A 114,671-nucleotide genomic window follows, 5' to 3' on the forward strand; every position below is an offset into this window, starting at 1 on the left:
CCCCCCCCCCCCCCCCCCCCCCCCCCCCCCCCCCCCCCCCCCCCCCCACTGCTCTGTCTCACGGTCAGGCGCAGACCAGGGTCTTTCCGGGCGCCGGACTCTTCCGTGGTCGACCTCGTGGCCTCTTGCGCGCGATGACGACGCCCTGATCGAAGATCTCACCGCCCCAGACGCCCCACGGCTCGGCCCGGTCGAGCGCCGCACTCAGGCACCGGCTGCGGATCGGGCACTGTGCGCACAGCGACTTGGCCTGTTCCAGGTCGGCGGGTGTCTCGGCGAACCACAGGTCGGGGTTCCCGACTCGGCAGGGCAACTGCTCCCGGAGTGCCGAGCCGACGACTGACAATCCGTTCGAAACGGTGCTGTTCTCGGTCTGTACTCGGCATGTCACGGTAGACACGTCTTCTCCTCTGTTTCGTTCGCGTATTTCGTTCGCGGCTGGTGCCGGCTGTCGGGGTTTCGCGAACCGCGGGCGAGGGCCTGGAGCGATGAAGCTCGAAACACGAAGGCCACGGTTCGCTGTGCGATCCGTGGCCTCGGGAGGAAGGGCGGGAGTGCCTACCGAACGAGAGTTCGGTGTCTGCTCCTGGACACGGATGCGGGGGCTGCTGCTGCGCGTGCTGCTGCTGCTGCTGCGCGGATTCCTGCTGCGCGCAGACGGATGGCGTGCGGTGCGCTCGCCGCGTACCTCGCGGCCGCCGCTTCGGCTGCTGGGAGGTAGGCGCATGCGAATGCGGGCACCGATGCACGTGCCGCAGTTGCGTTCCAATCGTTCATCGTTGCCACCTCCCTTTCATCTCGTTGCCGACATTGTCACCGCACACGAGTTTCCCCGTGGCGTGCAGTCCAGGGTATGCAACCCGAACAGACCGCACAAGTTATTTTTGACCTGCGGTTTTACCGCGATCTGTCCGTCATGTCAGATCCAGTGCCGGTGCCGGGCGCTCGCCCCGAACCACGGCGAGTACCTCCTCGCCGAACCGTTCGAGCTTCTTGGCCCCGATCCCGGGGATCGCGACGAGGGCCTTGTCGTCCGCAGGCTGCTGCTCGGCGATCGCCGTCAGCGTGTTGTCGCTGAACACCACGTACGCGGGCACCTTCAGCTCGCGCGACTTCTCCCGACGCCAGTCCTTGAGCGCCTCGAACAGCTCGAAGTCCACGTTGGACGGGCACGCCTCGCAGCGGCCCAGCATGGTGGACGTCGTCCCCGTCAACTGCTTGCCGCACACCCGGCAGCGTGGACGCTGCTTGCGTGACTGTGGCGGGGCCGCGATCTTCGACGCCGGCGAGTCGTCCGGGATCAGTCCGTGCAGGAACCGCGAGCGCCGGCGCGACTTGCGACCGCCCTCGTTCCGGGCCAGCGCCCACGACAGCGCCAGATGCTCACGCGGGCGCGTCACACCCACATAGAGCAGGCGGCGCTCCTCCTCGATCCCGGCCTCGTCGTCCGGCGACTTGGAGTCGCCGAGGACGTGCGCGATCGGCAGGGTGCCCTCGGTGAGCCCCACCAGGAACACGGCGTCCCACTCGAGACCCTTCGCGGCGTGCAGCGACGCCAGCGTCACACCCTGCACGACAGGTGGGTGCCGAGCCTCCGATCGTGCCGCCAACTCCGCGAGCAGCCCGCCGAGCGTGAGCTGTGGGTCGTGTGCGAGCTGTTCCTCGGTGAGCGCCACCAGTGCGGTCAGCGACCCCCACCGCTCCCGGGCCTGCACACCAGCCGGCTCCTCGTCGGTGAGGCCCAACGGGGCGAGCGCAGCCCGCACCAAAGTCACCAGCGCCTCGCCGGTGTCGGCACCGTCGGGCAGGTCGTCGCGGCCGGCTGCCTTACGGAGTTCGTTGATCGCCTGCCGCACCTCCTGGCGCGTGAAGAATCCCTCGCCGCCACGCACCTGGTACGGGATCCCCAGTTCGGTGAGCGCCTGCTCGTGGACCTCGGACTGCGCGTTGATGCGGTACAGCACCGCGATCTCCGCCGGCGGGGTGCCCTTCTCGATCAGCTTCTTGATCTGCCGTGCCACCGCGGCGGCCTCGGCGGGCTCGTCGTCGTACTCGGCAAAGGTCGGTTCGGGTCCGGACGGCCGCTGGCCGATCAGCTGGAGCCGGGTTCCGGCGATGCGACCGCGCGCCTCCCCGATCACCCGGTTCGCGAGGGAGACGACCTCGGGGGTGGACCGGTAATCCCGTTCGAGACGGACGACGGTGGCGTCCGGGAAGCGACGGGAGAAGTCCAGCAGGTACTTGGGGGTGGCGCCGGTGAAGGAGTAGATGGTCTGGTTCGCGTCGCCGACGACCGTGAGGTCGTCCCGCTCCCCCAGCCACGCGTCGAGCACGCGCTGCTGCAGCGGGGTCACGTCCTGGTACTCGTCGACGACGAAGCAGCGATACCGGTCCCGGAACTCCTCGGCGACCGCGGAGTGCTCCTCGAGCGCGGCGGCGGTCAACATCAGCAGGTCGTCGAAATCGAGCAGCATGCCGTCGTCGTTGCGGGCCTTGAGTTCCTCGTATCCGGCGAAGACCGCGGCGATCTTGGCGGCGTCGGCCGGAATGTCGCGCCGCGCACGGGCCGCGGCCGCCGGGTAGTCCTCGGGTGCCACCAACGAGCCCTTGGCCCACTCGATCTCGCTCGCGAGGTCGCGGATGGACTCGGTGCTGGTGGACAGCCCGGCCCGGCTCGCGGCCTGCCCGACGATCTGGAACTTGCGGTCCAGGAGCTGCCAGTCGGTGTCGCCGATCACCTGCGGCCAGAAATACTTGAGCTGCCGCAGGGCCGCGGCGTGGAAGGTACGAGCCTGCACCTGCGGGCCCCCGCCCCCGATGCCGAGGGAGCGGAGGCGTCCGCGCATCTCCCCGGCCGCGCGCGCGGTGAACGTCACCGCCAGCACCTGCCCCGCCGACACGTGCCCGCCCGCGACGAGGTGCGCGATCCGGCGTGTGATGGTGCGGGTCTTGCCGGTACCGGCTCCCGCGAGGACGCAGACCGGGCCGCGCGGCGCGAGGACCGCGGCCGACTGCTGCGGATCCAGACCCTCGTCGGGCCGAGTTTCCGGGAAGGCATCCGCTGACATGCCGTCCATACTCTCAGGGCGCACCGACATGACCACCCGCACCCACTCCACGTGTGACGTGCGCCCGCACGGGAACAGTCCGAACCGACCGTGGTGTTATAGGCGCCGTGACTACCGAAGCTCCCGCCCTGACCATGTACTCGACCACCTGGTGTGGATACTGCCGTCGCCTCAAGAAGCAGCTCGACGAGAACGGCATCTCGTACACCGAGATCGACATCGAGCACGATCCCGCGTCGGCCGACTTCGTCGGCAGCGTCAACGGCGGCAACCACGTCGTTCCCACCGTCAAGTACGCGGACGGCAGCACCGCCACCAACCCGTCGCTCTCGCAGGTCAAGAAGGCGCTGGGGCTCTAGCCGGCTTTCGCCCACGATTCGACCATCACCCGGGCGATGGAGATCGAACCCGGCAGCAGCAGGTCGACGTCCGACGCCTCGCGTGTTCCGGACGTCCAGTCGCCCGCGGCCAACGCCGCGCGCACCTGCTCGCGGGTGAACCAGTGGGCCTCGGCGATCTCGCCGTCCGCGAACGTCAACGCGGCGGCGGGATCGCCCACGGCCGCGAACCCGATCATCACCGACCGCGGGAACGGCCACGGCTGGCTGCCCAGGTAGCGGACATCGGAGACCTGCACTCCGACTTCTTCGCGGATCTCGCGGATCACACACGTCTCGAGCGACTCGCCGGCCTCGACGAAACCTGCCAGCACCGAGAACATCCGCGGCGGCCAACTGGGCTGACGGGCCAGCAGCACCCGGTCCGCTCCGTCGTGGACGAGGCAGATCACGGCGGGATCGGTCCGCGGGAACTCCTCGTGCCCGGTGCTGCTGCTGATCCGCGACCACCCCGACATCGTCGGAGTGGTCGGTGCGCCGTCGATCGCACTGAACCCGGCGTGGTCGTGCCAGTTCAGCAACGCGACAGCCGTGGTGGCCAGGCCCGCACTCGACTGGTCGAGACGATGCCCGAGCATCCGCAGGTCCCCCAGCTCACCGGTCATCGCCGGAACCCGCACCGCCCATACGTGGCGGTCTCCGCGCAATCCCAGGAACACCGCACCCGCGACAGGTTCCCCCGCCGACGAGGTCGCCGGTTCCAGGACCATGTCGCCGTCGGCCACCCGGAACTGGCCGCGGTGGTTCACCCGGAGCAGCAACGCGTCCGGCCACCCCGCGCGCAAAGCGTCGGTGTCCGAACGCAATTCCTCGGCGCGGTCGACGGCCGCACGGGACAGCAGGGGTGTTTCGGTCAGTGTGAAATCGGGCACGGCAACGACCCTACTGCGGCGACTCTCGCCCCACTCGCAACCGTCCCCGGACGATCAATTCGTGACGCGCCGGATGTAGAGCAGGAGGTCGTCGGCCTCGACGGCGTCCACTTCGGGCGAACCGACCCGCAGCAGGCGGCCGTCACGCACGACTCCGAGCACGATGTCCGACAGGTGCCGCGGCGAGCCGCCGACCTCCTCGGGCTCGACCTCACGCTCGGCGATCGCGAACCCGGCCTCGGGTGTGAGCAGATCCTCGACCATCTCCACGACGCTCGGGGTGGTGCGGGCGATGCCGAGCAGTCGGCCGGCCGTCTCCGACGAGACCACCACCGAGTCGGCTCCGGACTGGCGCAGCAGGTGAGCGTTGTCGGTCTCCCGGATGGCCGCGACGATCTTCGCCTTCGGCGCCAACTCGCGGGCGGTGAGCGTGACGAGCACCGCGGTGTCGTCGCGGTTCGCGGCCACGATGATCGACGCGGCGTTCTGCACCCCGGCGAGACGCAGGACGTCCGACTTGGTGGCCGAGCCGTGCACGGTCACCAGTCCCAGGCCGGCCGCGGTGTCCAGGACGGCCTGATCGGTGTCGACGACCACGATGTCCGACGGCACGATGCCGTCACCGAGCATCGCATCGATGGCGGTGCGCCCCTTGGTGCCGAACCCGACGACGACGGTGTGGTTGCGCACGCGATGCCTCCAACGCTGAATCTTGAACGTCTGGCGGGAACTCTCGGTGAGCGCCGAGAGGGTGGTACCGACCAGGACGATGAGGAAGAAGATCCGGAGCGGCGTGATCACCAGGACGTTGATCAGTCGCGCTTCCGGGGTGATCGGGGTGATGTCGCCGTATCCCGTGGTCGACAGGGACACCGTCGCGTAATAGATGCAGTCCAGCAGCGACAGCTGATTGTCCTGCGCGTCCTTGTAGCCGTCCCGGTCGATGTAGACCACCAGCACCGCGAGGGTCAGCGCCGCAAGAGCGTACGAGACGCGGCGGGCGATGGCACGGGCCGGGCTGGTCTGCATCTCCGGCACCTTGAGGACACCGACGAGTGCGAAGTCCGGACGATCCGTCAGCGTGTCCGAGTTCCGGAGACGCGCACTCAACCTACCGGGCATCCACTCGTTCCTATCGCCTTCTGGGTGTCGAACATCGGATCGCAGCCTAGCCCCGGTTGCCGGGATTGCGGAATGCCGGTGAAAATCCATGCAATCCCGCACAGACCCGAGCGCGCGGTGGCGGGTCGGCGCCGAGTCGGGCAGTGTGTCGGTATGCCGTCGAACCCGAACCGTTCGAGTCGAGCCCCCGCCATCCGACTGGCCGTGCTGCTGTTCGGCTCCGGGGTCCTGCACTTCGCGAAGCCCCAGCCGTTCGACGCGATCGTGCCGACGATCCTGCCGGGGCGGGCACGCACCTACACGTACGTCTCGGGTGTCGCCGAACTCGCGACGGCGACCGCCCTCGCGGTGCCCCGGACCCGTCGACTCGGTGGCACAGTGGCCGCCGCGCTGTTCGTCGCGGTGTTCCCCGCAAACATGCAGATGGCGGTCAGCTGGCTGCGATCGGACCGCGTCTCGATGCCGTCGAAGGCCGTCGCGGTGGCCCGCCTTCCTCTCCAGATCCCGTTGGTCACAGAGGCGCTGAAGGTCCGTCGTCACGCCGGGTGACCGGGCCCGCGTTCACTGTTCGGGTGTCTTCTCGGCTCCCGCGGTCCTGATCAGCCGCGCCAGTTCGTCGGCGTCGGGCAGATTCTCCGGTGCGATCGTTCGGCCCGTGCGCACGTAGTGGAATGCCGCCCGCACCTTGTCGAGCGGCAGCTCGGCCGAGCGGCCCGTGACGTGCGACAGCCGCGCCGCCATCAGTTCCGCCCACGCCAGCCGGTACGCGGCGAGCTGCATCACGACGGCCTTCTCGTTCGCGGCCGACGGCTCCGCGCCGGTCTTCCAGTCGATGACGGTCCAGCCGCCGTCCGGGTCGGCGAAGACCGCGTCGATCCTGCCGCGCAGCACCGTCCCCGCGACGGACGTCTCGAACGGCACCTCCACCTCGACGGGGTTACGATCGGCCCACCGCGACCGCAGGAACGCGTCCTGCAGCAGCGCCAGTTCCGTCTCGGTGCCCACCCCCGTGTCGGCGGCGCCGGGCAGCTCGTCGAAGTCGAGCAGCCGCGTGGCCCCGAACCGCTGCTCCACCCACGCATGGAACGCGGTTCCGCGTCGCGCCAACGGGTTCGGTGGGAACGGCAACGGCCGGCGCAACCGCGCGGCCAGTTCGCCCGGGTCCGCCGCGAGATCCACGAGCTGGCTCACCGACAGCTGTGCGGGCAGCTCGACATCCGCCGTCCCGGACACCCTGGCGTTGCGCTCGGCGAGCAGCGCGTCGACGTCGGCGGCCCAGTTGTCCGGATCGTCGAGCGGATCGGGTGCGGACTCGGGCTCCACGGGGCCGGCCTTGCCGAGATCCGCGAGGGCCGCACGCACCGACTCGGCGCCGCGCTCGACATCCGCCCGTCGCCGGCCCAGCGGATCCCGCGGCCACATCGCGGTCCTCGGTGTGGCGGTCAGCGGGTTCTCGCTGCCGTCGTCGGGCGTCGGAGCCCACACGTCGATCACGCCGAGCGGCTCGCCGTGCGCGCTCGCGGCCGCTGAGACGAGTTCCTCGAGCTCGAGTAGGAACGGCGAGGGCCCCTTCGGTTCGGAGCCGGTCTCGGTCCAGTGGTGCCCCGAGACGAACAATGCCCGTTCGGTGCGGGTGAGCGCGACGTAGAACAGGCGGCGGTCCTCGTCGAGTCTTCTCGTGCCCAGTGCCTTCTTGTGCCCGGTGATCGCGTCCTCGAGATCCTTGCGGTGGTACAGGTCCTCGAGTCCGAGAACCGGTACCCCGTCGGCCGATTCACCGTCGAAGGCTCGGTCGCCGCGCAACACCGGCGGCAGCTCGGCCACCGAGCCGAGCCACGTCGCCGACGCCTGGGTGGACGGGAACACTCCCGCGGTCAGGTGTGGCACCGCGACAACCTCCCATTCGAGTCCCTTCGCCGAGTGCACGGTGAGGATCTGCACGCGGTCCGGCGCGACCTCGATCTCGCCGGGAGCGAGCCCGTTCTCGACGTGTTCGGCGGCGGCCAGGAACGACAGCAGGCCCGTCAGCGTCGCCGACGTGCGGTTGGCGTAGCCGGAAACGACGTCGGCGAACGCGTCGAGGTGCTCGCGGCCGGCGCCGCCGACCTCCGACGAGCGGGTGCGTGCCTGCGCCTCGATCCCGATGCCGATCACGCGCTCCACCTCGGCGACCAGTTCGGTGAGCGGCTGGCCGAGCCGCTCGCGCAGCGACGCCAGTTCGGCCGCGACCGCGCAGATCCGGATGTAACCGGCCTCCGAGTACCGGCCGGCCGGGCCGGGATCGGCGAGGGCGTCGGCCAGTCCGGCTTGCTCGGCCTGCTCCCCTGGCAGTGCGCTGCCGAGTGCCTCGTCCAGGGCGGCGCTGTCGGTGACGGCACCCGCGGCCCCGAAGCCGGTGCGGATGCCCAGCTCGCCGGCCCGCTTCCACAACGCCCGCAGGTCCGCCGCGCCGATCTGCCAGCGCGCTCCGGTGAGGACACGCACCGCGGCGCTGCCGGCCATCGGGTCGGCCACGAGTCGCAGCATCGCCACGACGTCAGCGACCTCCGGGGTGTGCAGCAGGCCACCCAGGCCCACCACCTCCACCGCCAGTCCCCGTGCCCGCAGCTCCTCCGCGATCGGTGCGGCATCGGCGTTGCGGCGCACCAGGACCGCCGCGGTGGGCGGCTTCCCGCCGTCGACACGGGCAGCCTCGTACTGCTCGGCGATGCGGTCGGCCACCCACGACCGTTCCGTCTCGATCGTGTCGAGCAGCGCGAGACGGACATCGCCGGGTACCGCGCCCGGGCGGGCCCGCAACGTGCTGACCTCGACGCCCCTGTCGCGCAACGGGTCCGACACCATGTTCGCGAGCGCGAGCGCCTCCGGCGGGTTGCGCCAGCTGGTGAGCAACTCGAGCTTGGGCGCCGGGGTGCCGTCGGCGAGCGGGAAGTCGGTGGCGAACCGCGGCAGGTTGGCGGCGGAGGCACCACGCCAGCCGTAGATGGACTGCATCGGGTCGCCCACCGCGGTGAGCGCCAGGCCGGCGTCCTCGCCGCCGCCGAACAGCGACGACAGCAGCACCCGCTGCGCGTGACCGGTGTCCTGGTACTCGTCGAGCAGCACCACCCGGAAGCGTTCGCGCTCGCTGCGGCCCACCTCGGGGTGCTCGGACGCGACCCGCGCCGCGAGCGACATCTGGCTGCCGAAATCCAGCGCGCCCTCACGGCGCAGCGTGTCCGCGAGCCGCCGCACCAGCGGCAGCAGATCGAGACGCTGATGCTGCACCTCGAGGATGTCGAGCAGCGTCTTCGACGGTCCCCCACGCTGCTTCGGACCGGCCGGCAGCGTGTGGATCAGCTTGTCGAGTTCGGTGTGCGCCTCCCGCAGGTCGTCCGGTTCGACGAGGTGCTCGGCCAGCTGCCCCGACAGCGCCAGCACCGACTCGGTGATGGACGCCGGGTTTCGGTCGGTGTCGAGGTCGCCGTCCCACGCACTCACCACCCGGTACGCCAGCTGCCACAGCTCCGTCTCCGACAGCAGCGTCGCGGACGGTTCGATCGGCAGCAGCAGGCCGTGCTCGGACAGCAGCCGTCCGGCGTACGAGTGGTACGTGCTGACCTCGGGTTCGCTCCCCAGGATGCGGGACCGCAGACCGCCGCTGGGGTCGAGGTCACGGACCAGCGTGGACCCGGCCAGCTTCGCGAGGCGCTGCCGGATCCGGCTGGTGAGCTGCTGAGCGGCCTTGCGGGTGAACGTCAGACCCAGCACCTGTTCGGGCTCGACCAGACCGTTGGCGACCAGCCACACGACGCGGGCCGCCATGGTCTCGGTCTTCCCGGCGCCGGCCCCGGCGACCACGAGCGTCGGGCCGAGCGGCGCCTCGATGACCGCGGCCTGCTCGATCGTGGGCGGGAACTGCCCGAGCGCCTCCGCCAACTCGGCGGGGCTGACGTGGCGCCCGTTCCCGGACCTGTCGGGCGTGGTCACTCCGACGTCACCTGCCGTCCCTCGTCGTGCGCCGGGCAGCTCGAGAGCACCGGGCAATGCCTGCAACTGTCGTTGATCCGCGCCAGGAACGTGGGCCCGCGGGTGGCCGCCGCGGCGGCGTGGATCGCGTTCTCCCACAACGCGAGGCCCTCGTCGTCGAGTGGCTCCTGAACGCGCTGGGTGGCGCCCTCCTTCTTGTGCGGCTTGGCGACGAACACCAGACGCGCACCGCCGGGCCGCGACGCCGGTTCCCCCTCGACGGCCCCGTGGGCGGCCGCCACCTGGTAGGCCGCGAGCTGCGCGTGCTGCTGCGCCTGCTCCTTCGTGACCGCGGCCTTCGCGGTCTTGACGTCGATGATCACCGGCCGGCCGTCGGGGTCGCGCTCGAGCCGGTCGATCCGGCCCCGGATCCGCACCTGCGGGTCACCCTCGACGCGCGGCTCGAGGACGCCGTCCACCGAGACCTCGACACCCACCTCGGCGAGCTCGGAACGCGTACTGCGCAACCAGTTCGCGAACGCGTCGAGCATGCCGCGGGTGCGTTCGAGCTCGCGCCGCGAATACCACTGCGAGCCGAGGTCCACCGAGTCCCAGGCCGATTCCAGCGCGCGATCCACCTGGTCCGGGGGGATGTGCCCGGCGAGCGCCTGCACCAGTGTGTGGACGAGCGTGCCGGCGATCGCGTGTGTGGTGTCGCCGTCGCTGCCACCGTGCCGTTCCAGCATCCAACGCAGCGGGCAGTTGGTGAGCAGCTCGATCGTGGACGGCGAGAGCGGAACCGGCCCGTCCTCCGGATCCCACAGCCCCACATCCGAACTCGGCTCGGCCGTGCCGTACCACTGGTCCGGGTGCGCCCCGCGGACTCCGGCCTGCGCGAGCCGCGCGAGTTGGTGCGCCGCCCGCTGCTGCCGCTGCGGGTCGGTCTCGGCGATATCCGGATCGCACACGACGCTGCGCAGTTCGGCGACCAGTGCGGGCAGCGCCAGAACCCGCGGGGTGTCCTGTTCGACGGGAGGCACGTCCACGTCGTCGTTCTCGTCGCCGCGGAGCAGGTCGTCGACGAAGCGGGAGCGGACCAGGTCGGCGTCGCCGCTCGACGAGTCCACCGCGGTCACCAACAGCGAACTGCGCGCACGACTGCACGCCACCAGGAACAGGCGGCGCTCCTCCGCCAGCAACGGGGCGGTCCGCGAGAGCGTCTTGTCGATCTCCCCGACCCCGCTGGTGAGGTCGATCAACTCCTCGGTGCCGAGCAGTGTCCCCCGCGCACCGAGGCTGGGCCACAACCCTTCCTGAACGCCGACGACCACGACCACCTGCCACTGCCGACCCGCAGCGGAGTGCGCGCTCAGGACCGTGACGGTCTCCTGCTCCGCGACGACCCGGGACCGGGCCGGCCCCGGGATCTCCTGCTCCACCAGGTAGTCCACGAACCCCGACAGCTGCGCCCGCGGCAGCCGGTCGACGTAGTTGGCGGCCGCGTCGAACAGGGCGACCACCGCGTCGAGGTCACGGTCGGCCTGCGCGCCGATGGGGCCACCGAACGCCGACGCCGCGGCCCAGCGGCGTTCGAGTCCCGTCGCCTGCCACGCGGCCCACAGCACTTCCTCGATGCCGCGGTCGCGCTGCAGCGGCACCCGGGCCCGGCGCAGTACCTTCAACACCCTTCGCAGAGACAGTGATTCGACATCGGTGAGCCCGCGGAGCAGGTGCTCGACACCCTCCGCGTCGGGACCGTCGACGATGATCCGGCGTAGCAACTCCGCCGAGTCCCGATCACCGCCCGACGCGAGTTCCACCCGCCGCAGTCCGCGGCGCAGGCGGCGCAGGCTCACCGGTTCGGCACCGCCGATGGGACCGGACAGCAGAGCCAGCGCGTCCTCGCCGGTGAACTCGCCGCCGACCAGTGCGCGCATGACCGACAGCAGCCCGGCCACACCGTGCTGACGGGCCAGCGGCAACTCGCTGGCCGCGGTCGTCACGGGCACCCCGGCGGCGAGCAACGCCCGGCGCAGCGGCGGCAGCACCCGGGGCACCGAACGCGCGATGATCGCCATCTGGGACCACGGCACGCCGTCCACGAGGTGCGCCCGGCGCAGCGTGTCCGCGACGAGCGCGGCCTCCTTCGCCGGCGTGGTCAGCACCCGCACCGCGGTCCGGCCGGGTGCCTCGTCGTACTCGGGCCCCGTGGCGGGCACGCTCACCCCGCGATGCGGCGGATTGCCGGGAAGCCGCGCCGCGACTCGGGCGGACAGGGCGGCGACCGCGGGCGCCGCCCGGAAGTTGGTGTCCAGAACGACCTGCGCCGGATCGCCGCGGTCCGCGATCTCGGTGAGGAACCGCGGGTCGGCGCCACGGAAAGCGAAGATCGACTGGTCGGGGTCGCCGACCACCGCGGTCATCGCGGTCCCGGTGCCGATGAGCCGCACGAGCTGCGCGGCCTGCGGGTCCAGGTGGTGCGCGTCGTCGACGAGCAGGTGCCGTACCCGGATCCGTTCCCGTTGCAGCAGTTCGCGGTCGGTCGCGAACGCGGTGAGGGCCGCGCTGATCAGTTCGGCGGCGTCGAGGGCCGGCGCGGTGGCCTCGGGCGCCTCCATGCCGACCGCGCCGCGCAGCAGCATGCCCTGCTCATAGTGCATCGCGAACCGGCCCGCGGCCACCCACTCGGGCTTCGCGTGCTCCCGGCCCAGATCGATGAGGTCCTCCGGGCCCAGGCCCCGCTCGTTGGCACGCAGCATCAGGTTCCGCAGTTCCACCGCGAAACCCGTCATGCCCAGCGCGGGCCGCAACCGCTCGGGCCACATGTCGCCACCGTCGGCGATGTCACCGCGCAGCAACTCGCGCAGCACGGCGTCCTGCTCGGCACCGGTGATGAGCCGGGGCGGCGGGTTGCCGTGCGCCGCGGCCTGCAGTCGCAGCACCGCGAAGGCGTACGAGTGCACCGTTCGTACCAGGGGCTCCCGCGTCGCACGCGGGCCGGCGTCCGCGCCGATCTCGGCTTCCGCCGCGAGCAGCCCGGCGGTGATCTGCTCCCGGACCGCGGTCGCGGCGCGCCGCGACTGCGTCAGCACCAGCACCGATTCCGGGTCGGCCCCGGCCGCGATACGCGCCACCGCGGCGTCCACGATCAGCGACGTCTTCCCGGTACCGGGGCCACCCAGGATCTGCCACGGGTGCCACCCGCGCCCGGGCGGGGCACCGGTCAGGACCCGCGCCGCGTCGGGCCCCCACGTCCGGCCCGCCGGCACCGCGGGCGCGCGGGCGACCAGCCGCGCGACCGGGGCCGCCGACGGTCGAGTGCGGGTGCCCGGTTCGGTCATGAAAGGAATCTCACCAGACGGGTCCGACATCGACCACATCCGGCATAGTGGACGCCATGCGCGGTCTCCACACCTACCTGTTCGGCACCCCCGGAGCGCCCGAGGTACTCGCGATCCACGGCCTCACCGGGCACGGCAGGCGGTGGGAGGCCCTCGGGTCCGGGCAGCTCGCCGATACCCGGATCATCGCCCCCGACCTGCGTGGGCACGGCCGCTCCACCTACACCCCGCCGTGGGGCCTCGACACGCACGTCGACGACCTCCTCGCGGTGCTCGACGAGCACGCGACCGGCCCGGTGGTCGTGGTCGCACACTCGTACGGCGGCGCGATCGCGCTGCACCTCGCGCAGGCCGCGCCCGAACGGATCCGCGGACTGGTCCTGCTGGACCCGGCACTGGGCCTGGACCCCGAGACGATGAGCCGCATCGCCGGACTGGTCGTGGCGCACCCGGACTACACCGACGTCGCCGAGGCCCGGGCCGAGAAGCGGCACGGCGCGTGGGCAGACGTGCCCGCCGCTGTCCTCGACACCGACCTCGACGAGCACCTGATCGAACTCGACAACGGCCGCTTCGGCTGGCGGATGTCGGTGCCCGCGGTCGTCGCGTCGTGGGGCGAGATGGCCCGCGGCTTCGTCCTCCCGCCACGCGGCATGCCGACCGTGCTGGTGCAGGCGCTGCGGGTACAGCCGCCGTACGTGACCGCGGAGTTCCGTGCCGCGTTGTCCGAGCACCTCGGTGCCGATCTCACGCTCGCCGACCTGGACTGCGATCACATGGTCGCGCACGCCAAGCCGGACGAGGTCGCGACCTTCGTCCGCAAGCTGCTGTAGGACCGTCTCGCATGGCCTCCACCACCGACGAGCAGATCGAACTCGTCCGCGAACTGGTCGCGTCGATCCCGCCGGGCAGCGTCGCCACCTACGGTGACATCGCCGCCGCGGCAGAACTGTCCAGCCCGCGCACGGTGGGATGGATCATGCGCACCGACTCGTCCGACCTGCCGTGGCACCGGGTGCTGGGCGCCTCGGGCCGACCCGCGGCGCACCTCGCGCACCGTCAACTGGCCAGACTCGAACTCGAGGGCGTCCCGATCCGGGACGGGCGCGTCGATCTCGCGGTGGCACGACACCGGTTCTGAGCACCGATCCACACACCCGTCCCCGATGCGGCAGCATGGGGCCATGACCTCCACCGGCCGCACCGTCGAGCCCACGGACGCGATCGTCCTCGCCGGCGGACGTGCCACCCGCATGGGCGGTGTCGACAAGCCCGCGATCGTCGTCGGCGGTCGCAGTCTGCTGGACACCGCGCTCGCCGCCGCGGCCGACTGCGACCGGACGGTGGTGGTCGGGCCCCGTCGGGACGACCTGCCGGCGAGCGTCGTGCAGACGCAGGAGACCCCGGCCGGTTCCGGTCCGGTGGCCGCGCTGTCCGCCGGACTGGCGGCGCTCCCCGGCTCCACCGACGGCGTGGTCGTCGTCCTCGCCGCAGACCTGCCGAGCCTGGACCGGGCAACGGTGCGCTCGCTGGTGGCCGCCCTGCTCGAGCACCCGGACGCGGAGGCGTCGTTCGCGGTGGACGGGTCGGGCCGCATGCAGTTCCTCCTCGGCGTGTGGCGGCGTGCGGCACTCACCGAGCGGCTCGACGCCCTGGCAGGCCGGGAGAACCAGCCGATGAAGGTCCTGGTTCCGGACCGCCGCGTCACGGTCGAGTGCACCGGCGTCGCCGACTGCGACACCCCGGCCGACGTCGAGCGCGCCCGTGCCGCCCACGTGCCCGCTCCGATGACCGTCGCGCACGCGCGGGATGCAGTCCGAGAGCTGCTCACGCCCTTGCCTGTTCGTCACGCTCCATTGATCGAGACGCTCGGGGCGACCCTCGCCGCACCGGTTGTGGCGGTCGAAGCACTGCCGCGTTTCGACGTCTCCGCGATGGACGGGTTCGCGGTGTCCGGTCCGGGGCCGTGGCGGCTGCGGACCGAGATCCGGTACGCGGGTGCGTCCGCCGCGTTGGAACTGAACGACGGCGATGCGATGCGGATCGCGACCGGCGCACAGGTCCCGACCGGGGCGACCTCCGTGGTCCGCGACGAATTCGTGGACATCGCACCGGATTCCGTCGGCAAGCTCGTGGTGCGGCGACCGGGAACACCGGTGCGCGACGACACCCGCCACCGCGGCGAGGACTGGCAGCCCGGACACCTTCTCGCGGACGCGGGTACCGCGATCGGCCCGGCGGTCGTGTCCGCGGCTGCGAGCGCCGAGGTCACGTCAGGTTCGGTCCGCGGGCCGGTCCGGGCACACATCGTGGTGACCGGGGACGAGATCCGGCGCGGCGGCCCCCTGCGTGACGGCCAGACCCGCGACTCCCTCGGACCGGTGCTGCCGGATGTACTGGCCCACTGCGGTGTTCGTACCGTCACCGACACGCACCTGCGCGACACCGCGGACGGCTTCGACGCGCTGCTGCACGATGCGCGAGACACCGACGTGATCGTCGTGGTGGGCGCGACCGGCGGCGGCGCCGCCGACCAACTGCGCGGCGCTCTGCGACGGGCGGGTGCCCGGATCGTCGTGGCCCGGGTGCAGTGCCGACCCGGCGGATCGCAGGTGACGGCATCACTGCCGGACGGGCGCGTCGTACTGGGGCTTCCGGGCAACCCCGTGGCAGCGGTCTCGACGCTGCTGATGATGCTGCCCGCGATCGTCGACGGGCTCACCGCGCGGACGCCGTCGGCGCCGGCGACCGGCACCGTGGTCAACGCGGGGGACGCCGCGGCCGACCTCACGCGGATCGTGCCCGTCGCGCGCCAACCGGACGGCACGTGGCGCGCCGACGCCGTCGTACGCACCGCGCACCTGGCCGGACTGATCGGGCGAGAGGCACTGGCGCTTCTCCCGCCTCATCCGGTCGATGGTCAGACCGTCGAGTTGTTGGCCCTGCCCTGCTGAATCAAGTTCCGTCGGACGGAAACCGCGCAGGGACCGGCGCAGTCCCGGAGAGCGGTCAGGCGCCCGAGCCGGCGTCGCGCTGCTGACGACCGATGCGACGCTGTTCCTCCGCGCGTTCACGGCAGCGGCGCAGGAACTCCTCGTCCGCCTCCGAGTGCTGCGCGACGTGGCGTCCAGGGCGGTCGTACTCCGGGAACGCCGACCTCGTCGCCGACCGCCGCGGTGCGCCGTAGCCGCCCGCGGGTCGCCCGGCGACGAGCCACAGCACCGACCCGATCAACGGCAACAGCAGAACGACGATCGCCCAACCGACCTTCGGGATGTTCCGCACGGCGTGCTCGTCGGCGACGATCACATCCACCAGACAGACAATCCACAGAACCATCACGATCACGCCCAGATACGGCATTCGACGCCGACCCTCCCCAGTCATCCCCGACCACAGTGAAGTCCCCGACCACATGTGCCCGTCGATGAAACCAACTCGCAGGTACGTAGCGCAACTATCGAACGCCGGACATTACGGACACGACGGTCCTCCGGCCGCGACACGAAACCCAGTGGCAACGGCCGCGCCGCGCCGCTACAGTGGTCGCCGAACGTTCGGACACGAGTGAGACAGGGAGGTGAGTCGATGTTTGCGGTGAAGACCACTGCCACGGGCAGTGCCCGGACCATCCTCACGTCCCGGGTCCCGGTCTGAGTCGTTTCCCCCTTTCTCGTCGACGGTGCGCACCTGTACGTACCGGGGGGGGGTGAAGCGTGTCCTCCGATCGGGCCCGAATCCCGAAGGGTCTCGTCATGTCTTCATCACAACCGTCTTCATCACAACCGTCTTCGTCGCACCCGGACGCCTCCCCCGCTCTCGATCTCACCGCACTCGGCTGGGACGACACGTTCGCCGAGATGTTCACCGTCCACGCCGAGCAGGGCGCGATCCCGGCCCGTGTCACCCGAGTCGATCGTGGCCGCTGCGACACCCTGACCGCGGCGGGCGCGGTCCGCGCCGACAGCACAGCGGTCGTCACTCCCGACCCCGAACACACGGTGTGCACGGGTGACTGGGCAGCGCTCCGTCCCGGTGCACAACCCGAGTTGGTGGCGCTGCTGCCACGCCGCAGCGTGATCGCACGCGCGGCGGCGGATCGAACCTCGCATCGACAGGCGCTCGCCGCCAACGTCGACACCGTCGGCGTCGTCGTCTCGCTCGCGGCGCCGATCAAGCCCGGTCGGATCGAGCGGCTACTTGCCCTCGCCTGGGATGCGGGCACGACGCCGGTGATCGTGCTGACGAAAGCCGATGTTGCCGAACGTGACCCGGAAGGGGTAGCTGCCGAGGTGGCTGCCGTGGCGCCCGGCGCCGACATCGTCACCATCAGCGCTCACACCCGTGCGGGCATCGAGGTCCTGCGCCGGTCGTTGGCGGGGACGACGGTGCTGCTCGGGCCGTCGGGCGCCGGAAAGTCCTCGCTCGCGAACGCCCTGCTCGGCACCGAGCGGATGGAAACGCGAGAGGTCCGCGCCGGCGACCGCAAGGGACGGCACACCACGGTGCACCGGGAACTGCTCCCACTCCCGGGCGGTGGCGTGCTCATCGACACCCCCGGGCTGAGGGGTATCGGCCTGCAGGACGTCACCGACGGCGCCCGACACGTGTTCGCCGACATCGAGGAACTCGCCCAGGGCTGCGCGTTCCGGGACTGCGAGCACCGCAGCGAACCGAGATGCGCAGTGCAGGACGCGGTGACGGACGGTCGACTCGACGTCGGCCGACTCGACCGCTACCGCAGAATGCTGAGAGAGAGCCGATGGGCGGCGTCCCGTTCCGACGCACGACAGGCCGGCAAGCGCACCGAGACCGACAAGGCCATCACCCGCGACATCCGGGCCCTCTACCGGTTCCGCGACCGCCGGCGCTGACCTCCACCCGAACCACAGAAACGGGAGAACCGCATGAACGCCCACACGCACTGGACCACACGCCCCGAGACCACCGCCGACATCGAGACGGTCCGCCGGATCACCCTCGCAGCCTTCGACACCGCCGAGGAAGCCGACCTCGTCGACGCGCTGCGTGAGGATCCGGCGTGGATCGACGGGCTGTCGATGCTCGCTCTCGGCGACAGCGGCGACGCGGTCGGGCATGCCCTGCTCACACGCTGCCACATCGGCGAGACCCCCGCACTGTGCCTGGCACCGTGTTCGGTACTCCCGGAGTATCAGCGAACCGGTGCCGGTTCCGCCGCCATCGGCGCCGTCCTCGACGCCGCGAATCAGCGCGGTGAGCACTTCGTGACCGTCCTCGGCCATCCGGACTACTACCCGCGGTTCGGGTTCGCCCGCGCGTCCGAGCACGGCGTCCGGATGAACGTCGATGTCCCCGACGACGCACTCATGGTGCTCGCCCTCGGCGGAAGCCCGATCCCGAGCGGCGCGATTCGCTACGCCGCGGCATTCGGCGACATCTGACGACGGCCCAGGGCGAAGGACCCGTACGCGACCGCCGCCACGACCAGTAGCAGCGTGAGCGCACCTGCGACGTACACCCACGTCGGGGCCCGGTCGGCGTCGGCGTCCGGGGCGGCCTGCGACCCCGCATCCGTCCCAGGCGCCGGCGCCTGCGCTGATGGCAGCGCCTTCGACGCGTCCGAGACGTTGGTCGAGAGTCCCTGGACCACATTGGTGATCGGTCCTGTCCCGTCGACCAGCTGGCCGGTGCCGTCCGCGAGCGCCTTGCCGCCGTCGTCGAGGAGAACCAGCCCCTCGCTCAGTTGCCGCGCACCGTCGGCGACCTGGCCGACGCCGCTGACGAACTGGGCCGAGGGATCGCTCAACTCGTACGACAGCTGCCGGGCCCCGTCCTCGAGCATCGTGAGCTGAGCGAGTGTGTCCGGTCCGAGCCCCTCGGTGTCGAGTTGCGCCACCAGATCGTTCACGCGGGCGGCCGCACCCTGCACCACCGGGTCCGCGGACGCCGACAGCCCCGATGCGACCTGCCTCAGCGCGCCGGTGACCTGCGCCTGCATCTGTCCCAGCCCGGTGAGCCTGTCCACGACCTGGTCGACGCCGGCGCTGATCTGCTGCGCTCCGTCACCGAGTTGTCCTACGCCGCCGCTGAGTTCGGTGAGACCGTCGGACAGTTGGCGCGCCCCCTCCCGCGCCTGACCGAGTCCGGCCGAGAGCTGATTGGCACCGTCGTCGAGCTGGCGGCCCCCGTCCACCAACTGGCTCACCCCGCCGTTCAGCAGCGACAGCGGCAGACTCGTCTGCTGCAGGCTGCGGCGGGCCTGCGCGAGGGCGTCGGCACCGGGATCAGTCGGCGGACCCGCCTCGAGGGACGTGTCGGGATCGGCTCCCGGCGAGGAGTCGTCGGCAAACACGGTGAAGTACGACACCGCGCCGACGACGGCGACGACGAGCAGGGCGAAGAGGGAGACGACCTGTCGGGTGGAGAGTCTGCGGCGGGAGATTTCGTGTTCGCTCATAGGTCCGCGAACGGTAGCCGCGGCATTTAAGCGATCTCTGAGATCGAGACACCCCTCACATCGTCGAAGCCGACTGCGCGGCAACCTCCGCGATCGCGGCCGCGTCCTCCTCACCGAAGGTGTCCTCGAGCGCTTCGGGTGAGTAGTCGAGGTCGATCTCCTCCACGGGCCGGCCCCGCGCCGATTCGATCGCGCCGAGGCGCCGTTGTGCCCGGTCCGCGGCGTAGTCGAGGAAGTCCTGCGGAGCGATGCCGAACGGGGGTTCCTCGAACTGATCGTTGACCCACTGGATCATGTTCAGCGCGTGCGGAAGGAGCTCCCCCATCCGCTGCTGGACGAGGTCCCAGTTGCTGTCGTCGGCGGCGACGTGCCGGCGGCACGTGAACGTCCCCCACGCCATGTGCCGTCGCTCGTCGTCGCCGATGCGTTTGATCAACTCCTGCATTCCCGGGAAGATTCCGCGTTCGGTGCACACGCGCTGCCACGCGTAATAACCGGTGAGTGCGAGGCTGCCCTCGATGACGTGGTTGTAGGTGACGCTGGCGCGGATCTGGTTGGCCGGGCTCGGATCGGTCTCTAGGATCCGCAACGACCGCGGCAGTTCCTCGTAGAACAGGGTGCGGTAGTGCGGGTTCTCGGCGACGAAGGGATGCAGGTCACCGTCGAGGCCCACGGCGTCCATCCACCGCCGGAACACCTGGACGTGCTTGGCTTCCTCGAAACAGAACTGTGTCAGGTACATCTCGTCGTTGAACCGCCCCTCGGCGGCCATCGCCTTCATGAACGGCTGGATGTCCTCCGTCACCGCCTCCTCACCGGCGATGAACTGGCTGCACAGGTAGGTGGAGCTGCGCTTCTCCTCGCTGGTGAGCGCGGCCCAGTCCTCGGCGTCCTGTGTGAAGTCGATTTCCGCAGGGTTCCAGAACTTGGCGTTGCCCTTCACGAACAGTCTCAGCGGAAACGCATCCCAGTTGAGGCCACCCCGCCGAAGCGAACTGAATCCCTGTCTGTCGACTGATGTCGCGGTCATCTGAAGAACCTTCTTCCCGGCCTCACGCCCACGTCCGTCTCGCACGCCACGAGTCCTGGACCTGCATGTGTCGCTGGGCCGGGCGTGCCCGGTCATTCCTCACGGTAGTCCGGCACCGGCCGCCGCGTGGCGTCATTTGCACATCGATGCGCACGTAGTGCGGCACCCCCGAGGCGGACCGCGGCGTGCTGCACGTCACTCACAGTGTCGTATGTTTCGGTAAGCAGCCACACCGAAGGAGCCCGGGCACATGACCGAATCGATCGCTTTCCTCACCCGCGACGGCGACGGATTCTCGCCGCTGCCACTGGGGATCAGCAAATGGTCGGCCGACATGATCAACGGACCCGCCCTCACCGGGCTCCTCGCCCGGGTCATCGAGAACGACCACGGTGCAGAGGGTTTCGTTCCGGCCCGGCTCACGGTCGACCTGTTCTCGCCCGCGCGGGCCGAGCGGATCGACGTCGTGACCCGCAGTGTTCGCGAGGGCAATCGGATCCGGGTCGCCGACGGCGAACTCCTGCAGAACGGCGAGGCGGTCGCGCGGGCGACGGTGGTCTTCCTGCGCAGCTCCACCCAGCCGCCCGGCGAACTGTGGACGCGGCCCGAGAGCCCCCAACCGCCGCCGCTCAGCATCCTCGAGCCGCTGCAGGCACCGTCGCATCCGTGGATCGGCAGCGACGACCACCCCGTCGGCTGGTCGCCGTCTCTCGGGGATCACGAGGGGGCCAGCCGGAAGCGCCTGTGGCAGTACCAGGTTCCCGTGGTTGCGGGCGAGGAGCCGTCGCCGTTCGTGCGCGCCGCGATGGTCGGCGAGACGACCAGCCTGATGACGAACTGGGGAACCGAGGGCATCGGCTTCATCAACGCCGACCTCACGTTGGCGCTGTCGCGGCTCCCCGAGGGGCCGGAGATCGGTCTCGAGGCCGACAATCACATCAGCGTGGACGGCATCTCGGTCGGCAGCACCACGATGTTCGACCGGCGCGGTCCCATCGGTACCTGCATCGTCAGCGCGCTGTCGAACGCCCGACGCCAGCTGGGATTCGCGCGCTGAACGGGTAGCGCCGGCCCGCCAGGAACCGCTGCGCGATCAGGTCGACGATCGCCGGGTCCGCGCCCAGCGGCGCGGCGACACCGTCGGCGCCGGCCGCGTGCAGCCGGGTGTGGAACAGGCCCGGCGCCAGCAGGTACGACGCGACGAACACCCGCCGCTCCCCCGCCGCCCGCAGCCGCGCGACGACCTCGGGCACCGTCGGCGACCCGGTCGCGATGCAGGCGACGGGGATCTCGCGGCGCACCCGGACCGAGAGCATCGCCGCGGCCCTCCGTACGTCGTGACGGGCCCGCGGATCCGACGAGCCCGCCGCGGCCAGCACGACGGCATCTCCGGGTCGCCAACCGGATTCGCGTACGCGCCTCTCCAGCACACCCGCCAGGACCGGGTGGGGGCCGAGCGCCTTCGTGACGGCGACGTCGGGGTGCCCGCTCTCGGCGACGAAGCGCGGGACGTCGGCGTGGACGTGATATCCCGACGCCAGGAACGCCGGCACCAGCACCACGGGACCGTCGACGGCGCGCAGTACCTCGTCCGGCGAGGGCCCCAGCACGTCGACGAACGCGGCACGCACCGGCCCGATCCGGTCGGCGATCGCGGCAGCGAGTTCCGCTACGGTGTCGACCCCGACACGACTGCGGGTGCCGTGCGCCACCAGTACGAAGCCGGGACCGGTCACGGCCGGCTCGTCTCGAGCAGGCGGTCGTAGTCCGCCGGGTCCAGCGCCAACCGATAGCCACGCTTGACGATGGTCTGCACGGCCTTGGGCGCGCCGAGATGACCGCGCAGTCGCGCGATCGCCGTCTCCACCGCGTGCGTGTCGTCGCTACCACCCGGCAGGGCCGCCAACAGGTCCGCCCGCGAGACCACCAGCCCGGGGCGTTCGGCGAGGCGACGCATCAACGCCATTCCCGCCGGTGGCAGTTGCCGCACCTCGCCGTCGACGACGACGCAGTTGCCCCGCACGCTGATCTCGTGACCGCCAGCGCGCACCCGCCCGACCCGCCGCGGTAATTCCTCCGCGATGTGCCGGGCCATCGACCCCAGCCGAGACCGGGCCGGAGCGGTGGTCGGCACCCCCAGCGCGGTCAGCGGCGCCGCCGTCACCGGGCCCACGCACACCGCCGCGACCCCGCCGACGAGCGCCCGCAGCAGCGGCTCGAGCATCCCGGTCTCCTTGGCCCGCCCCAGGATCGAGGCCACGGCGGGTGCACTGGTGAAGCTCAGGGCGTCGAGTCCGCCCGTCGCGGCGCAGTCGATCATCCGGTCCAGCGCTGCGCAGTCGTCGGGCGGTGTCCAGCGGTAGACGGGCACCGCGATGACATCGGCGCCGGCCGCGCGCAGCGCCGCGCAGAAGTCCGGGATCGGTTCCCACTCCGTCGTCGCGCCGTGCAGTTGGACCGCGATCCGCCGCCCGGCCACCCCCTCCGCCAGCAGATACTCGAGCACCTCGGCCGACGATTCCGACTCCGGCGACCACTCCTCGCGCAGGTCGGCCGCCCGGACGGCGCCCTTCGCCTTGGGCCCCCGCGCGATGATGCGACTGGCCCCCAGCGCGACCAGCAACTGCTCGGAACGACCCCAGCCCTCGGCGGCACCGATCCAGCCACGGAACCCGATGCCGGTCGTCGCGACCACGACATCCGGCGGATCGCCGACGACCGCGTCCGTCACCCGAGCCAACTCCACGTCGTCGGCGAGCGGGATGATCCGGATCGCGGGCGCGTGCACGACGGCCGCCCCGCGCCGGGTCAGCAGCGTCGCGAGTTCGTCGGCCCGCCGCGACGCGGTGATCCCGACCGTGAACCCGCGCAGTTCGTCGCCGCTCGGCGGACCCCCGACCGTCACGGTGAACCCTCCCGCGTCGGGATCACGCACACCTGCACGACGTCGTCGCCGCGACCGGCGACCACCCGCACCGGGTACACGGGCAACCGAATCCTGCCGTCGTCGAGGCAGCGCCCGTCGTCGAGCGAGAACACCTGCTTGAGCAGCGGGGACGCCACCGTCGGCTCGCCCCCGCGGTCCCCCACCAGGCCGCGGGACATCACCGCGGCCCGCCCGAACGGATCGATGTTGCCCACCGCCCTCAGGCTCCCGTCCGCCAGCAGGAACAGCGCCGCCTGCGCCCCGCCCCGCAGCAGCACGGCCACGCCGCGGCCGGGGATCAGATGTCCCCGCGCGCACGCCGACGTCCAGTACCGCTCCTCCGTGAGGAGGGCCGTCTCGTGGGTGTCGGTCGTGCCGGACACCCAGCTTTCCATCACCGTCATGGCAGTCCTCCTGCACACTGTGCTCGTTCGAATCTCATTGAACGGTCGGGTTGTTTCTTCCGAGTTACCCGGCGATTACCGGCGCGAGGAGCTTTCGGACGCCCTGTCCGGTACGTCCGGAATGCCGATCAGGACCGGAATCCTGCGCGGGCCGGAGTCGTCGAACGCGACGGTCGGATCGGGCACCTCGGGGGCGTTGACGAACGAGACGAACCGCGACAGTTTCTCCGGATCGTCGAGCACGCCCGCCCACTCGTCGCGGTAGCCGGCGACGTGGCGGGCCATCGCGGCCTCGAGTTCGTCGGCGATGCCGAGGCTGTCGTCGCACACCACCGCCTTCAGGTGGTCGAGTCCGCCTTGCCCGTTGTCACCGAGGGATTCGACCCACGGTGCGGTGCGCTGCAATCGGTCGGCGGTGCGCACGTAGAACATGAGGTAGCGGTCGATGTACCGGACGAGCGTCTCGTCGTCGAGCCCACCGGCGAGCAACTCCGCATGCCGGGGCGACTGGCCGCCGTTGCCGCCGACGTACAGGTTCCAGCCGTTCTCCGTCGCGATGACACCGACATCCTTGCCCCGCGCCTCGGCACATTCGCGCGCACACCCCGACACCCCGAACTTGATCTTGTGCGGCGACCGTAGGCCCCGGTACCGGTTCTCGAGCCGGACCGCCATGCCCACCGAGTCCTGGACGCCGTACCGGCACCACGTGGACCCGACGCAGCTCTTCACGGTGCGCAGCGACTTCCCGTATGCCTGACCGGATTCCATCCCGACGTCGACGAGCCGCCGCCAGATCTCCGGCAACTGCTCCACGCGGGCGCCGAACAGGTCGATCCGCTGGCCCCCGGTGACCTTGAGGTAGAGCCCGTAGTCGCGGGCGATCTCACCGATCGTGATGAGCTGCTCGGGCGTGCACTCGCCGCCGGGCATCCGCGGCACCACCGAGTACGTGCCGTTGCGCTGGATGTTGGCGAGGAAGTGGTCGTTGGTGTCCTGCAGCGACGCCTGCTCGCCGTCGAGGACATGCTCCGACGACGTCGACGCCAGGATCGACGCGACGACGGGCTTGCAGATGTCACAGCCTGTTCCGGTGCCGTACTGCCCGATCAGGCCGGAGAATGTGCGGGTGCCGGTGGCCCGGACGATCTCGAACAGTTCCGCGCGGGACTGAATGAAGTGCTCACACAGGGCTTTCGACAGCTCCACCCCGGACGACGCGAGCAGCGCCTTCACCGTCGGCAGGCAGCCGCCGCACGTGGTGCCCGCATTGGTACAGGCCTTGACCGCCGCGACGTCGCACGCGCCGTCGGTGATCGCCGCGCAGATCGCACCCTTGGTGACCGCGTTGCACGAGCACACCTGCGCGTCGTCGGGAAGCGCTCCCGCGCCGGGCTTCTCACCGGCCGGCGAGATCAGTGCGGCCGGATCGCCGGGGAGTTCCCGCCCGACGAGCGGGCGTAACGACCCGTAGGCCGACGCGTCGCCGACCAAGATCCCGCCGAGCAGGGTCCGCGCGTCGTCGGAGACGACGAGCTTGGCGTACGTGCCCTTCGCGGCGTCGCTGAGTACCACCTCGAGCGCGCCCGGCGTCGCGGCGTGCACGTCGCCGAAGCTCGCGACGTCGACGCCGAGCAGCTTGAGCTTGGTGGACACGTCGGCGCCGGGGAACACGGCGTCGCCGCCGAGCAGGCGGTCCGCGACCACCTCGGCCGTCGTGTAGCCGGGGGCGACCAGCCCGTAGCACCGACCCTCCACGGCCGCACACTCCCCCACCGCGAACACCGCGGGATCGGATGTGACGCACGCACTGTCGGTGAGGACGCCGCCACGCTCGGCGATGTCGAGGCCGGCGGCGCGGGCCAGCCGATCCTGCGGGCGCACACCGGCGGAGAACACCAGCAGCGCGGCGTCGATCACCGAGCCGTCGGACAACTCCACCCGCACGCCGTCGGATCCGTCGGCGATCGAACCGATCCCGGTTCCGGTGTGCAGCGTGAGCCCGACGTCGGTGACCAGACGGGCGAGCACGGCGCCGCCGCCCTCGTCGACCTGCAGCGGCATGAGCCGGGCGTTGTGCTCGACGACATGGGGCGTCATGCCCAACTGGCGCAGCGCGTTCGCGGCCTCGAGCCCGAGCAGGCCACCACCGACCACGACGCCGACAGCGCCCGGCCCGGCTGCCTCCGCTCGGGCCCGGATACCGTCCAGGTCGGCCGGAGTGCGGTAGACGAAACACAGATCGTGATCGTGCCCCGGCACCGGCGGCACGAACGGGTACGAGCCCGTCGCGAGCACCAGTGCGTCGTAGGTCAGAGTCTCGCCCGCCGACGTCGTCACGGTGCGCCCGGCCCGATCGATCACCTCGGCCCGCACCCCCACCCGCAGATCCACGACGGGATCGGCGGCGAAGTCGTTGCCCGCCAGCGCGAGTTCCCTCGCGTCCCAGGAACCGACGTACGACGACAGGGCCACCCGGTCGTACGCGGGCAGATCCTCCTCGCACAGCACGGTCACCGACCAGGCGCCGGCCTCGTCGCGAGCCCGTAGCGCCTCCACGAAGCGGTGTCCCACCATGCCGTGTCCGATCACGATCACGGTCCGTTCGTTCATGCCGCACCTTCCTTCCGGGCAGGTGTTTCTCGTTGGTCGTCGGTGTCGTCGTCGCTGCGGGGATCGGAGGTCTGGGGGTCGGTCTGGGGGTCGCTGCTCCGCAGCCATTTGCAGATGCCCTCCACCGCCGCACCGCATCCGCCGCAGCCCGTCGTCGCGCGGGTCGCCGTCGCGAGCGCGGCCGTCGACCGGGCCCCGGACCGCCACGCGACGGTGAGATCGGACTTGGTCACCGAGTTGCAGCGGCAGACCACCGCGCCACCCGGCATCCCGGCAGGGCTCGCCGACTCGGTGGTCGCCCTGCCGCGCCCGGTCAGCAGCACCATCCGGTCCTGCGGCACCGGCAGTCCGGCGTCGAACAGCTGGGTGACGGTACCGACCACGTCTGGGCTGCCGAGCAGGACCGCGCCGACGATCCGGTCGTCACGCACCACGACCTTGGCGTAGCGCCCGCGCGCCGGATCGGCGACGGTGAGCACCTCGTGGTCCTCGCTGTGCAGCTCGGCACTCACGTCCCCCATCGACGCGAGGTCGATGTCGTGGGCCTTGAGCCGGGTCACCGTCTCGCTGCCGCGGTACTCGGATTCCGGATCGGCACCGGCGATCCGTTCGGCGACCACGGCCGCCTGCTCCCAGCCCGGCTGCACCAGCCCGTACACCTCGCCGCGGTGCTGTGCGCACTCCCCGATCGCCCACACGTGCGGGACGCTCGTGCGCAGTCCGTCGTCGACCACCACCCCGTGGTCCACGACGACGCCGGCGTCCCGCGCCAACGTGGTGTCGGGCCGGATGCCCGCCGTGAGCACCACCAGGTCGGCGGGCAGTTCGGTGCCGTCGTCGAGGACGAGCACGCGCGCTGCGTCGGCGCCGCGCAGCGCCACGGCGCGCCGGGTCAGCAGCAGCCGCATCCCCAGGCCGGTGAGCACGCGACTCAGGACCGAACCGCCGCCCGCATCCATCTGCCGTTCCATCGGCACCGGTTTGGGGTGCACGACGGTGACGTCGGCGCCGCGCAGCAACAGTCCGCGCCCCGCCTCGAGCCCGAGCAGCCCGCCACCGAGCACCACCGCCCGGCACCCCGGTGCGGCGACGTCGGCGATCCGCTCGCAGTCCTCCACGGTCCGGAACGCGACCACCCCGTCGGCGGCGGTGTCGAGCCCCTCGATCGGCGGCACGAACGACGTGCTGCCCGTCGCGAGGACCAGGTCGTCGTAGCCGAGTGCCGCACCCCCGGCGGTGTGCACCACCCGCGACGCGGCGTCGATCGCCTGCACCCGCACCCCGACGCGCACGTCGATGTGGTTGCGTGCCCACCAGTCGTCCGGCCGCAGTCGGGTGTCACGCGCAGTGATGCTGCCCGCCAACACGTTCGACAGCAGGATCCGGTTGTAGGCCGCCCTCGGCTCCGCGCCGAACACCACCACTTCGAGCCGCTCGGGGTCCCGCTCGCGGCGACGCAACTCCTCGGCCAGCCGCGCGCCGGCCATACCGTTGCCGACGATCACCACACGCCGCGTCACGGCCGAACCCCCGCCCCTGCCTCGAGCCGCACCGCGCACACCTTGAACTCCGGCATCCGACTGGTCGGGTCGAGCGCCGGGTTGGTCAGCAGGTTCGCGCGCGCGTCGCCCGCGAAGTGGAACGGCAGGAAGACGGTGTCGAGCCGCATCGACTCGTCACACCGCACCGACGCCTCCACCCGGCCGCGCCGCGCCAGCACCGTCGCCGGGTCGCCGTCGCGCAGACCGGCGCGGGCCGCGGTGTCGGGATGGACCTGCACGAACATCGGGCCCGCCGCGGCCTCGAGTTCACCCACCCGCCGCGTCTGCGCGCCCGACTGGTAGTGCGCCAGAACCCGTCCCGTGGTCGCGAGCAGCGGGTACTCGGCATCCGCCGTCTCGGCGGGGCCTCGATGCTCGACGGCGGTGAACCGTGCGCGCCCGTCGTCGGTCGCGAACCGGTCCAGGAACAGCCGCGGCGTTCCCGGATGCTCGACATCGGGGCACGGCCAGTGCAGGGCCTCCCCCGCGTCGAGACGGTCGTACGTGACGCCCGCGTAGTCGGCGACCCCGCCCGCCGACGCGCGACGCAGTTCGTCGAACACAGCCTGCGGCTCGACCGGGAACCGGGATGCGGGCTGTCCGAGCCGAACGGCCAACTCCTGCAACACCTCGAGCTCACCGCGCGCCCCGTCCGGCGGGGTCACCGCACGACGTCGACGCAGCACCCGGCCCTCGAGGCTCGTCATGGTGCCCTCCTCCTCGGCCCACTGCAGGACCGGCAGCACCACGTCGGCCATCGCCGCCGTCTCCGAGAGCAGGAAGTCGGACACCACCAGCAGGTCCAGCGAGCGCAGGCGGTCGACGACGTGACCGGCGCGCGGCGCCGACACCGCGAGATTGGCGCCGTGCACCATCAGCGCCCGGGGTCCGTCGGCGCGGCCGAGCGCCTCGAGCAGCTCGTACGCGCTGCGCCCCGGACCGGGCAGGTCCGCCGGGTCGATCCCCCACACCCGCGCGACATGTTCACGCGCAACGGGATCGGTGATCTTGCGGTAGCCGGGCAGCTGATCGGCCTTCTGTCCGTGCTCACGTCCACCCTGCCCGTTGCCCTGTCCGGTGACGGCGCCGTAGCCGCTGCCCCGACGTCCCGGCAGCCCCAGTGTGAGCGCGAGCGCGATCCACGCCGAGACGGTGTCGGTGCCGGTCGCGTGCTGCTCGGTGCCGCGGGCGGTGAGGAGGTAGGCGCCGGTCTCGGAACGCCTGGAGCGCGCCAGGATCGCCACCGCCCGGCGCAGCGACGCGACGGGGACACCGGTGACGCGTTCGGTGCGCTCGGGCCACCACTGCGCCGCTGCGAGCCACGCGTCGTCGAAGCCGTCCGTGCGGGCCGCGACGTACTCCCGGTCCAGGTGTCCCTCGATGACCGCGAGGTGCAGCATGCCCAGCGCCAGCGGCAGATCCGTGCCGGGCGCCAGTTGCAGGTGCAGTCCACCACCGACCAGCGCCCGGTCCGCGGTCGCGGTGCGGCGCGGGTCGACGACGATCAGCCCGCCGGCGTCCGCGGCGGCGGTGAGGTGTCCGACGAGCGGCGGCATCGTCTCGGCGACATTGCCTCCGGCCAGCAGGATCGCCTTCGCCGACGTCAGATCCGAGACCGGGAACGGCAGCCCGCGGTCCAGCCCGAAAGCCCGGATCCCGGCCGCCGCCGCGGACGACATGCAGAACCGACCGTTGTAGTCGATGTTCGACGTACCGAGCGCGACACGGGCGAACTTGCCGAGCATGTAGGCCTTCTCGTTGGTGAGCCCGCCGCCGCCGAAGATCCCGACGGCGTCCCGGCCGCCCGCAGCGTGCGCGGCCCGGAATCCGTCGGCGACCCGATCGAGGGCGTCGTCCCATGAGGTCGGCTGCAGTCTCCCTGCGACCCGGACCAGCGGGCGGGTGAGCCGGTCGGGGTGGCGCAGCAGCTGGGCACTGGTCCACCCCTTCTGGCACAGGCCTCCACGGTTCGTGGGGAACTGTCGTCCCGCGACCGTCACGGAGCCGGACTCACGGGTGAGGGTCATCGCGCACTGCAGACCGCAGTACGGGCAGTGCGTCGCCGTCGCGGCAGCGATGGTGGCCGTCACGACGGCACCGCGATCCGCTGTCCGGCAATGTCTTTCGCAGTGGACGTCCGGCGCAGGAACACCAACCACGTGACGATCGCGCACACCACGTAAAAGCCGAGGAACACCCAGAACGCCATCGTCGCCGACTTTGCGGGGCTGCTGTACGACGCCCGCAGCACCAGGTTGATCCCGACGCCACCGAGACCGCCGACCGCGCCCGCGAAACCGATGAGCGCGCCGGACATGTTGCGCGACCACGCCGCCCGGCCGTGCTGATCGAGCCCGTCCAGCCCACGCGAGCGGGCCTCGAAGATCGACGGGATCATCTTGTACACCGACCCGTTGCCGAGTCCCGAAAGCACGAACAGCGCCACGAACCCGATCACCAGAGCCGTCATCGCGCCGACACCGGCGGCACCGGGTGTGCCGTCGTCTACGGTGCCGGCCGCGACCAGCACCGCGGTCGCGAACACCATGGCCACGAACGTGTACAGCGTGATCCGTCCGCCGCCGATGCGGTCGGCCAGCCTGCCGCCGATCGGCCGGGCAACGGACCCGAGCAGTGGCCCGATGAACGCGATCTGCGCGGCGTGCAGCGCGGCCTGTGCGGGACTCGCGCCCCCGGCGAGGAAGTTGATCTGCAGCACCTGGCCGAACGCGAAACTGAAGCCGATGAACGAGCCGAACGTGCCGATGTAGAGGAAGCTGACGATCCACGACTCGCGGATCCGCAACGCCTGCACCATCGAGCGCAGGTCCGCCTTCTGGTTGCCGAGGTTGTCCATGAACAGCGCTGCGCCCATCGCGGCGACCGCGAGCAGCACCAGGTACACCGCGCACACCAGATACGGCGCGGCGTTGCCGACGGTCGCGATCACCAGCAGCCCCACCAGTTGGATCACCGGCACACCGATGTTGCCGCCGCCCGCGTTCAGTCCCAGGGCCCAGCCCTTGAGCCGCTGCGGATAGTAGGCGTTGATGTTCGCCATCGACGACGCGAAGTTGCCACCGCCGACGCCCGCGGTGGCGGCCACCAGCAGGAACGTGGTGTACGACGTGCCCGGGTGCATCACGAACCACAGCGTCAGCACGGTGGGGATCAGCAGCACCAACGCGCTGAACACCGTCCAGTTACGGCCGCCGAACCGCGCGGTGGCGACGGTGTAGGGAATGCGGAGCACCGAGCCGACGAGGGTCGGGACCGCGACGAGGAAGAACTTGCCGGCCGCGTCGATCCCGAACACGTCCGTCGGCATGAACAGCACCATGACCGACCAGATCGACCAGACGGAGAACCCGACGTGCTCGGCGACCACCGACCACACCAGATTGCGGCGGGCGATGTCCTTGCCGCCCGCCTCCCACGCGTCGACGTCCTCGGCGTCCCAGCGCGCGATGTAGTGCCCCTGCACCACCGGCGCGTGCGCATCCGGCGCTGTGGACCGATCGGAGATTGTGGTCACCTGGGCCTCCTACCTGTGTGGGAAACCCCAAGGTAGGAGGCCGATGTTGCCGCGGTGCTGCCCCCGGTGACCCGTCCGTCAACTCTCGCTCACCCACGCAGTTGCGGGCGGTGAGGTCGACGGACCCCAGGTCAGGCGGTCTTCGCTCCCCAGCTGTCCTCGAGCATGCGCGGCTTGCACGCCGCCCACGCGGAAATCAGGACGACGACGACGGCGACGCCGAGCAGCGCGAACGGCGCGCCCCACCCTCCGGTGGACTCGTGCAGCACACCGAAAAGCAGCGGGCCGATGCATGCGACGGTGTAGCCGATGCCCTGCGTGAAACCGGACAGGGCGGCCGAGCCGGCGTGGGTGCGGGTGCGCAGGTTGATCAGGGTCAACGCCATCGGGAACGTGCTGGGCCCGAGCCCGATGACGATCACCCACAGGATCGGCACCGACATCGGCGCCAGGAACAGTCCGGTGAAGCCGATCGCGTAGCAGACCGCGCAGCCGACGACGATCGGGAACGGGTTCCGCATCCGCGCACACACCGTCGGCGCGCCGAACGCGGCGATCAGACCCATGAGCGAGAACAGCGCGACCATGCTGCCGCCGAACGACTCGCTCGCCCCGGCCTCGGTGAGGATCTCGGGGATCCACGTGAACATCGAGTACGTGATGAGCGAGGTCATGCCGAACATGCCGGCCATGCCCCAGCCCACCGGCGAACGCCACGGGCGACCCGGCGCGTGCGACTCCGCCGGCAGCGCCGCGGCGGTGGTGGCGCCGTTCTTCTTGCGTCCACGCGCCAGGATCATCAACCACGGCGCGGCGGCCGCGAAACCGAGCAGCGACCACACGCCGAGCGAGACGCGCCAGTCGAAGGCGTCCGCGAGCGGCACCGCGACCGTCGCCGGCAGGATCGTCCCGATCTGCACACCCGTGATGTAGACCGAGCTCATGAGCGCCAGACGGTCGCTGAAGTACCGCTTGACCAGCGGCGGGATCACGACGTTGCCGATGCCCATGCCGCCGAGCGCCAGGGCCGACAGCGCCAGCAGCGACCACGTGTCACTCACCATCGCGCGAGTGAGCATGCCGATGCCGGCCATCATCATCGCCAGCAGCGCCGTCCACTCGAGTCCGAGTCGGCGCGCGATCGCCGGGGTGAGCAGACCGAACACCGCGAACATCGCCGTCGGCACCATGCCGAAGACGCCGACGACCGTGGACGAGAAGCCGAATTCGTCACTGATCTGCGACGCGAGCGGCGAGAACGACGTGACCGCCAGACGGAGAGTCAGCGCCGACATGACAATGGCCGCGAACACCAGTACCCGGCCCGCGAGCAGGGGCTGCCGGCCTCGTGTCGGTGCGGACGTCGCGGACGCGGTCATCTACTGCCTCGTTCCCGGTGGGAGATGGTGAATGGGGAGTACTCGCCTGACGGCCCTTGCACTCGACCCGAGAAATCATAGGATGACCGGATGAAAGTGTGCAAAGCATAAAGTTCGTGAGCCCCGACACTCGATCCCAGGAGCACCGTGCAACCCGTCCGCCGCAGCACCCTGATCGCCCAGGTGACCGAACAGCTCCGTGACGAGATCCGGTCCGGCAACTGGCCGGTCGGGACGCGTATCCCCACCGAACCCGAGCTGTCCGAGCTGACCGGGACCGGTCGCAACACCGTGCGCGAGGCCGTTCAGGCCCTCGTCCATTCGGGGCTGCTCGAACGGCGTCAGGGTTCGGGAACCTTCGTGCTCGCCGACTCCGAGGTGAGCGGCACCCTCGGCAAGTACTTCGCCGGCGCCCACGAACGCGACGTCCTCGAGCTCCGCCAATCGCTCGACGTCACCGCGGCCGGGCTGGCCGCGCAACGCCGCGACGACGCCGACATCGAGACCCTGCGCGCCCTGCTCCACGCCCGGATCACCGCGTGGCAGTCGGCCGACCTGCGCACCGCGATCACCGCCGACATCGCGCTGCACCGCGGTATCGTCGCGGCCAGCCACAACCGGGTCTATCTCGAGTTCTACGACTCACTGCTGCCGGTGATCGAGGCAACGGTCTTCAAACACGTGTCCGCCACCGGCGCCGCCTTCCACGACGAACACGATGCGCTGGTCGAGGCCGTCATCGCCGGCGATACCGAGCGCGCCGTCGGGGCCGCCCGCTGTTTCTTCGACGAACTGCTCGCCGGGTACGGGAACGAACCCTAGAGAATCAACCGCACCAGTTCGGCGGTGCGCATCAGACCGGGCAGCGCATCGGGCGTGGACCGCGGGTGCAACGTGTGCACCGACAGGCGGAACAGCAGCGCCCGCAGCAGCATCTGCGGCCACTCCGGCAGGTCTTCCCAACGTCCGATCAGGCCCTCGTCGGCGCCGCCCCACGACAGCGCGTCGACGACGGCCACCCCCGCCGCCCACGGCGCGGGACGCCAGTACGGCGTGATGTCGGTGACACCCGGCGCGGCACTGCCCGCGAACAGGACGGTGCCGAACAGGTCTCCGTGCACCAGCTGGTCCGGGGACCGCACCGGCTTGCGCAGCGACGCGAGCTGTCCGATCAGCTCCACACTGCGCTGAGCGTCGGCGGACAGGTCCTCGAGCGCGCCCGCTGCACGCGCCGACCGCAGCGGTACCGTCTCCCACGCTGCCCGGTCGGCCGCGACGAAGACGTCGACATCCGCCCACGGCGCGACGGGCGGCTGCGCGAGGAATCTCGGACGCTCCAACTGCGCCGTCGCGGCGTGCAGACGCAGCGACAGCGAGACGACCTCGTCGTGGCGCGGCTCGGGGGTTCCGACGATGAACGTGTCCGCCCGCCAACCGGATACGACGTAGCGTCCGTCCGTGGCACGCACCGGCCGAGCGAGCCGAACCGCGTCCACGGCCAAGGTTTCGCGCACCTTCGCGGACCATGCCGCGCGGGCGTGATCGGCGACCGGGGAGAGCACGACGTCGCCCAACCGCCAGCCGCCCTCCCAGTCCGCGCCCAAGGCCACCGGTTCGACCTCGCGGAGACCGAAGGTCGAACACACGTGCTGGGGCGGTTGCGCAGAGCTCACGGCCCTGAGGCTACCGCCGCCGAACGCTCGTTTCGGTGAGGCGCTCCGAAGGCCACGCTGGATCGGTCGGAGGGGGTCGGCTCAGTAGACCGGAAGCGACGGATCGACCTGGTGCGCCCACGCGATGACGCCGCCCTGCAGATGCACCGCGTCGGCGAAACCCGCCCGGCGAACCGCGGCGAGGGCCTCCGCCGACCGGACCCCGGTCTTGCAGTGCAGCACGATGCGCCTGTCCTGCGGCAGCTCGGCGAGCGCCTCCCCGGAAAGGATGCGGCCCTTCGGGATCAGCGTCGCACCGGGCAGGTGCACGATGTCCCACTCCACCGGCTCACGGACGTCGACGATCGCGATGTCGGCGCCCGAGTCGATCAGCTCCCGCAGTTCCAGCGGCGTGATCGTCGCGTCACGGTCCGCGTCCGCCACCGGCACCACGCCACAGAACGCGTCGTAGTCGATGAGCTCGGTGACCGGCACCCGGTCCGGATCGCGGCTCAGCTTCACGGTGCGGTAGTTCATCGCGAGGGCGTCGTAGATCATCAATCGGCCCAGCAGCGAGTCGCCGATGCCGGTGATCAGCTTGATCGCCTCGGTCGCCATGATCGACCCGATCGACGCGCACAGCACACCGAGCACGCCGCCCTCCGCGCACGACGGCACCGTCCCGGGCGGCGGCGCCTCCGGGTAGAGATCGCGCAGCGTGATGCCGCGACCGTCCGGCGCGGCATCCCAGAACAGCGACACCTGACCCTCGAAGCGGTAGATCGAGCCCCACACGTACGGCCGGCCGGCGAGCACCGCGGCGTCGTTCACGAGGTAGCGGGTCGCGAAGTTGTCGGCGCCGTCGAGGATCAGGTCGTACTGCTCGAACAATCCGACCGCGTTGGACGCCTCCAACCGGAACTCGTGCAGGCGCACGTCCACGTGGGGATTGATCTCCCGGATCTTCTCCCGCGCGCTCTGCGCCTTGGACCGTCCGACGTCGGCGGTGCCGTGGATGACCTGGCGCTGCAGATTGGACTCGTCGACCACGTCGAAGTCGACGATGCCGATCGTGCCGACACCGGCCGCCGCCAGGTACATCAGCGTGGGCGAACCCAACCCTCCGGCGCCGATCACGAGCACCCGGGCGTTCCGGAGTCGCTTCTGTCCGGTCGTCCCCACGTTCGGGATGATCAGATGTCGGCTGTACCGGGCGACCTCGTCGCGGCTCAGTTCCCCTGCGGGTTCGACCAGTGGGGGAAGCTGACTACTCGCGGGCACCGCACACTCCTGACATCGACCGTTCAACGCTCGCGTCCAGCCTAGGCCGTCGGGAAACGCACCTCGAGGTCGCTCAGGTCCGAGACGACGACGTCGGCTCCCGACTCGCGCAGCGCGTCGGCGTGATGGGTCCGGTCGACGCCGACGACCACCCCGAAGTCGCCGCGCCGGCCCGCCTCGACACCGGACAGCGCATCCTCGAGGACGACGCATTGCGAGGCCGCCAGGCCCAGCCGCCTCGCACCCTCGAGATACGTCGCCGGGTCGGGTTTACCGGCCAGCGACAGCCGGTCGACGTCGATGCCGTCGACGCGGGCGTCGAAGCTGTCGGCCAGGCCCGCCGCCGACAGCACCCGATTCGCGTTGCGGCTCGCGGTCACCAGCGCGACGGGGACGTGGGCGGCCCGCAACCGCTCGATCAATGTGACGGTTCCCGGGAACGCGTCCGCGCCGTTCTCGTCGAGTTCGTGCAGGAACAGCGCATCCTTGCGCGCCGCGAGACCGCAGACGGTGCTCGCGTCCGGAGGATCGGACGGCGATCCGTGCGGCAGATCGATCGACCTGGACGCGAGGAACGACGCGACCCCGTCGACGCGGGGCCGCCCGTCGACGAAATCGACGTAGTCGTCCGCGGTGAAATGCGCGTCGCCCTGGCCCCGCGCGTCGAGGAACTCGTCGAACAGCCGGGTCCAGGCCCGCGCGTGGACCCGCGCGGTGTCGGTGACGACACCGTCCATGTCGAACAGGAACCCCGAGCACGCGGTGTGGCCGACGTGGACGACGGGACCACTCGAGGACGATGCGACAGACACAGCCGACCTCCTACTCGGAACCTTCTCAGACGCGCGGGTACGGCCAGGGATTGAACCGGCACACCTTGCCGTCCATCGGGACGACACCCTCGGGATCGAGCACGGCGATGTCGTTGTTCGCGGTGCCGAAGGACTGCTGCATCATCACCGGTGCCAGTCCGCCGTCGGTCTCGCACGGCTGATGCTCCCGGTAGCCGATCGCGTGCCCCACCTCGTGGTTGATCTGGTACTGCCGGTACGAGCCGATGTCACCCTGGAATCCGATGGCGCCCCGCACCCAGCGCGGCTCGTTGAGAACGACCCGTTCGATGCCCGGGTTGTAGCAGGACACCTCGAGCTGGATGTCGTATCCGCACGCCTCGCGGATCGTCATCTGCGACGTCAGCGAGATGCGGAAGTCGACGTCCCCCTGATCGACCCTGCGGAACGCGAAACGGGGGTCCTGGGTCCAGCTCTTGGGGTTGCCGAGGGTCTGGTCCACCATCCGGCCGAACGACTCGTCGCCGCCGAATCCGGCGGTGTCGATCCCGTCCTCCACCTCCACCGTGTACGTGAAGACCCGCTCGGTGCCCTGACCGACCTGCCCAGTCGTACCCGGGACCACGTGCCACGTGCCGGCACCCGTCGCGGTGAACGGCCCGCCCGCCGGCAGCGCGCCCGCAGGCACGGTGTCGGCGAAGTTGCCGTCGGCCAGCGGCGGGACACCGATGATGTCCGTGCCGTCCTCGTGGCTGAGCTCACCGAATCCGGGATCACCCGACGCCGCCGGACCCGAATCGCCGAAGCCACGGACCGCGTCCACGACGACCAGCACGGTCACGATCAACAGCACCGGGATCGCGTACGCCCGCCAGCCGTACATCGAGACGAACTTGCCCAGCCGGCTCTGCTTCCTCACTGCGCGGTCCGGGCGCGGCACGCGCGGGCGCCCGATGTTCCGCCGCGTGGGATCCCACAGCGCGCGAAGCGGCTCGTGCGGATCGGGCACCCGACCGGGATCGATTCCGTTGTTCCTGCTCTCACCGTTCCTGATGTCGTCGGACGTCGGGTCGTCGGACACCTCGGGAACTGTGCCCCCCAGGCGCGGTCCTCCTCGGTCAGTCACCCAGCCAGAATCTCACAGTCCGCCGAGCGGTTCACCCGGTGCGCCGGAATCCGCGGGCTCTCGCCTCGCGACCCGGTGCTCTACGTGGGATCCTGGAAGACACATCACCAGGAGCCTCGTCGATGGCCCTTCGCCGGCCGCTCGGGCACCGTCGGCGCAGCGCCGGTGACCATGGACGACGACTCCGCACGACAACTCAGTACAGCGAATGCGGCCGAGAACCGTCCGGGTATCGTTCAAATGATTTATCTTGCCCCGAGGCGTTCGTGATGTCGGACACCGAACGAAGCGGGCTCTTTGTGCAGATTGGGAGCGACATGACTGAACTCGCGGATCGGACACACTCCGATCGCGCCGCCACGACCGCAAACGGTCAGGGCACCCGCCGCAGCACCCGCCTACCCCGGGATGCGCGGCGCCTTCAGTTGCTCGCGGCCGCCAGCGAGGTCTTCGTCAGCCGCGGCTATCACGCCGCCGGGATGGACGAGATCGCCGAGTGCGCCGGCGTGAGCAAGCCGGTCTTGTACCAGCATTTCCCCGGCAAGCTCGAACTGTACGTCGCGGTGCTGCAGAGCTACGTCGACAGCCTCATTTCGGGAGTGCGTCAGGCGCTGCGGTCCACGACGGACAACAAGCAGCGAGTGCGCGCCGCGGTCCAGGCGTTCTTCGATTTCGTCGACAACGACTCCCAGGGCTTCCGGCTGGTCTTCGAGTCCGACCTGATGGGTGAGCCGCAGGTGGCACGACGCGTCGAGCAGGCCACCGAGGCATGCGTCGACGCGGTCTTCGACCTGGTGGCGCACGACTCCGGACTGGACCCGTACCGGGCCCGCATCCTGGCGGTCGGCCTCGTCGGGACCAGCCAGTTCACCGCCCGGTACTGGCTCGAGGCCGCGCGGCCCATCCCGAAGGAGGAGGCCGTCGACACGACGGTCGCGCTCGCGTGGGGCGGGCTGTCGCACGTGCCGCTGCACGCCGAGCCCAAGTAGCCGGGACCGTCACCGTCCGGACACACACGAAGGGCGCGCAGTCGAGATGACTGCGCGCCCTTCGTGTGTGTCTCGGTTCTAGCTCGTAGCCGCGAAGCCGACCCTGCGGCTGTCCGACGGGCCGATCTCCACGTAGGTGATCCGTCCCGCCTGCACCAGGAACTTGCGTCCCTTGTCGTCGACGAGCGCGAGAACACCGTCGGCCTTGCCGGCGACCGCGTCCTTCACGAGCGCCTCCACCTCGTCGGGCGACTGTGCGCTGTTGACGACGAGCTCACGCGGGCTGTCAGTTACACCGATCTTGACCTCCACGGTCAACCTCCGAACTCTCCGAGCGCTTTCAGCTGTCTCGGCCAGATTAGTGCAGCACCGACCCGTCGAGCCCGCTGTGCCGCTGTGCTGTCAGCGAACAGTCGCCTCAGTGCAGGCCCAGTACCGCCATGCGCTCGGAATGCTTGGCCTGCATGTTGTCGAACAGTGCGGCCACACCGTTGAGGCTGCCGGTCGCGGTCATCACCAGGTCGGTGAGGTCCTCGCGCTGGGCCAACACGAACTGCGCCTGCGTGATGGCCTCGCCGAGCAGCCGCCGACCCCACAGCATCAGCCGGTCCTTCTCGGTCTTGCTGGCGGCGACCGCCGCCTGCACCTCCTGCACGACGAACTCGGAGTGCCCGACCTCGGCGAGAACCTCGCGAACGATGCCGCCGACCGCGGGGTTCAGGGAGTGCGCGATCTCGCGGTAGAAGTCGGCGGCGATACCGTCACCGACGTACGCCTTGACCAGCGACTCCAGCCACGTGGACGGGTCGGTGGACGCGTGGTAGGCGTCGAGGGCGCGGACGAAGGGATCCATCGCTTCGTAGATCTCGAGACCGCGATCGGTCAGTGCCGCCTGGAGGGTCTCGAAGTGCCCCATCTCGGCCGCGGCCATGCTCGCGAACGCCACCCGTCCCTGCAGCGTGGGCGCCATCTGGGCGTCCTCGGCCAGTCGGTAGAACGCGGAGATCTCGCCGTAGGCGAGAACCGCGAACAGCTCGCCCACACCGGGGTGATCGGCGGCAATGGTCGGCACGGACGACGTGGACGAATCGGCTCCCATGACGCCACAGCCTAATCCGTGAGTCCAGCTCACCTTCCGCGACGGGACACGCCGAGAATCGTGATCTGCGCCATGCATGTGCGAGGTTCCTTCGCCCCGGCCGCTACAATTGCGACGGGAGACCGTTATTTCCGCCCGCAGTTCCGCGATTCGGAACCGACGATCCGAACTCGAATTCGTTCGCGATCCGGTCCGATTCGCACGCGGCTCGAACCCGGACTCCTGTAGATAATGTGCGCGCACCTGATCGACGGCGCCCGCCGCGTCTCGCCGAGATCCACACGATCTCCGCGCTGAGACGGAGGCTGGGCCACCGCACAAGAGGGCACCGACTCGGCCGACTTACGGCCTGGCCCCTTACCTCGTGCGTGCGTGCCGATACGAGGAAGGCCAGTTCCCTGAGCAAGATCACGATCGACCACGAAGACAGTAACCACGCGGCAACCGAGACCACGCTGTCCGCGCAACTGGACGAGACCCACACCCCGCCGACCTTCGGCGAGCTCGGTGTCCGCGACGAGATCGTCAAGGCGCTCGCCGAGATCGGCATCGAGCGCACCTTCGCCATCCAGGAGCTCACGCTCCCCCTCGCCCTCGCCGGCGACGACCTCATCGGTCAGGCCCGCACCGGCATGGGCAAGACCTTCGGCTTCGGTGTTCCGCTGCTGCACCGCGTGGCCACCACCGATTCCGGCACCACCCCGCTCGACGGCACCCCCCGCGCGCTCGTGATCGTGCCGACGCGCGAGCTGTGCATCCAGGTCACGCAGGACCTGGAGAACGCGTCGAAGTACCTGAAGTCCGGCAAGAAGAAGCTCGAAGTCCTTTCCATCTACGGCGGTCGCCCGTACGAGCAGCAGATCGACGCGCTGCGCAAGGGCGTCGATGTCATCGTCGGCACCCCGGGCCGCCTCCTCGACCTCGCCAACCAGGGTCACCTCATCCTCGGCAAGGTCGGCGTCCTGGTTCTCGACGAGGCCGACGAGATGCTCGACCTCGGCTTCCTGCCCGACATCGAGCGCATCCTCGGCATGGTTCCCGACAAGCGCCAGACGATGCTGTTCTCGGCCACCATGCCGGGCCCGATCATCACGCTCGCACGCACGTTCCTCACGCAGCCGACGCACATCCGCGCCGAGGAGGCGGACTCGTCCGCCGTGCACGAGCGCACCACCCAGCACGTCTACCGCGCCCACGCGCTGGACAAGGCCGAGATGGTCGCCCGCGTACTGCAGGCCGACGGCCGCGGCGCGACGATGATCTTCACCCGCACCAAGCGCACCGCACAGAAGGTCGCCGACGACCTGAACGAGCGCGGCTTCAACGTCGGCGCCGTCCACGGCGACCTCGGCCAGATCGCCCGCGAGAAGGCGCTCAAGGCCTTCCGCAGCGGCAAGGTGGACGTGCTCGTCGCGACCGACGTCGCGGCCCGCGGCATCGACATCGACGACGTCACGCACGTCATCAACTACCAGTGCCCCGAGGACGAGAAGACCTACGTGCACCGCATCGGCCGTACCGGTCGCGCGGGTCGCACCGGTACCGCGATCACGCTGGTGGACTGGGACGACATCCCCCGCTGGCAGCTGATCGACAAGGCGCTCGACCTCGGTGTCGCCGAGCCCGTCGAGACGTACTCGAGCTCCCCGCACCTGTACGAGGATCTGGGGATCCCGACCGATGCGAAGGGCACGATCCGCAAGCCCCGCGCCGAGCGCGCCGAGCCGGCCGACAAGCCCGCGCGTGCCGACGGCGAGAAGGCCGAGAAGTCGGATGCCCCCAAGCGCACCCGCAGCCGCCGGCGTACCCGCGCCGGTCAGGCCACCGACGGTTCCGCCGCGGCCGAGAAGTCGGCCGACGGCAACGACACCGCGTCGGCGAGTGCCCCCACCGTGGGACCGGCGTCGGACGACGCCGCCGCACCCCGTCGTCGCCGTCGCCGCCGCCGCACGTCCGCGGGAGCCGACGTCCAGTCCGGCGCCGAGCCGGTGAGCGTCTCGGCCGCGGCCGAGTAGGCCCGAGGTAGTCTGCCACCTGTGCTGGCACCCGAGCGTCGTACCCGTCTGGACGTCGCCGTCGCCGCGATCATCGCGATCGTCGTCGCGATCGCCGCGGCGGTGATCTGGCTCCGGAGCGACGCTCGGGGTACCACCTCCATCACCTCGAACGCCCCTGCGGCAGAAGTCGATACGGTGCTGTCGCCGCCTGAGTCGCTCGACGAGATCTGGCGGGCCGACAGCCCCGAGACCACCGCCCCCCTCGTCGCGGCCGGAGTGGTCGCGACCGCGGACGGTGGCACCGTCACCGGTCGTGATCGGCTGACGGGTGACGAGCTGTGGCGGTATCAGCGGGACATGCCGCTGTGCGGTGCGATCGGCGCCTGGAACACGGTGGTCGCGGTCTATCGTGATCAGCGCGGCTGCAGTCAGGTCACCCAGCTCGACGGCGCGACCGGCGAACGGAAGGCGCAGCGTTCGAGCGATGCCGACGACGACGTGACACTGTCCTACGACGGCACCTACGTCGTCTCCCGAGGCTCCCAGCGGATGGAGTTGTGGCGCTCGGACCTGGTGCGCACCCTCGAGTTCGGTCGGGTCGACGCACCCATCAATCCCGGCAAGCAGCCTCATCCCGGCTGCGAACTGCGTTCCGCGGCGGCCGGCGGTACCCGGGTCTCGGTGCTGATGGACTGCCCGGGCGAGGCCGCCGACCGGCTCAGCGTCCTCGACGCGGCCCCCCAGGACAATCAGGAACCCCAGGAGTTCGGGACGATCCTGCTCACCGGGCCCGGCTCCGACTCGCCGGGCGCCCGCCTCATCGCGGCGTCCGGCGACCACACCGCGGTGTATCTGCCCGCCGGTCCGGTCAGCAGCCCCCGCTTCGCCGTGCACGACGGCACCGGGAACGAGGTGGCGTCCTACCCCGTCCCCGGGGACGTGAGCCCACACGCGACGGCCGCACGGAACGGTTCTGTGTTCACGTGGTGGACGGGCTCGGAACTGATCGCGCTGTCCACCAGTGAACTCGCGCCGCGCTGGACGTTCCCGGGGGCGCTCGGCCCCGGCGCGGTCATGGCGGGGTCGCTGCTGGTCCCGGTGCCCGACGGAATCGCGGTGCTCGACCCGGCGACCGGCGCGGAACAGCGGCGGATTCCGGTGACCCGCGACAGCGACGCCGTTCCCGTCGCGACCGCCGTCGCCGGCGACGTCGTCCTGGAACAACGCGGCGACCAGGTCGTCGCCCTCCGCTGACACCGCACCGATTCGCCACACCCTGCGGATGCAACGTGTTCTAATTCCGAAATGTCGAACATCGTCGTCACCGGCGCGGCCTCGGGCATCGGCGCCGCCACCGTCAATCTCCTCCGCGACTCCGGCCACGACGTCGTCGGGGTCGATCTGGCGGGTACGGAGATCACCGCCGACCTGTCCACCCGCGAGGGGCGGACGCGGGCCGCGTCCGCTGTCGTCGAGGCCACCGGCGGGGTCCTCGACGCCGCGGTGTGCTGCGCGGGCCGCGGGCCGCTGTCGTCGTACACGGGCGGGGAATTGGTGGCGGTCAACTACTTCGGTGTCGTCGACTTCCTGAACGAGCTGCGGCCGGCCCTCTCGCGCGCCGAACGCGCGTACGCCGTCGCGATCTCGTCGAGCAGCACCAGCACGCAACCCGGCATCCCCCAACACATCGTGGCGTCCTGTCTGGCCGGGGACGAGACGGAGGCCGTCGAGCTGGGCGACGAGGTCGGCGCCATCCCCGCCTACCCCGCGTCGAAGCTCGCGCTGGCCCGGTGGGTGCGGCGCCAGGCGGTGACGCCGGAATGGATCGGTTCGGGCATCCGCCTCAATGCCGTCGCACCGGGCATGATCGACACGCCCATGACGTCCGGCCCCGACCTCGATCCGGAACTGGCCAAGGCACTGGACTTCTATCCCGTCCCGATCGGACGCCGCGGGCGCCCGGAGGAGATCGCCGCACTGATCGAATTCCTGGTGGGCGACACCGCGTCCCTATTGTGCGGCAGTGTCCTGTTCGCCGACGGCGGCACGGACGCGCTGCTGCGCCAAGCCGATTGGCCGGCGGTCTGGGAGCCGACACCCGAGGATCTGACCCGCCACTTCGCGCGCTGACCTACGCTGGGGGCGGAACCACCCGTCCCGACCGAGCGAGGTTGAGTGATGACCGGACCCGACACCTCCCGCACCGCACCGTGGCTGGCGGACTTCTATCGCGACCTGCACCAGCACCCCGAGTTGTCGTTCGCAGAGACCCGTACTGCGGGCCGGATCGCGACGAAACTCGGCGAACTGGACATCGACACGACGACCGGGGTCGGCGGGACCGGCGTGGTGGGCATGATCCGCAACGGTGACGGCCCCACCACCTTGCTGAGGGCCGACATGGATGCCCTACCGGTCGAGGAGAAGACCGGGCTGCCGTACGCCAGTACGGTCCGCACGACGGATTCCGACGGCCGCGAGGTCCCGGTCGCGCACGCGTGCGGACACGACATGCATGTGACCTGCCTACTGGGCGCGCTGGAAGTGCTGGTGCACGAACGAGATTCGTGGTCCGGTACGGTGATGGCGGTGTTCCAGCCCGGCGAGGAACTCGGCTCGGGGTCCGAGAAGATGATCGACGACGGGCTGTTCGAACGATTCGGGAAACCGGACGTCGTACTCGGCCAACACGTCGCCCCCTTGCCCGCCGGCATGATCGCGGCCCATCCCGGCCCCGCGTTCGCCGGCGCGGACTCGCTGCGGGTCCTCCTACACGGCACCGGCTCACACGGGTCGATGCCCCAGGAGTCCGTCGACCCCGTGGTCATGGCGGCCGCGACGGTGATGCGCCTGCAGACCGTGGTCTCGCGCACCGTCGCCCCGACCGACACCGTCGTGGTCACCGTCGGCGCGCTCCAGGCCGGCACCAAGGCCAACGTGATCCCGGACCACGCCGAGCTGAAGCTCAACATCCGCACGTACGACCCCGCCGTTCGCACCCGCGTACTCGACGCGATCACCCGCATCGTCGAGTCGGAGGCGGAGGCGTCGAATGCCCCCCGCGCACCCGAGATCTCCCCGATCGATTCGTTTCCGGTCCTGGTCAACGACGCCGACGCCGTCGCCCGGACGACGGCAGCCTTCCGCACCCGGTTCGGCGACGACAACGTGATCGATCCCGGGGCCGGCGCCGCCAGCGAGGACGTCGGAGTCTTCGCGACCGCGTCGGGTGCCCCGATCTGCTACTGGATTCTCGGCGGCGCCGACCCCGAGGTCTTCGCGCAGGCCGCGGCCGCCGGCACCGCACCCGACCTGCCACCCAACCACTCCCCCTACTACGCCCCGGTGATCGAACCGACGATCACGATGGGTGTCTCGGCGCTGGTGACCGCCGCCCGGGAGTGGCTGGACTGACCCGCTACCCGGTCAGGCCGTCCCCTCGTACGGCGAGAACGTCACCAGTTCGACTCCCCCAGACCAGTGCGCCGAAAGATGATGCGCCAGTTGGCGGTAGGCCTCGGCACCCTTGTTCTTCCGGCCCGCGAGCACCGTCGAACCCGACGCCGACGCCTCCGCGAACCGCACCGTCCGCGGGATGGGCGGTGCCAGCACCGGCAGGTCGTAGCGGTCCGAGACGTCGGAGAGCACGTCCCGGCTGTGGGTGGTGCGGGCGTCGTACAACGTCGGCAGCGCACCCAGCAACACGAGGTCGGGATTGGTGATCTGCTGGACCTCGGAGACCGTGCGCAGCAACTGTCCGACACCGCGGTGCGCGAGCGTCTCGCACTGCAGCGGCACGAGCACCGACTGCGCGGCAGTGAGCCCGTTGAGGGTGAGCACCCCCAGCGACGGCGGACAGTCGACCAGAACTACGTCGAAGTCGTCGAGGACCGGTACGAGGGCCCGCTTGAGCGCGAACTCGCGGCCCGGCCGCATCAACAGCAGCGCCTCGGCACCGGCCAGGTCGATCGTCGCGGGCAGCAGCATCACCCCGTCGTCCGTCTCGAGCAGAACATCCCGAACCGACGCGTCCCCCGTGAGCACGTCGTGTACCGATGTTTCGAGCCGATCGGGGTTGTGCCCCAAGGAAAATGTCAGACACCCCTGCGGGTCGAGATCCACGACCAGCACGCGCTGACCGAGGTCCACGAGCGCCGCCCCCAGTGAAGCAACCGTCGTGGTCTTGGCTACCCCACCCTTTTGATTCGCTACAGCCAGTACCGTCGTCACGGGCTAGATCCTTGCGTACTCGAGGCCCGAACGCGAGGGTTCCGCCGCACCCGGCATGATTGGACCCATGACCTCACCCGACCGTCGGCTCGTCCTGATGCGACACGGTGAGACGGAGTGGGCCCGGCTCGGCCGCCACACGAGCACGACCGAGGTCCCGCTGACCGAACGCGGCGCGGAGCAGGCGCGCGACGCGGGACGGCAACTCGCCGCTCTCCGGCTACGCTCCCCCCTGGTCGTCACGAGCCCGCGCCGCCGGGCGCACGTCACCGCGGCTCTGGCAGGGCTCACCGAGGACCGCCGGTGGGATGCCCTCACCGAATGGGACTACGGCGAGCTCGAGGGTCTCACCACACCCGAGATCCGCGAACGGATCCCGCACTGGACGGTGTGGACCCACCCTTCCCCGGGCGGCGAGACCCACGACATGGTGATGTCCCGCGCCGACATGGTGGTGGGGACGTGCGAGGCCGCGCTCGCGGACCGGGACGTGGTGTTGGTGGGGCACGGCCACTTCTTCCGCGCACTGATCGCCCGGTGGGTCGAGCTGCCGGTCGCCGAGGGGCGGCGGTTCGCACTCTTCCCCGCGGCCCACACCGTGCTCGGCTACGAGCACGGATTCCGAACGATCCTCACCCACAACGTCTCCCCGAGAGAAGGCACACCGTGAACGCACGAACGAACGTCGGACAGGCCGTGATCCGTCGAGCCACCCCTGACGACGTCGCGGCGATCACCGGTCTGATCTACGAACTCGCCGAGTACGAGAAGGCCCGGCACGAGTGCACGGTGGTTCCGGAGCAGATCGAGACTGCGCTCTTCGGACCCGAGCCTGCGGTCTTCGCGCACGTCGTCGAGGTTCCGGCCGACGGTGCGCAGGCACCCGTGATCGTCGGCACGGCGCTGTGGTTCCGCAACTTCTCGACCTGGGACGGCGTGCACGGGATCTACCTGGAGGACCTCTACGTCACCCCCGAGCACCGGGGCTCCGGCTACGGCAAGGCGCTGCTCGCGACCCTCGCCGACGAATGTGTCGCCAACGGGTACACGCGGCTGGCCTGGTCGGTGCTGAACTGGAACACCCCGTCGATCGGGTTCTACGAGTCGCTGGGTGCGGTGGCTCAGGACGAGTGGACCACGTACCGGCTCAGTGGCGAGGCGCTGGTCACGCTGGCGACCCAGGCGCGGTAGCGGTCGGGCCTAGTACTCGTCGGGGGCGCCGTAGCCCTCGGCCACCCACCGCGACGTGCTGTTCCAGAACAACAGTGCCAGGGCGGCGAGCACCACCGCGCCCAACAGGATCCCCCAGAGCACGCGGTGCGAGGTGAACACGTACCACGTGACGGGCAGCAACAGCAGCTGCGTCATGACACCGATCGTGCGGCCCCAGCGGTGGCCGAGGAGCAGCCCGATACCCGCCGCCAGGACGGCCCCTCCGAGAATCGCGAACCACGCGGCCGTGCCGTACCCACTGGTCATGCTCTGATCGGCACCGAGCAGGCCACGGATGATCAGGACGAGCGCAACTCCGACTGCGGCGGCGCCCTCGAGGGTCACCAGGGCGCCGGCGCCACGGACAGTACTGGGAATCGGGGTGGGCGCAGACTGGTTCGACACGCAGCCAGCCTAGAACACCCGCAGAACCCCGCTAGGCTGATGCCCCGTGCGTGCGCTGCTGATCGTCAATCCCAACGCCACCTCGACCACGCCCGCGGGGCGCGACCTACTCGCGCACGCACTGTCGAGCCGGGTGCGGTTGACCGTCGCCCACACCACGCACCGCGGTCACGCCGCGGAACTGGCGGCACAGGCCCACACCGACGGCATCGGGCTGATCATCGTGCACGGCGGCGACGGCACCGTGAACGAGGTCGTCAACGGCCTGCTCGGTGAGCCCCGCCCCCGGACGATGCGGTCGGTCCCGATCGGCCCCATCCCGCTGCTCGCCGTCGTCCCGGGCGGCTCGGCCAACGTGTTCGCGCGGTCGCTCGGTATCGCACCGGACCCTGTGGATGCGACGAACCAACTGATCGATCTGCTCGCCCGGCGCGCCCGGCGAACCATCGGCCTGGCGCACTGCGACAACCGCTGGTTCACCTTCAATGCGGGGATGGGCCTCGACGCCCAGGTGTGCGAGGCGGTGGACAACGGCCGCACGAACGGACAGGCCGTGACGCCGGGGCGCTACGTGCGGCACGCCATCCGCGCGTTCTTCCGCGCCAAGCGTGAGGAGCCGACACTCACGGTCGAACTCCCCGATCAGGATCCGATCGACCGCGTGCACTACGCGTTCGTGTCGAACTCGACGCCGTGGACCTATCTGAACAACCGCGAGGTGCACACCAACCCCGGAACGCGCTTCGAAGCGGGACTGGGGCTCTTCGCGATGCGAACAATGGGCGTCCTTGCCAGCCTTCGCGTCGTTCGTCAACTACTTTCAGCCGGATTATCGCCTAAATCACATTCATTGATTCGATTCGACGATGTGCCGCAAATCCGCATCCACGCAACGGCGCCGATCGGACTCCAAATGGACGGCGACTATATCGGGCTGCGAAGTGACGTGACATTCGTCGCGGTCCCCGATGCCCTGGAGGTCGTTGCACCTCAGTCGCGCTGACTCCCCGGCCATACCGCCGAGGCCCCGAACCCACCTATCCCACTGGATCGAACGCCCGATCGGGCGCGATCCGGCGCCATCCGGCGCTCGATCAGTCACGATCGGGGACTGAAATGCCCTGATGGGGTGCGCATCGCCGCAGGTGGGTGTACAAAGGACAACGGAGTCACGCAGGGCAGCCTTACCGAGTGAGCTTCCCCACGGTGCAGTCGATATCTATTGACTTCCCCCGCGTTCGTGAAAGCATTCACAAGTAACAGTGCTGAAACAACCAAGTAAGCACCCATGAACTTGTAAATACATTACGGTGCCCGGCGCACCCAGTTAAGGAGTAGAAGGATGGACTGGCGCCACAACGCAATCTGCCGCGACGAGGATCCCGAACTGTTCTTCCCGGTGGGAAACAGTGGCCCGGCTCTCGCGCAGATCGCTGATGCCAAGGTGGTGTGCAACCGGTGCCCCGTGACCGCGGAGTGCCTGTCCTGGGCCCTCGAGTCCGGCCAGGATGCGGGCGTCTGGGGCGGCATGAGCGAGGACGAGCGTCGCGCACTCAAGCGCCGCAACGCCCGCACCCGCGCGCGCACCGCAGTCTAGTCTCGATCGAGACGAAGGCCCGGCACCCTGGAGGGCGCCGGGCCTTCGTCTTTCGTGGTCCGAACGTAATACCAGGCCTGCGGTCCGCGAGTGCGAAAACGTCAGAGGCGTTGCGCCCGCCGACCCAACGGCACCCTCAGCACGGCGTCGGTGCCACCGCCCGGGGACGGATGCAGCCCCAGCGATCCACCGAGTTCCGCGTCGACCAGTGTGCGCACGATCTGCAAGCCCAACCGATCGGACTTCTCGAGGCTGAAACCGCCCGGGAGGCCGCGACCGTCGTCGTGGATGACCACGTCGAGCCATCGAGCCGAACGATCCGCGCGCAGGTACACCGTGCCCGGCTGCCCCGGCTCGAAGGCGTGCTCGATCGCGTTCTGCACCAGTTCGGTCAGCACCATCACAAGTGGTGTGGCGCGCTCCGCCGAGAACACCCCGAGGCTGCCCTCCCGCCTGATCTGGATGGGCATGTTGACCGACGCGACGTCGGCGAGGATCGGCACGAGCCGATCCACGAGCTCGTCGAGATCGACCTCCTCGTCCACCGACATCGACAGCGACTCGTGGACCAGCGCGATCGACGTCACGCGCCGGACCGACTCGCTGAGCGCCTGCCGCGCCTCCTCGTTGTCGGTGCGGCGGGCCTGCAGGCGCAGCAGGGCCGCGACGGTCTGCAGATTGTTCTTGACCCGATGGTGGATCTCGCGGATCGTCGCGTCCTTGCTGAGCAGCGCGCGATCGCGGCGCTTGACCTCGGTCACGTCACGGATCACGACGGCGGCGCCCACCACCTTGCCGTGCGGTTTGAGTACCAGTGCCCGCAGCAACACGATCGCGCCGCGCGCCTCGATCTCCATCCGGTGTCCGAGGCGGCCGGCGAGTGTTCCGCTGATGTAGTCGGCCACTTCCTGCGACTCGAACGGGTCGGTGATGAGTGAGTGGGTCGTCGACGCCAGGTCCTGACCGTTCAGGTCACTGTTCAAACCCATACGGTGGTACGCGGACAACGCATTCGGGCTCGCATACACGACCCGTCCCTGGGGGTCGAGGCGGATGAAACCGTCGCCGGCGCGGGGGCTCGAGTTGGTGTCCGAGCGCGTCTCGGGATTGGGGAAGGTTCCCTCGCTGATCATCTGACACAAGTCCGCGGCGCAGTCCAGATACGCGATCTCGAGGGGGCTCTGGGCGCGCTGCTGCGCAAGATTGGTGTCCCGGCTGAGGACCGCGATGACCTCGCCGCCACAGCGCACCGGAACCGCTTCCCGCCGCAACGGGGTGCCGTCGCGCCACGAGTGGTCGACCTCGGTGACGATCTCACCGTCGACGAGCGCCTTGAGAACCTGGGGGTGTTCGGACTCGGAGACCACGGATCCGACGGCGTCCTCGGGGAACGCCGTCGACGCGGTCGTGGGACGGCACTGCGCCACGCACACGACGGTGCCGGGGCCCGCATCCGCGGAGTCGGTCTGGTCGTCCGGCCGCTCGGTCGCCACCCACAGCAGGACGTCGGCGAAGGACAGATCCGCGAGTAGCTGCCATTCGCCCACAACCTGCTGCAGGTGATCGACCGCGCTGCCGGGAAGATCGGTGTGCTCGGCGAGCAGGTCGCTCAGTGTCGACATGTGCCAGGCTCCGATTCGCTTCTCGGGTTCAGCTGATGGTGGCGATCAGGTCGCCCTGCTGGATGACATCGCCGACCTTCACGTCGACGGACGTCACCTTGCCGGCAACCTCGGCCAGAACCGGGATTTCCATCTTCATGGACTCGAGAATCACGAGGGTGTCGCCCTCGGTCACCTCTTCGCCTGCACTGACAACGACCTGGTAGACGGTCGAAACCATTTCGGCGCGCACATCTTCTGCCACCTGGCACCTCACTGTTCGTGGACGGTCGCGGACCAGCCAATGGAACCACAGCCAATCACACGTGAAACACTAGGACGAACTCGAGTTCGAACACAGAAGGAGCTACTCATGGGTAAGCGTGGTCGCAAGAAGCGCAGCCGCAAGGGCAACGCCGCCAATCACGGCAAGCGTCCCAACGCCTGAGACGCGTTGACAGACGGATCAGGGGCCGGCAAGCACACCGCTTGCCGGCCCCTGATCCGTTTCGGGCACCCGCCCACGTCGTTCGTCTAGTCGTCCGACTCGCGGTCGCCGACGAGTTCGGTCTCGGTGATGATCACGGTGCGCCGGATCTCGAACGAGAGCCTCTCGCGCAGCCCGTCCGGGGCGTGCTCGCCCCCGCACTTGCGGCCGATGAGGCTCTTGACCTTCTCCTCGATGCCGTACGCCTCGAAGCATGCGCCGCAGTTCTCCAGATGCCGCTGGATCCTCGCGCGCGAGTTCGCGTCGCACTCGCTGTCGAGCAGCAACCACACATCCGCGATCACCGCCGAGCAGTCCAACTGCTCGAATTCGTTCTCCCCGGTCACCGAGTAACCTCCTGCTCCGCTGTTCCGCTGCGCTCGGCGCGGTTGAATCCACGTTCGCGAGCGACGTCCGCGAGGAGTCCGCGCAACTGCTTGCGCCCACGGTGCAGGCGCGACATCACGGTGCCGATCGGCGTGCCCATGATCTCCGCGATCTCCTTGTACGGGAATCCCTCGACGTCGGCGTAGTACACCGCCATGCGGAACTCCTCGGGGAGTTCCTGCAGTGCCGCCTTGATGTCGTCGTCGGGCAGCGCGTCGAGGGCCTCGACCTCCGCCGACCGCAGCCCGGTCGACGTGTGTTCGGCCGTCGCGGCGAGCTGCCAGTCGGTGATCTCGTCCGTCGGGTACTGCGCCGGCTGGCGCTGCTTCTTGCGGTAGGAGTTGATGTAGGTGTTGGTGAGGATCCGGTACAGCCAGGCCTTGAGGTTGGTTCCCGCCTTGAAGGAACGGAACGCCGAGTAGGCCTTGATGTAGGTCTCCTGGACCAGGTCCTCCGCGTCGGCCGGGTTGCGCGTCATGCGCAGCGCGGCGCCGTACAACTGATCGAGGAGCGGGAGCGCGTCACGCTCGAACCGCTCGATCAGCTCGGCATCCGACTCGGGACCGTCACCCGTGGGGCCGGTCGGGGTGTCGGGTTCCTTCTCAGGGTCATGATCGTCGCGCACACTGATCCCTTCGCTTGCCGTAGGGGTCAAGGCTACCGCCAACCCTGCCACGACCACCGGACCAGTCGACGTCGTCGCGGACTCCGGACGAGCCCGCTCCGCGCACAACACCGCCACCGGCCACTCCCTTCGCTGTTGCAGCTTCTCGGCAGATTTCAACAGCACTCGGGCGCGGTGTGTTCCCGAGTCGTGATCGCGGCGAGATGACGCGAGATGCCGGGCCCTAGAGTTGTCGCCATGGCCGGAACTTCGACCCCTGCAACCAAGCTGCTCGACAAGGAGAAGGTCGCGCACCGGATCCACAGCTACGACCACGATGCGCGTGCGGCGTCGTTCGGTGACGAGGCCGTCGATTCGCTCGCCGGTCATCTCGGGGTGGAGCCCGCACAGATCTTCAAGACGCTCGTGATCAAGACCGACGCGGGCAAGCTCGCGGTCGCGGTGCTCCCCGTGCCGTCGAAGCTGTCGCTCAAGGCGGCCGCCGCGGCGGTGGGCGCGGGCAAGGCCGTCATGGCGCAGCAGGCCGACGCCGAACGCTCCACCGGCTATGTCCTCGGCGGCATCTCCCCGCTCGGGCAGCGCAAGCGTCTGCCGACGGTGATCGACGCGTCGGCGCTGGAATGGGATCGGGTGCTGTGCAGTGCGGGCCGTCGTGGCCTCGAGATCGAGCTGGCGCCACAGGACCTGGCTCGGCTGTCGGGTGCGGTGGTCGCGGAGATCACCGCAGGCTGAGCCGGCGGTTCGGTGCAGCCGGCTGAGGAATGCAACGGCCGCGCACCGCGTTCCACTCATGACCTGTCTCGACGAACGAAAGCCGGTGTCCCCGTGACGGCTCCCCTCGATCTTCCCCTCTCCATCCTCGACCTGGCCCATATCGGCACGGACGAGACTGCGGGAGACAGCTTCCGGGCCAGCGTCGAGATGGCGCGGAACGCGGAGCGGTGGGGATACAGCCGGATCTGGTATGCCGAGCATCACAACATGCCGTCGATCGCGTCGTCGGCGACGAGCGTACTGATCGCACACGTCGCAGCGCACACCGAGCGGATCCGGCTCGGCGCGGGCGGCATCATGCTGCCCAACCATGCGCCGCTCACCATCGCCGAGCAGTTCGGCACGCTCGCCGAACTGCACCCCGGCCGCATCGACCTGGGCCTGGGCCGCGCGCCGGGCAGCGACCAGCAGACCATGCGGGCGCTGCGCCGGGACCCGAGCTCGGCCGAGTCGTTCCCGCAGGACGTGCTCGAACTGCAGGGCTACCTGACGGGGCCATCGCGGGTACCGGGCATCGAGGCGACCCCAGGCAAGGGCACCGACGTTCCGCTCTACATTCTCGGGTCGTCGCTGTTCGGCGCCCGACTGGCCGCCGCGCTGGGCCTGCCGTACGCGTTCGCGTCACACTTCGCACCCAACGCCCTGATGGACGCGATCGCGATCTACCGGCGCGAGTTCCGGCCGTCGGCGCAACTCTCCGAGCCGCACGTGATCGCCGCGGTGAACGTGATCGCCGCGGACACGGACGCGGAGGCGCAGCGACTGTTCCTCGAGACCAAGCGCAAGCGGGTCGGGCTGTTCGTCGGCCGTGGCCGGACGTTCACGCCGGAGGAGGCCGACATGATCCTCGAGTCGCCCGCCGGCCAGCAGGTGCTCGCGATGGTGCGGTACTCCGCGGTCGGCACCCCGGACGTCGTGTACGACTACCTGGGCCGGTTCGCCGAGCAGACGGGCGCGGACGAGTTGATGGTCGTGTCGTCGGCCACCGACCGTGCGGCCTGGATGCGGTCGCTGGAACTGGTCGCCGACGTCACCGATCTCGCGTCGCGGCAGCCGGTCACAGCAGGCTGATCTGCTCCCCCTCCCGCTCCCCCGTGTCGGGCGCCAAGAGTTCGGGGCCGTTGTTGCGGACGCTGTTGACCTTGGTGGACACCCGGCGGATCTCGACCGCCGCGACCGACTCGAGGCTGGGCGCGATCAGGTCGGGGTGACCGAGGCTGTCCGGGTCCAGCCAGGCGTCCCAGCGATCGGGCGGCAGGATCAGCGGCATCCGGTCGTGCACGTTCGCCAACTGGTCCACCGAGTCGGTGGTGAGGATCGTGGTGGACAGCAGCGGCGTCTCCCGGGGCGCCTTCGGGTCGTGCCACACCGACCACAGCCCGGCCATGAACAACCGTTCGCCGTCGCCGCGGGACATGTAGTACGGGACCTTCACGGCCTTGCCGTCCGCGGTGGGCTCGGTCTGCCACTCGTACCAGCCGTCCATCGGCACCAGGCAGCGCTTGAACCGCAGCGACGTCTTGAACGCGGCCTTCGTGGCGACGGTCTCGGAGCGGGCGTTGAACAGCGGTGCGCCCTTGCCCGGCTCCGTGGCGTACGACGGCACCAGCCCCCAACGCATGCGGCGGATCCGACGGCGCACCGAACTGTCGTCGTCGCCGCGGTCGTGGCGTGCGACGACGGTGAGGACCTGGGTCGTGGGAGCGACGTTGAAGTCCGCCGCCTCCGGACCGGACTCCCCTGTCTCGTCGACCGCATCGAGTTCCACCGCGAGCGTCGCCGGGTTCGCCGTCGTCGCGTACCTGCCGCACATGTCTGCCGCACTCCTCGTCGTCCGGGCCCTGTCTGGTGTGACCGTCCGCTCCCCATGCTGGCACGGTTGCCACACGCCGCCCACCCATAGGCGAAGATGGACGGGTGAGTCGTGAGAGCCTGTGGACAGCGCCCCGTGCCGAAGCCCCCGTGGATGCGTCCGTGACGCTGCCCGGATCCAAGTCGATCACCAACCGGGCTCTCGTTCTCGCGGCGCTCGCGGCCGGGCCCTCCACGATCACCGGCGCGCTGCGCAGCCGCGACACCGACCTCATGATCCAGGGGCTGCGCGCGCTCGGCGTGTCGATCACCGCGACGCCCGACGCCGCGACCGGCACCACCCTGCACGTGGCGCCGGGACCGATGACCGGCGGCAGCGTCGACTGCGGCCTCGCCGGCACCGTGATGCGCTTCCTGCCCCCGATGGCTGCTCTGGCCGCCGGCACCGTCGCGGTCGACGGGGACGAGCAGGCCCGCACGCGGCCGCTCGGCACGATCCTCGACGCCCTGCGCGGGCTGGGCGCCGACATCGACGGCGATGCGCTCCCCTTCACCGTCCGCGGCCACGGCGGTCTGCGCGGCGGCACGGTCACGATCGACGCGTCCGGCTCGTCTCAGTTCGTGTCCGGACTGCTGCTGTCCGCTGCCCGCTTCGACGAGGGCGTCACCGTGCGCCACCAGGGCGGCTCGCTGCCGTCGATGCCGCACATCGACATGACCGTCGAGATGCTGCGCACGGCCGGTGTCACGGTCCTGACGCCCGGCGAGAGCGGCGACGCCGACACCTGGAAGGTGTTGCCGGGCAAGGTCGATCCGGTGGACTGGGTCGTCGAGCCCGACCTGTCGAACGCGACGCCGTTCCTGGCCGCGGCGGCGGTCACCGGGGGCACCGTCCGGGTGCCGTTGTGGCCGTCGCGCACCACCCAGCCGGGGGACGCGATTCGCGACATCCTCGCCGACATGGGCGCCGAGGTGCGGCTCGAGGATGGCGTCCTGTCGGTGACCGGACCGAAGTCGTTGCGCGGCATCGACATCGACCTGCACGACATCGGCGAGCTCACGCCCACGGTGGCCGCGCTCGCCGCACTCGCCGAGGGGCCGTCGGTCCTGCGCGGCATCGCGCACCTGCGCGGGCACGAGACGGACCGACTGGCGGCGCTGGCCACCGAGATCAACAAGCTCGGCGGCGCGGTCACCGAGACGGCCGACGGCCTGCGCATCGAACCGCGGCCGCTACACGGTGGACAGTGGCATTCGTACGCCGACCACCGGATGGCGACCGCCGGAGCGATCATCGGCCTCGTGGTCGACGACGTCCGGATCGAGGACGTCGGCACCACCGCGAAGACGCTGCCCGGCTTCGAGAATCTGTGGGCGGCAATGCTGGACGCGGCAGAGTCCCCATCGGGTTCCGCCGAACAGGGAGCACTGTCCTGAGCCGCCGGCAGTACGACGAGTCCGACGTCCGGATCCGTCCGGGCAAGGGCACCCGCCCGCGGACCAAGACCCGGCCCGAGCACGCGAGCGCCGAGGACGCCATGGTGGTCTCCGTCGACCGCGGCCGGTGGGGCTGTGTGCTCGGCGGCGACCCCGACCGGCCCGTGGTGACGATGCGCGCCCGGGAACTGGGCCGCACGCCGATCGTCGTCGGCGATCAGGTGAGCGTCGTCGGCGATCTGTCCGGCAAGCCGGACACCCTCGCCCGCATCGTGCGCGTGGCCGAACGCAGGACCGTCCTGCGGCGCACCGCCGACGACACCGACCCGTACGAGCGGATCGTCGTCGCCAACGCGGCGCAGTTGCTGATCGTCGTCGCCCTGGCCGATCCGCCGCCGCGGACCGGCTTCGTCGAGCGGGCGCTCGTCGCCGCGTACGTCGGCGGCCTGAAACCGATCCTGTGCCTCACCAAGAGCGACCTCGCCACACCCGACGAGTTCGCCGCCACGTTCGCCGACCTGGACATCCCGGTCGTCGTGGCCGGACGGGACGATCCGATCGAACCGGTGACGGCGATCCTCGCCGGGCAGGTGACCGCGCTCATCGGGCACTCCGGGGTCGGTAAGTCGACCATGGTCAACCGGCTCGTACCCGACGCGGACCGCGCGACGGGTGTCGTGTCCGGCGTCGGCAAGGGCCGGCACACGTCGACACAGTCGGTGGCCCTGCCACTACCCGGCGGCGGCTGGGTGGTCGACACCCCCGGCATCCGGTCGTTCGGGCTTGCACACATCTCCCCCGAGAACGTCGTCGCCGCCTTCACCGACCTCGCGGAAGCCGCCGAGGACTGCCCCCGCGGGTGCACCCATCTCGGCCCCCCGGCCGACCCCGAATGCGCGCTGGACAAGCTCACCGGCAAGTCCGCGGGCCGTGTCGAGGCGGTCCGCCACCTGCTCGTCGCATTGATGTCGAACGAGTCCTGGGCCTGAGAACCCTACACACCGGGGCCTGCAGGCCTACGGCGTCGGAGACCCCTGCGCCCGAGCCGCGAGGACTCGATACTCGTCCTCGGTGATGGCCCCCGAGTCGAGCAGGGACTGCGCCGTGGCCAACTGCTCGTCAGTCGACGTCCCGGCCGCGGTCCGAATGTACTCGTCCTCGGCCCGCCGGTACTGCTGTTCGGCTGCGGCCGCCCGCTGCGCCATGGCCGGGCCGCGAACGATCAGGTACACGCACGACGCGACGACCGGCAGGACGAACAGGAAGAACACCCACACAGCCTTCCCCCATCCGGACATCCGGTGGTCCCGGAACAGGTCGGCGAGGATCATGAAAAGAACCATCAGATACGCCGCGAACGCGAAACACGCGAAGACCAGCCAGAAGTAATCCCAGAATGAGTCCATTGACCGCTCCGTTCACGAGACGATGTCGAACAGGCTCTTCCCCACCACTCTCCCACCACACGAGACCCACGGTCCAGGGAACCGCTGTCCGACGCCCGCGCCGCTACGGGTCACCGATCCGCGGCGCAGTCGCGAGCCCGCTGCCCGAGTCTGCGCGCGAGCGCCGTCACCCGAGGCGCCAGCCCGGACCAGTCGTCGACGGCAGTCCCGAGGTAGGCGGCTCCGGCGCGCTCCATCAGGTCCCGGTCCGGCGCGGGGAGCGTCGGCGCGACAGTACGGGCCGCGCCGTCCTTCGGGACGATCCTGCCGGTCTCCAGGGTGACGACGATGCGGGCGAGTGCGAGCAGGGTGTTGCGTTCGTCGCCCTCGATCTCTTCCAGGATGTCGGGGATGACGGCGAGCAGCGCTCGGCGGAGAAGATCAGGGGGGACGGCGGCAAGCACCTCGCCGAGCCGTGGCCCCCGCAGCACGCGGTGTGCGGCCTGGGCCGTCGCGATGAGGATCGGCACGTCGGGGTCGTCCGCCGCCTCGGGGACGACCCCGCTCTCGAGGTCTCCGCGGAGCCATTCGCCGTACTGGAAGTCTCGCCGGGGCCCGTCACCCCACAGGTGAGCGCCGTCGATCACGATGCTCGTCACCTCGAGCGGCCGACGGGATGCCGCGTGGGGGAACGTGGCTGCGTGGCCACTCCACCCGGACACCCTCAGCAACACCCGGACCCACGAGGCCCGCTCCGCTGCGGTGAGCGATCGCCGGGTGAGCACGAGGATGTCGACGTCGCTGTCGGGGCGCAAGCCCCCTGCGACAGCGGAACCGTAGAGGTACACGCCGATCATGTCACCGGGATTCTCCCGGTCGACGTGATCGAGGACCGGTGCGATCAGTTCGGCTATCTCCCCGACACCGGACAACTCGCGGCGAACTACCTCGACAGCAGCGCGCGCAGGCCGCGGCGCTTCTTCGATGCCCTGATGGCCGTCACCAGTCCGCGACGGCGACCGGTGAGCGGGTCGACGGTGGGGACGGCATTGCCGCCGAACTTACGCTCCGATGCCGTCTCGGGCGCGTCGTCGGACGTGTCCTTGAGGTACTTGTTCGGCAGCGACAGCTTGGCGATGGTGCGCCACGACTTGGCATACTGCACCGGCAGCGGACCCGTCGTGTACGGCAGGTCGTACTTCTCGCACAGCGCCCGCACCTTGACCGCGATCTCGGAGTACCGGTTCGACGGCAGGTCCGGGTAGATGTGGTGCTCGATCTGGTAGCTCAGGTTGCCGGTCATGAAGTCCATGACGGGACCACCTGAGATGTTGGCGCTGCCCAGCATCTGCCGCAGGTACCACTCGGCCTTCGTCTCGTTGTCGACGTCGGCCTTGGTGAACTTCTCGGCGCCGTCCGGGAAGTGTCCGCAGAAGATCACCGCATTGGTCCACAGGTTGCGGATGACGCCGGCCGTGAGGTTCGCGGTGAGGGTCGTCTTCCATGCCTTCCCGGTGAGGGCCGGGTAGACCACGTAGTCCTTGAGGGTCTGCTTGGCGATCTTCGCGCCGACCTCTTTCGCGTTCCGCTTGGTGAACTCGCGGTCGTCGCGTCCGGCCGCGACCTTGCCCAGCTCGAGCAGCTGGATCGCGATGCCGTACTCGAACAGCAACGCCAGGATCGCGTTGTAGGCGAGGTTGCCGTAGTTGAACGGCCTCCAGCGCTGGTCGCGGGTGACGCGCAGCAGGCCGTAGCCCACGTCGTCGTCCATGCCCAGGATGTTCGTGTACTTGTGATGCAGGTAGTTGTGGGTCTGCTTCCAGTGCGCCGACGGATCGACGTTGTCCCACTCCCAGCTCGCCGAGTGGACCTCGGGATCGTTCATCCAGTCCCACTGCCCGTGCATCACGTTGTGCCCGAGCTCCATGTTCTCGATGATCTTCGCGACGCCCAGCATGCCGGTACCGAGCACCCACAGGGGGCGCTTGCGGCTACCGAACAGCACTGCGCGCCCGCCGATCTCGAGTCCACGCTGCAGTCGGATGGTGTTGCGGATGTAGCGCGCATCGCGCTCGCCACGGGAGTCCTCGACATCACGACGGATCGCGTCGAGCTCGCGACCGAGCGCCTCGACGTCCGCATCCGTCAGATGCGCGTACTCCTTGATGTCGGTAATCGCCACGCGGCTACCGTACCGTAAGTTACGACACCGTAGGTTAACTCCGCATGACTGTGAGGTAAGTCACTTCCGCCTACTTTCGGCGCTTTGCGCGACGCTTCGCCACCCGCACCTCGGCGTGCGCACGCAGCGCCGACAGCAGGCCACGGTGCTGCCCGGTCTCCGCGTCGACCCGCAGCGCCTCGGCGATCCGTGAGCCGCTCAGCCGGAACTTGAGCTCCGACGACGTCTCCGGCGCATCGTCGGACGTCCGCTTGAGGAAGCGGTCCGGCAACGCGAGCTTGTGGATCGTCCGCAAGGCCAGGAAGTACTGGCGACCGAGCGGACCGGAGGTGTACGGCAGGTCGTACTTGTCGCACAGGGCCCGCACCCGCACCGCGATCTCGGAGTACCGGTTGGACGGCAGATCCGGAAACAGGTGGTGTTCGATCTGGTAGCTGAGGTTGCCGGTCATGAACGCCATCACCGGACCGGCGTCGATGTTGGCGCTGCCGAGCATCTGCCGCAGATACCACTGCGCCCGGGTCTCGTTCTCGAACTGTTCGACCGTGAACTTCTCGGCGCCGTCCGGGAAATGTCCGCAGAAGATCACCGCGTACGCCCACAGATTGCGTGCGAAGTTGGCGGTCGCGTTCGCAGCGAGGGTGTGCTTCCACGCCCGGCCCGTCAGCGCGGGGAACAACACGAAGTCCTTGCCGACCTGACGAACGATCTTGACCGCGAACTGCTTGTTGGGCGCCGAATTCCACTGCGCCGGGTCGACACCCTCGAGCTGCTTCTGCGCCGACAGGTCGTGCAGCGCGATACCCCACTCGAACGTCGCCGCCAGGATCACGTTCGCGATCGGCTGCAGCAGGTTGATCGGGCGCCACTTCTCGTCGCGCGTCATCCGCAGGATGCCGAATCCCACGTCGTCGTCCATCCCGACGATGTTGGTGTAGGTGTGATGGGTGTAGTTGTGCGCGCGCTTCCAGTGCTCCGACGGACCCGTCATGTCCCACTCCCACGTCGTGGAGTGGATCTCCGGATCGTTCATCCAGTCCCACTGGCCGTGGGTGACGTTGTGCCCGAGTTCCATGTTCTCGATGCACTTCGCGAGCGTGAGCAGCGTCGTGCCCACCACCCAGGCCGGACGGTGACGGCTGCCGAACAAGGCCGCCCGTCCGCACAGTTCGAGCGAACGCTGCAGCCGGATCGTGCGCCGAATGTAGCGGGCATCCCGTACGCCCCGGGACTCCTCGACGTCGCGACGAATCGCATCCAACTCGCGCCCGAGGGCGTCGATATCGGCGTCGGTGAGGTGGGCGAACTCTTTGATGTCCGTAATGGCCACCGAGGTCCTCCGTTGAATATGTAGATCAGATCACCGGCGTCGGTCACCGACGCGAGGCACTGGGTACCACGCAGGTACTGACGACAACGATACGGGAAACCGGACACCTGTCGGACCGGCCGCCGGACGGATCACACGAGGTCTCAGACCTCGAGCGTGCAATCGCCCGCCGCTGCCGAGATACAGGTCTGGATACGTTCGCCCTCGGCGTGCTCCTTGCCGTTGCGCAGGTCCACCGCGTGACCCGATGCGAGCGGGACCACGCAGGTCTGACAGATGCCCATGCGGCATCCGAACGGCATCAGCACGCCGGCCTTCTCCCCCGCCTCGAGCAGGGTGGTGGCGCCGTCCACCTCGACCGACTTCTCCGACCGGGTGAACGTGACGGTGCCGCCGGCACCGGACAGATCGGCCCGGGACACGGCGAACCGCTCGAGGTGCAGCTTCGGGGTGATGCCCTCGCGTTCCCAGGTCTTCTCGATGTCGTCGAGCATCCCGAGCGGCCCGCACGCCCAGGTCTGCCGCTCGCGCCAGTCGGGGCACACCTCATCGAGCTCGGCCAGCGCGAACTTGCCCTCGGACCGCGTGTGCCGGACCCGGCAACTGAACGAGGGGTGATCCTTCTGCAGCTCCGCGAGCTCGTCGCCGAACATGACGGAATCCTCGGTGGGCGCCGAGTGGATGTGGACGACGTCGGGGAGTTCCCCGCGCCGGCTCATCGTCCGCAGCATCGACATCACCGGGGTGATGCCGCTGCCCGCGGTGAGGAACAGGATCTTCTCCGGCGGCGGCTCCGGCAGCGCGAAGTTTCCGGTGGGCGCGGCCAGGCGCACGACCGTCCCCGACGGCACGCCGGTCACCAGGTGACTCGACAGGAAGCCCTCGGGCATCGCCTTGACGGTGATCGAGATCAGCTTGTGGTCGACGTTCGGGGCCGACGTGAGCGAGTAGGACCGCCAGTGCCACCGGCCGTCCACATGGATGCCGATGCCGACGTACTGGCCGGGCTGGTACTCGAAGTCGAAGCCCCACCCCGGCTTGATCACCAGCGTCGCGGAGTCGGCCGTCTCGGGCCGGACCTCGACGATGCGTCCACGCAGTTCACGCGCGGACCACAGGGGGTTCACCAGGTGCAGGTAGTCGTCGGGAAGCAACGGCGTGGTCAATCGGGTGACGGCACCGCGCACCACGTTCGCCACCGACCGGTCCGAGCCCGCGACCCTTGCCGCCGGCGCCTCGATCCAGCTCTTCAGTCCCATCCGACCTCCATCTCGCACTTCGAGCGTACGGCCAGCGTAGGGCATGAGCCTACGGTGGCGTAAGTTACGGCCGAGTAGTAAGGCGGGCTAACGACTCGTCGGGCGGATCCGCCGCCGGTCAGAGTAGCTCGAGCAGGAACGGAAGCTCTTGTGTCGCGTACCAAGCGAGCTCGTGATCCTCGGCATCGCCGAGCACGAACTCCGCGTCCGGATCCCCGAGATCGGCGGCGTCGACCACCTCTGCCGCCTTCGCGATGTCGGACTCCGCCTCCGCCAGATCGACGTGTACCGACGCCACCTGGGACAGCGAGAGGACGTGCGCGAGACGCACCACCGCGTCGTCGAGATCGGGTCGCAGCTTGACGTCGTCGACGTCGGCGGCAATCACCGCGCGGCGCGGCAAGGGCACGCTCTCCCCGTCGTCCCGCCCGTCGTCATCGCCCTCGCCCGCGTCGGGTGTGGCGGCCGCGATCAGCCGCAGCGACGCCCGCGCCGCCTCCGCCATGGCCACCTCGGCGAGCTCCTCGTCGTCACCGGAGTGATACGCCTCCCGCAGGGTCGGCGTCACCGCGAACGCGGTCCGGCTCACCGGGGACAACTCCCGCTCGGCGACCAGCTGCCGCAGCATCGGGATGGTCGCGGGAATGTAGACCCTCACGCCCGACCTCCGGCCTCTTGCGTCCGTACCGACCGCGATTCCGACTCAGCCACTGGCTTCCACCAACTCCTCGAGAGACTCGTGCAACGACGCGGCGACCACATCCACGTCGGCCATGGCGTCGCGATCCGCATTCAGACCGTAGTAGACGTGGCCGTCGTACGACGTCAACGCAATGCTCAGGGTCTGATTCTTCAGCAGCGGCGACACGGGATACATCTCGATCATCCGCATCCCCACCACGTAGAGCGGAATCTGCGGTCCCGGCGCGTTGGTGACCATGAGGTTGAACATCCGCTGAGACAGGCTGCTCGCCGCTCGGGCGCCACGGGCGTGCAGGGACGCGGGCGCGAACCCGGACAACCGGATCATCGTCCGGGCCGTCACCTGCCGGCTCTGCCGGGCGAACGCCTCCGTCGCGTGCGCGACGTGCGAGAGCCGGACCACCGGATTGGGCTCGCCGACCGGCAGATCCACCAGGAACGACGACGTTCGGCCGTGCGGCAGGCCGACCTCGCCGTCGTCGCACACCTCGATCACGCTCGCACCGCCCGTTCCCGGCCGCGCCTCGCAGATGGACATCGGGGCCAGCACGCGCAGGGTGGTCGACTCCGACACCGGCTCACCGCGGGCCAGGAGCCAGTTCCGCATCGCACCCGCCACCACCGTCAGGACCACGTCGTTGATCGAGCATCCGTAGCGGGCGCGGATCTTGCGGTAGCGGTCGAGATCGGTGCGCGCCACCGCGAACCGGCGGTTGCGGGAGATCGGGGCGTTCAGCGGGCTCGACGGCGCCGGCTGCGCCGCGGTGCGGGCCAGGGCAGCGAGCTTCCCGACCACGTCGACCGCCTCGTCGACCACCGACGCCATGTCCCCCAACGTCATTCGCAGTGTCGCGATCCCCTCGCCGGGCCGCGAGACCAGTTGGGCGAGGGCGGCCGCGACCAGCGCCGGCTCCCCTGGCGCCGGTTCCGCCATCCACAGATCGTCGCTCGCGACCGCCGGTGCATCGTCCTCGTCCAGGATGACCTGACTCAACTCGAGGGCGGTCTCGCCGTCGACCAGCGCCGAATGCGACTTCGTGAACACCGCGCACCGGTTGTCCGCGAGGCCTTCGACCACGTACATCTCCCACAGCGGCCGGGTCGTGTCCAACGGCCGTGAGGTCAACCGGGCGACCAGGTCGTGCAGTTGATCGTCCGTGCCCGGCGACGGCACGGCGGAACGTCGGACGTGATAGGTGATGTCGAAATCGGGATCGTCGACCCACACCGGCCGGGCCAGCCCGAACGCGACCTCGCGGACCTTCTGTCGATAGCGCGGCACCAGGTGCAGGCGACTCTCGATGAGCCGGAGCACGGCCTCGAAGTCGAGACCCGAATCGGGAAGCTGCAGGATCGCGAGTGAACCCAGATGCATCGGAGTGTTGCTCGCGTCGAGAAAGTAGAACGACGCGTCCTGCGTCGTCAGTCTGGTCGCCCTGGCCACCTATCGCCCCCTGCCCTCGGATCCCTCGCCCGCTCGATCCTCACTGTCCGATTCGGGGCGGATCCCCGAATCGAGAAGAATCGCAATCTCTTCCACGGCCACCACCGAGTCCACGTGGTGCACCCCCACCATGCCCGCGGCAGCCGCCGCGCGCACATTGCCGACGAGGTCGTCGACGAAGACGCACTCGACGGGCGCGAGCCCGAGGCGCGCCGCGGTCAATTCGTAGATCCGCCGATCCGGTTTCGCCATACCCACGTCACCCGACAGCACGACCTCGTCCACGAACGGACCCGCCAGGTCGCGCAGTCCCTGAGCCCCCGGACCGCCGGGATCGTTGCTGAGGATCGCGGTGCGAACGCCCCGCCTGCGCGCGTTACGGACGACGCCTGCCATCAGGTCGGCGTCCGCGCCGGGTCCCCCCAGCACCCCGCCGAAGTCCAACACCAGTCCGCGCACACGCTCACCCTAGAACTCGCGGGCCCCGCTGGCGACACGGACGGCACGCGCCGGGCCGAATCCGATCGCGTGGACCCCTCGCTTTTCGGAATCGAACGTGCCATGCTGTCCGCCAGATTCCGTACCTCTCCGCGGAGTCGACCTGCAGCACCCGTCGACACTTGTGTATCGGCTGCCGCCACGTCCCGGCGAACGCGATACTGGAGAGGCCAGATCATGAACGCACCGCACCGGTTCCTGTCCCGGGCACCGCAATTCGAACCACCCGTATCCGAGTCCGCCGGGCCCACGGCGTGTCCGCCCGCGCCGCGTCCCGGATCGGTCCGCTCCGCAGCGCGCTCACCGCACGACGGCCGGTCCCCGCGCCGAGCCCCGTCGATCGGACCGGATTCGATCGCACCGCCCGATGCGCGCCGGTTCGCCGAGAGTGCGTTGCGTCTGACGCTCGAGGTCCTCGACCGCCGCCGCGCCCCGGCGCAGCTGCGCTCGATCGTCACCCCGACCGTGCTGGACCTCGTTCACGTACTCGCGCGCACGTCGCCCGCCGGCAGCCGACTGGGTACGGCCACGCTCGCGCGCGTCCGAATGCAACCGGTCCACGCGAACGCGACACCGCGGCTCGAGGGGTGCGACGGGTGCGAGGTTTTCGAGGTGTTCGGCACCTACAACCGAGGCAGCCGGGTGTTCGCCGTCGCCGCGCGTATCGAACGCGGCAACGGCAGACACCCGGCCGGCTGGGCGATCACATCACTGCGAATCGCCTGAGATCGGCGTCAGCGCTTGCGCTTGGAGCGCGGAGCCTTCTTCGCCTTCGTATCCTGGCGGGCGGCCTCACGGCGCTCGCGGCGCGTGCCCGCGCCCCCGTCCTGCTCGTCCGCGGACCGGCTGATCTGGGCGTTGCCGTCCTCGGCGGGGCCGGAGAAGGTGAGCCCGCGCGGCTGCATCTCGTCGAGCCCCTTCGCCTTGAGCGCCGACGGGGCCGCCGAACGGGCCGCGTCCTGGGCGGCCTGCTGCGACGGGAGCGGCTGTGCGGGCTGCTTGGCCAGCGACGGACCACCGCCGGCCGTGGCGGCCGCCGAGGCTGCGGTGACGCTCACCGGGGAGCCGCCGCCCTGCGGGGCACCGGCCTCCACTTGGAGGTTGAAGAGGAACCCGACCGACTCCTCCTTGAGGCCGTCGAGCATCGCGATGAACATGTCGTAGCCCTCGCGCTGGTACTCGACCAGCGGATCGCGCTGCGCCATCGCGCGCAGGCCGATGCCCTCCTTGAGGTAGTCCATCTCGTAGAGGTGCTCGCGCCACTTGCGGTCCAGCACGGACAGCATCACGCGGCGCTCGAGCTCACGCATGCCGCCCTCACCGGCGATCTCGTCGATCTGCTGCTCGCGCTTGGCATACGCATCCCGCGCGTCCTGCAGCAGCGCCTCGAGCAGCTCCTCACGACCCAGGTCCGACTCTCCGGCCTCGGCGGCGCCCACCAGCTCCTTGTGGTCGATTCCCACCGGGTACAACGTCTTCAGGGCCGTCCACAGCTGATCCAGATCCCAGTCCTCGACATAGCCCTCAGCGGTGGCGCCGTTGACGTACGCGGTGACCACGTCCGTGATCATCGACTCGACCTGACCCTCGAGGTCCTCTCCCTCGAGGATGCGGCGACGCTCCTCGTAGATGACGGTGCGCTGCTTGTTCATCACCTCGTCGTACTTGAGGACGTTCTTGCGGATCTCGTAGTTCTGCTGCTCGACCTGTGTCTGCGCGCTCTTGATCGCCTTCGAGACCATCTTCGCCTCGATCGGGACGTCGTCGGGCAGGTTCAGCCGCGTCATGATCGACTCGAGCGCCGCACCGTTGAAGCGCCGCATCAACTCGTCGCCGAGCGACAGGTAGAAGCGCGACTCACCGGGATCGCCCTGCCGGCCGGAACGACCGCGCAGCTGGTTGTCGATACGACGTGACTCGTGCCGCTCGGTGCCGAGCACGTACAGGCCACCGGCGGCGCGCACCTTCTCCGCGTCCTCCTTGACCTCGGCCTTGACCTTGTCGAGGACACCTTCCCACGCGGCCTCGTACTCGTCCGGGCTGTGCACCGGATCGAGGCCCTGCTTGCGCAGCACGAGGTCGGCGATGATGTCGGGGTTGCCGCCGAGTACGACGTCGGTACCACGGCCGGCCATGTTGGTCGCGACGGTCACGGCGCCGGAGCGTCCGGCCTCGGCGACGATCGTCGCCTCCTGCTCGTGGAACTTCGCGTTGAGCACACTGTGGACGACGCCACGCTTGGTGAACTGCTTCGACAGGTACTCCGAGCGCTCGACGCTGGTGGTACCGATCAGGACCGGCTGACCGTTCTGGTGCCGCTCGACGACGTCGTCGACGACGGCATCGAACTTGGCCTCCTCGGTCTTGTAGATCAGGTCGCCGTTGTCGACGCGCAGCAGCGGACGGTTGGTCGGGATGGGGATGACGCCCAGGCCGTACGTCTGGTGCAGTTCGGCGGCCTCGGTCTCGGCCGTACCCGTCATGCCCGACAGCTTGTCGTACAGGCGGAAGTAGTTCTGCAGCGTGATCGTGGCGAGGGTCTGGTTCTCGGCCTGGATCTCGACCTTCTCCTTGGCCTCGATCGCCTGGTGCATGCCCTCGTTGTAGCGGCGGCCCACCAGCACACGGCCGGTGAACTCGTCGACGATGATGACGTCGCCGTCGCGGACGATGTAGTCCTTGTCGCGCTGGTACAGCTCCTTCGCCTTGATGGCGTTGTTGAGGTAGCTCACCAGCGGCGAGTTCGCGGCCTCGTACAGGTTGTCGATACCGAGCTGGTCCTCGACGAACTCGACACCGGCCTCGTGCACACCGATGGTGCGCTTGCGGATGTCGACCTCGTAGTGGACGTCCTTCTTGAGCAGCGGCGCGATCCGCGCGAACTCGCTGTACCACTTGCTGGACGCGTCGGCGGGGCCCGAGATGATGAGCGGCGTGCGGGCCTCGTCGATGAGGATCGAGTCGACCTCGTCGACGACGGCGAAGTTGTGGCCGCGCTGCACCAGGTCGTCGAGGGTGTGCGTCATGTTGTCGCGCAGGTAGTCGAAACCGAACTCGTTGTTCGTGCCGTATGTGATGTCGGCCGCGTATGCCTTGCGCCGCTGCGCGGGCGTCATGCCGGACAGGATCACGTCGACTTCGAGTCCCAGGAACCGGTGGACGCGGCCCATCCACTCCGAGTCGCGTCGGGCCAGGTAGTCGTTGACGGTGACGACGTGCACGCCCTCCCCGGAGATCGCGTTCAGGTACGCGGGCAGCACACAGGTCAGGGTCTTGCCCTCACCGGTCTTCATCTCGGCGACATTGCCGAAGTGCAGTGCAGCACCACCCATGACCTGGACGTCGAAGTGACGCTGGCCGAGCACGCGACTCGCGGCCTCCCGGGCCGCGGCGAAGGCCTCGGGCAGCATCTCGTCGAGCGTCTCGCCGTCGGCGTAACGCTTCCGGAACTCGTCGGTCTTGGCCCGGAGTTGTTCGTCGGACAGTTTCTCGACCTCGGGAGAGAGGGAGGAGACATGGTCGGCGATGTGCTTGAGCCGCTTGACCATGCGACCTTCACCTACACGGAGCAGCTTCGATAGCGACAGTGACGGCACGGTCCTCTTTGTCCTCAATCCAGTGTCAGGAATTCAGCGTCAGGTACATGACAAACGGAATCCGGCCGAGGTCGGGCGACCCCAGCCGGATCCCATGGTATGCGCAATCACGGTCGGGCGAGTAGACCGACCGTCCGCGACATCACGCCAGACGGATCAACCCGTAGTCGAACGCGTGGCGTCGATACACGACAGAAGGCCGATCGGTCTCCTTGTCGTGGAACAGATAGAAGTCGTGCCCGACCAGTTCCATCTCGTACAGCGCGTCGTCGACGGTCATCGGCTCGGCGGAGTGGACCTTCGTGCGCACGATCTGACCCGGACCGGGCGGAGCCTCGCCGTCCAGCGACAAATCGCGATCGATCGCCAGCGAGTCGTCCTGCGCCAGCGCGGCCGTGGCCTGCGCGACGGATACCGGAGTCTTCTCTCCGTAGTGGACCTTGCGGCGATCCTTGGTACGACGCAATCGACTTTCCAGCTTGGCAGTCACGGATTCGAATGCCGCGTAGAAACTGTCCGCGCTCGCTTCGGCGCGGGCGACAGGACCCTTGCCGCGGGCCGTGATCTCGACTCGCTGGCAACTCTTCGCCTGTCGGCGGTTACGTTCGTGCTGGAGTTCCACGTCGAAGTGGAAGATGGTGGGATCGAAACGCTCGAGTCGTGCGAGCTTCTCGGAAACGTAGACCCGGAAATGTTCCGGCACTTCCACGTTGCGTCCTTTGACGACGATTTCGGCGTTGTTCACGCCCGTAGTACTTGGAGCCTCCGCGATGGCGGTGTCTTCGTCGACGAAAACCGAGGCTTGCGTAGGGGTCGTCACTCGTACCTCCCGATAAACGGCCGGCTCACATTGATGGAGACCGGCGAGTTCGATCTCGACCGGGCGGGGAACCACCCGGCTCAGAACGTGAAATATCACCTCCCACCTGTGTCTTCGGGTGTGAACGCGACGCTAGTACGTAACCGCTCGGTGTGCCACTGTTCAGCCATATTTCACCGGTGTGTCGTCTGTGACATCTGTCCCGATCCGGTGAATTCCCCGGGCGTTTCGCCAGCCTCCGCGCGTCGCCGGAATTGTCCGGTCATGCCGCCGCGACGACCAGCACCGCTCCGACCTGCACACCTGCCGATCCGAGCACCCGAACCGCCTCGGCCGAGGTCGCCCCCGTCGTGACGACGTCGTCCACGAGAACGATTTCGGCACCCGCTCGACCGAGCCGGACGATTTCGTCACGCCGCGCGGCGGAAATGCGAATCCGACCCGCCAGGTTGTCCTGGCGCTGCGCCGCCGACAGCCCGACGGAATCCCGCACACCCCGCCGCATCGACAGTGCCGGACAGACCCGGCAACCCGTCTCCAGCAGCCGCGCGGCGGCGTGCGCGGACCGCAGCACCGGGTCGCCACCACGCGTGCGCGCGGTGCGGGCCCGGCTCGGCGCCGGAACGAGCAACAGCGGCGCCAACTGCGGCGGATCCAGCTCACCCCAGCGCCGCAGCGTGTCGATCGCGTCGGCGAGCGCGGCACCGAGCGGAGCCGCGAGATCTCGCCGCCCCCGTTCCTTCGCCGCGATCACCGCGCGCCGGCGCGGACCCCCGTACGGGCCCAGCGCCCACACCGGCACGCCGGGATCGACCCGCGGGCGCACCGTCACCGGATCGTCGGACAGGGCACGCCGGCACCGATCGCACCAATCCGTGCCGGGTTCACCGCAACCCCCGCACTCGGCGGGGAGAACCAGATCGAGGAGCGCTCGCATCCGCCGAGTGTGCCCCGCGCCCCCGACAGAATCCGCCGGGCAGTTGCAGTGGTCAGCCCGGCAGCACCGGGATCGCCTTCGACCCGGTCAGGCCGGGAACCTCACGCCAGTAGCGGTCGCCGGCCGGGTCGTTGTTGTTGAGCTGGAACACCGCCCGCGAGTCCGCGACGAACTCGGTGGTCGACGTCGCGTCCACCGCCAGCACCGGCGAGGTGAGGTTGCGGCTCGGCAACGAGTCCATCCGCGAACCGTCGACAGCCAGCTGCACGACCGGAACATCCGACCCGGAACGGGCCACGACCACCGTGTCCCCCGTGCTCCAGTCGAGCGACACCGCGGGACTGCCGAGACCGTGCGCGATCGCGCGCGGGTTGGTGAGCGAGAACTCACCGTCCGGCTGCTGCACCACCGTCGCCACGTAGACCTTGCCGTCGACGATCAACGCCGCCCGCACCCCGTCCCGGGACAACCGCAGCTCGGTGATCGGCCCGCCGAGCGCGCTGATCGCGCCGGTCTCGACGTTCGTCGTCGTGAGTTTTCCGGTGCCGGTCTCGCGCACCACCCGCACCACGGCCGAACCGTTGATCGCGGCCCACACGGTGGAACCGTCGAAGGCCCACGACGGCCGGGTGATCGACTGCGCCTCGAGCGCGGTGGCGACGTTTCCGTCGTAGGTGCCCACGACCAGCGCGGTCTGCGGCTCCGGCGCCGGTCGGCGCGTCTCGGCCACCGCCGCCGCGAGCGTCCCGTCCCGCGACAGCGCGATCGACCGGAGGTTGTCCGAGGCACCGAAGTACCCGGGGACCGGCACGACGGCCGCGTCGTTCACGGAGACCAGCCCGCCGCCGCGCAGCGCGTGCAGGCCGACGCTGGCGCTGGACGTCGCGAGCGGATTCAACGACGCCACATCCGCCGTCGTCCACCCCTCGCGGTACCTCTCGTCGAGCGGCTGACCGTCGGCCAGCAGGACGTACGGACCGGAGATGTCGGCGTTCGCCAACGTCCAGACAACCTGCGCGGCAAGAAGTTCCCGCGACTGCGTGTTCATCCGCCCGAGCCCCTGGAAGTCGATACTGACCCCGCCCAGCCCCACCCCGACCTGGGACGCTCGGCCGTCGGCCTTGGTGATGGTGCCGAGCACGGAGACACCCGCGCCCAACTCGTTGCGCACCGCACCGGCCAGCGACGGTTTGGGGCCGTCGATGAGCAGACCGATCAGCTGCGTCACCATCTGGTCCGGGCTCGCCGAGATCCAGCGGGGATCGGGAACGACCGTCTGCGCCGTCGGATCGAGGAAGTACAACGACTTGCGCTGATACGCATTGAGGAACTGCGGACGGTCCATGATCACGCCGTTCGGCAGGTCGTCGATCCGCCATTCACCGTCCACCTTGGCCCAGCTGAACTTGGCCTCGAACGTGCCCTCCTGCGCCTGGTACAGGCCGCCCGGCTCGAGCTGACCCACCCGGTTGGCACGAATCGTGTAGACCGCCCGGTCGGCGGTGCGGGACTCGAGGATGAGGTCGATCTTGTCGACGATCGTCGCGCTCGCGGCGTCGTCCCACCGCGCCGACATGTCCTTGGTCAGATACTGCCGGGCTGCGAGATGCCGATTGGCCGGGTCGGTGCTGGCCTTGACGAAGTCTCGCAACAGCAGATCCGGCTCGCGGCCGTGTGCCGGTGCCTCGACGCTGGTGCTGACCGGCGAACGCTCGATGGTCCCGATCGCCTGCGGTGTCGACGAGTCCGGCAGATTCGCGCAGCCCGCCGTGCCGAGCAACAGCGCGGCCAGTGCGACCGCTGCCACCGTCGTCCGCGAGCGTCTGCCGTGACGCCGCACCCGCGTGCCGGTCACGACTCACGCTCCCGCACCCGGGGCACCGTCGGGGACTCGTCGGGATCCGGCTGGCGCGACGGCGCCGAAGCCTCCGAGAGCGTCGAAGCCTCCGCAGGCTGTGGCGGCTGTGGCAGCTGCTGCGGCTCCTGCTGCGCCGACGGGGCGGTGTCCGGGCCCGCGGCTGCCTCCTCCGGCGTGGGCGTGACCGGGGGCAGCGGCTGTCCCTGGACCAGCTTCTTGGTCGCGGGCTTCAGCGGCAGCGGGCTCCGGGTGACCTTGCGCCCGCGCACCCGTGGCAACGTCAGACGGAAGCACGCTCCCTCGCCGGGCTCGCCCCACGCCTCGAGCGTGCCGTTGTGCAGGTTCGCGTCCTCCACGCTGATCGCCAGGCCCAGCCCGGTTCCGCCGGACCGCCGGACGCGGGAGGGGTCCGACCGCCAGAACCGGTTGAACACCAGCTTCTCCTCCCCAGGGCGCAATCCGACACCCTGGTCACGCACGATGAAGGCGGCCGCGTCGTCGTCGGCCCGCAACCGCAACAGGACGGGCTTGCCCTCGCCGTGGTCGATCGCGTTCGCGAGCAGATTCCGCAGGATGCGCTCCACGCGGCGCGGATCCACCTCCGCGATCACGGCGTCCTCCGGCAGATCCACGATCAGTTCCGTCGAGGTCTCCTTCGCGAGGTGGCGAACCGTGGAGATCGCCGCGCGCGCACACATCCGCAGGTCCAGCTGTTCGGCCGCCAGCTCCGCGACACCGGCGTCGTGCCGGGAAATCTCGAGCAGATCCCCGAGAAGGCTCTCGAACCGGTCCAGCTCCGCGACGAGCAGCTCGGACGACCGCTTCAGGATGGGGTCGAGTTCGTCGCTGCTGTCGTGGATCAGGTCCGCTGCCATCCGGACGGTGGTGAGCGGGGTGCGCAGCTCGTGGCTCACGTCCGACGTGAAGCGCTTCTGCAGATTGCCGAACTCCTCGAGCTGGGTGATCTGCTTCGACAGGCTCTCGGCCATCTCGTTGAACGACATCGCCAGCCGGGCCATGTCGTCCTCACCGCGGACGGGCATGCGTTCCTTGAGCCGGCCGTCGGCGAACCGCACCGCGATCCGGGACGCCGACCGGATCGGCATGACGACCTGGCGGGCGACGAGCATCGAGATCGCGGCGAGCAGCACGGCCAGCACCGCACCGCCGATCAGCATCGTGCCCCGCACCAGGGACAGGCTGCGGTCCTCACTCGCGAGGGGAAACACGAGGTACAGCTCGAGCGTCGCGATGTCCGACGACGTGGGGCTGCCGATGATCAGCGCCGGACCCGAGTAGCCGTTGGCGTCGGACACGGTCGCGAACTGGTAGCTGATCTGGTTCGCCTGGACGAAGTCGCGCAGGCTCGCCGGAATCTGGGTCGCCGGCCCGCTCGTGGTCGGCTCCCGAGGGCCGTCTCCCGGCACGATGAGCACCGGATCGAAGGTACCTGCGGATCCGGATGTCTGGCCACCGTCGGGCTGCCGGTTCGTCAAGGCCAGGCGGGCGGCCTCGAGCCGCACCTGGAGCGATCCGCTGTCGTCGGCACCGGAGAGCTGCGCCTCGACCGTGCTGCGCGCGCGGTCGAGCTCCTCGGTGGCGGCAGTGATCTTCGCCTCGAGAAGCCGATCGGTGATCTGGCTGGTCAACACCACGCCGAGAATCGTGATCACGATCAGCGACAGCGACAGCGTCGACACGACGACGCGCAGCTGCAAGGACCGGCGCCATGCGTGGGCAAGCCAGTTGCCACACGCGCGACACCAGCGGATCAGCGGCGAGAAAGCCCGGCTGGCTCGCCGCCGGTTCCGGCGGGCACCGATCACGGCGGTCCGGCCTTGTAGCCGACCCCCCTGACAGTAAGCACCACCTCGGGATTCTCGGGATCCTTCTCGACCTTGGCGCGCAGTCGCTGCACGTGCACGTTCACCAGACGCGTGTCGGCCGCGTGACGGTATCCCCAGACCTGCTCGAGCAGGACCTCACGGGTGAAAACCTGCCGCGGCTTGCGCGCGAGAGCGACCAGGAGGTCGAACTCGAGCGGCGTGAGCGAGATGAGCGCGTTGTCGCGGGTCACCTTGTGCGCCGGCACGTCGATCATGATGTCGCCGATGCTCAGGACCTCGGCCGGCTCTTCCTCCGTGCGGCGGAGCCGAGCGCGCACCCGGGCAACCAGTTCCTTCGGCTTGAACGGCTTCATGATGTAGTCGTCCGCGCCCGACTCGAGGCCCAGGACCACGTCGACCGTGTCCGTCTTGGCGGTGAGCATGACGATCGGGACACCCGATTCGGCCCGCAGCACCCGGCACACGTCGATACCGTTCATGCCCGGCAGCATGAGGTCGAGGAGCACCAGATCCGGTCGGGTCTCACGAACGGCCGACAACGCCTGGCTTCCGTCACCGACCACGAAGGGTTCGAATCCCTCACCGCGGAGCACGATGGTGAGCATCTCGGCGAGCGCCGTGTCATCGTCGACAACCAGAATCCTTGGCTTCATATCCCTATCGTTACATCTCTGAGGCTGCTAAATGCGGAAAGGCGCGTTCACTGCCGCGGCGTGCCGCTCAATGTGGCCGGGCGGACCCCGGTACTACTGCGCTGCGCTGCGCCGCTCATGCAAGAGTGCCAGTTTATCGGCGAGAGCGCCCGGATCCACATCGGGCGCGACCGACCACCACGGCGAGTTCCAGTCCGCGGCGGCCAGCTCCCGGTACACCTGCCCCGTGCGGGCCTGCAGGCCACTGTCCTTCTCGTAGGCGTCCAGTGTGCGCGAACTGTCCGCGGCCCCACGCCGCCGCGCCCGCTCTTCCGCGAGCGCCACCGGCACATCGAGGTACATCTGCAGGTCCGGCCGTGGCAGCCCCAGACGGTCGAACTCGAGTTCCTCGATCCACCGCACGAACTCGCCGTCCCCGTGCTGGTGCAGCCGGGCCGCGCCGTACGCCGCGTTGGAGGCGACGTAGCGGTCCAGTATCACCACGTCGTCGGCCGCGAGCAGGCCCTGCAGCTGTGGTGCGGCACCGGCCCGGTCGAGGGCGAACATCACCGCCATCGCGTGGACCGACTCGCTGAGGTCGCCGTGCGCACCCTTGAGCGCCTCCGACGCGAGATCCGCATGGATCGACGCACCGTAGCGGGGGAAATCGAGCGTCGCGACCGTCAGACCGCCCTGCTCGAGCTGCGCGACGACCTTGCCGACCAACGTCCGTTTGCCGGCGCCGTCGAGCCCTTCCAGGGCGATGAGAGTTCCCACGGTCGCCGAGCCTATCGGTGCTCGCCGCCGCGCCTCGGATTCGACGCTGCGAGGGCTGTCACAACGCGGTGAGGACAGCAGTGGCCGGGGATCGCGTCACGATCCCCGGCCACAGTCGTCGGTGCAACCGACTCGGTCCTACGTCACGGGTCAGTAGCGGTAGTGCTCGGGCTTGTACGGGCCCTCCACGTCGACGCCGATGTACTCGGCCTGATCCTTCGTCAGCTTCGTGATCGAGCCGCCGAGCGCCTCGACGTGGATCTTCGCGACCTTCTCGTCGAGGTGCTTGGGCAGGCGGTACACCTCGTTGTCGTACTCGTCCGGCTTGGTCCACAGCTCGATCTGCGCGATCGTCTGGTTCGCGAACGAGTTCGACATCACGAACGACGGATGTCCGGTGGCGTTGCCGAGGTTCAGCAGACGTCCTTCGGACAGCACGATGATCGAGTGGCCGTCGGCGAACGTGAACTCGTCGACCTGCGGCTTGATGTTGATCCGCGTGACGTCACCGGCGCGCTCGAGGCCCGCCATGTCGATCTCGTTGTCGAAGTGGCCGATGTTGCCCAGGATCGCCTGGTGCTTCATCTGCTTCATGTGCTCGAAGGAGATGATGTCCTTGTTGCCGGTGGCCGTGATGACGATGTCGGCCTGACCGATGAACTCCTCGACGGTCTTGACGTCGAAGCCGTCCATCATCGCCTGCAGCGCGTTGATGGGGTCGATCTCGGTGACGGTGACGCGGGCGCCCTGGCCGCGCAGCGCCTCGGCGCAGCCCTTTCCGACGTCTCCGTAGCCGCACACCAGCGCAGCCTTGCCGCCGATCAGCACGTCGGTGCCGCGGTTGATGCCGTCGAGCAGCGAGTGGCGGGTGCCGTACTTGTTGTCGAACTTGCTCTTGGTGACCGAGTCGTTGACGTTGATCGCCGGGAACGCCAGCTCACCGGCGGCGGCGAACTGGTACAGGCGCAGCACGCCGGTGGTGGTCTCCTCGGTGACGCCCTTGACCGACTCCGCGATCGCGGTCCACTTGCCGGCGTCCGCCTCGAGCGACTTGCGCAGCAGCGCCAGGAACACCTTGTACTCGTCCGAGTCGTGCTCGTCGTCGGTGGGCGGCACGACGCCGGCCTTCTCGTACTGCGCACCGCGAAGCACGAGCATCGTGGCGTCACCGCCGTCGTCGAGGATCATGTTCGCCGTGGTGCCGGGCCACGTGAGCATCTGCTCGGCCGCCCACCAGTACTCCTCGAGGGTCTCGCCCTTCCACGCGAAGACGGGAACACCCTTGGGCTCCTCGACGGTGCCGTGCGGGCCGACGACGATGGCCGCGGCGGCGTGATCCTGCGTCGAGAAGATGTTGCACGACGCCCATCGAACTTCAGCACCGAGGGCCGTCAACGTCTCGATCAGGACCGCGGTCTGGATCGTCATGTGCAGCGAACCGGACACGCGAGCACCCTTGAGCGGCAACACGTCCGCATACTCACGGCGCAGCGCCATCAGACCCGGCATCTCGTGCTCCGCGAGGCGGATCTCCTTGCGACCGAACTCGGCGAGCGAAAGATCCGCCACCTTGAAATCGATACCGTTACGGTGCTCGGCCACGGGCGCCGCTGAAACTGAGGACGTCATGTGTCTCTCCTGTTCGCTGTCTGGAATGACACCCAGGTTATCGGGTAGCCGATCCACCCGGGGACGTGCCGTACCCCGTCAGACGTGTGCGACCACGTCCACGAACGGCGCGAGCAGGGCGGCAAGGTCGCGAGCATCGTCACCGTCGGACGCGGGCGGCATCGATACGTAACTCAGCGCGACTCGCACGACACCCCGCGCCAGCACCGCCGAGTCGGCTTCGGACGCCTGAATCCAGCTCCGCCGGAACGTCTCCGCCAGCCGCCCCGACGCCCGCTCGATCAGCGGCGCGCTGTCGGTCGTGACGATCCGCAGCAGGTCCGGTTTGGCAGCACCGGTCCGCAGCGAGCACACCAGCGGGTCGTCGGCGCTGGCCCGGAAGAACGCGCCGAACCCGTCGACCAGCGCAGCCCGCGCGTCCCCGACGTGCGCGTACACCGCTGCCGCCACCGCGTCGACGAACCGGTCGACCAGTTGCAGCGCGTACCCCTCCGCCAGGCCCTGACGCGACCCGAATTCGTTGTACAGCGTCTGCCGAGAGATCCCCGCGACCGCGGCGACATCGGTCATCGTCACCTTCGACCAGTCCCGCTCGAGCAGCAGGTCGTGGACCGCGCCGAGGATCGACTCGCGCAGCAGCAGCCGCGAGGCCTCCTGATAGGGCACACGGGGTTGCAACTCGGTCATGCCACCGACCCTAGTGACATCGGTCACCTGCGCTCGACTTCGACCATGAAGAAGTCCTCCTTGGCCGCGCCGCAATCCGGGCAACTCCAGTCGTCGGGGATGTCCTCCCAGCGGGTGCCGGGCGCGATACCGTCGTCCGGCCAGCCCTTCGCCTCGTCGTACTCGAATCCGCACTGCGCACACTGGTAGAGCTTGTACTCGGTCACGATCACCCTCCTACGGGTTCGAAGTCGATCTTCTCGCGAACGCCGCAATCGGGGCAGCACCAGTCGTCCGGCACCGCATCCCACGCCGTCCCGGCCGGGAAACCCTCCCGCGGAGCGCCGACGGACTCGTCGAACACGAACTCGCACACCGGACAGCGATACGCGCTCATGCCAGTCCCCCGTGCGCCGCGAGCAGCTTCTCCCGCTTGCTCGGCTGCAGGTTGGCCCGGGTGACGTCGCCGTCGTAGTGGGCGAGGACCTTTCGATCCATCACCGCCCGCCACAGCGGCGGCACGTACGCGAGCATGATCATGCTGGCGTAGCCGCTGGGCAGATTCGGCGCAATGTCCATGCTGCGCAACGTCTGATAGCGCCGCGTCGGGTTCGCGTGGTGATCGCTGTGTCGTTGCAGGTGGTACAGGAAGATGTTGGTGCAGATGTGGTCGCTGTTCCAGCTGTGCGCCGGCGTACAGCGCTCGTAGCGACCGCTCTCGGTGCGCTGCCGGAGCAGACCGTAGTGCTCGAGGTAGTTCACCGTTTCTAGCAGGGAGAATCCGAACACGGCCTGCAGCAACAGGAACGGGGCCACATCCCAACCGAAGATCGCGATCATCGCGCCGAACAGCACGACCGACATCAGCCAGGCGTTGAGCACGTCGTTGCGAATCGTCCACGGCCCCTTGCCGAGCCGCTCGAGCCGCGCCTTCTCCAGCCCCCACGACGACCGCAGACTCCCCCACACGCTGCGCGGCAGGAAGGCCCAGAAGCTCTCCCCCAAACGCGAACTCGCGGGATCTTCCGGGGTCGCAACGCGGACGTGATGTCCGCGGTTGTGCTCGATGTAGAAGTGACCGTAGAAGGACTGTGCGAGGGTGATCTTCGACAGCCACCGCTCGAGATCGTCCTTCTTGTGGCCCAGCTCGTGGGCCGTGTTGATCCCGATGCCGGCGACACAACCGACGCTGATTGCCAGGCCGATCTTCGAGACCAATCCCAGCCCGCCGTCGATACCGAGCCAGCCCAGGTCGTCGGCCGACCACAGGTAGCACGCGACCACGACGGTCACGATCTGCAGCGGGATGTACGCGTAGGTACACCAGCGGTAGTACCGGTCGTTCTCGAGTTGCTCCATGACCTCGTCGGGCGGGTTCTGTCCGTCCGCGCCGAATGCCAGGTCGAGGATGGGCAGCAGCACGTACACCAGCAGCGGACCGATCCACCACCAGACGGGTGCCACCGCCTCGAGGCCCACCCGGTTCGTCGCCCACACCAATCCGAGGGCCAGGAAGATCGCCGTGGGCGGAATGAGCCCCAGCAACCACAGGTACCGCTTCTTGTCCCGCCATACCGCCGTATCGGCCGGCGCGTGCGTCGCCATCGACGTCCCCTTCCACGAGACCGCCCGGTGTGGGCGGCATCACCATGAAGTGGACGATACTCGGCAGCACGTATGCCGTCTAGACAATGAAGCCGATTTGTAAAGCAATCACGTGGTGTCGCGTTCGGCTTCCCGGGCCCGGATACTCAGCATCGAGTGCCGCCGACTGTAGGCGAAGTACACGACCACGCCGAGCGCCATCCAGACGACGAACCGCAACCACGTCTCGACAGACAGGTTGACCATGAGCCACACGCACGCGATCACCGCGAGGATCGGGACCAGGGGCACGAGCGGCACCCGGAACCCGCGCGGCAGGTCGGGACGAGTCCGCCGCAGCACCACGACGCCGATCGACACCAGCACGAACGCGAACAGCGTGCCGATGTTGACCATCTCCTCGAGCGTGCCGATCGGGAAGAAGGCCGCGAGGAGTCCGACGACGACACCGACGACCAGCGTGATCCGCACCGGTGTCCCGCGCTTGCCGGTGGGCGCCAGCGCCCGGGGCATCAGACCGTCCCGGGACATCGCGAACAACACGCGCGTCTGCCCCAGCATCAGGACCATGACCACCGTCGTGAGGCCCGCCAGTGCACCGAACGAGATGAGGTTCTTGGCCCAGTCCATTCCGTTGAGCGCGAACGCCGTCGCGAGCGTGGAATCGTCACCCGCCAGATCGGTGTAGTTCACCATCCCGGTGAGCACGAGTGACACCGCCACGTACAGCACCGTCACGATCGCGAGCGAGCCGAGAATGCCTCGCGGCAACGCGGTCTGCGGGTTCTTCGTCTCCTCCGCAGTGGTCGCGACCACGTCGAACCCGATGAACGCGAAGAACACCAGGCTCGCGGCGGCCAGCAGTCCGTACCAACCGAACGTGCTGCCACCGGCGCCGGTGACGAACGAGAACAGCGACTGGTGGATGCCCTCGCCGGTGGAACCTTCCTCGGACGGCGGAATGTACGGCGAGTAGTTCGATGCCTTGATGAAGAAGGCGCCGACCACCACGACGAAGAGCACGACGGCCACCTTGATCGCGGTGATCACCGCCGAGACCCGCGACGACAACTTGGTCCCCGTCGCCAGCAGCACGGTGATGACCGCGACGATGAGGACGGCACCCCAGTCGATCTTCAGCGAACCGAGATGCACGACCGGAGTGGCACTTCCGAGGACCTCACCGAGATACAGCGACCAACCCTTCGCCACCACCGATGCCGCGAGCGCGAACTCGAGAATGAGATCCCAGCCGATGATCCACGCGACGAACTCGCCGAATGTCGCGTAGGAGAAGGTGTATGCACTGCCCGCCACGGGCACGGTCGACGCGAACTCGGCGTAGCACAGCGCGGCCAGCGCGCAGGCGACCGCGGCGAAGGCGAACGCAAGCGACACCGAGGGCCCCGCGACGTTGCCGGCGGTACGGGCGGTCAGCGTGAAGATGCCGGCGCCGATCACGACCGCGACACCGAAGACAGTCAAGTCCCACGCGGTCAGGTCCTTGCGGAGTTTGGTCTCCGGTTCGTCGGTCTCGAGAATCGACTGTTCGATCGACTTGGTCCGGAACAACCCGGAGCGGGGTTTCGCCGCCTTCCGGTCGGGTGTCACCATCACGTCCTCCTCGGGAGGTAGGGATGGACGTCAGCCTATGCCCGCACGCGGACCGCAGCACGGTTTCCGGATCGGCGGTCCATCGGCGGTCCGACACAGGTCGGGGTCGGGACCGGGGCGGACCAGCGGTGGGCGCGCTCTCAGCGCGTCACGTCGCCGACCGCAGCACGGAAGATCTGGGTGTCGTCGGCGCAGGCCTGGATGTGAACCACGTTGTCCGATGCGGATATCCATGCCGCTGCGCCCCGCTCGAGCATCAGCGACCGCGAATCGCACTCGAGTTTGGCGGCACCCGACGTGCACAGCAGGATCTGTGGACCGTCCGGTTCGAACATCGTGGCCGCGACCGCACCGGCCCCCGATGGGTCGAGGTCGATCCGGGACAGTTCGAACTCCGGGGCCGGCGTCCGGTATGTCGACTCCCCCGTGCGACCGGTCGCGACCGGTGTCAGAACCGGTACATCCACCGACTCGAAATCCAACACCCGCAACAGTTCCGGGACGTCGACATGCTTGGGGGTGAGGCCACCACGCAGCACGTTGTCGGAGTTCGCCATGATCTCGACCGCGGTGCCGTTCAGATAGGCGTGGAGGTTGCCGGCGTCCAGGAACAGTCCCTGGCCGGGTTCGAGGGTCACCCGGTTGAGCAGCAAGGACGCCAGGACCCCGGCGTCCCCGGGATAGCCCTCGCTCAACTCCAGTGCCGTCCGCGCCTCCTGCGCGAACTCCGCACTCCCCGAATCCGACAGGTACGCCACGCAACCGTCGAGCACCGCCGGCAGCAGGGCCGCGAGCGCGTGCGGCGGCAGCGTGATCCATGTGGTGAACAGGGCCCGAAGCCCGTCCGGGTCGGGCTGTCCCGCGAGCAGACCCGCGTAGGGCTCGAGCTCCGGCACGTTCAGTTCGCTCAGCAGTCGCACCGTCCGATGCGGATCCCGGAAACCGGCGAGCGCCTCGAACCGGGTGAGCGCCACGACGAGCTCGGGCTTGTGACTGGCGTCGCGGTAGTTCCGTTCCGCCGAGTCGACGGGGATGCCGGACGCCTCCTCGCGCGCGAAGCCCTCCCGAGCCTGCTCGGCGCTGGGGTGCGCCTGCAGCGACAGCGGCTCCTCCGCGGCGAGCACCTTGAGCAGGAAGGGCAGTTGCTCGCCGAACGCGGCGATGCTGCGCTCGCCCAGTTCCCGGGCCGGGTCGTCGACGACGACGTCACGCAACGAACGGCTGCCGCCGTCCTCGATCACTCGCGCAGGATCACCGGGATGCGCTCCCAGCCACATTTCCGCCTCCGGATGCGCGCTGGGGCTCTGACGGCCGCACAGTTCCGCGAGCGCGGTCCGTGACCCCCAAGCGTAGGACCGGAGCGCACCTTCGAGTTGGCGCACTAGTTACCACCGATCAAACGTAGGTAGGCCGCGCTCATCTCGAGCCGACCGACGAGTACTGCTATCTGCTCGATCTCCGTCCGGGCCGCGGGTGCCGACGGCTCGGCCGTCGATCCGGGCGGTGCACCAGGTCGGGGACCGGTCGTCGCCCCTTCCGGCACCGTGTCAGATTCTGCGACGACGATGTCGACGTCCGGCAGGGCCGCGACACGGCGTTCGACGAGCGGTCGATTCGCCTCCGATGCGAACACCAGCACCCGAAGCGGCGCACCCGGTGGCGGGCCGTCGAGCTGCTCGTCGTGGAAGAACGGGTCGTATCCGGCCGGTGCGACCGAACTCGCCGCGGAGAACGTGCGGACTCCGGCGACGACGTCGGCCAGCTCACCGGCGGCGGCCACTCCCGCACCCATCCGGAGCAGCGTCTCGCTCCCGTGGCGGGCGAGGTGGGTGGTGGCGCGGGTGTCGCCGCTGAACACCACCCGGCGACCCTGCATGCGTGCCGCCAGGGACTTGGCCGGATTGTGGAAGATCTCGTTGCGGGGGTGGTCGCGGAGCGCTTCCTCGTCGACCGCGTCGGCAAGCCGCCCCAGGTCGGGGCACATCTTGGCCGCCCTCTCCCCCTCGACCGCGATCAGGACGGCGAGGAACGCGGTGAGGTACCGCAGCAGGCCGTGGTGGTCCGGGACCGCGATCCGCGGCGGGAGGACCGTCGCGCGACCCGCGGCGGCGGCGCGGAGGGGGCCCTCGTCGGGCGCGGCGACGACCACTTCCGCACCCCGGCGCAGGGCACTGTCGACGGACTCGACGAGCCGCGGGTCCCCGGCGTCGTCGCCGGCGACGACCATGATGTCGAGGGGACCCACCCACGGCGGCGCACCGACGCTGACGACCAGCGGCATGCCGGTCCGGCCGCCGACGGCCGCCACCACGATCTCGGCGGCACGCGACGCACTCCCGTCGCCGGTGACGAACACGATGCTGCGTGGCTGCAGACCGCGCAGCCTGACCAGACCGTTCTCCTCCACGGCGGCCTGGGTGGCACGAATCTGAGCACCGCCGAGCGCGGCGAAACGGAGCACACCGTCGACGTCGGCGGCCAACAGAGCATCGGCGTCATCGAGATCGAGCAGAGACGACGGAGCTGTCATCACGAACTCACCTCCCTTTCCCCGAGTCCCTGTCCCCCGACGAGATCAGGTGCCTCGAGTATCCCAGCAATTCGGTGACTAGGCGCGGACTGCTCCGAGGATCTCGGCGACGAGAGCATCGACGTCGACGGGCGTGCGTGCCTCGACGTTGAGGCGCAGCAGCGGCTCGGTGTTGGATGCCCGGAGGTTGAACCACGCACCGTCGCCCAGATCGACCGTCACGCCGTCCAGTCGGTCGACGGAGACGGTCCGGTCCGCGAAGAGATCGACGACGGCGGCGGTCCGTTCCGCGGCGTCGTCGACGGTCGAGTTGATCTCCCCGGACGCGGCGTAGGCCTCGTACGACTCCATCAGCTCCGACAGCGGACGATCCTGTTCGCCGAGGGCGGCCAGGACGTGCAGGGCCGCGAGCATGCCCGAGTCTGCACCCCAGAAGTCGCGGAAGTAGTAATGGGCGGAGTGTTCGCCGCCGAACACCGCGCCGGTCTCGGCCATCTGCTGCTTGATGAAGGAGTGGCCGACGCGGGTGCGCACGGCGGTGCCACCGAGCTTCTCGACCAGTTCCGGCACGAAACGCGACGTGATCAGATTGTGGATGACCGTGGCCCCGGGCTCCTTCGCGAGTTCGCGGTCCGCGACGAGGGCGGTCACCGCGGACGGCGAGACCGGGTTGCCCTTCTCGTCGACGACGAAACAGCGGTCGGCGTCGCCGTCGAAGGCCAGACCGATGTCCGCACCCGTCGCACGCACGTGTTCCTGCAGATCCACCAGGTTCGCGGGATCGAGGGGGTTGGCCTCGTGGTTGGGGAAGGTGCCGTCGAGCTCGAAGTACAGCGGAAGGACGTCGACGGGCATCGGACCGAACACGGCGGGGACGGTGTGTCCGCCCATGCCGTTGCCGGCGTCGACGGCGACCTTCAACGGGCGCAGCTCGGCCAGGTTCACCAGGCCGCGGACGAAGCTGGCGTACTGGTCGAGCAGTTCCTGCTCGGAGACCTGCCCGACCGGACCCTCGTACGCGGGGACGCCCTCGGCGACCTCGCGCGCGATCACGCCGAGGCCGGTGTCCTGGCCCACTGGCTTCGCGCCGGCACGGCACAGCTTGATGCCGTTGTACTTGGCCGGGTTGTGGCTCGCGGTGAACATCGCACCGGGGCAGTCCAGGATCCCGGACGCGAAGTACAGCTGGTCGGTGGAGGCCAGGCCGATGTGGATCACGTCGAGGCCCTGCGCGACGACTCCCTCGGCGAAGGCACGCGACAGCTCGGGTGACGACGCACGCATGTCGTGGCCGATCGCGACCCGCGTCACCGCCTCGGCGCCGGACTGCTCGTCGCGCACCAGCCTGGCGAACGAGGCGCCCACGTCACGCACGAATTCTGCATCGATCTGCTCTCCCACGACGCCACGGACGTCGTAGGCCTTGATCACGGCATTCACGGATTCGACAGATCGAGCCACTTCTGGTTACTCCTGCTTTTCGTAGATGCGACACATTGTTCGTCCACTGAGTCTTGTTCGCCGACTGAGTCGTCCCACAGAGCCTAGTGGGGAGCAGGCCAACCGCGCTTCCTGAGCGGAATGTCCGGATACGTCGTCCGAGGTCGAGCAGGAAAAGGACAGATCAGACACAGACCGAAGCCGCGACGGAACCGATCAGTTCGCAGGGTCGGGTAAGACCCGGAGATGCCCGCGGCGCCCGGTGCGGGCGGTGGGCGGTGCCGACGGGGAGGCCGCGCCGGAGCGGGAGTCGGTGGCGGATCCGTCGCTGCGGGGGCGCTCGCCCAGACCGGCCTCGCGGACCGCCTCGGCCAGCGCGGTCAGGTCGTCCTCGTCGGGGGTGCTGGAGGAGAATCCACCCTCGTACCGCACGAGTTCCCAGCCCTTGGGGGCGGTGATCCGCGAAGCATGGGTCTCGCACAGGTCCCACGAATGGGGCTCGGCGACGGTGGCCAGCGGGCCGACGACAGCGGTCGAATCGGAATAGACGTACGTCAAGGTCGCGACAGCAGGGTTCTTGCACCCAGGCCGGCAGCATCGACGCAGTGATCTCACAAGGAAGGAGACTAACCCCATGTGTCCGGTTGGCCTACTCGGACACACCGACGCGACCGAGACGTGACACCGAGGCGGCGCCGGGACATGACACCGAGGCGGCGCCGGGACGCGACACCGAGGCGGCGCCGGGACGCGACACCGGTGACACGTGGGTACGGCAGGAAGAAGACACAAAGCTGGACCGGGACGGACGCGGTGGGGGTGTCGGGGCGCCGCTGTAATGTCCCCTTCATGGCCAGAGCTCGTCGTCCCCGCCCGCTGACGTCGCGTTCGGTCGCGCGGCGAGGTCGAGGTATCCGCGGTCCGTTGTTCCCGCCGGATCTACCGGCGGCCCGTACACGTGCGGAGAAGTTCGATCAGCTGGTTCTGGGCGCGTTCGAGCCCATCGACGCGCGTTGGCACGATCGACTGACGAAGCTGGACATCGCCGTGGACGACGTGCCGCGGATTCGCGCGATCGACCCGGATTCGGTGAACTGGCCACCGGAGGTGGTGGCCGACGGACCGGTGCCGCTGTCGCGGCTCATTCCGGCCGGCATCGATCGTCACGGCACCGCGACGCGAGCACGCATCGTCCTGTTCCGGCGCCCGATGGAGTTGCGCGCCAAGGATCCTCACGATCTCGAGGACCTGGTTCACGACGTGCTCGTGGAGCAGGTGTCGACGTATCTGGGCGTCGATCCCGAGGTTGTCGACCCCGATCTTCAGGGGCCCGACGAGCAGTGACGAACTAGACGACTCCACGCTTGAGGCGCCGGCGCTCACGCTCGGAGAGCCCACCCCAGATGCCGAATCGCTCGTCGTTCGAGAGTGCGTACTCGAGGCACTCCCCGCGGACCTCGCAACCCATGCAGATGCGCTTGGCCTCGCGCGTGGATCCCCCCTTTTCCGGGAAGAACGCCTCGGGATCGGTCTGCGCGCACAGCGCGCGGTCCTGCCACTGATCCTCGATGGAGTCGAACATCTCGTCGAAGCCTGGGATCAGACTGAGCTGCGGCACTGTCACACCCAGCTCGAACTCGTCGTAGCTGACGCCTACTGCTGCGCCCGCTTCGGAATCGGTCCGCGGTTCGTCGCCGACCACGCTCAGAGGAGTTTCGAACTCGTACTGCTGGTAGGGCATCGCTCCGCCTCCTCACCTGTATTAGCGCAGATAATGTCGATTGATCTCGAACATCGTGCTGTCGTTCCCACCCCGACACTCGTCCTGACAACCGCCCGAACGATGGTTCGAGTCGAGGGCCGCTCCAAGTGAACTCGCCCCTCGAACTTGGAATGACATACATGTGATTAGACATGCCCTGGCGTGTCGGGTCAAGCCGAAACCGAAAAGTCGTTTACCATCCGCCACCCGTCGCACAGCGTGGTACAACCCGGCCGATGAGACGGCGTCGACCGGCACACGGCGGCACCGCTTAGGCTTCGAGTTGTGAACGTGACTGTATTGGTTGGCGGCGTCGGAGGGGCCCGTTTCCTCCAGGGAGTTCGAAGTCTGCTGGACGGACTCGACTCCGGCGACCCGAATTCCGGCCCCGCGAACGACCATCGGATCACCGCGGTGGTCAATGTCGGCGACGACGTGTGGATGCACGGACTGCGCATCTGCCCGGACCTGGACACCTGTATGTACACGCTCGGCGGCGGCATCGATCCCGAACGCGGATGGGGTCACGTCGGTGAAACATGGAATGCGAAAGAGGAACTCGCGGCATACGGTGCGCAGCCCGACTGGTTCGGACTCGGCGACCGGGACATCGCGACGCACCTCATCCGCAGCCAGATGCTGCGCGCCGGCTACCCGCTCTCGGCGGTGACCGAGGCCCTGTGCAAACGATGGCAGCCCGGGGTGGACCTGCTTCCCGTGTCGGACGATCGCAGCGAAACACATGTTGTCGTAACCGATCCTGAAGATCCGACCGGAGAGCAGCAGCGAGCGATCCACTTCCAGGAGTGGTGGGTCCGTTACCGCGCACAGGTTCCCACGCACAGTTTCGCGTATGTCGGTGCGGAGCAGGCGAAACCGGCACCCGGCGTGCTCGAGGCGATCGAATCGGCCGACGTCGTACTGCTCGCACCGTCGAATCCGGTCGTCAGCATCGGCGCCATCCTGGCCGTACCCGGTATCCGCGGTGCACTGCGGACCACGAAGGCCAAGGTCGTCGGCCTGTCCCCCATCATCGGCGGAAAGCCGTTGCGCGGCATGGCCGACGAGTGCCTCGAGGTGATCGGTGTCGAGACGTCGGCCGAGGCGATCGGCCGCCACTACGGCGCCCGGTCCGGCACCGGCATCCTCGACGGCTGGCTGGTCCATTCCACCGACGAGGCCGACGTGCCCGGCGTCGAGGTGCGCAGCGTCCCGCTGCTCATGACGGATCCCGACGCCACCGCCGAGATGGTCGGAGCCGCATTCGACGTGGCCGGAGTGAGCTGGTGAACGACCGGAGTCGCAGTGCTGAGCTGTTGACGGTTCGCGATCACGGTGCCGGGCGGGCGATCGAGATCCTGCCGGTGCCCGGGCTGCCCGAGTTCCGTCCCGGCGACGACCTGGCCGCGGCGATCGTCGGCGCGGCACCGTGGCTCGCCGACGGCGATGTCCTCGTCGTCACGAGCAAGGTCTTCTCGAAGGTCGAGGGTCGCATCGTCGCGTCGCCCACCGATCCGGAGGAACGCGACGCCGCGCGTCGCCGCCTGGTCGACCAGGAGGCGGTGCGGGTGGTGGCCCGCAAGGGACGCACGCTGATCACCGAGAACCGGTTGGGCATCGTGCAGGCCGCGTCGGGAATCGACGGTTCGAACGTCGACGGCGCGGAACTCGCGCTGCTCCCGGAGGACCCGGACGGCAGCGCCCGGAAGCTGCGTGACCGGATCCGGGACCACCTCGACGTCGACGTCGCGGTGGTGGTGACGGACACGATGGGGCGTGCGTGGCGGATCGGCCAGATCGACGTCGCGATCGGCGCGTCGGGCATCCCGGTCCTGCACGCGTACGCCGGCGCGGTCGACGGCCAGGGCAACGAGCTGATGGTCACCGAGGTCGCGGTCGCCGACGAGATCGCGGCCGCGGGCGACCTGGTGAAGGGCAAGCTCGGCGGCATGCCGGTCGCGGTGGTCCGTGGGATCGGGCTCGACGACGACGGCTCGGTCGCCGACAAGCTGATCCGGCGCGGTCCGGAGGACCTGTTCTGGCTCGGCACCGCGGAGTCGATGGAGCAGGGCCGCCGCGAGGCGCTGCTGCTGCGTCGCTCGGTGCGCGCATTCTCCGACGAGCCCGTGGACGCCGAGATTCTTCGCGAGGCGATCGCCGAGGCGCTCACGGCCCCCGCGCCGCACCACACGCGTCCGGTGCGGTTCGTGTGGCTGCGCACACCCGAGGTCCGGGCGCGCCTGCTCGACGCGATGCAGCAGCGGTGGCGCGACGACCTCGCCGCCGACGGCATGAGTGCCGAGCGGATCGAGCGTCGAGTGGGCCGGGGCGACATCCTGTTCCGCGCCCCCGAGGTGGTGATCCCGTTCTGTGTGCCGGACGGCGCGCACGACTACCCGGACGAGAGGCGCACGCGGGCCGAGTCGACGATGTTCACCGTCGCGGTCGGCGCCGCCGTGCAGGGTCTGCTGGTCTCGCTCGCGACCCGGGGCATCGGGAGCTGCTGGATCGGGTCGACGATCTTCGCGGCCGACACGGTGCGGGCCGAACTCGGCCTACCGGACGACTGGCAGCCGCTGGGTGCGATCGCCGTCGGGCATCCCACCGAGGCCCTGACGCCCCGCGAACCAGCCGCGCCCGACGACGCGCTGCTGGAGCTGTAGATGTCGGCACAGTCACTGCACGCGTCGGCCGTCGGCGCACTCGAGCACTGGGACACCGATTCCGACGACGCCGAGTCGTTGCGGCACACGATGCTCGCGTTCCTCGGTTCGGCGCCCGACGGCTGCCTGCGTTCGCACGCGGCCGGGCACATCACGGCGTCGTCGCTGGTGTTGGACGCGGACGGCTCCCACGTGCTGCTGACGCTGCACCCGCGGGTGGGCCGCTGGATCCAACTCGGAGGGCACTGCGAGCCCGGTGACGACACGGTCGTCGACGCGGCGCTGCGGGAGGCGCGCGAGGAGTCGGGGATCGAGGGGCTGCGGATCGATCCGCAACTGCTGTCGGCCCACACGCACCCCATCACGTGCTCGCTGGGTGTTCCGACGCGGCACCTGGACCTGCGGTTCCTGGTCCGGGCGCCCGGACACGCCGCGGCCGTGCCGATCGCGATCAGCGACGAGTCGCAGGATCTGCGGTGGTGGCCGGTCGACAACCTGCCCGACGGTGCCGAGCAGGAGACGATCGACCACCTGGTCGCGCTGGCGCAGCGGCGATGACGAACGCCGTCCGGGCCGCCTCGCTGTGCGTGCCCTCGAACACCGGTCGGCACTGTCGCTGCCCGATGCGCTCCCACCGCCACCCACGTCGACCATCCGCTCGCGGCGGTCGGATCGCCGCTGCCGGTCGGGGTGGTCGTCGCGGCAGCGGCGATCGTGATCCGTGGATCGCGGTCAGACCAGCAGTGTCGCGGCGGTAGCGGCGACGACCTCGTCGACGCTGACGCCGGGCGCGGTCTCGACCAGGCGCAGGCCCTCGTCGGTGACGTCGAGGACGGCCATGTCGGTGATGATCCGCTGCACGCACGCCTTGCCGGTGAGCGGCAGGGTGCACTCGTCGAGGATCTTCGACTCGCCCTTCTTCGACACGTGCTCCATCATCACGATGACGCGCTTGGCGCCGTGGACGAGGTCCATCGCGCCGCCCATGCCCTTGACCATGTGGCCGGGGATCATCCAGTTGGCGAGGTCACCGGTGGCGCTGACCTGCATCGCGCCGAGGACGGCGACGTCCACCTGGCCGCCGCGGATCATGCCGAACGACTGCGACGAGTCGAAGTACGACGCACCCGGCAGGACCGTGATGGTCTCCTTGCCGGCGTTGATCAGTTCGGGGTCCAGCTCGTCCTCGGTGGGGTACGGACCCACGCCGAGGACACCGTTCTCGGAGTGCAGGACGACGGTGATGTCCTCGGGGATGTAGTTCGGGACCAGCGTCGGCATGCCGATACCGAGGTTGACGTACTGGCCGTCGGCGAGTTCCAGGGCGACGCGTGCCGCCATCTGCTCGCGGGTCAGCTTCTGCGCAATAGCCTGAGTCATGCTCGTACCGTTCGCTTCTCGATTCCGACAGTGACCTTGCCCACGTGCACGACGCGCTGCACGTGGATGCCCGGGGTGTGGATCTGGTCCGGGTCCAGCTCGCCGGGTTCGACGAGGTGCTCGACCTGAGCGATGGTGATCCGGCCCGACGCGGCGGCCGGGGGGTTGAAGTTGCGGGCGCTGCGCCGGAACACGAGGTTGCCGTGGCGGTCGCCCTTCCACGCGTGGACGAGGGCGTAGTCGGCGGCGATCCCGCGTTCCATCACGTAGGTCTGCCCGTCGAACTCGCGGGTCTCCTTGACCGGGCTGGCGACGGCGATGCCGCCGTTGCCGTCGTAGCGGCGCGGCAGGCCGCCCTCGGCGACCTGGGTGCCGACGCCGGCCGGGGTGAAGAACGCCGGGATGCCGGCGCCGCCGGCGCGCAGTCGCTCGGCGAGGGTGCCCTGCGGCGTCAGCTCCACCTCGAGCTCGCCGGACAGGTACTGCCGCGCGAATTCCTTGTTGTCGCCGACGTACGAGCTGATGGTCCGGCGGATGCGGCCCTCCTCGAGCAGCACGCCGAGGCCGAAGCCGTCGGTGCCACAGTTGTTGCTCACCGTCTCGAGATCCGTGGCGCCCTGTTCGAGCAACGCGTTGATGAGGATCTCCGGCACTCCTACCAGGCCGAATCCGCCGACGGCGATCGTCGCGCCGTTCGGCACATCTGCGACGGCCTCGGCCGCTGTGGCAATGACTTTGTCCATCATGCAGGCCAGCATACGACGACTCGTGCGTATTGTGAACTACCGTCCGCATGACGAACACAAAGGCGGTGGATCATTGATTGCGCCACCGAAAGCCACTAGCGTGTTCGCATAGCGTCCTGTTGTCCATCTAGCGAACACCCTCGATTCCCCCTCACCCACCGCCCCCACTACGAGGTCGTCACATGCTTCATCTGCCCCCGCAATATCGGCCGGTCGGCACCGGCGTGAATGCTCCGCCGGACTTCGCGGACTACAAGACCACCGGGCTCCGCAGCCCGCGGCAGCCGCTCGAGCTGCTGCCGCAGCGACTGGGCGAGGTAACCGGGCCGGTGTTCGGCGAGGACCGTGTGCAGCCGGGCGATGCCGACCTGACGATCGCCAACGGCGGCGAGGCCCAGGGCCAGCGGATCGTCGTCCACGGTCGTGTGCTCGACAGCAACGGCAAGCCCGTCCCGAACACCCTGCTCGAGGTGTGGCAGGCCAACACCGGCGGTCGCTACCGGCACATCGGCGACAACTGGCCCGCACCGCTCGACCCCCACTTCGACGGCATCGGCCGGTGCGTCACCGACGCCGACGGCCACTACACCTTCACCACGATCAAGCCCGGCGCCTACCCGTGGCGCAACCACGACAACGCGTGGCGGCCGTCGCACATCCACTTCTCGCTGTTCGGCACCGCCTTCACGCAGCGCCTCGTGACGCAGATGTACTTCCCGGACGATCCGCTGTTCTTCCAGGACCCGATCTACAACGCGGTCCCCGCCGCCGCCCGGCACCGGATGGTCAGCGTCTTCGACTACGACGCGACCGTGGCCGACTGGGCCCTGGGCTTCCGTTTCGACATCGTCCTGCGCGGACGCGACGCCACCCCGTTCGAGGACGACGAGGATCACGATGACTGACACTTCCCCCAAGAACACTGTCGCACCGATCTACGACGTCACCCCGGGCGACTTCACCACCGCAGAGTTCGGCGTCACCCCGTCGCAGACGGTGGGCCCGTACTGGCACATCGGGCTGCCGTGGGCGGACGGCCCGGATGCCGCACCCGAGGGCGCACCCGGTCGGATCACGTTGCGCATCACCGTCATCGACGGCGATCGCGTGCCGGTCGCGGACGCGATGGTCGAGACCTGGCAGGCCGACGCCGACGGCCGCTTCGCGCACGCCGACGACCCGCGCGGCGCCATCGAACCGGTTCCTGCGGGATTCCGGGGCTTCGGCCGGGCCGGCGCCGAAGAGACCGGCACCGCGGCGATCCACACCGTCAAGCCGGGTCCGCTCCCCGCCGAGAACGACACCGTCGAGGCCCCGCACGTCAACGTGGGCGTGTTCGCCCGCGGCATGCTCGAGCGCCTGTACACCCGGCTGTACTTCCCGGAGGACACCGCCGCGCACGCCGTCGACCCGGTCCTGACGTCGCTGCCCGAGTCGCAGCGGCCGAAGCTGATCGCGCGCAAGACCGACGACGGCTACAGCCTCACGGTCTATGTTCAGGACAGCGATCCCGACGGCGTCGAGACGCCGTTCTTCGAGCTGTGACCAGGAGCCTCTCGTGACGCACACCCGCGGTGAACTGTTCGATCCCCTCTTCGGCGCCGCTGACGAGCCCGCGCTCGCCGAAGAGGTCTCGGACCACGCCTGGGTGGTCGCACTGCTCCAAGTCGAGGCCGCTCTGACCCGGGCAGCCGGGGCCGTCGGCCTGGTGTCGGCCGCGCACGCCGCCACCGTCACCGCCGTCGCCGCGGCGCTCGGCACGCCCGGCGCCCTCGACATCGCGGACCTGGGCCGCAGGTCCGCCGCGGGCGGCAACCCGGTGATCCCGCTGGTGAAGACCCTCCGGGCTGCGTGCGCCGAGGCCGGCGTCCCGGCGTCGGCCGTGCACGTGGGCGCCACCAGCCAGGACGTCATGGATTCGGCCCTGATGCTGTTGTCGCGCAGGGCCGGTCGTCTGGTCCTCGCCGACCTGCGAGCGGCGGCGAACGCCGGTGCCGAGCTCGCACGCGCGCACCGCGACACCCCGATGGTGGCGCGCACGCTCGGTCAGCAGGCCCTGCCGACCACGTTCGGCGCGCTCGCGGTGTCCTGGTTCACCGGTCTCGACGACGCGACCGCGCAGCTCGAGCGGGCGCTGACCGCGCTGCCCGTCCAGTTCGGCGGTGCGGCAGGCACTCTCGCAGCCGTCCATCCGCACGGCCTCGCGATGGCCGACGCCCTCGCGGACGAGCTGGGGCTGGTCCGGCAGGTCGTGCCGTGGCACACCACCCGCACCCCGATCGCGGCCCTCGCGTCCGCGCTCGGCATCGCCGCGGGAGCGATCTCCAAGCCCGCCACCGACATCACCGCCATGGCGTCGACCGAGTTCGGCGAGGTCGCCGAGGACGCGCCCGGCGGCTCGTCGGCCATGCCGCACAAGCAGAACCCGGTCGCGGCCGTCACCGCTCGTGCCGCCGCGCGGCGGGTGCCGGGGCTGGTCGCAACGGTCCTGTCGTCGACGGACCACGAGTTCGCGCGGGCCGCGGGTGCGTGGCACGCCGAGTGGGAGACGGTCACCGATCTGCTGCGGCTCACCGGCGGCGCCGCGCACAGACTGGCGTCGAGCCTCGCCGGGCTGCACGTCCACCGCGACGCGATGGCACGCAACCTCGACATCACCGGCGGGCTCATCCTCGCCGAACGGGTCACCGGAGCGCTGTCCGCGCACACCGACTCGGCGCGCGACATCGTCACCGCCGCAGCGGCTTCCGGAGTCCCGCTCGACCGGGCCCCCGACATCACGGCCCACCTGTCCGCCGACGAGCTGCGCGACCTGCTGGATCCGTCGAACTACCTCGGCCACGCCGTCGACCTCGTCGACCGTGCGCTGGCCGCCCGCACCACACAGACCGATCGAACCTTCGGAGGACTCGGATGACCCAGGACGGGCCCTGCGCCCTGCACTTCGAACTGCACGGCGATCCCGCCGCCCCACCGGTCCTGCTACTCGGCTCGCTGGGCTCGGACCTGCACATGTGGGATCCGCAGATCCGCGCGCTGTCGACCCGCGCCCACGTGATCGCCGTCGACCACCGCGGCCACGGCGGCTCCCCCGCTCCCGCGGGGCCGTACACGATCGCCGACCTCGGCGGCGACGTCGTCGCACTGCTCGACACACTCGGTGTGGACGCGGTGCACTTCGTGGGCCTGTCCCTCGGCGGGGCCGTCGGACAGTGGTTGGCCGCGCACCACCCGCAGCGCGTGCAGACGCTCACGGTGATGTGCACGGCCGCGCAGTTCGCCCCGGCCCAGCCGTGGCTGGACCGGGCCGCCACGGTCCGCGCCGACGGCATCGCGTCCATCGCGGAGTCCGTCGTCGGACGCTGGTTCACTCCCGAACTGGCGCAGCGTGATCCGGAACTCGTGACCCGCCACGTCGCGATGGTGTCCGGCACCTCGGACGAGGGCTACGCGGCGTGCTGCGAGGCGCTGTCCGAGTGGGACGGCCGCGCCGACCTCGCCCGGATCGCCGCACCCACGCTGGTGATCGCCGCGGAGCAGGACGGCCCGACACCACCGTCTGCGCTGCAGGTGATCGCCGACGGCATCGCCGGCGCCGAACTCCACATCCTGTCCCCCGGCGCGCATCTCGCGAACGTCGAGCAGGCCGGCGCCGTGACCCGCCTGATCGAGGCCCACGTCGAACGACACGGGGCCCCGTCCGTCGCCGCCGCCCGCCGCGCGGTACACGACGTCGGAATGTCGGTGCGCCGCTCGGTCCTCGGTGACGCCCACGTGGATCGCGCGATCGCGGGCAGCACCGCGTTCACCGACCCGTTCCAGGACTTCATCACCCGCACCGCGTGGGGCGACATCTGGGCCCGCGACGGCCTCGACCACCCCACCCGGCGCCTGCTGACGATGGCGATCCTCACCGCGGTCGGCAACGAACACGAACTCGACATGCACATCCGGGCCGCGCTGCGCGCGGGCATGGACCCGGATCTGCTCGTGGAAGTATTCCTCCATACCGCGGTGTACGCGGGTGTGCCGAACAGCAACCGGGCCTTCGCGCTCGGCAAGCAGGCTCTCGCCGACCTGGCGGGCGCCACCGAGGGGAGTACCTGACAGTGACGAATTCGAGCGGGAGCAACTCGACCGGGACCGAGCCGACCGGGGCCTCGACCGATTACGTGCAGTCGCTCGCACGCGGCCTGTCCGTCATCCGGGCCTTCGACGCCGAGAACCCGCAGCGCACGCTCAGCGACGTCGCCCGCGCCACCGATCTCACCCGGGCGACAGCCCGTCGGTTCCTGCTCACCCTGGTCGAGCTCGGCTACGTCCGCACCGACGGCTCGGTGTTCTGGCTGACGCCCCGCGTCCTCGAACTCGGCTACAGCTACCTGTCGAGCCTGTCGCTGCCCGACATCGCCCGGCCACATCTCGAGGCGCTGTCCAACCAGGTCCACGAGTCGACGTCGGTGTCGATCCTCGACGACGACGACGTCGTCTACGTCGCCCGCCGACCGGTCAGCCGGATCATGACGGTGTCCATCACGATCGGGACCCGGTTCCCCGCGTTCGCGACGTCGATGGGCCGCGTTCTGCTGGCCGGGCTCGGCCCCGCCGAACTCGACGCCTACCTGGACCGCATCGAGCTGACTCCGCTCACCGGCCACACCATCGCGACGCCCGACGCGTTGCGCGCCGAACTCGACAAGATCCGGGCCGACGGTTACTGCGTGGTCGACCAGGAACTCGAGGAGGGCCTGCGCTCCCTCGCCGCACCGATCCGCGACCGGTCGGGCGCTGTGGTCGCCGCGGTGAACATCTCGACCCAGGCCGCACGCTACGCCACCGAGGCGGTGTACGACACGCTCGTTCCGGCTGCCGTCGCGACCGCCGACGCCATCTCGGCGGACCTCGCCCGTACCCAGACTCAATCATCACCGCACCAAGGAAAACGACATGTCTGACGCAGTCATCTGCGAACCGCTCCGCACCCCCGTCGGCCGTTTCGGCGGCGTCTTTCGCGACGTCGCCCCCGAGGATCTCGCGGCCACCGTCATCACCGAGCTGGTCACCCGCACCGGCATCGCCGGCGCCGACATCGACGACGTGATCCTCGGCCAGGCATCACCCGGCGGTGAGGCCCCGGCCATCGGCCGGATCGCGGCACTCAATGCCGGACTGGGCGTGGACGTTCCGGGTCTGCAGGTGGACCGCCGCTGCGGCTCCGGTCTGCAGGCGATCATCCAGGCCGTGATGCAGGTGCAGTCCGGCGGCAGCGACCTCGTCCTCGCCGGCGGCGTCGAGTCGATGAGCCAGGCCGAGTTCTACGCCACCGGTATGCGGTACGGCGTGCGCGGCGAATCCCTGGCCCTCAACGACCGCCTGGCCCGCGCCCGCGTCACCGCCGGCGGCCGCAACTACCCGGTGCCCGGCGGCATGATCGAGACCGCCGAGAACCTGCGCGCCGAGTTCTCCATCAGCCGCGAGGACCAGGACGCCCTCGCCGTGCAGTCGCACCAGCGTGCCGTCGCCGCGCAGCGCGGTGGCATCTTCGCGCAGGAGATCGTCCCGGTGTCGGTCCCGCAGCGCAAGGGCGATCCGCTGGTCGTCGACACCGACGAGCACCCGCGCGCCGACACCAGCGTCGAGTCGCTCGCGAAGCTGCGCCCGATCCGCGGCAAGGTCGACCCCGAGTCCACCGTCACCGCCGGCAACGCCAGCGGCCAGAACGACGGCGCCGCCATCGCCATCGTCACCACGCCGGAGAAGGCGAAGGCCCTCGGCCTGCGTCCGCTCGCCCGGCTCGCCAGTTGGGCCGTCGCCGGTGTGCCACCGCGCACGATGGGCATAGGCCCGGTGCCGTCCACCGAGAAGGCCCTCGCGCGACTCGGGCTGTCGCTGGCCGACATGGGCGTCATCGAACTCAACGAGGCGTTCGCGGCGCAGGCCCTCGCGGTGACCCGCACGTGGGGACTCGAGCCCGACGACGCGCGCCTCAACCCCAACGGTTCGGGCATCTCGCTGGGCCACCCCGTCGGCGCGACCGGCGCCCGCATCCTCGCGACCCTGCTGCGCGAGATGGACCGTCGCGAGACCCGCTACGGCCTCGAGACCATGTGCATCGGCGGCGGCCAGGGCCTGGCCGCGGTGTTCGAGCGCATCGCCTGACCCGAGCCTGACTCGAGTACGAAAGGGCCGGTTCCACCGAATGATTCGGTGGAACCGGCCCTTTCGCGAATGTCAGCCCGCGTGCACGCGAACCGGAATCGAACGCCAGCCGCGCAGCACGTTGTGCAGCCAGGGCTCCGGGTCGCCGGCCGGCTCGATCCGCTCGACGCGTGCCGCCAGCTCCCGCAGGACCAGTTCGATCTCGAGGCGCGCGATCGGCTGGCCGACACACTGGTGCAGTCCCATACCGAACGCGACGTGACCGGAGGCGCTGCGTTCGAGGTCGAACGCAGCCGCGTTCTCGCCCCACTTGCGCGGATCTCGGTTCGCAGCGCCCATGAACAGCAGGATCTTCGAATCCGCCGGGATGGCGACACCTTCGATCGTGGTGTCGACGGTGGTGGTGCGGTGGAACATCTGGAACGGGGACTCCACTCGCAGCGCCTCGTCGACCGCGAACTTCGCCAATTGCGGTGCCGCGCGCAGCTTCTCCCACTGCTCAGGGTTGCGGGCCAGGTTCAGCAGCGTGTTGCCGATACCGAAGATCGTGGTGTCGACGCCCGCGGACAACAGAGCCCGGACGAGCAGGATCGCCTGCTGGTCGGAGATCGTGCCGGTGTCGGCGACCGCCCAGATCTGCTCCCCCAGGCCGCCGGGCGCCAGGTTCTCACGCCGGCAGCTGTCCATGATCCAATCAGCCACCGCCTCGCCGCCGTCGAACGCCGCCGCCCAGATGTCGTTCTTCGGCCCGAACGCGTTGAACGCCATGCTGCCGTAGGGCATCAGGTTCTCGCGCCCCTCCGGACGCAGCCCGACCGCGTCGGGGAACACCCGCAGCGGGAACGGCTCGGCGAGATCGGTGACGGCGTCGAACTCGCCGCGTGCCACGACGGACTCGACGATCTCCACCGCGGGGCCGGCGAACTGCTCGCGCAGCGCGCGCATGGCCCGCGGCGAGATGACACCGCTGAGGCCACGACGCATCGCGGTGTGCGTCGGCGGGTCCGACTCGAGAATGCTCGGCGGCCGCCACCCGTCCTGCTTCCGGATGTCCTGCGGGCCGAGACCGCCACTGGAGCAGAAAGTTTCGAAGTCGGCCAGGACCTCGTACACCGGCGCGTAGCGGGACAGCGCGTACACGCCGCACTCCTCGAGCCAGACCACCGGCCCCGCCTCGCGGAGCTTCTCGTGCAGCGGATACGGGTCGACGATGTTCTCGACCGCGTACGGGTCGTCGGGAAGCGACACCACGTTCCCGGACAGTGCTGTCGTCATCATTTCTCCTTAGGGGACAGGTCGTTCACAGATCGAGAACCAGCGTCGAGCAGCCGGCCGCAGCGCGTGAGACGCACACCATGAGCGAGTCGGCCGTGGCCTTGTCTGCCTCGTCGAACAGCGCGTCACGGTGTTCGACCTCACCGGCGAGCACCCGGGTCTCGCATGTTCCACACACGCCGACCCGGCACGACGACAGCACCCGCACGCCGACGGATTCGATCGCGTCGAGCACGGTCTTGTCGGTGGGCACCTCGACCGAGGTGCCCGAGCGGCGCAGTTCCACGGTGAACGGCTCACTGCCGGCGCCGCCGCCCCCGCCGTGCACGAACCGCTCGAGGTGCAGGGCACCCGGCGGCCAGCCCAGGCAGTAGTCCTCGATCGCGGCGAGCATCGGCTCCGGGCCGCACGTGTAGATCGACATGTGCGCCCGCGGCAACGCGAGCAGCGAGGCCAGGTCGATGCGTCCGGTCTCGTCCTCGGGGCACAGCTCGACACGATCGCCGTATCGGGCGACCAACTCGTCCGCGAACGCCATGCTCGCCCGGCTGCGCCCGCCGTAGACCAGGCGCCATTCGCGGCCCTCACGTTCGGCCTGCTCGACCATCGGAATGATCGGAGTGATCCCGATGCCGCCGGCGATGAACAGGTACTTCCGCGAGTCCCCGAACGGGAAAGCGTTGCGCGGCCCGTTGATCGAGATCCGGTCACCCGCGGCGAGGGTGTCGTGCACGTACTGCGAGCCGCCCCGCGAATCGGGCGTGCGCAGCACCGACACCTGCAGTACCGACGGGTCGGCCGGCGACGAGCACAGCGAGTACTGGCGGATGACGTCCGGCAGCACGAGGTCGATGTGTGCGCCGGGCTCCCAGCGCGGGAAGGCAGCGCCGTCGACGTTGCGCAGCGTCAGCCGCCGGACCCCGTCCGCGACCTCCTCGATCCGCTCGACGACCACCTCGTGTCCGTCGAGCGAGGTGGCCGCGCCGCGGTCGACAGTCTCAACCGTGATTTCCATCGAATGTGTCCTCGGCGCCGCTCAGGCCGTCGCGGCCGGTTGGGTGGTGCGGTGTGCCGACAGTCCGCCGTCGACACACACGTCGGTGCCGTTCACCCACACCGCGCCCTCATCGATGACGAACCGGACGACGGCTGCGATGTCGTCGGGGCGACCGGCCCGGCCGACGAGCGCCATCGCGCCCTCGACCTTCGCGACTCCGTGGTCCTTCTTGAAGTCGTCGAGGATCGGGGTGTCCACCGGGCCCGGGCTGACGGAGACGAACCGGGCACGGCCGAGGTGGCAGGCGGCCCGGTCGAGGGTGAGCCAGCGGACGCACTCCTTGGAGAACCGGTACGAGTTGTCGGTGATCTCCGGGTCGGCCTCCGCCATCGCGAGCGCGGCGTCCCGGTCGGCTGCAACGAACTCGCGCACGAGGTCCGCGCGGGCGGCCCAGCCGTTCGCGACGTTCGACGCCAGGTTGACCACGACGCCGCCGTCGACGAGCTTGGGCAGGAGCAGCTCGGTCAGGTCACGCAGACCGAACACGTTGACCGCGAGCACGGTCTCCCAGGGCGCGGTGCCAGGTACGCCCGCGATGTTCGCGATCGCATCGATCGGGCCGGCGATCGCGGCGGCCGCGGCCTCGACGCCCGCGAGGGTCGACAGATCGGCCTGCACCGTCTGCCCCGGGAATTCCGGCATCGGCTGCCGGTCCAGTCCGACGACCGTGGCGCCGGCCGCAGTCAGCGCCTGCGCCGTAGCCGCGCCGATACCCGACGCGGCGCCGGTGACCACGATCGTCTTTCCCTCGAGTGCCATGTGTTCAATCCTCTGCGGTAGACATCCCGGCCCGGTGTGGCGGGCCTCACGACGTCACTATGGGAGTCGGCCGCCGTCACAGGCAATCAAGCTCTTCCACTGGACGGAAAGGCGGTGTTGCCGGTCACCGTGACGGGCTTGGACCCTGGACGAACCGGCCGCGACCTGCGGGCGCGCCCGGGCGACCAGCGAAGGGAATCATCCATGACAATTCTTCCCGGCACCACCTACGACGTGGTCGATCCGGCCACGCTCGAGGTGGTCGGCGAGGCCCCGCGCCACGGCGTCGACGACGTCCGCGCCGCCATCACCCTCGCGACGCAAGCCGGCCGCGACTGGGCTCGCGACCGCGACGCGCGGCGCACCGCACTCGCCGCGGCCGCGGACTCGGTTGCCGCCGGCGCCGCCGCGATGGGCCACCTGCTCTCCCGCGAGCAGGGCAAGCCGCTGGCCGAGGCGATCGGCGAGTTCCAGGTCGCCGCGGGGCTGCTGCGGCACGCCTCCACGATGGAATGGGATGCGACCGAGACCCTGCCGGATCGCGACGGGCGGGCCGTCAAGGTCAACTACCGACCCGTGGGCCTGGTCGCGGCGATCACCCCGTGGAATTTCCCCATCTCGCTGCTCACCGTCAAGCTGGCCCCCGCACTCGTGTCGGGGTGCCCGGTGATCGCCAAGCCGGCGCCGACGACGCCACTGTCGACCATCGCGCTGGTCGAGACGATCAACCAGCACCTACCGCACGGTGTCCTCACCGTGGTGACCGGCGACGGTGACGTCAGCCGCGCCCTGAGCGAACTCCCCGGCGTCCGCAAGGTCTCCTTCACCGGTTCGACGCAGGTGGGTGCCGCGATCATGGCGCAGGCCGCGCCCACCGTGAAGCGGGTGACGCTCGAGCTCGGCGGCAACGATCCCGCGATCGTGCTGCCCGACGCCGACCTCGAGGACGCGGCGCACCGCATCGCCGGATCGGCCTTCCGCAATGCCGGTCAGGTCTGCATGGCCGCCAAACGCGTGTTCGTGCCGCGCTCGCTCGCGCCGGACTTCACCGACGCCCTGGTGTCCGCCGCATCCCGGCTCACGGTCGGCCGCGGCATCGACCCGGCGACCACGATGGGGCCGATGCACAACGCGCGCCAGGCCGCGTTCGTCCGGGACCTCGTCGCGCGCGCGGTCTCGGCCGGCGGCCGGATCGTCCACGGCGGTGGCCGCGGCACCGACCTGCCCGGTCATTTCATGGAGCCGACGATCGTCGCCGGCCTGACGATGTCGGACGAACTCGTCGCGGTCGAACAGTTCGGCGCGGCCCTGCCCGTCGTCGCCTACGACGACCTCGACACGCTGGTCGACCGCCTCGACGACGAGGAGTTCGGGCTCGGCGCATCGGTGTGGTCGCGGGACCTCGGCCGGGCCGACGCCGTCGCGAGCCGGATCGAGGCCGGCACCGTGTGGATCAACCAGCACACCCAGGTCGAACTCGACGCCCCGTTCGGCGGCTGCAAGGCGTCCGGCGTCGGGCGTGAGCGCGGCCGGTGGGGCCTGGACGAGTACTTCGAGACGCAGACGGTCAACGTCCGCCTGCCCTGACCCGCACTCCCGACCGCACAGACGGGCCGCGCCGACACCGGCGCGGCCCGTCTGCTTTCCCGGTCCCACACGTCGTCCGGGCCACACGAGAACGCGCGTGCCGGTCGGGACATCCCGACCGGCACGCCTGTGGCGGATCCGGATCAGTTGTCGTTGGGCACCAACGCCCGCCCCGTACCGGCCGGGGGAAGTGCCGGCGACGTGATCGACACGTCGAGGCCCAGTCGCCGCCGCTCCCGCTGCTGGTTGATGAACACCAAGGCCAGGGCGCCGATCACGAGCAGCAGGGCCGCGGTGAGCCGGAAGGCCGACTGGTACCCGTCGACCTGCGTCGCGGCCCGGCCGACGAAGAATCCGGCGACGGTCGGGGCCACGACGCCGCCCGTGGTGAACACGGCGTTCGCGACCGACAGGTGCGAACCGCGCCGGGAGACGGTCGTCAGCTCCGCGACGATCAGGTAGGTGATCGCGAAAAGTGCCGGGGCGGTTCCGAACCCGAGACTGAGCATGACGAGCGACAGCACCGGCGCCGACGCGGTGAACGTGGCACCGAGCAGGTTCGCACCCGCGAAGACGGCCGCGCCACCGAGTACCCACCCTCGGGCCTTACGCGTCGGCACGCCCCGCAGATCGAGTCGCTGTGTCAGCGCGCTGAGGCCGATCGTGCACAGCGCACCCCACGCGGCCGGGACCGCCATGAAGCTGCCCGCCACGAGGCCGCTCAGGCCGACGACCTTCTCGAAGTAGGCCGGCCCCCACGACGTCGCCAGCGCGAACGTCCAGTACCCCATGAACGACACGAGAATCGCCAGCACCCAGGTCGGGTTCGCGATCGTCCGCCAGAACGGGACCTCGACCTCGACGGCCTTCGTGTCGGATTCGGCGGCCGCCGGGTCGGTGTCCGGACCGTCGATCGCACGCTCGGCTTCCAGGCTCGTGTACGGGCCCTCCTTGCCGACCCACAACCAGAACGCCGACCACACGACACCGATGACCGCGACGAAGAGGAACGCCGAACGCCACCCGTGGTGGGAGACGATCCAGGCCATCACAGGCGCGAACGCGACGATGCCGAGCGTCACGCCCGACGACGCGAGCGCGGCGGGGGTGGCGCCCTTCTTGGCGGGGAACCACTTGTAGACGCCGTGCATCATGACCGGCGCGAGCGGCCCCTCCCCCGCACCGAGCAGCAGCCGACTGACCCATAGCGCGGGCAGCGTCGCGAACAGCAGGATCGGTAGCTGCGCGATCGACCAGCTCACACACAGCACGAGCAGGATCCAGCGGGTGGCGACCTTGTTCGTCAACGGTGCGAGCACGAACTGCGAGACCCCGAACGTCAGGAACATCGCACTGCTGACCAGGCCGAACTGCTCCGGCCCGATCCCCAGGTCCTTCATCAGCGGGACCGCGGCGATGCCCAGGATGGCCTTGTCCGCCCAGCTGAGCATCATCAGGAACAGCAATGTCACGGTCATGAACCAGCCGTAGCGTCGCCGCTTGGTGGGAGACCACAGCGCTGGGTCTCCGTGTCGATCTGTCGTTGCCGTCCGACTCACAGGGTGTCCTCGAGGTCTTGGGAGCAGGAAGTGCTCGCGGAAGAGGTGCCGCCAAAACTAGGGAACTGTGGCCCACGCAACAAAGAACTGCTTTCCGTCCAGTGGAAGAGGCTGGGGGGCCGTCGCGTGGGCCCGCTGCAATCCTGAACGCGAGCGAACGTCCACCACAACGATTGGATCCACTCCCCATGCCGAGCCCCCAACGCCACCCCGAGACCTTCGACAGCGGGATGCACGTCGTGACGCTCGGCGTCGCCGCCGGCCCCGCCATCCGCAGCGCCAGCCCCGGCATCGCGACCGCGGTCGTCGTCGACGGGCAGTTCTACCTCGTCGACTTCGGGCTCGGCGTCACCCGCGCCGCCCACGCCGCTGGCCTGCGCGGACGCCGGTGGCGTGCCGGGTTCGTCACCCACCTCCATTCCGACCACGTGGTCGAGATCCCCGGCTTCCTGCTGTGGAACTGGGGCAAGCCCGTCGACGGCTTCGAGACCCCGATCCCGATCCTCGGGCCCGCCGGAACCCAGGACATGGTCCGCAGTGTGCTCGACGCCTACAGCTATGACATCGGCATCCGGATCACCGACGAGGCCCGCCCCGACCTCGCCGCGCTCGTGCAGGCCCGGGACATCGTGCTGCCGCCGGCGGTCGCCGCCCGTGCCGACGGCCACACCACGCCGCCGATGGAACCGTTCCGGATCTACGAGGACGAACTGATCACCGTCACCGCGATTCTCGTCGAACACCCCCCGGTCTTCCCGGCGTTCGCGTTCCGCATCGAATCGAAGTACGGCTCGGTGGCGTTCTCCGGCGACACCGCCGAGTGCGCGAACATGGTCACGCTCGCGACGGGCACGGACCTGCTCGTCCACGAGGCCGTCAACCTCGACTTCTACCGCCGCCACGCCTTCGCGCCCGAGTTCCTCAACCACCAGGAACAGGCACACACCACGCCCGCGGGAGTCGGCCGCGTCGCCGCCGCCGCCGGCGTCCCGCACGTCGTGCTGTCGCACCTGGCCGGCGTGGCGACGGACGAGGAGTGGTCCCACGACGCGCGACGCGAATTCACCGGCGACGTCACCGTCGCGCATCCCGGGGACGTGTTCGCCGTCAATTCCAATCTGGCTGCTCCGAGTCCGGTCTGATCAACGGCTTCATCTCGCGCGCAATACCTTTCGCCGCGATCTGCAGCGCCATGACGCTTCGCTCGGTATCGGCGACGTCGGCCCCGACGACGACGATACCGAGCGCGGCGATGAGCACACCGGTGTCCAGACGCACCGGCACCGCGACACCGCGGGTGTTGATGGCATGCTCCTCGAGCGTAGTTGCGTAGCCCAGTCGGCGCACCCGCCGGATCTCGGCGATCAGCCGCATCGGGTCGACGATGCTGTGCGGGGTCTCCCGCACCAGCACCTGTTCCCGAACATCCGCGTCCTGCGCATACGCCAGGAACACCTTGCCGGCGGCGCTCGTGTGCAGGGGCAGCCGGTCGCCGGCCTTGGCGACGGGCTTGCCCACCCCGGTTCCGGAGATCCGCTCGAGCAGGAGCGCGGACTGCCCGTCCAGGACGAAGAGGTTGACGACCTGACGGGTCACGAACAACAAGTCCTGCATGTACGGCGCGGCCACGTCCCGCAGACCGCGCTGTACCGGGGCGAGCATTCCCAGGCTCCACAGCCGATGCCCGACGTGGTAGTAGCCGCTGGGGGTCCGGGCGAGTGCACCCCATTCCGTGAGTTCGGCGAGCAGGCGATGGCACGTCGCGACCGGTGTGCCCGATCTGCGCGCGATCTCGGACAACGTCAGGAGTGGATGTTGCGAGTCGAACGCACCCAGGATGCTCAACGCCCGGGAGGTCACCGACCGGCCCTGCTCTCCAGATCGACCCGCCACGCAGACACTCCTCGTCCCGCTCGTTGCCGAATGACCGGCACCTGCCACACCCGACATCCGCACGGAGAAGGACACGCATGACCCGGATGGACGAACGTACCGCCGATGAGGCGGCCGCAGCACGCGAGCCGGACTACCGCTTCACGCTCGCGAACGAACGCACCTTCCTCGCCTGGATCCGCACGTCCTTCGGGCTACTTGCCGGCGGTGTCGCCGTCGATCACCTCGTGACCCTGTTCGGGTCGGAATCCGCCGGCGCGGTCGTGTCGGTGGGATGCATGCTACTCGCCCTGGTCCTGACGGTCGGCGCGTACTTCCGGTGGCGGGCGGTCCAGCGGGCGATGGTGCACGACCGACCGCTGCCGCCGTCCCAGCTGATGCTGGTCCTGGCTGTGGGCGGCTCGGGCATCTGCGTCGTGTCGGTCTGCGCGGCACTCCTGACATGAGCGGCCCCGCACGCGACCCGGGCCTGCAACCCGAGCGGACCGCGCTCTCGTGGCGGCGGTCGACGCTGTCAGCCGCGGTAGCCTCCGGGCTGTTGGTACAGCGGGCTGTCCAGAACGGCGACCCCCTCGCGGTCGCAGCGGCGGCGGCGGCGCTCGTCACGACCGCGGTGCTGCTGTGCCTGGCGGTGCACCGCAGCCGCGTACTGACGCAGGGTGTGCGCGGCATGCGCGCGGCCTCCGCGGCCGGCGTCGCCGCGGCATGCGCGGTAACGGCAGCACTCGTGGTCGCCGACATGTGCCGCGGACTTCCGGGGCACTGAGCGCACTCGAACTCGTCGGGCACCGAGCGCCCCGGTCGGGACGGCCGGGCGGGAGCCACGGCCGTCCCGGGAACGATCAGCGCCCAGCGGCCGCCTTCACGACGTCGTGCATCTCGGCGATCGCCCGCGCGCAGTCGTTCCGCGTGTAGGCCAGCAGTTCGACATCCGCGGCAGCCGGCTCGTACGCGATGACGTTGCCACGCCCCTGGACGATGAAGCTGTCGGGCAGCAGCGGGTGCTCCTCGTCGCGCTCCTCGATGACCCGGTCGCCGCCCGCGGCGTCGACGAGCAACTGGAAGTACTCACGGAAGGTGAGGTTCTGGTCGCCGATCAGGTACGCCTTGCCCGACTCGGCGCGCTGCAACGCGCCCCAGATCGCCTCGGCGAGCGAGCCCGCCGACAGGTAGTTGGTACCGCCCGCGGGCGCGAAGTCCGGGATCTGCGGCTCGTTGCCGGCCGCCCACGAGAACAGCTTGCGGTAGCGCTTGGCGGACACCCCACTGATGGCACCGAGGATCGACGGCGGGTTCAGGGTCGAGACGGTGAAGTTCTCGTCGGCCAGCGCGCGAGCACCCTCGTCGGCCGCCTTGCGCGCAGCGACGTACGGCATGGTCTCGGCGTACTCCGGCCGCAGGTGGTGGTAGTAGCTGCCCACCTGGACGAACCGGGCGACGCCGGCCTCCTTGGCCAGCGCGGCGAACCGCGGCACGCCGCCGGTCTGGGTCTTCTCCCAGAACTCGGCCTCGTCGACACCGCGACCCATGTGCCGGATGTCCTGGCCCGCCGCGAACACGATGCCCTCGAACGGCGCCAACTGCGCGGCGGTGAAGGTCTGCTCGGTGTAGTCCCCGAGCAGCACCGGGAAGTCGGACACCGGTGAATCGTCGGCCAGCGGGTTGCGCGCGGCGACGGTGACGTCGTTGCCCTGCTCGCGGAGGTGAAGTGCCGTGTGGGCGCCGATCATGCCGGTGCCGCCGACGATCAGGATCTTCATGGAAAGCCTCTTCTGTAGGTGGTGCGGTGCTACGTCTCCCGAACTTACGGACGACGCGTCCACCCGCACCCCTTTCTTCTCACCGAACGAGAATTCACCCCCGTCCGACTTTCGTCACACGACGAAACCGAGGTGTACCTGAGTACACCAAATCGGCCGACCCCGAAACGAGCTCGACCGATTGGTGCGGTGCGGGTCAGCCCAGCGGGGTACCCACGTAGTTCTCGGCGATCAGCGTGCGACCCGCGACCGAGCGGGTCACCATGTCGAGCTCGGCCACCTGACGCTTGTGGTCGAAGCCGGACGCGTCGGGCAGGCGATGCAGCATCGAGGACATCCACCACGAGAAGTGCTGCGTGCGCCAGATGCGCGGCATCACGGTCTCGGTGTACCCGTCGAGCGGACCCCGGTTGCCGGTCTCGAAGAACTCGGCCATGCCCTTCGACAGCACGTACACGTCCGCGACCGCGAGGTTGAGGCCCTTCGCGCCGGTCGGAGGCACGGTGTGGGCGGCGTCGCCCGCGAGGAACAGGTTCCCGTGCTGCATCGGCTCGCACACGAAGCTGCGGAACTGCAGGATCGACTTCTCGAAGATCTTGCCGTCCTTGATCTCGGCACCCTCACCGTCGACGCGGGCGTGCAGCTCCGACCAGATCCGATCGTCGGACCAGTTGTCCACCGAGTCGTCCGGGTCGACCTGGAGGTAGTGGCGCTGCACCTCAGGGGTGCGGGTACTGATGAGCGCGAAGCCGCGCGGGTGGTTGGCGTAGATCAGTTCCTCGGACGACGGCGGCGCCTCGGCGAGGATGCCGAACCACGCGAACGGGTACTGGCGGAAGTGGTCCCGACGGATGGACGGCTCCGGGATCAGCTTGCGGGTCTTGGTACGCGAGCCGTCGCAGCCGCCGACGAGCGCGCACTTCAACGTCTGCTCACTGCCGTCCGCGTCGGTGTAGGTGATGTACGGGTTGTCCGTGGTGTGGTCGTGAACCTCGACGTCGGAGACGCCGAACCGGATGTCGCCACCGTCCGCGAGGCGCTTGGCGATGAGGTCCTCGAGGACCTCGTGCTGCGGGTAGACCGTGACCGCACGACCATCGGTGAGTTCGTCGAACGCGATGCGGTGGCCGCGGCCGCCGAAGCGCAGTTCGATGCCGTGATGCTCGAGACCCTCGGCCTTCAGCCGGTCGCCGAGACCGGTCTCGACCATGAGGTCGACGGTGTTCTGCTCGAGTACACCGGCACGGATGGTGCCCTCCACCTCGGTGCGGGTGCGGGCCTCGAGAACGACGGATTCGATGCCGCGCAGGTGCAGGAGGTGGGACAGCATCAGTCCGGCCGGGCCGGCGCCGACGATGCCGACCTGAGTGCTCGAGTGGGTCATGCGGTTACTCCTCGGTAAGTCGTGATCGCCACCACTGTTCCCGCCGTCACCCCGATCCGATACCTCCACTTTCACTCAGTGAAAGACCGATTCCGGGCGCCCGGAGAGATCTCCGTCACGCCAGGCCGCGGGAGACGCCCCGCGCGGCGGCCCGTAACGCGGGGATGAGTGGCGCCGGATCCGCGGCCGACGACACCACGACCGAGATCGACGCGACCACCTCCCCGCCCGCCCGGAACACCGGGGCCGCGACGGCGAGGGTGCCGATGTTGAGGTGCTCGCGGCACACGATGAAGCCCTTGCGGCGGACCTGGTCGAGGGTGGACCGCAGCCGGTGCTCGGTGGTGATGGTGTTGGGGGTGAATCGCTCGAGCCCGGCGGTCAGCACCTCGCCGAGAAGTTCCGTACCACCGTGCGCGAGCAGAACCAGCCCGCCACTCGATGCGTGCAGTGGCAGCCGGCCACCTGCGCGCCCGACCACAGTGACCGCACCACGTGCGGAAAGCCGCTCGATGTAGAGCGCTTCGAGGCCCTCGCGAACGATCAGTTGGACGTTCTCGTGCGTAGCCTCGTAGAGGTCCTCGAGGTAGGGCATCGCCACCTGCCGGAGACCGTGCGCCCCCGGTGCGAGCGCGCCGATCTCCCACAGTCGGACGCCGATCTCGTAGCTGCCGTCGGCGGTGCGTTCGAGCGCGCCGTTGTCCGTCAACTGGACGCACAGCCGGTGCACGGTCGGCAACGGCAGACCGGTGCGCCGACTCAATTCGGACTGCGTCATTCGCGGTCGTTCCACGGAGAAGGAGTTGAGCACCCGGAACGCCCGACCGAGCATGCTGCGGTCGATTCCGTCTTCGTCGATCACCCGTCCAGTGTGGCCGGACCACACCGCGACGGGGTCACCAACCCCGTGGTTTGCGGCTTGACTTTCGCTTGTGACCCACCCAACAATGGCCCAGTTCTTGAATTGAACGGTGGTTCGTATTGCGAACACCTGGAGTCTGGAGATCGAATGAGCACCATCGAACGACCCGCGACACGCGGTCGCGCCGCGATGTGGGTCGCCCCACTGTGTTGGATCGCCGTCCTGCTCGACGGCTTCGATCTCGTGGTCCTGGGTGCAGTCATCCCCTCGCTGCGCGAGTACGGCGACTGGAACCTGAGCACGAGCGCGATCACGACAATCTCGACGTTCGGACTCGTCGGCATGACCATCGGCGCCCTCGTCATCGGCACCCTCACCGACGTCATCGGTCGGCGCCGGGCACTGATCTACGCCGTCGCGGCGTTTTCGATCCTCACCCTGCTGTGCGCGATCGCACCGAATCCGTTCATCTTCGGCCTGCTCCGCTTCCTCGCGGGCGTCGGACTCGGCGGCGCACTGCCCACCGCCCTGGCACTGGTGAACGAGTTCTCCAAGAAGCAGGGCGGTGGATCCGCGTCCACGATGCTCATGACGGGCTACCACGTCGGCGCAGTCGCCACCGCGGCCCTGGCCATCGTGCTCATCGACCCCTTCGGCTGGCACTCGATGTTCGTCGTCGGCGCCGCACCGGCGATCGTGCTGATCCCGCTGATGATCAAGTACCTGCCGGAGTCGCCGTCGTACCTGCTGTCCAAGGGACGCCGCGAGGAAGCCGAGGCCATCGCCGCTCAGTACGGTCTCGCACTGGAGGCGGCACCGGCCGCCGACGCCACCGTCGCCACCGCCACCGATCCCGTCAAGACGCTGTTCTCGCCGAAGTTCCTGCGCAACAGCATCGCCATCTGGGTCACCTCGTTCATGGGCCTGCTGCTGGTCTACGGCCTCAACACGTGGCTGCCGACGATCATGCGTGAGGCCGGGTACGAACTGGGCGCGGCCCTGACGTTCCTGCTGATCCTCAACGCCGGCGCCGTCGTCGGCCTGCTCATCGCCGGCCGCGTCGCCGACAAGGTCGGACCCCGCACCGCAGCCATCGTGTGGTTCACCGGTGCGGCCATCTTCCTCGCGGCGCTCAGCATCGACGTCGCGGGCGGCATCTACGTGATGGTCTTCCTCGCCGGCTGCTTCGTGTTCAGCGCCCAGGTGCTCGTGTACGCCTTCACCAGCGCCAACCACCCCGCCGCCATCCGTGCGACCGCGCTCGGCTGGTCGGCAGGTGTCGGACGCGTAGGCGCAATCTGCGGCCCGATCCTCGGCGGCGCGCTGCTCGGGGCCGGATACGCGGTGCCGTGGGGCTTCTACGCCTTCGCCCTCGTCGGCCTGATCGGCCTCGTCGCGATCGCCACGACCCGCAACCTCGGTACCGACTGACGGACCCGACCAACAGCAGAGGGCCGACCGGGATTCCGGTCGGCCCTCTGCCGTTGGTCGGTGTCCGCTAACGAATCGGCGCGAGCGTGGGCCGCTTGGCGCTGACACCGTCGCCCGACGATGTGCCCCGGACACGCCGCCCGATCCACGGGATCAGGAATCCCCTGGCCCATTCGAGGTCGGCCCGACGCTGCGCGGCCTTGTCGGTCGGCAGGTCGGGTCCCAGCGGATCCATCACGATGTGGTGCTCGACGCCGAGCGTCTCGAGCACCCGGATCGCCATGTTCTGGTGGCCCGGCGTGGACATGTGCAGCCGGTCCCAGTCCCACATCCGCAGGTCCTGGTACTCGTCGAAGCGCCAGAAGTCGACGAGCTGCGCGCCGTGCCGGTCGGCGACCTCGCGAACCAGTTCGTTGTAGATGGCCGAGCGGCCGCGGATCCTGGAGAACACCGCGGACCAGCCCGCGTCGTACGCGGTCCACATCAGCACGGTCGCGCCGGTCGCGGTCAGCTTCCCGACGGCCTCGTCGTACCGCGCGGCGAGGGCGTCGAGATCGATCTTGGGGCGCATCAGGTCGTTGCCGCCCGCGTAGATCGTCACCAGATCGGGCTGGAGCGCGATCGCGGCGTCGAGTTGCTCGTCGACGATCGGGCCGAGCAACCGCCCCCGGATCGCGAGATTGGCGTAGCCGAAGTCGGCGCTGCGCCGGGCGAGCTCCTCGGCCACCCGGTCCGCCCAGCCGCGCAGGCCGTTCGGGCGGGTGGCGTCGGGGTCGCCGACGCCCTCGGTGAACGAGTCACCGAGGGCGACGTACCTGTGGAAGGCGGGTTCCTGCGACATCATGCTCCCAGTATTTCAGTAGCAAGACTAAGAAAACCGATCAGTGCCGAATCACACGTCGCCGAATCACACGTCGCCGAATCACACGTCGGTGCTGAAACGCACTCCACCGTCGGGCAGCTTGACCCCGGGCCACACGCGCGCCCCGCCGATCAGCTCGCACCGGGCGCCGACATCCGCGCCGTCACCGATCACGGCGTCACGGATCAACGCGCGCGGACCGATACGAGCACCGAAGCCGATGATCGACCGCTCGACCACCGCACCGGCCTCCACCTGGGCGCCGTCGAACAGCACCGCGCCGTCGAGTCGAGCGCCCGCGCCCACCTCGGCGCCGCGCCCCACGACGGTCCCGCCGATCAGCAGTGCGCCGGGCGCGACACCCGCACCCGGATGAACCAGCGACTCGCCACGCGGACCCTCGAGGGCCGGTGACGGTGCGATGCCGCGCACCAGGTCCGCGGAACCGCGGACGAAGTCGTCGGGGGTGCCCATGTCGCGCCAGTACGACGTGTCGACGTGACCGAACACGCGGGCGCCGTCGGCCAGCAGGGCCGGGAACACCTCACGCTCGACCGAGACCGGACGATCCGACGGGATCTTCTCGATGATCTCGCGGCGGAAGACGTAGCAGCCGGCGTTGATCTGGTCGGTCGGCGGATCCTGGGTCTTCTCCAGGAACGCCTTGACCCGGCCGTCGTCGTCGGTGGGCACGCAACCGAACGCGCGCGGATCACCGACCCGCACGAGGTGCAGCGTCACATCCGCGTTGGTCCGGTGATGGGTGTCGAGCACCGCACCGAGATCGGTGCCGCCCAGGACGTCACCGTTGAACACCATGATGTTGTCGGCGCGCAGGCTCGGGAGGACGTTGCGGATACCGCCGCCGGTCCCCATCGGCTCGACCTCGGTGACGTACTCGATCTCGAGTCCCAGGTCGCTGCCGTCACCGAAATGCTCCTCGAACACCTCGGCCTTGAACGACGTGCCCAGCACGACATGCGTGATCCCCGCCTGCTTGATGCGGGCCAGCAGGTGCGTCAGGAACGGCACCCCGGCAGTGGGGAGCATGGGCTTGGGGGCGGACAGCGTCAGCGGACGCAGCCGGGTTCCCTGACCTCCGACCAGAATGACGGCATCGGTCGCCGCAGCAGTTGTCATGCTTTCCCCTCTATCTCGATCTCTCGACGCTCGTTCTGCTCGAGCTCGTCTGCGCGGCGGCGTGCACGAACCGCTGCCGCCACCGCGAGCTTCGAACGCAGGGCGAGTCCTCCCCGCAGTGCCCACCGCAACGGCGCCTGCCACCACGCGGGATGGCGGTCGGCCTGGAACCGGTAGGCGCTCTGATGGTGCGCGGGCAGCATCAGTTCCGGATGCCGACCCGCGGCGTGCCCCTTCGCGTGGGTCACCTCGGCCGACGGCACGAAGACGTTGAGCCAGCCGGCCTTGCCGAGCCGGTCCCCGAGGTCGACGTCCTCCATGTACATGAAGTAACGGGAGTCGAAGCCGTCGATCGAATCGAACGCGACCCGCCGCAGCAGCAGGCACGAGCCCGACAGCCACCCTGCAGGACGCTCGCTGACGGTCTCGTTCTCCTGGAGGTACCGCTGCGTCCAGGGATTGGACGGCCACACGGAGCCGAGGACGGCGTGACCGGCGCCGGAGACCAGATCGGGGACCCGGCGGGCCGACGGGTACACGCTGCCGTCCGGCTCGCGGACCATCGGCCCGAGCGCACCGGCACGCGGCCAGCGTTCCGCCGCGGCGAGCAGTGCGTCGATCGAGCCGGGCGACCAGCGCACGTCGGGGTTGACGACGACGACGAACTCGATGTCGGGGTCGATCTCGGCGACCGCGCGGTTGATCGCACCGCCGTACCCGATGTTGCCGCCGGTGCGGAGCAGTCGGACGTGATCGTGCGCCGCCGCAGCGGCCTCGGGCGCCCCGTCGGTAGACCCGTTGTCGGCCAGGATGACCTGCGGGTTTTCGACCGTCGCATCGTCCAACGTGCTGAGGAAATGCTCCAGGTGCTCGCCGGGCGAGTAGGTCACCGTCACCACGGCCAGCTTCGAACTCACGCGGGCAAGCGTAGCCCGAAAGCCCGCATCGTCCTCATTCGAGCCGGGCCAGCGCGTCGCCGAGCGCCTCCCGCCACGGGCGCAGCGGCGTCAGACCGGCCGCAGTCCACGACTCGGTCGAGAGCACCGAGTAGGCGGGCCGGGGCGCGGGGCGCACGAACTCGGCGCTGCTGCACGGCCGGACGCGCGCCGGGTCGGCGCCCACCCCCTCGAACACCGCACGGGCGAGGTCGAACCATGTCGCGGTACCCGCGTTGGTCGCGTGCAACGTGGTCGCGCCGCGGCCACCGGTACGGGCCAGTTCGAGTAGCCCGGCGGCCAGGTCCGCGGAGTACGTCGGCGAACCCACCTGGTCGGTGACCACCTGGATCGTGTCGCGGTCACGCTCGAGCCGCAGCATCGTCGCGACGAAATCGTTCCCCACTCCCGTGTACACCCATGCCGTCCGGACGACCTGCGCGTCGGGCAGCACGTCGCGGACCGCCCGCTCGCCGGCGAGCTTGGTCCGGCCGTACACGGTCCGCGGGTCGGTGGGGTCGTCGGTGTCGTAGGGCACGGCGCGCTCCCCCGCACGATCCCCCGAGAAGACGTAGTCGGTGGAGAGGT

109 protein-coding genes (1 of these 109 running past the window's edge) are annotated in these 114,671 nt (G+C 69.6%); 39 read left to right on the top strand and 70 right to left on the bottom strand.

Features of this window, described 5'->3' with window-relative positions; genetic code table 11:
* Positions 1–64: 64 nt before the first annotated feature.
* Positions 65–400 carry a WhiB family transcriptional regulator gene (locus tag AC1RIF_RS21285; RefSeq protein WP_492603361.1) on the bottom strand — a complete coding sequence of 112 codons (336 nt, stop codon included), beginning with the start codon at positions 398–400 and terminating at the stop codon, positions 65–67.
* A 514-nt stretch (positions 401–914) separates the two neighbouring features.
* Complete coding sequence (locus tag AC1RIF_RS21290; protein ID WP_492603362.1) at positions 915–3,077, bottom strand: ATP-dependent DNA helicase UvrD2; 2,163 nt, start codon at positions 3,075–3,077, stop codon at positions 915–917.
* Positions 3,078–3,202: 125 nt separating this feature from the next.
* On the opposite strand from AC1RIF_RS21290, the gene AC1RIF_RS21295 reads away from it, so the two are divergent.
* Positions 3,203–3,427 (top strand): mycoredoxin, encoded by a 225-nt coding sequence (locus AC1RIF_RS21295; RefSeq protein WP_492603512.1) that lies wholly within the window; start codon positions 3,203–3,205, stop codon positions 3,425–3,427.
* Here AC1RIF_RS21295 and nudC read toward each other — a convergent pair.
* Both nudC and AC1RIF_RS21305 read right to left on the bottom strand, forming a co-directional pair.
* On the bottom strand, positions 3,424–4,338 hold the full coding sequence (gene nudC, locus AC1RIF_RS21300; protein ID WP_492603363.1) for an NAD(+) diphosphatase: 915 nt from the start codon (positions 4,336–4,338) through the stop codon (positions 3,424–3,426). The genes AC1RIF_RS21295 and nudC overlap by 4 nt on opposite strands.
* A gap of 54 nt (positions 4,339–4,392) precedes the next feature.
* The gene (locus AC1RIF_RS21305; RefSeq protein WP_492603364.1) at positions 4,393–5,460 is read right to left on the bottom strand and encodes a potassium channel family protein; all 1,068 of its coding nucleotides are present in this window, start codon (positions 5,458–5,460) and stop codon (positions 4,393–4,395) included.
* Between the two features lie 153 nt (positions 5,461–5,613).
* Here AC1RIF_RS21305 and AC1RIF_RS21310 point away from each other — a divergent pair, with 153 nt between their 5' ends.
* Complete coding sequence (locus tag AC1RIF_RS21310) at positions 5,614–6,009, top strand: DoxX family protein (RefSeq protein WP_492603365.1); 396 nt, start codon at positions 5,614–5,616, stop codon at positions 6,007–6,009.
* A 12-nt stretch (positions 6,010–6,021) separates the two neighbouring features.
* Here the strand turns inward: AC1RIF_RS21310 and AC1RIF_RS21315 are convergent, their stop codons facing one another.
* Together AC1RIF_RS21315 and AC1RIF_RS21320 are read right to left on the bottom strand one after the other, a co-directional pair.
* On the bottom strand, positions 6,022–9,429 hold the full coding sequence (locus tag AC1RIF_RS21315) for an ATP-dependent helicase (RefSeq protein ID WP_492603366.1): 3,408 nt from the start codon (positions 9,427–9,429) through the stop codon (positions 6,022–6,024).
* Positions 9,426–12,749 carry an ATP-dependent helicase gene (locus AC1RIF_RS21320; protein ID WP_492603367.1) on the bottom strand — a complete coding sequence of 1,108 codons (3,324 nt, stop codon included), beginning with the start codon at positions 12,747–12,749 and terminating at the stop codon, positions 9,426–9,428. The genes AC1RIF_RS21315 and AC1RIF_RS21320 overlap by 4 nt, the downstream gene beginning before the upstream one ends.
* Before the next feature lie 56 nt (positions 12,750–12,805).
* Here AC1RIF_RS21320 and AC1RIF_RS21325 point away from each other — a divergent pair, with 56 nt between their 5' ends.
* Genes AC1RIF_RS21325 through AC1RIF_RS21335 form a run of 3 tightly spaced genes read left to right on the top strand, consistent with a single transcriptional unit; the run spans position 12,806 to position 15,703 of the window.
* Positions 12,806–13,582 carry an alpha/beta fold hydrolase gene (locus AC1RIF_RS21325; RefSeq protein WP_492603368.1) on the top strand — a complete coding sequence of 259 codons (777 nt, stop codon included), beginning with the start codon at positions 12,806–12,808 and terminating at the stop codon, positions 13,580–13,582.
* An 11-nt stretch (positions 13,583–13,593) separates the two neighbouring features.
* A complete protein-coding gene (locus AC1RIF_RS21330; RefSeq protein WP_492603369.1) occupies positions 13,594–13,890 on the top strand; it encodes an MGMT family protein in 297 nt (98 codons plus the stop codon).
* 43 nt (positions 13,891–13,933) lie between these two features.
* Entirely contained in the window at positions 13,934–15,703 is a 1,770-nt protein-coding gene (locus AC1RIF_RS21335; RefSeq protein WP_492603370.1) for an NTP transferase domain-containing protein, read from the top strand.
* 55 nt (positions 15,704–15,758) lie between these two features.
* On the opposite strand, the gene AC1RIF_RS21340 is transcribed toward AC1RIF_RS21335, so the two are convergent.
* A complete protein-coding gene (locus tag AC1RIF_RS21340; RefSeq protein ID WP_492603513.1) occupies positions 15,759–16,112 on the bottom strand; it encodes a PLD nuclease N-terminal domain-containing protein in 354 nt (117 codons plus the stop codon).
* A gap of 392 nt (positions 16,113–16,504) precedes the next feature.
* Here AC1RIF_RS21340 and rsgA (AC1RIF_RS21345) point away from each other — a divergent pair, with 392 nt between their 5' ends.
* Positions 16,505–17,623 carry a ribosome small subunit-dependent GTPase A gene (gene rsgA / locus AC1RIF_RS21345; RefSeq protein ID WP_492603371.1) on the top strand — a complete coding sequence of 373 codons (1,119 nt, stop codon included), beginning with the start codon at positions 16,505–16,507 and terminating at the stop codon, positions 17,621–17,623.
* A 33-nt stretch (positions 17,624–17,656) separates the two neighbouring features.
* Complete coding sequence (locus tag AC1RIF_RS21350) at positions 17,657–18,172, top strand: GNAT family N-acetyltransferase (protein ID WP_492603372.1); 516 nt, start codon at positions 17,657–17,659, stop codon at positions 18,170–18,172.
* Here AC1RIF_RS21350 and AC1RIF_RS21355 read toward each other — a convergent pair.
* Complete coding sequence (locus tag AC1RIF_RS21355) at positions 18,145–19,188, bottom strand: methyl-accepting chemotaxis protein (protein ID WP_492603373.1); 1,044 nt, start codon at positions 19,186–19,188, stop codon at positions 18,145–18,147. The two genes, AC1RIF_RS21350 and AC1RIF_RS21355, sit on opposite strands and share 28 nt — an antisense overlap.
* A 55-nt stretch (positions 19,189–19,243) precedes the next feature.
* Positions 19,244–20,218, bottom strand: a complete 975-nt coding sequence (locus AC1RIF_RS21360; RefSeq protein WP_492603374.1) for a R2-like ligand-binding oxidase — start codon at positions 20,216–20,218, stop codon at positions 19,244–19,246.
* A gap of 250 nt (positions 20,219–20,468) precedes the next feature.
* On the opposite strand from AC1RIF_RS21360, the gene AC1RIF_RS21365 reads away from it, so the two are divergent.
* Positions 20,469–21,275: an acyl-CoA thioesterase domain-containing protein gene (locus AC1RIF_RS21365; protein ID WP_492603375.1), complete on the top strand. Its 807-nt coding sequence runs from the start codon at positions 20,469–20,471 to the stop codon at positions 21,273–21,275.
* Here the strand turns inward: AC1RIF_RS21365 and AC1RIF_RS21370 are convergent.
* The 8 genes from AC1RIF_RS21370 to AC1RIF_RS21405 all read right to left on the bottom strand — a co-directional run bounded on the left by AC1RIF_RS21370 (position 21,229) and on the right by AC1RIF_RS21405 (position 32,616).
* Positions 21,229–21,954, bottom strand: a complete 726-nt coding sequence (locus AC1RIF_RS21370; RefSeq protein ID WP_492603376.1) for a sirohydrochlorin chelatase — start codon at positions 21,952–21,954, stop codon at positions 21,229–21,231. The genes AC1RIF_RS21365 and AC1RIF_RS21370 overlap by 47 nt on opposite strands.
* Positions 21,951–23,123, bottom strand: coding sequence for a uroporphyrinogen-III synthase (locus AC1RIF_RS21375; protein WP_492603377.1), 1,173 nt, complete (start codon positions 23,121–23,123; stop codon positions 21,951–21,953). The genes AC1RIF_RS21370 and AC1RIF_RS21375 overlap by 4 nt, the downstream gene beginning before the upstream one ends.
* A complete protein-coding gene (gene nirD / locus AC1RIF_RS21380) occupies positions 23,120–23,548 on the bottom strand; it encodes a nitrite reductase small subunit NirD (RefSeq protein WP_492603378.1) in 429 nt (142 codons plus the stop codon). Before nirD ends, AC1RIF_RS21375 begins: the two co-directional genes overlap by 4 nt.
* A gap of 75 nt (positions 23,549–23,623) precedes the next feature.
* The gene (gene nirB / locus AC1RIF_RS21385; protein ID WP_492603379.1) at positions 23,624–26,161 is read right to left on the bottom strand and encodes a nitrite reductase large subunit NirB; all 2,538 of its coding nucleotides are present in this window, start codon (positions 26,159–26,161) and stop codon (positions 23,624–23,626) included.
* The gene (locus AC1RIF_RS21390; RefSeq protein ID WP_492603380.1) at positions 26,158–27,681 is read right to left on the bottom strand and encodes an NAD(P)/FAD-dependent oxidoreductase; all 1,524 of its coding nucleotides are present in this window, start codon (positions 27,679–27,681) and stop codon (positions 26,158–26,160) included. Before AC1RIF_RS21390 ends, nirB begins: the two co-directional genes overlap by 4 nt.
* On the bottom strand, positions 27,678–29,792 hold the full coding sequence (locus AC1RIF_RS21395; RefSeq protein WP_492603381.1) for a molybdopterin oxidoreductase family protein: 2,115 nt from the start codon (positions 29,790–29,792) through the stop codon (positions 27,678–27,680). Before AC1RIF_RS21395 ends, AC1RIF_RS21390 begins: the two co-directional genes overlap by 4 nt.
* Positions 29,789–31,186 carry an MFS transporter gene (locus AC1RIF_RS21400; RefSeq protein WP_492603514.1) on the bottom strand — a complete coding sequence of 466 codons (1,398 nt, stop codon included), beginning with the start codon at positions 31,184–31,186 and terminating at the stop codon, positions 29,789–29,791. The genes AC1RIF_RS21395 and AC1RIF_RS21400 overlap by 4 nt, the downstream gene beginning before the upstream one ends.
* 182 nt (positions 31,187–31,368) lie before the next feature.
* On the bottom strand, positions 31,369–32,616 hold the full coding sequence (locus AC1RIF_RS21405; protein ID WP_492603382.1) for a CynX/NimT family MFS transporter: 1,248 nt from the start codon (positions 32,614–32,616) through the stop codon (positions 31,369–31,371).
* 147 nt (positions 32,617–32,763) lie between these two features.
* Between AC1RIF_RS21405 and AC1RIF_RS21410 the strand changes: the two genes are divergently transcribed.
* The gene (locus AC1RIF_RS21410; protein WP_492603383.1) at positions 32,764–33,438 is read left to right on the top strand and encodes a FadR/GntR family transcriptional regulator; all 675 of its coding nucleotides are present in this window, start codon (positions 32,764–32,766) and stop codon (positions 33,436–33,438) included.
* On the opposite strand, the gene AC1RIF_RS21415 is transcribed toward AC1RIF_RS21410, so the two are convergent.
* The 4 genes from AC1RIF_RS21415 to AC1RIF_RS21430 all read right to left on the bottom strand — a co-directional run bounded on the left by AC1RIF_RS21415 (position 33,435) and on the right by AC1RIF_RS21430 (position 37,466).
* The gene (locus AC1RIF_RS21415; RefSeq protein WP_492603384.1) at positions 33,435–34,289 is read right to left on the bottom strand and encodes a TIGR02569 family protein; all 855 of its coding nucleotides are present in this window, start codon (positions 34,287–34,289) and stop codon (positions 33,435–33,437) included. The genes AC1RIF_RS21410 and AC1RIF_RS21415 overlap by 4 nt on opposite strands.
* Positions 34,290–34,370: 81 nt before the next feature.
* Entirely contained in the window at positions 34,371–35,549 is a 1,179-nt protein-coding gene (gene moeZ, locus AC1RIF_RS21420) for an adenylyltransferase/sulfurtransferase MoeZ (RefSeq protein ID WP_492603385.1), read from the bottom strand.
* Between the two features lie 41 nt (positions 35,550–35,590).
* The gene (locus AC1RIF_RS21425; protein ID WP_492603386.1) at positions 35,591–36,361 is read right to left on the bottom strand and encodes an HAD family hydrolase; all 771 of its coding nucleotides are present in this window, start codon (positions 36,359–36,361) and stop codon (positions 35,591–35,593) included.
* Between the two features lie 25 nt (positions 36,362–36,386).
* Entirely contained in the window at positions 36,387–37,466 is a 1,080-nt protein-coding gene (locus AC1RIF_RS21430) for a DUF3152 domain-containing protein (RefSeq protein ID WP_492603387.1), read from the bottom strand.
* Between the two features lie 317 nt (positions 37,467–37,783).
* Between AC1RIF_RS21430 and fasR the strand changes: the two genes are divergently transcribed.
* Positions 37,784–38,455 carry an HTH-type transcriptional activator FasR gene (gene fasR / locus AC1RIF_RS21435; RefSeq protein ID WP_492603388.1) on the top strand — a complete coding sequence of 224 codons (672 nt, stop codon included), beginning with the start codon at positions 37,784–37,786 and terminating at the stop codon, positions 38,453–38,455.
* Between the two features lie 78 nt (positions 38,456–38,533).
* Here the strand turns inward: fasR and AC1RIF_RS21440 are convergent, their stop codons facing one another.
* Together AC1RIF_RS21440 and AC1RIF_RS21445 are read right to left on the bottom strand one after the other, a co-directional pair.
* Complete coding sequence (locus AC1RIF_RS21440) at positions 38,534–38,767, bottom strand: DUF3107 domain-containing protein (RefSeq protein ID WP_492603389.1); 234 nt, start codon at positions 38,765–38,767, stop codon at positions 38,534–38,536.
* A 106-nt stretch (positions 38,768–38,873) separates the two neighbouring features.
* Positions 38,874–39,554 carry a ferritin-like fold-containing protein gene (locus AC1RIF_RS21445; RefSeq protein ID WP_492603390.1) on the bottom strand — a complete coding sequence of 227 codons (681 nt, stop codon included), beginning with the start codon at positions 39,552–39,554 and terminating at the stop codon, positions 38,874–38,876.
* A gap of 368 nt (positions 39,555–39,922) precedes the next feature.
* Between AC1RIF_RS21445 and AC1RIF_RS21450 the strand changes: the two genes are divergently transcribed.
* Genes AC1RIF_RS21450 through AC1RIF_RS21465 form a run of 4 tightly spaced genes read left to right on the top strand, consistent with a single transcriptional unit; the run spans position 39,923 to position 44,965 of the window.
* Entirely contained in the window at positions 39,923–41,569 is a 1,647-nt protein-coding gene (locus AC1RIF_RS21450; RefSeq protein ID WP_492603391.1) for a DEAD/DEAH box helicase, read from the top strand.
* Between the two features lie 21 nt (positions 41,570–41,590).
* Positions 41,591–42,805: an Rv3212 family protein gene (locus AC1RIF_RS21455; RefSeq protein ID WP_492603392.1), complete on the top strand. Its 1,215-nt coding sequence runs from the start codon at positions 41,591–41,593 to the stop codon at positions 42,803–42,805.
* Positions 42,806–42,856: 51 nt separating this feature from the next.
* Positions 42,857–43,681, top strand: a complete 825-nt coding sequence (locus AC1RIF_RS21460) for an SDR family oxidoreductase (RefSeq protein ID WP_492603393.1) — start codon at positions 42,857–42,859, stop codon at positions 43,679–43,681.
* A gap of 48 nt (positions 43,682–43,729) precedes the next feature.
* On the top strand, positions 43,730–44,965 hold the full coding sequence (locus AC1RIF_RS21465) for an amidohydrolase (RefSeq protein WP_492603394.1): 1,236 nt from the start codon (positions 43,730–43,732) through the stop codon (positions 44,963–44,965).
* Between the two features lie 12 nt (positions 44,966–44,977).
* On the opposite strand, the gene AC1RIF_RS21470 is transcribed toward AC1RIF_RS21465, so the two are convergent.
* Entirely contained in the window at positions 44,978–45,781 is an 804-nt protein-coding gene (locus AC1RIF_RS21470) for a ParA family protein (RefSeq protein ID WP_492603395.1), read from the bottom strand.
* A gap of 67 nt (positions 45,782–45,848) precedes the next feature.
* On the opposite strand from AC1RIF_RS21470, the gene AC1RIF_RS21475 reads away from it, so the two are divergent.
* Entirely contained in the window at positions 45,849–46,451 is a 603-nt protein-coding gene (locus AC1RIF_RS21475; protein ID WP_492603396.1) for an acid phosphatase, read from the top strand.
* Positions 46,452–46,477: 26 nt separating this feature from the next.
* Positions 46,478–46,972: a GNAT family N-acetyltransferase gene (locus AC1RIF_RS21480; RefSeq protein ID WP_492603515.1), complete on the top strand. Its 495-nt coding sequence runs from the start codon at positions 46,478–46,480 to the stop codon at positions 46,970–46,972.
* A 9-nt stretch (positions 46,973–46,981) separates the two neighbouring features.
* Here the strand turns inward: AC1RIF_RS21480 and AC1RIF_RS21485 are convergent, their stop codons facing one another.
* The gene (locus tag AC1RIF_RS21485) at positions 46,982–47,398 is read right to left on the bottom strand and encodes a hypothetical protein (protein ID WP_492603397.1); all 417 of its coding nucleotides are present in this window, start codon (positions 47,396–47,398) and stop codon (positions 46,982–46,984) included.
* A 46-nt stretch (positions 47,399–47,444) separates the two neighbouring features.
* Between AC1RIF_RS21485 and AC1RIF_RS21490 the strand changes: the two genes are divergently transcribed.
* On the top strand, positions 47,445–48,401 hold the full coding sequence (locus AC1RIF_RS21490; RefSeq protein WP_492603398.1) for a diacylglycerol/lipid kinase family protein: 957 nt from the start codon (positions 47,445–47,447) through the stop codon (positions 48,399–48,401).
* 339 nt (positions 48,402–48,740) lie between these two features.
* Entirely contained in the window at positions 48,741–48,995 is a 255-nt protein-coding gene (locus AC1RIF_RS21495; protein WP_031937408.1) for a WhiB family transcriptional regulator, read from the top strand.
* A gap of 101 nt (positions 48,996–49,096) precedes the next feature.
* On the opposite strand, the gene AC1RIF_RS21500 is transcribed toward AC1RIF_RS21495, so the two are convergent.
* On the bottom strand, positions 49,097–50,617 hold the full coding sequence (locus tag AC1RIF_RS21500) for a sensor histidine kinase (protein ID WP_492603399.1): 1,521 nt from the start codon (positions 50,615–50,617) through the stop codon (positions 49,097–49,099).
* 28 nt (positions 50,618–50,645) lie between these two features.
* Positions 50,646–50,897: a biotin/lipoyl-binding carrier protein gene (locus AC1RIF_RS21505; protein ID WP_174914874.1), complete on the bottom strand. Its 252-nt coding sequence runs from the start codon at positions 50,895–50,897 to the stop codon at positions 50,646–50,648.
* 72 nt (positions 50,898–50,969) lie between these two features.
* Between AC1RIF_RS21505 and AC1RIF_RS21510 the strand changes: the two genes are divergently transcribed.
* Complete coding sequence (locus AC1RIF_RS21510; RefSeq protein WP_022597109.1) at positions 50,970–51,044, top strand: 50S ribosomal protein bL37; 75 nt, start codon at positions 50,970–50,972, stop codon at positions 51,042–51,044.
* Positions 51,045–51,130: 86 nt separating this feature from the next.
* Here the strand turns inward: AC1RIF_RS21510 and rsrA are convergent, their stop codons facing one another.
* Together rsrA and AC1RIF_RS21520 are read right to left on the bottom strand one after the other, a co-directional pair.
* Positions 51,131–51,430, bottom strand: coding sequence for a mycothiol system anti-sigma-R factor (gene rsrA, locus AC1RIF_RS21515; protein WP_492603400.1), 300 nt, complete (start codon positions 51,428–51,430; stop codon positions 51,131–51,133).
* Complete coding sequence (locus AC1RIF_RS21520) at positions 51,427–52,152, bottom strand: sigma-70 family RNA polymerase sigma factor (protein WP_492603516.1); 726 nt, start codon at positions 52,150–52,152, stop codon at positions 51,427–51,429. The genes rsrA and AC1RIF_RS21520 overlap by 4 nt, the downstream gene beginning before the upstream one ends.
* A gap of 180 nt (positions 52,153–52,332) precedes the next feature.
* Here AC1RIF_RS21520 and ybaK point away from each other — a divergent pair, with 180 nt between their 5' ends.
* Together ybaK and AC1RIF_RS21530 are read left to right on the top strand one after the other, a co-directional pair.
* Complete coding sequence (ybaK, locus tag AC1RIF_RS21525; RefSeq protein ID WP_492603401.1) at positions 52,333–52,827, top strand: Cys-tRNA(Pro) deacylase; 495 nt, start codon at positions 52,333–52,335, stop codon at positions 52,825–52,827.
* 93 nt (positions 52,828–52,920) lie between these two features.
* Complete coding sequence (locus AC1RIF_RS21530) at positions 52,921–53,940, top strand: LLM class flavin-dependent oxidoreductase (protein WP_492603402.1); 1,020 nt, start codon at positions 52,921–52,923, stop codon at positions 53,938–53,940.
* Here AC1RIF_RS21530 and AC1RIF_RS21535 read toward each other — a convergent pair.
* Positions 53,927–54,682 (bottom strand): SOS response-associated peptidase, encoded by a 756-nt coding sequence (locus AC1RIF_RS21535; protein WP_492603403.1) that lies wholly within the window; start codon positions 54,680–54,682, stop codon positions 53,927–53,929. The genes AC1RIF_RS21530 and AC1RIF_RS21535 overlap by 14 nt on opposite strands.
* Positions 54,683–54,786: 104 nt before the next feature.
* Here AC1RIF_RS21535 and aroA point away from each other — a divergent pair, with 104 nt between their 5' ends.
* The gene (gene aroA / locus AC1RIF_RS21540; RefSeq protein WP_492603404.1) at positions 54,787–56,118 is read left to right on the top strand and encodes a 3-phosphoshikimate 1-carboxyvinyltransferase; all 1,332 of its coding nucleotides are present in this window, start codon (positions 54,787–54,789) and stop codon (positions 56,116–56,118) included.
* Positions 56,085–57,107, top strand: a complete 1,023-nt coding sequence (rsgA, locus tag AC1RIF_RS21545; protein ID WP_492603517.1) for a ribosome small subunit-dependent GTPase A — start codon at positions 56,085–56,087, stop codon at positions 57,105–57,107. The genes aroA and rsgA (AC1RIF_RS21545) overlap by 34 nt, the downstream gene beginning before the upstream one ends.
* 27 nt (positions 57,108–57,134) lie before the next feature.
* Here rsgA (AC1RIF_RS21545) and AC1RIF_RS21550 read toward each other — a convergent pair whose 3' ends face one another.
* The 8 genes from AC1RIF_RS21550 to AC1RIF_RS21585 form a co-directional block, all read right to left on the bottom strand.
* Entirely contained in the window at positions 57,135–57,524 is a 390-nt protein-coding gene (locus AC1RIF_RS21550) for an SHOCT domain-containing protein (RefSeq protein WP_492603405.1), read from the bottom strand.
* Positions 57,525–57,634: 110 nt separating this feature from the next.
* Positions 57,635–58,435, bottom strand: a complete 801-nt coding sequence (locus tag AC1RIF_RS21555; protein WP_492603406.1) for an aminoglycoside adenylyltransferase domain-containing protein — start codon at positions 58,433–58,435, stop codon at positions 57,635–57,637.
* A gap of 11 nt (positions 58,436–58,446) precedes the next feature.
* Entirely contained in the window at positions 58,447–59,685 is a 1,239-nt protein-coding gene (locus AC1RIF_RS21560; RefSeq protein ID WP_492603407.1) for a fatty acid desaturase family protein, read from the bottom strand.
* A 70-nt stretch (positions 59,686–59,755) separates the two neighbouring features.
* On the bottom strand, positions 59,756–61,015 hold the full coding sequence (locus tag AC1RIF_RS21565) for a fatty acid desaturase family protein (RefSeq protein WP_492603408.1): 1,260 nt from the start codon (positions 61,013–61,015) through the stop codon (positions 59,756–59,758).
* Positions 61,016–61,158: 143 nt separating this feature from the next.
* Positions 61,159–62,274 (bottom strand): ferredoxin reductase, encoded by a 1,116-nt coding sequence (locus AC1RIF_RS21570; protein WP_492603409.1) that lies wholly within the window; start codon positions 62,272–62,274, stop codon positions 61,159–61,161.
* A gap of 118 nt (positions 62,275–62,392) precedes the next feature.
* Positions 62,393–62,902, bottom strand: a complete 510-nt coding sequence (locus AC1RIF_RS21575) for a DUF6912 family protein (RefSeq protein ID WP_492603518.1) — start codon at positions 62,900–62,902, stop codon at positions 62,393–62,395.
* A 75-nt stretch (positions 62,903–62,977) separates the two neighbouring features.
* Entirely contained in the window at positions 62,978–64,351 is a 1,374-nt protein-coding gene (locus tag AC1RIF_RS21580; RefSeq protein ID WP_492603519.1) for a WS/DGAT/MGAT family O-acyltransferase, read from the bottom strand.
* Positions 64,352–64,420: 69 nt separating this feature from the next.
* Positions 64,421–64,879, bottom strand: a complete 459-nt coding sequence (locus AC1RIF_RS21585; protein WP_492603410.1) for an HAD-IA family hydrolase — start codon at positions 64,877–64,879, stop codon at positions 64,421–64,423.
* 216 nt (positions 64,880–65,095) lie between these two features.
* Between AC1RIF_RS21585 and AC1RIF_RS21590 the strand changes: the two genes are divergently transcribed.
* Entirely contained in the window at positions 65,096–65,644 is a 549-nt protein-coding gene (locus AC1RIF_RS21590; RefSeq protein WP_492603411.1) for an Rv3235 family protein, read from the top strand.
* A gap of 8 nt (positions 65,645–65,652) precedes the next feature.
* On the opposite strand, the gene secA is transcribed toward AC1RIF_RS21590, so the two are convergent.
* From secA to AC1RIF_RS21675, 17 genes are all read right to left on the bottom strand, one after another.
* On the bottom strand, positions 65,653–68,466 hold the full coding sequence (gene secA / locus AC1RIF_RS21595) for a preprotein translocase subunit SecA (protein WP_492603412.1): 2,814 nt from the start codon (positions 68,464–68,466) through the stop codon (positions 65,653–65,655).
* A 190-nt stretch (positions 68,467–68,656) separates the two neighbouring features.
* Complete coding sequence (gene hpf, locus AC1RIF_RS21600) at positions 68,657–69,334, bottom strand: ribosome hibernation-promoting factor, HPF/YfiA family (RefSeq protein ID WP_492603413.1); 678 nt, start codon at positions 69,332–69,334, stop codon at positions 68,657–68,659.
* A 262-nt stretch (positions 69,335–69,596) separates the two neighbouring features.
* A complete protein-coding gene (locus AC1RIF_RS21605) occupies positions 69,597–70,271 on the bottom strand; it encodes a ComF family protein (RefSeq protein WP_492603414.1) in 675 nt (224 codons plus the stop codon).
* 52 nt (positions 70,272–70,323) lie between these two features.
* Positions 70,324–72,078 (bottom strand): MtrAB system accessory lipoprotein LpqB, encoded by a 1,755-nt coding sequence (gene lpqB / locus AC1RIF_RS21610; RefSeq protein WP_492603520.1) that lies wholly within the window; start codon positions 72,076–72,078, stop codon positions 70,324–70,326.
* Positions 72,079–72,122: 44 nt separating this feature from the next.
* Positions 72,123–73,955 carry an MtrAB system histidine kinase MtrB gene (gene mtrB / locus AC1RIF_RS21615; RefSeq protein WP_492603415.1) on the bottom strand — a complete coding sequence of 611 codons (1,833 nt, stop codon included), beginning with the start codon at positions 73,953–73,955 and terminating at the stop codon, positions 72,123–72,125.
* On the bottom strand, positions 73,952–74,629 hold the full coding sequence (gene mtrA / locus AC1RIF_RS21620) for an MtrAB system response regulator MtrA (protein WP_114721928.1): 678 nt from the start codon (positions 74,627–74,629) through the stop codon (positions 73,952–73,954). The genes mtrB and mtrA overlap by 4 nt, the downstream gene beginning before the upstream one ends.
* 93 nt (positions 74,630–74,722) lie before the next feature.
* Positions 74,723–75,385, bottom strand: a complete 663-nt coding sequence (locus tag AC1RIF_RS21625) for a dTMP kinase (RefSeq protein ID WP_492603416.1) — start codon at positions 75,383–75,385, stop codon at positions 74,723–74,725.
* Positions 75,386–75,535: 150 nt separating this feature from the next.
* Positions 75,536–77,014: an adenosylhomocysteinase gene (gene ahcY, locus AC1RIF_RS21630; protein ID WP_492603417.1), complete on the bottom strand. Its 1,479-nt coding sequence runs from the start codon at positions 77,012–77,014 to the stop codon at positions 75,536–75,538.
* Between the two features lie 78 nt (positions 77,015–77,092).
* On the bottom strand, positions 77,093–77,701 hold the full coding sequence (locus tag AC1RIF_RS21635) for a TetR/AcrR family transcriptional regulator (RefSeq protein WP_492603418.1): 609 nt from the start codon (positions 77,699–77,701) through the stop codon (positions 77,093–77,095).
* Positions 77,702–77,724: 23 nt separating this feature from the next.
* The gene (locus AC1RIF_RS21640) at positions 77,725–77,907 is read right to left on the bottom strand and encodes a rubredoxin (RefSeq protein WP_492603419.1); all 183 of its coding nucleotides are present in this window, start codon (positions 77,905–77,907) and stop codon (positions 77,725–77,727) included.
* 2 nt (positions 77,908–77,909) lie between these two features.
* On the bottom strand, positions 77,910–78,077 hold the full coding sequence (locus tag AC1RIF_RS21645; protein ID WP_492603420.1) for a rubredoxin: 168 nt from the start codon (positions 78,075–78,077) through the stop codon (positions 77,910–77,912).
* Complete coding sequence (locus AC1RIF_RS21650; RefSeq protein WP_492603421.1) at positions 78,074–79,285, bottom strand: alkane 1-monooxygenase; 1,212 nt, start codon at positions 79,283–79,285, stop codon at positions 78,074–78,076. The genes AC1RIF_RS21645 and AC1RIF_RS21650 overlap by 4 nt, the downstream gene beginning before the upstream one ends.
* Positions 79,286–79,393: 108 nt before the next feature.
* The gene (locus tag AC1RIF_RS21655) at positions 79,394–80,899 is read right to left on the bottom strand and encodes an amino acid permease (RefSeq protein WP_492603422.1); all 1,506 of its coding nucleotides are present in this window, start codon (positions 80,897–80,899) and stop codon (positions 79,394–79,396) included.
* Between the two features lie 140 nt (positions 80,900–81,039).
* Entirely contained in the window at positions 81,040–82,281 is a 1,242-nt protein-coding gene (gene manA / locus AC1RIF_RS21660) for a mannose-6-phosphate isomerase, class I (RefSeq protein WP_492603423.1), read from the bottom strand.
* Positions 82,281–83,429 (bottom strand): tobH protein, encoded by a 1,149-nt coding sequence (locus AC1RIF_RS21665; RefSeq protein ID WP_492603424.1) that lies wholly within the window; start codon positions 83,427–83,429, stop codon positions 82,281–82,283. Before AC1RIF_RS21665 ends, manA begins: the two co-directional genes overlap by 1 nt.
* A 78-nt stretch (positions 83,430–83,507) precedes the next feature.
* Complete coding sequence (locus AC1RIF_RS21670; protein WP_492603425.1) at positions 83,508–84,890, bottom strand: phosphomannomutase/phosphoglucomutase; 1,383 nt, start codon at positions 84,888–84,890, stop codon at positions 83,508–83,510.
* 195 nt (positions 84,891–85,085) lie between these two features.
* A complete protein-coding gene (locus tag AC1RIF_RS21675; RefSeq protein WP_492603426.1) occupies positions 85,086–85,484 on the bottom strand; it encodes a DUF3499 domain-containing protein in 399 nt (132 codons plus the stop codon).
* 234 nt (positions 85,485–85,718) lie between these two features.
* On the opposite strand from AC1RIF_RS21675, the gene AC1RIF_RS21680 reads away from it, so the two are divergent.
* On the top strand, positions 85,719–86,213 hold the full coding sequence (locus tag AC1RIF_RS21680) for a metallopeptidase family protein (protein ID WP_492603427.1): 495 nt from the start codon (positions 85,719–85,721) through the stop codon (positions 86,211–86,213).
* Positions 86,214–86,217: 4 nt separating this feature from the next.
* On the opposite strand, the gene AC1RIF_RS21685 is transcribed toward AC1RIF_RS21680, so the two are convergent.
* Positions 86,218–86,451 (bottom strand): WhiB family transcriptional regulator, encoded by a 234-nt coding sequence (locus AC1RIF_RS21685; RefSeq protein WP_492603521.1) that lies wholly within the window; start codon positions 86,449–86,451, stop codon positions 86,218–86,220.
* Between the two features lie 465 nt (positions 86,452–86,916).
* Between AC1RIF_RS21685 and cofD the strand changes: the two genes are divergently transcribed.
* Genes cofD through AC1RIF_RS21700 form a run of 3 tightly spaced genes read left to right on the top strand, consistent with a single transcriptional unit; the run spans position 86,917 to position 89,852 of the window.
* Positions 86,917–87,921, top strand: coding sequence for a 2-phospho-L-lactate transferase (cofD, locus tag AC1RIF_RS21690; protein ID WP_492603428.1), 1,005 nt, complete (start codon positions 86,917–86,919; stop codon positions 87,919–87,921).
* Entirely contained in the window at positions 87,918–89,294 is a 1,377-nt protein-coding gene (locus AC1RIF_RS21695) for a coenzyme F420-0:L-glutamate ligase (RefSeq protein WP_492603429.1), read from the top strand. Before cofD ends, AC1RIF_RS21695 begins: the two co-directional genes overlap by 4 nt.
* The gene (locus tag AC1RIF_RS21700; RefSeq protein WP_492603430.1) at positions 89,295–89,852 is read left to right on the top strand and encodes an NUDIX hydrolase; all 558 of its coding nucleotides are present in this window, start codon (positions 89,295–89,297) and stop codon (positions 89,850–89,852) included.
* Between the two features lie 174 nt (positions 89,853–90,026).
* Here AC1RIF_RS21700 and AC1RIF_RS21705 read toward each other — a convergent pair whose 3' ends face one another.
* Together AC1RIF_RS21705 and AC1RIF_RS21710 are read right to left on the bottom strand one after the other, a co-directional pair.
* On the bottom strand, positions 90,027–90,674 hold the full coding sequence (locus AC1RIF_RS21705) for a CoA transferase subunit B (protein ID WP_492603431.1): 648 nt from the start codon (positions 90,672–90,674) through the stop codon (positions 90,027–90,029).
* On the bottom strand, positions 90,671–91,417 hold the full coding sequence (locus AC1RIF_RS21710) for a CoA transferase subunit A (protein WP_492603522.1): 747 nt from the start codon (positions 91,415–91,417) through the stop codon (positions 90,671–90,673). The genes AC1RIF_RS21705 and AC1RIF_RS21710 overlap by 4 nt, the downstream gene beginning before the upstream one ends.
* A gap of 185 nt (positions 91,418–91,602) precedes the next feature.
* Between AC1RIF_RS21710 and pcaH the strand changes: the two genes are divergently transcribed.
* Genes pcaH through AC1RIF_RS21740 form a run of 6 tightly spaced genes read left to right on the top strand, consistent with a single transcriptional unit; the run spans position 91,603 to position 97,579 of the window.
* Positions 91,603–92,325, top strand: a complete 723-nt coding sequence (pcaH, locus tag AC1RIF_RS21715) for a protocatechuate 3,4-dioxygenase subunit beta (protein WP_492603432.1) — start codon at positions 91,603–91,605, stop codon at positions 92,323–92,325.
* On the top strand, positions 92,318–92,965 hold the full coding sequence (gene pcaG, locus AC1RIF_RS21720) for a protocatechuate 3,4-dioxygenase subunit alpha (RefSeq protein ID WP_492603433.1): 648 nt from the start codon (positions 92,318–92,320) through the stop codon (positions 92,963–92,965). Before pcaH ends, pcaG begins: the two co-directional genes overlap by 8 nt.
* 13 nt (positions 92,966–92,978) lie before the next feature.
* Entirely contained in the window at positions 92,979–94,337 is a 1,359-nt protein-coding gene (gene pcaB / locus AC1RIF_RS21725; RefSeq protein ID WP_492603434.1) for a 3-carboxy-cis,cis-muconate cycloisomerase, read from the top strand.
* A complete protein-coding gene (gene pcaDC, locus AC1RIF_RS21730; protein WP_492603435.1) occupies positions 94,334–95,527 on the top strand; it encodes a bifunctional 3-oxoadipate enol-lactonase/4-carboxymuconolactone decarboxylase PcaDC in 1,194 nt (397 codons plus the stop codon). Before pcaB ends, pcaDC begins: the two co-directional genes overlap by 4 nt.
* Before the next feature lie 2 nt (positions 95,528–95,529).
* On the top strand, positions 95,530–96,375 hold the full coding sequence (locus AC1RIF_RS21735) for an IclR family transcriptional regulator (protein WP_492603436.1): 846 nt from the start codon (positions 95,530–95,532) through the stop codon (positions 96,373–96,375).
* On the top strand, positions 96,368–97,579 hold the full coding sequence (locus tag AC1RIF_RS21740; protein ID WP_492603437.1) for an acetyl-CoA C-acetyltransferase: 1,212 nt from the start codon (positions 96,368–96,370) through the stop codon (positions 97,577–97,579). The genes AC1RIF_RS21735 and AC1RIF_RS21740 overlap by 8 nt, the downstream gene beginning before the upstream one ends.
* 72 nt (positions 97,580–97,651) lie before the next feature.
* Here the strand turns inward: AC1RIF_RS21740 and AC1RIF_RS21745 are convergent, their stop codons facing one another.
* From AC1RIF_RS21745 to AC1RIF_RS21755, 3 genes are read right to left on the bottom strand one after another with little or no spacing between them, the layout of a single operon-like run.
* Positions 97,652–98,854: a cytochrome P450 gene (locus tag AC1RIF_RS21745; protein ID WP_492603438.1), complete on the bottom strand. Its 1,203-nt coding sequence runs from the start codon at positions 98,852–98,854 to the stop codon at positions 97,652–97,654.
* A 25-nt stretch (positions 98,855–98,879) separates the two neighbouring features.
* Positions 98,880–99,869: a PDR/VanB family oxidoreductase gene (locus tag AC1RIF_RS21750; protein ID WP_492603439.1), complete on the bottom strand. Its 990-nt coding sequence runs from the start codon at positions 99,867–99,869 to the stop codon at positions 98,880–98,882.
* Positions 99,870–99,890: 21 nt separating this feature from the next.
* Positions 99,891–100,670, bottom strand: a complete 780-nt coding sequence (locus AC1RIF_RS21755) for an SDR family oxidoreductase (RefSeq protein WP_492603440.1) — start codon at positions 100,668–100,670, stop codon at positions 99,891–99,893.
* A 204-nt stretch (positions 100,671–100,874) separates the two neighbouring features.
* On the opposite strand from AC1RIF_RS21755, the gene AC1RIF_RS21760 reads away from it, so the two are divergent.
* Entirely contained in the window at positions 100,875–102,257 is a 1,383-nt protein-coding gene (locus AC1RIF_RS21760; protein WP_492603441.1) for an aldehyde dehydrogenase family protein, read from the top strand.
* A 143-nt stretch (positions 102,258–102,400) separates the two neighbouring features.
* Here AC1RIF_RS21760 and AC1RIF_RS21765 read toward each other — a convergent pair whose 3' ends face one another.
* Positions 102,401–103,735 (bottom strand): MFS transporter, encoded by a 1,335-nt coding sequence (locus AC1RIF_RS21765; protein WP_492603442.1) that lies wholly within the window; start codon positions 103,733–103,735, stop codon positions 102,401–102,403.
* Positions 103,736–104,004: 269 nt separating this feature from the next.
* On the opposite strand from AC1RIF_RS21765, the gene AC1RIF_RS21770 reads away from it, so the two are divergent.
* The gene (locus AC1RIF_RS21770) at positions 104,005–104,958 is read left to right on the top strand and encodes an MBL fold metallo-hydrolase (RefSeq protein WP_492603443.1); all 954 of its coding nucleotides are present in this window, start codon (positions 104,005–104,007) and stop codon (positions 104,956–104,958) included.
* Here AC1RIF_RS21770 and AC1RIF_RS21775 read toward each other — a convergent pair.
* Positions 104,924–105,709: an IclR family transcriptional regulator gene (locus AC1RIF_RS21775; protein ID WP_492603444.1), complete on the bottom strand. Its 786-nt coding sequence runs from the start codon at positions 105,707–105,709 to the stop codon at positions 104,924–104,926. The two genes, AC1RIF_RS21770 and AC1RIF_RS21775, sit on opposite strands and share 35 nt — an antisense overlap.
* 77 nt (positions 105,710–105,786) lie before the next feature.
* Between AC1RIF_RS21775 and AC1RIF_RS21780 the strand changes: the two genes are divergently transcribed.
* On the top strand, positions 105,787–106,155 hold the full coding sequence (locus AC1RIF_RS21780; RefSeq protein WP_492603445.1) for a YidH family protein: 369 nt from the start codon (positions 105,787–105,789) through the stop codon (positions 106,153–106,155).
* Positions 106,152–106,475 (top strand): DUF202 domain-containing protein, encoded by a 324-nt coding sequence (locus tag AC1RIF_RS21785; protein ID WP_492603446.1) that lies wholly within the window; start codon positions 106,152–106,154, stop codon positions 106,473–106,475. Before AC1RIF_RS21780 ends, AC1RIF_RS21785 begins: the two co-directional genes overlap by 4 nt.
* A 76-nt stretch (positions 106,476–106,551) precedes the next feature.
* Here AC1RIF_RS21785 and AC1RIF_RS21790 read toward each other — a convergent pair whose 3' ends face one another.
* From AC1RIF_RS21790 to AC1RIF_RS21800, 3 genes are all read right to left on the bottom strand, one after another.
* Positions 106,552–107,469, bottom strand: a complete 918-nt coding sequence (locus tag AC1RIF_RS21790; RefSeq protein WP_492603447.1) for an NAD-dependent epimerase/dehydratase family protein — start codon at positions 107,467–107,469, stop codon at positions 106,552–106,554.
* A 196-nt stretch (positions 107,470–107,665) separates the two neighbouring features.
* The gene (locus AC1RIF_RS21795) at positions 107,666–108,853 is read right to left on the bottom strand and encodes a 4-hydroxybenzoate 3-monooxygenase (protein ID WP_492603448.1); all 1,188 of its coding nucleotides are present in this window, start codon (positions 108,851–108,853) and stop codon (positions 107,666–107,668) included.
* Positions 108,854–108,968: 115 nt separating this feature from the next.
* Positions 108,969–109,712, bottom strand: coding sequence for an IclR family transcriptional regulator (locus AC1RIF_RS21800; RefSeq protein WP_492603523.1), 744 nt, complete (start codon positions 109,710–109,712; stop codon positions 108,969–108,971).
* A gap of 150 nt (positions 109,713–109,862) precedes the next feature.
* On the opposite strand from AC1RIF_RS21800, the gene AC1RIF_RS21805 reads away from it, so the two are divergent.
* Entirely contained in the window at positions 109,863–111,146 is a 1,284-nt protein-coding gene (locus AC1RIF_RS21805; RefSeq protein WP_492603449.1) for an MFS transporter, read from the top strand.
* A 67-nt stretch (positions 111,147–111,213) separates the two neighbouring features.
* Here AC1RIF_RS21805 and AC1RIF_RS21810 read toward each other — a convergent pair whose 3' ends face one another.
* The 4 genes from AC1RIF_RS21810 to rfbD all read right to left on the bottom strand — a co-directional run.
* On the bottom strand, positions 111,214–111,990 hold the full coding sequence (locus AC1RIF_RS21810) for an SGNH/GDSL hydrolase family protein (protein ID WP_492603450.1): 777 nt from the start codon (positions 111,988–111,990) through the stop codon (positions 111,214–111,216).
* 78 nt (positions 111,991–112,068) lie between these two features.
* Positions 112,069–113,148: a mannose-1-phosphate guanylyltransferase ManB gene (locus tag AC1RIF_RS21815; protein ID WP_492603451.1), complete on the bottom strand. Its 1,080-nt coding sequence runs from the start codon at positions 113,146–113,148 to the stop codon at positions 112,069–112,071.
* Positions 113,145–114,065, bottom strand: coding sequence for a glycosyltransferase family 2 protein (locus AC1RIF_RS21820; RefSeq protein WP_492603452.1), 921 nt, complete (start codon positions 114,063–114,065; stop codon positions 113,145–113,147). The genes AC1RIF_RS21815 and AC1RIF_RS21820 overlap by 4 nt, the downstream gene beginning before the upstream one ends.
* A 34-nt stretch (positions 114,066–114,099) precedes the next feature.
* Positions 114,100–114,671: the 3' portion of a dTDP-4-dehydrorhamnose reductase gene (rfbD, locus tag AC1RIF_RS21825; RefSeq protein WP_492603453.1), read on the bottom strand. 289 nt of this gene lie beyond the right edge of the window; the window shows 572 of its 861 coding nt (coding positions 290–861); its start codon lies beyond the right edge, outside the window; it ends in the stop codon at positions 114,100–114,102.

The sequence above is a fragment of the Prescottella sp. GW823-FHT02E09 genome (genome assembly GCF_058797375.1).

What these genes read in the sequence shown, in the direction of transcription:
- ybaK (WP_492603401.1), top strand. Translation starts at nt 52,333, where the DNA reads ATGGCCGGAACTTCGACCCCTGCAACCAAGCTGCTCGACAAGGAGAAG.
- AC1RIF_RS21805 (WP_492603449.1), top strand. Translation starts at nt 109,863, where the DNA reads ATGAGCACCATCGAACGACCCGCGACACGCGGTCGCGCCGCGATGTGG.
- AC1RIF_RS21580 (WP_492603519.1), bottom strand. Translation starts at nt 64,351, where the DNA reads ATGCATCTGGGTTCACTCGCGATCCTGCAGCTTCCCGATTCGGGTCTC.
- AC1RIF_RS21405 (WP_492603382.1), bottom strand. Translation starts at nt 32,616, where the DNA reads ATGACCGCGTCCGCGACGTCCGCACCGACACGAGGCCGGCAGCCCCTG.
- pcaG (WP_492603433.1), top strand. Translation starts at nt 92,318, where the DNA reads ATGACTGACACTTCCCCCAAGAACACTGTCGCACCGATCTACGACGTC.
- AC1RIF_RS21360 (WP_492603374.1), bottom strand. Translation starts at nt 20,218, where the DNA reads ATGACCGCGACATCAGTCGACAGACAGGGATTCAGTTCGCTTCGGCGG.
- AC1RIF_RS21340 (WP_492603513.1), bottom strand. Translation starts at nt 16,112, where the DNA reads ATGCCGTATCTGGGCGTGATCGTGATGGTTCTGTGGATTGTCTGTCTG.
- AC1RIF_RS21535 (WP_492603403.1), bottom strand. Translation starts at nt 54,682, where the DNA reads ATGTGCGGCAGGTACGCGACGACGGCGAACCCGGCGACGCTCGCGGTG.
- AC1RIF_RS21750 (WP_492603439.1), bottom strand. Translation starts at nt 99,869, where the DNA reads ATGGAAATCACGGTTGAGACTGTCGACCGCGGCGCGGCCACCTCGCTC.
- AC1RIF_RS21650 (WP_492603421.1), bottom strand. Translation starts at nt 79,285, where the DNA reads ATGGCGACGCACGCGCCGGCCGATACGGCGGTATGGCGGGACAAGAAG.
- AC1RIF_RS21295 (WP_492603512.1), top strand. Translation starts at nt 3,203, where the DNA reads ATGTACTCGACCACCTGGTGTGGATACTGCCGTCGCCTCAAGAAGCAG.
- AC1RIF_RS21815 (WP_492603451.1), bottom strand. Translation starts at nt 113,148, where the DNA reads ATGACAACTGCTGCGGCGACCGATGCCGTCATTCTGGTCGGAGGTCAG.
- AC1RIF_RS21590 (WP_492603411.1), top strand. Translation starts at nt 65,096, where the DNA reads ATGAACGCACCGCACCGGTTCCTGTCCCGGGCACCGCAATTCGAACCA.
- AC1RIF_RS21575 (WP_492603518.1), bottom strand. Translation starts at nt 62,902, where the DNA reads ATGCTGCGGCAGCTGGTCGCCGAGCGGGAGTTGTCCCCGGTGAGCCGG.
- AC1RIF_RS21350 (WP_492603372.1), top strand. Translation starts at nt 17,657, where the DNA reads ATGAACGCCCACACGCACTGGACCACACGCCCCGAGACCACCGCCGAC.
- AC1RIF_RS21310 (WP_492603365.1), top strand. Translation starts at nt 5,614, where the DNA reads ATGCCGTCGAACCCGAACCGTTCGAGTCGAGCCCCCGCCATCCGACTG.
- AC1RIF_RS21665 (WP_492603424.1), bottom strand. Translation starts at nt 83,429, where the DNA reads ATGACAGCTCCGTCGTCTCTGCTCGATCTCGATGACGCCGATGCTCTG.
- AC1RIF_RS21605 (WP_492603414.1), bottom strand. Translation starts at nt 70,271, where the DNA reads ATGCGAGCGCTCCTCGATCTGGTTCTCCCCGCCGAGTGCGGGGGTTGC.
- AC1RIF_RS21335 (WP_492603370.1), top strand. Translation starts at nt 13,934, where the DNA reads ATGACCTCCACCGGCCGCACCGTCGAGCCCACGGACGCGATCGTCCTC.
- AC1RIF_RS21365 (WP_492603375.1), top strand. Translation starts at nt 20,469, where the DNA reads ATGACCGAATCGATCGCTTTCCTCACCCGCGACGGCGACGGATTCTCG.
- AC1RIF_RS21680 (WP_492603427.1), top strand. Translation starts at nt 85,719, where the DNA reads ATGGCCAGAGCTCGTCGTCCCCGCCCGCTGACGTCGCGTTCGGTCGCG.
- AC1RIF_RS21760 (WP_492603441.1), top strand. Translation starts at nt 100,875, where the DNA reads ATGACAATTCTTCCCGGCACCACCTACGACGTGGTCGATCCGGCCACG.
- AC1RIF_RS21685 (WP_492603521.1), bottom strand. Translation starts at nt 86,451, where the DNA reads ATGTTCGACTCCATCGAGGATCAGTGGCAGGACCGCGCGCTGTGCGCG.
- AC1RIF_RS21570 (WP_492603409.1), bottom strand. Translation starts at nt 62,274, where the DNA reads ATGGGACTGAAGAGCTGGATCGAGGCGCCGGCGGCAAGGGTCGCGGGC.
- AC1RIF_RS21810 (WP_492603450.1), bottom strand. Translation starts at nt 111,990, where the DNA reads ATGATGTCGCAGGAACCCGCCTTCCACAGGTACGTCGCCCTCGGTGAC.
- AC1RIF_RS21790 (WP_492603447.1), bottom strand. Translation starts at nt 107,469, where the DNA reads ATGAAGATCCTGATCGTCGGCGGCACCGGCATGATCGGCGCCCACACG.
- AC1RIF_RS21765 (WP_492603442.1), bottom strand. Translation starts at nt 103,735, where the DNA reads ATGACCGTGACATTGCTGTTCCTGATGATGCTCAGCTGGGCGGACAAG.
- fasR (WP_492603388.1), top strand. Translation starts at nt 37,784, where the DNA reads ATGACTGAACTCGCGGATCGGACACACTCCGATCGCGCCGCCACGACC.
- AC1RIF_RS21495 (WP_031937408.1), top strand. Translation starts at nt 48,741, where the DNA reads ATGGACTGGCGCCACAACGCAATCTGCCGCGACGAGGATCCCGAACTG.
- AC1RIF_RS21710 (WP_492603522.1), bottom strand. Translation starts at nt 91,417, where the DNA reads ATGGACAAAGTCATTGCCACAGCGGCCGAGGCCGTCGCAGATGTGCCG.
- AC1RIF_RS21355 (WP_492603373.1), bottom strand. Translation starts at nt 19,188, where the DNA reads ATGAGCGAACACGAAATCTCCCGCCGCAGACTCTCCACCCGACAGGTC.
- nirB (WP_492603379.1), bottom strand. Translation starts at nt 26,161, where the DNA reads ATGAACGAACGGACCGTGATCGTGATCGGACACGGCATGGTGGGACAC.
- AC1RIF_RS21320 (WP_492603367.1), bottom strand. Translation starts at nt 12,749, where the DNA reads ATGACCGAACCGGGCACCCGCACTCGACCGTCGGCGGCCCCGGTCGCG.
- AC1RIF_RS21770 (WP_492603443.1), top strand. Translation starts at nt 104,005, where the DNA reads ATGCCGAGCCCCCAACGCCACCCCGAGACCTTCGACAGCGGGATGCAC.
- AC1RIF_RS21465 (WP_492603394.1), top strand. Translation starts at nt 43,730, where the DNA reads ATGACCGGACCCGACACCTCCCGCACCGCACCGTGGCTGGCGGACTTC.
- AC1RIF_RS21780 (WP_492603445.1), top strand. Translation starts at nt 105,787, where the DNA reads ATGACCCGGATGGACGAACGTACCGCCGATGAGGCGGCCGCAGCACGC.
- AC1RIF_RS21290 (WP_492603362.1), bottom strand. Translation starts at nt 3,077, where the DNA reads ATGGACGGCATGTCAGCGGATGCCTTCCCGGAAACTCGGCCCGACGAG.
- AC1RIF_RS21635 (WP_492603418.1), bottom strand. Translation starts at nt 77,701, where the DNA reads ATGACCGAGTTGCAACCCCGTGTGCCCTATCAGGAGGCCTCGCGGCTG.
- pcaDC (WP_492603435.1), top strand. Translation starts at nt 94,334, where the DNA reads ATGACCCAGGACGGGCCCTGCGCCCTGCACTTCGAACTGCACGGCGAT.
- pcaH (WP_492603432.1), top strand. Translation starts at nt 91,603, where the DNA reads ATGCTTCATCTGCCCCCGCAATATCGGCCGGTCGGCACCGGCGTGAAT.
- AC1RIF_RS21755 (WP_492603440.1), bottom strand. Translation starts at nt 100,670, where the DNA reads ATGGCACTCGAGGGAAAGACGATCGTGGTCACCGGCGCCGCGTCGGGT.
- AC1RIF_RS21785 (WP_492603446.1), top strand. Translation starts at nt 106,152, where the DNA reads ATGAGCGGCCCCGCACGCGACCCGGGCCTGCAACCCGAGCGGACCGCG.
- AC1RIF_RS21655 (WP_492603422.1), bottom strand. Translation starts at nt 80,899, where the DNA reads ATGGTGACACCCGACCGGAAGGCGGCGAAACCCCGCTCCGGGTTGTTC.
- AC1RIF_RS21460 (WP_492603393.1), top strand. Translation starts at nt 42,857, where the DNA reads ATGTCGAACATCGTCGTCACCGGCGCGGCCTCGGGCATCGGCGCCGCC.
- AC1RIF_RS21550 (WP_492603405.1), bottom strand. Translation starts at nt 57,524, where the DNA reads ATGGACTCATTCTGGGATTACTTCTGGCTGGTCTTCGCGTGTTTCGCG.
- AC1RIF_RS21305 (WP_492603364.1), bottom strand. Translation starts at nt 5,460, where the DNA reads ATGCCCGGTAGGTTGAGTGCGCGTCTCCGGAACTCGGACACGCTGACG.
- AC1RIF_RS21445 (WP_492603390.1), bottom strand. Translation starts at nt 39,554, where the DNA reads ATGGGAGCCGATTCGTCCACGTCGTCCGTGCCGACCATTGCCGCCGAT.
- AC1RIF_RS21745 (WP_492603438.1), bottom strand. Translation starts at nt 98,854, where the DNA reads ATGACGACAGCACTGTCCGGGAACGTGGTGTCGCTTCCCGACGACCCG.
- rsgA (WP_492603371.1), top strand. Translation starts at nt 16,505, where the DNA reads ATGTCTTCATCACAACCGTCTTCATCACAACCGTCTTCGTCGCACCCG.
- ahcY (WP_492603417.1), bottom strand. Translation starts at nt 77,014, where the DNA reads ATGACGTCCTCAGTTTCAGCGGCGCCCGTGGCCGAGCACCGTAACGGT.
- AC1RIF_RS21325 (WP_492603368.1), top strand. Translation starts at nt 12,806, where the DNA reads ATGCGCGGTCTCCACACCTACCTGTTCGGCACCCCCGGAGCGCCCGAG.
- secA (WP_492603412.1), bottom strand. Translation starts at nt 68,466, where the DNA reads ATGGTCAAGCGGCTCAAGCACATCGCCGACCATGTCTCCTCCCTCTCT.
- AC1RIF_RS21740 (WP_492603437.1), top strand. Translation starts at nt 96,368, where the DNA reads ATGTCTGACGCAGTCATCTGCGAACCGCTCCGCACCCCCGTCGGCCGT.
- AC1RIF_RS21330 (WP_492603369.1), top strand. Translation starts at nt 13,594, where the DNA reads ATGGCCTCCACCACCGACGAGCAGATCGAACTCGTCCGCGAACTGGTC.
- nirD (WP_492603378.1), bottom strand. Translation starts at nt 23,548, where the DNA reads ATGACGGTGATGGAAAGCTGGGTGTCCGGCACGACCGACACCCACGAG.
- AC1RIF_RS21475 (WP_492603396.1), top strand. Translation starts at nt 45,849, where the DNA reads ATGACCTCACCCGACCGTCGGCTCGTCCTGATGCGACACGGTGAGACG.
- AC1RIF_RS21795 (WP_492603448.1), bottom strand. Translation starts at nt 108,853, where the DNA reads ATGACCCACTCGAGCACTCAGGTCGGCATCGTCGGCGCCGGCCCGGCC.
- mtrA (WP_114721928.1), bottom strand. Translation starts at nt 74,629, where the DNA reads ATGAAGCCAAGGATTCTGGTTGTCGACGATGACACGGCGCTCGCCGAG.
- AC1RIF_RS21645 (WP_492603420.1), bottom strand. Translation starts at nt 78,077, where the DNA reads ATGAGCGCGTATCGCTGTCCGGTGTGCGAGTTCGTGTTCGACGAGTCC.
- AC1RIF_RS21700 (WP_492603430.1), top strand. Translation starts at nt 89,295, where the DNA reads ATGTCGGCACAGTCACTGCACGCGTCGGCCGTCGGCGCACTCGAGCAC.
- AC1RIF_RS21705 (WP_492603431.1), bottom strand. Translation starts at nt 90,674, where the DNA reads ATGACTCAGGCTATTGCGCAGAAGCTGACCCGCGAGCAGATGGCGGCA.
- AC1RIF_RS21500 (WP_492603399.1), bottom strand. Translation starts at nt 50,617, where the DNA reads ATGTCGACACTGAGCGACCTGCTCGCCGAGCACACCGATCTTCCCGGC.